This window comes from Rhizobium mesoamericanum STM3625 (assembly GCF_000312665.1).
In the GTDB taxonomy this organism is placed as follows: domain Bacteria; phylum Pseudomonadota; class Alphaproteobacteria; order Rhizobiales; family Rhizobiaceae; genus Rhizobium; species Rhizobium mesoamericanum.
The window spans coordinates 1-113,610 of record NZ_HF536773.1; the positions used below are offsets into that span (position 1 = coordinate 1).

A 113,610-nucleotide genomic window follows, 5' to 3' on the forward strand; every position below is an offset into this window, starting at 1 on the left:
TTGTCGCACCTTGTTTGCTGAACCCATCCAAAGGTGACCGCAATTTGCCACTGCGATGTTCAAACGCGCATGGGATGCAAGCGCGCTATATGTGTCAGCTCAAACCCATATAGCGTCCGGTCTTATCGCCCCGCTGCAACGTCGCTCGGCTTATGAGGGCGATGGGTCTTCAAGGCATCATTCCTGGCAAGCCGATCCGCACGGCGATCAGCGACAAGGCCGCTCCGTGTCGACTGCGTGAACCGGCAGTTGCTCCCGCGCCGAATATGCTGTGGCTTTCCGATTTCACCTACGTGCAACCTGGCAGGGCTTCGTCTAGCTTTGAGCTAGCCGGCCCCAGAAGTGGCTGGTTGCACAGGCCTCCATCGCGACGACGCACGGCGGCTGCTCGTTCAAAAACTGCTGCAAACGAGCTCGCGAAAGAACCCAGTTGAATAGAACCGCCCCGCCGCGATCCGTTGCACAAACCTGGAAGCTCCGCTTTGCGAGGTCAATCGCAAGGATATGCACCGCTGCAATCTGCCCCTCCTTCGTGTGCGCCAGCATGGCGCCGAGCAGGCATCATACGCTGACGCCGGCCGAAGGGGGCATCCACCCCATCAGTTCAGTTCGCGATTATGGTGGAGGCTGCGCCGACGGCGCTCGATAGAAAATGACCCGAACGCTCGGCATGAGCTGAGAAAGGAAATCGAAATCCCGAAGGTTAGCCGTCAATACCTTTGCGCCTAGCTGGCGGGCCTGCAGGAAAATCAGCGCGTCATTGACGAAGCGGCGCTCATGTCCCTCTCCCTTTGGCAGGTTGCTCAAGCGAAAAAGCAGGCCCGCCAACACGCCGGCCTGTCCCCAAGTGGCCGTCTCCGGGGCGTGAAGTCGATGTTCCGGAATGTCCTCTACGGTCGCCGCAATTGTTCCAAGGGCCGCTTTCGTGGAGGGATGATTTGGATTCAGCCGGCCGAAGGCATGGGTCAGCTCGGATAGACAGACCGCGGAATGGTGGCATAGGCGATACGTCAATAGTGTATCGACCTCCAACGGCGAACGGCCTTGAAGCACGTCCAGATAGACGGTGGTATCCAGGAACAGAGGCCCTCCAATTTGCGGCTCGTCAGAGGCCCACGAAAGAGCTTCGTCGGTTCTCCGTTCGAGCGTTCCCACGTACTTTCCGGGCTTTAGAGATCGGAGGATTTCGGAGAGATCAAATCCCAAGATCGATATCCGCCGGGATGGTGCCCTTACGGCTTACCAGACGCACGCCAAAGTCATCTTCAAGAGCCAGCCGGGAAAGTGCCAATTCCAGCAACTCGGTGTCGGAGGTAACGTGGGCACGTTTCTTGGCCGCCTCAATCAACTCCGCGGGGACTCGTCCCGATAGCCGCGTATTCTTTGCTGTACCAAGTAGACCGACGGCCTTCGCTTGTTCGAGCACGAGCCTATTGCGGGTCAACGCGACCTTTGCTTCGGTTTCCGCAGCAGTATGGGATCGGGCAGCCACAAACTTCTCCTGTGTTCAACATAATATACGTAATGTTGAACGAGAAGACAAGGTCGATGGTGGGTGGCAAGCCGAATTCCGAACCGAACCCGGCCGATAGCTCACATCGGCAGATGCCGGACCAACAAGCCATCAGGAGGGGATGTGGACGCTGTCCGCTCTCCCCACCCAAGCGGAAAATCGGTCTCCCCATCTTTCGCGGCGTTATGCCGCAGCAAGACCGGCGGCTTTGCCGCCGGCGCTTGCGCGTGGGCGATCCCCCTCCGATTCCCCTCTCCCCGCTGTTCCGCACGAGCTCGGGAGCAGGAGCGAAAGGGCTCCTGCTCCGCAGGCGATCCCGCTTCGCGGAAAAAAAGAGAGGAGATGGCATGAAAGAGGCGGCGCCCGCTGAGAGAACGGATTCCCTGAGATGCAGGTGATGATCGAGGGACAGTCACACTTCCAGCCTTTCGGCTTACCTTATTGGGTTCGCAAGATCTCAACAAAGGAGTTGGAAGCATGACTGCCTCTTATGAATACCATAGCCAAGGCGATGGCTAACATCGCCCCCTCCTCCGGCAAGGAGAGGACGATAGTTCGCTCAGTATGATCGTGGATCGGTCGGGAAGACCCTTGACCGGGGCATGCATGGATCGTGGTCTTCTTAGCCACCCTCTCGCTCGCGCAGAACCACACGGGCGTGCCTCAGCGCCGCCTTTCCACGAGCTTGCTCGGTCGCGGAGGCGGCCCCAGAAATTGCTGGGGGCACCGACCTTCATCGCAACGATGCAAGGCGGCTGCTCGTTCGACAATTGCTTAAGTCGAGTCCGCGACAGGACGCGATTGAATGATCGCCGCCGCCGCGATCCGTTGCGCAGACTTGGAAGCTCCGTTTAGCGAGGTCGATCGCAAGGATATGCACTGTTGTCATCTGCCTTCCCTCGGTGAACGCCACAATGGCGTGAAGCAGGCGTCATACGCCGACGCCGACCGAAGGGGCATCCACCCCATCCGTTCACACCTACATGCACATTGTAGTTATCTGGACCAGGGATTGATCACCTTCAGCCCAGCAGCCTCGAAAGGACTTGTGTCGTGAGTCGCGATCGCTAGGCCGTTTGCTGCCGCTGTGGCTGCAATGTAACCATCAGCCGTGCCAATCGCTTTCCCAGATACTCGAGCTCGTACCACCAGTTCGGAATAAAACTGAGAAGCAGCTAGATCGAAGGACAGGATGCGCTCGGAAAAGTGGGGTAGCACTTCGCCTTCAAGGCGGTCGCGGAGGATAGTTTGCCGCTTCCCTGAAGGCATAGCCGCGATCCCGAAACGAAGTTCAGCAATCGTTATTGCGGAGAGGAAAAGCGTTTCTATAGCTTGGGCGTCCAACCAGCCGATTACTGCCTCATCAGGAACCGGTTTCCAAGGCTCGGATATAACGTTGGTGTCCAGCAAGATCATTCGAAGGTCATCGGTTCAGCAGGTGTTGTGTCGCGACTTCTCTGCAGGACATCAACGTCGCTGTCGGAAAGCTCGGCGTCGCGACCAATGGCCGTCAGCAAGGAACCGAGCTTAATACGTTCAGGAGGACGAACAGCGGCTTCAATAATGTCACGGATCTCGGCCTCGGTGCTCCGGCCATGATGAGCCGCTCGCACCCGCAGAGCACGATGAGTTTCTTCAGAGAGGTTACGAATGGTGACTGCCGGCATTGATATCATCCCTACAAAAATGATAGCGTTGATATCAACATAAGAAAAATTACACGAAAATTCAAGGCGCTCATTGACGATGACGAACATCAGGTCTGTTTAGATAACCCGCCTCTAACCGAATCGAACCGTCGACATGTGTTTCGGCATGGAATGTTGACCCCTCCCGGGGATGATCGCGATCGGTCCGGCAACCTTGGGAACGCTCAGAAGCGCGAGCGAGGCCGCGGCGTCAAGCCGGTGTCCGGAAGCTCGACAACATCGCCTTCCTCGCTGCCATCCTCGACCGCGGCCTCGTTGAAGAGACGATCAATGTGCTTTTCGCTGCGGGGGCAAAGCGATGAAGCTTTGCCAGTGCCAGTTCTTCTTCCAGCTTGACGACCCGCTGCGAGAGCACTTCCTTCTCGGCTTTGAGTGCAGCGATTTCGGCAGCATCGGCTGCCAATTGCGCCATCAGTTCTGCAATGCTCGGTTCGCCGGTGCGAGTCATCAGATTCTTGAATCTGAACCGCCCCTGCGCGTCAATCGCAATTCGCCATCCTCAGCCAGCAATCTGATACTGCCGCACGCGATGGCTGATCATCGCATTAATCTCGATGCCGTCGAGGATCCAATGCAGTTGCTCTGTCGTCAGCGTCACCACCGCAGTCTCTCTTCGTGGCCACCTGAACCTGTCTTCCGTCAATTTCTTCAGGACCATGACAAACCCGGACCGATCAAAGAACAAAAGCTTCACCCGGTCACGTCGGCGATTGCAGAAGGCAAACACTGATGGAGCAAACGGGTCCAGCTCCATCACCTCTTGCACCAGGACCGCGAGGCTGTTGATGCCCGCGCGGAAGTCGATTGGCTCCCGATGGGGGTAGACCTTCAGATCAGCGCCCAGCCTGGACATGACTCAACGCTCCTATGATTGCGATCAGTCCATTCTCATCGTCGCACTCAACGGTCAGGCTGATCCCATTCGGCAGGAGCGCACTCACCTTGGACGTGTGACACGGCTTGCCCAATCGCACGCTCTTCCTCAGTAAATCGCCGCCAGCAGAGTTCATTTCCGGAGCAATCTCAACCGGGACGAACGCGGGTACCAAAGGTAAAGCCCGCTCCTCTTTGGCCTTCCTTATCCACTTGTGAACGAGATTGGCATTCAACCCGTGTTCCCGCGCCAGTCGAGAGACTGAAACGCCGGGCTCTAAACACGCTGCGACAAGCTGATCTCGCGAAGCAGGGTCATATCGACTGCGGCCGTCGCGGCCAATAAGCCGCACCTGCAGTTTAGGAGTATCGTCCATGATTTGGTGTCCACCTAATTTTGGTGGACATTTCATGCCTGGCAGCACCGCGCTTCAGAAGGTGTGCAGAAATTCGCGCTTACGGATGTCTAGAGCGTTTTGTTCAGCCTCGCGACCCAGCTTTGAACGAACAATTGACGCGGCAGAGTCAGCAACACTTGCGCCGCCGGCGCAGGAGCCAAAGTTGCCGCCGAAGTTGAAGAGACGATCAGGTCGGACCTTCAAATGTGGGTATCCCTCGCGAAATGCATCACAGTGGAGCAAGCTCACGCACGTTTCGTGCCGTCCCAACAAGCCAGCCTCCGCAAGGACGAATGGTCCTGTGCAGAGTCCAATCAGCGGAATTCGCTTCCGCGCTGCCAATTGAATGTATTTAAGGGTCGAGTGGTCACAGGCGATCTCGTCAGAGAGAAGGCCACCATGGAGGAACGTTGCGGGCGCTTTCCCGATATTGCGGAAAACTGGCTATCATGCCCCCCGCCAATCGGCCTAATCCCTTGCGAGAAGAACAACGCCCTCGCTTGATAAGGTGACGGCCACAGGAGCGCCATTGATCTGGATGGTAACCTCTCCGTTTTCGTCATCCACGGCAATAATCTCACCAAACAGACTGACCCGATCCTTTACGGCGAATTTCCTCCGAGTTGCGTCGGAACGCCACATCGCGTCGTCCCAATACAGATCGAGCTCCGATATGCCAACGCTCGCTAGAAAGCTCGCCTTCAGATTCTGCTCCAACCACTCCGCCGAACAGCCGAGCGCGGTCGCGGCCGCTTGAACGTCGGAATAGTCGTTCTCACGGCCCTCGCCCCAGATAACCTTTACGGACTCGCCCCGGTCTGGATTTCGATAGATCCGAATGTTCTTCTGGCTCATGGTTCGATCTCCAATCTGTTTTGGGTGGCCGCTGGCGTGGGGAGGTCTCTTTCCTATTGAAGCATAGTTGGGTTGTAACAGGCCAAAGATTGCGGATAAGCGCTCTGTTGTAAAGGCGCGCATTTGGTTCCGCTTTTTCGGAAGTGTTCAGGAAACTATGGCACGCGGATCCAATGGGCATTTTACTCACCGAAGACGATCGCAAGACTGCTGACTTCGTCGGAGAGGCGAGACATTTTGGGATGTCATGAGAGATGGCAGAGACTGCCTGTTTCAGGCACATCGTCAACCACATGCTTCCTTAGGACTGCCCGGGTCAACACCCCTCCCCTCTTTCTCACATCGGTTGGCGGGGGTCGATGATTGGTGGAGGGCTGGAGGCAGGTGGCGACGACCACCTCGTGAAACCGTTCGCCTTTTCGGAGTTGCTCGCTCCCGCTAAGGCTCACTCGCGAAACCACAGGCCCGCCAACTCCGTCGGCACATAGTAGTGGATGAGACATCGACCTGTGAGGAACAAACCGGGGCAATGCACCTCCAAGATCGAGCGGGTCCACTCCTTCGAACTGATAGAGAGCGGGAAACCAGAAACCGAACTCAAGGCAAGCTGGCCAGCCCTGAAGTTCGGCCGGTGCGTGAGATTTCAGCGGACAGCAGTCAGTTTGTCGAAGACGCCCTTTTTCTTTAGCGAGCTTACCAGACCAGTCAGTGCAAGCACTGCGACGAGAAGACCGACAAGCACTATCGCGTAAGACAGTTCCTGATCCGAAATGGAATCCGCCGCCACCCGATAGAACTCAGTTGCCAATAAGGCGATCAGCGTCGACGACATCGTTGAATAGTCCTTGGCAATGACCCGTCTCACGTTGAACGCCATTCCCTCGGTGGACGCAGAGAACGCACTCAGCTTCAATCCCCAACGGGGGACATCCCGACAATAGGCGCTGTAGGCTTCGCCGAACTTGTTAGCCAGGAACTCCTCTTCGGCGTACACAATACACTGATAGATAAACCCGAACAGCAAACTTCCGACAATAACAACCACCGGATTGCCGTGGAACAGGAAGAGGCCGACGTATATGAGCATGTTCCCTACATACAGCGGGTTGCGGCAAACGCCGAACATGCCTTCCGTGACCAGGTCCTTGGCATAGACGCGCTTATTCAGGCCGCCGCGCTTGATGTAAGCATAACCGATTACCATCGCGCGCAGCACCAGACCCGCAAGGACCATGGCAAGGGCGACAAAATCTTTCCATTGCTCGAGTGCCGTACTGCCCAGAATCGCCGTGGTCGGCGGAACGGCTACAAACAAGACGAGGATGATGAGCGGAAACGCCTGGTTTCGGTACTTGAAAAAGAAAGTCCCGAACGCAAGCATGAGAATCTTCATGGCGTTTTGCCTCACTTGACCGCGACGATGCCGCAGAAATTATACCAACGGAAGAAAACCTCCGTGCTCTTGAAGCCTACCTCCTTGAGGAGCTGGATGTTCTCCTCGAGGCGGTAAGGGATGAGGACATTTTCCAACGCCTCCCGCTTTTTCGATATTTCGATCGAGGAATAGCCATTACGCCGCTTGAAGTCGTAGTAGTGGTCGATGAAGAGCCTGTTGAAGGTCGTGTCCTCGCTGGTCAACTTCTCGATCAGCAGCAGGCATCCGTGCTCGTTGAGACCCTCGTAGATCGTCTTCATGACCCGCTCGCGGAAGAGCGGACGTACGAACTGGAGGGTCAGCAACATCGTCACGACACTGGCGTTTTCCACCGTGAAGCCTTTGTGGAGGTCGCCAGTAACAAGCTCGATCGATCGGTTCGTTCCCAATTCCTCGATCTTCTCCGCCGCCTTCTTGAGCATGTCCGGAGCATTGTCGATTCCGACGAAATCCACATGGTTGTCAACGACGTGGTCGAGTGCAAGGAGAGTCGTGGCCGTTGAGCAGCCAATGTCATAGAGGTTGGACTGGGGCTGGGCAAAATCCCGGGCCAGCTCGCAAACCATCCGCTGCATCTCCCCGTAAAACGGGACAGAGCGACTGACCATGTCATCGAACACGTTCGCGACGGTGGAATTGAATGAGAAGTCCGCAACAGCATCGCGTTCGTCGGCAAACACCTCGTCACGCGAATTCGTATGCAGCACAAGACGGCTAGACTGGTCGGTCATATCCGCTCCAATGAATAGCAATGTCAGATGGGCGTGCTTTCCCCAAGCACACCCGGCGCGCGGCGATTTGGTCACAGTAATCTGACGGCTACCTGAAAGCGGTCGTCAGTCACACCTGTGACGGAAGAAATCGCCGGAAGGCGAGCCAGCAGGCGAACGCCCAAGGGAAGCCGCGCACCACCCGAAGGGGACGTCGGTCGGATAATGTACGCCGAGGTAAATTCGCCTGAAGCCCTATCGTGCCGACGAGGGCGCTAGCGATGATGAAGATTTATGCCTTATAAGCCGGCGCATGCAAAAATCGGGAAGCGACGAATGCGAGTGACAGGTAGGTCGCCGCCGAGACCATCGCGTGTCCGCTGGGAAACTGGAATCACCGACCGTAACCAAATGGGTCACAAATGTGCGGACGGGGTCACGCAGCTGATCGCTTCAAGGTGTTGCTGGAAAGCCAACCGCAACAGCGCTTCGACGGGCCGGCGTGAAAGCAGGAGCAGGCCCGACGGCGGCAAGTGTAATAAACAGCAGAACGGCCACGCCAGCGCCTCATTGCTTGACCAGCCTCATTCGTGCCGAGAGCTCGTCGAGGTCGAAAGGTTTGACGAGAAAATCGTCAGCCCCGCCCTTCATCCCCGCCAGCCGATCGCTGTATTGGTCCAGCGCCGTCATGATGATGATCGGGGTTTTGTCGTCTTCCCTTCGAATGTCCCGCAGGAGTGACAGGCCATTGCCGTCCGGCAGGCGCAGGTCCAGGAGCACAAGGTCATACTTTTTTAACATAAGCCGACGGGCAGCATCCTTGAGGCACAAACACCAGTCAACGCGATGCCCATCGGCCACCACATGGGCCGATACCGCGTCCCCGATGTCGACATTGTCCTCGACGACAAGCACATTCACCGGATCGCGTTCCTATCTTCTGTTTTCCGCTGCGTGGTCGCGATGCTCAAGAGTTCACTCCTGCACTTTGCGAATACGTCTAGCCGTTTGTCGTAGACCGAGGTCTTTACGTTCATCATGGAGAGCACACTGTGGAACAGGTTATCGTGGGACGTCGGGGCGGTTGCCTCTTTTCGAAGGCAGGCCGTGTCGAGGTTCATCGATTTGGCGAAATCGCTGTCAAACCACGTCAGGAAGGGCACGTGTGTCTGCTGCGAGGGAGCAAACATGTATGGGGTTCCATGAAGATATAGCCCATTTTCGCCGAGCGACTCTCCATGGTCGGACATGTAAATCAGGCCGGCGGCCATCTTATCCGAACGAGCCTTGAGACGGTCGATGACGGTCGCAATGAAGTAGTCGGTGTATAGGATCGAGTTGTCGTAAGCGTTGACGATTTCCACGGTCGAGCATTTGCCAAGCTCCGGAGTGCGGCAGTCCGGAACGAACTTGCCCTGATCTTCGGGGTATCGACGATAGTAAGCGGGACCGTGGCTGCCCAGCTGGTGAAGCACTAAGACACTGTCGCCCTTGACGTTGTCTAGCCAGTCGTCGAGCTTGTCCAGGAAAATCCCATCCAAACATTCTCCGTCCTGACAGAAGCGTGGATCCTTCGAGTTGGCTAAATCCACGTATTTGATCCGCTTGGCAACGCCCTTGTCCCCCGTGTTGTTGTCGAACCACGCAACATCAATGCCGGCATGCGCTAACACGTCAGCAAGATTTTCGTTGGCCATGGCCTTGGCATGAGTGAATTCCGAGCGGGTGAACCCTGAGAACATGCATGGAATAGAGGTTGCCGTAGCCGTGCCGCAGCTCGTTGTGTTGGTGAAGTAGATGACGTTTGCAGCCTTGAGCCGCGGGTTTGTATCCCTTTGGTATCCACCGAGCGAGAAGTTCTCCGCACGAGCGGTCTCGCCCGCGACGATAATCGTAACCCTCGGCTTGTTGATGGGCAATGTGGCAGGCTTGACGGTGGCATCTGCTCCGACGGTCTGAACAACGAGCGATGCCTCGTTACCCTCGCTCATGAAGTAGCGGACAGTGCTGACTATCGGCGTAACAGGGTTGAAGCTCTTCGTGATGTCCCGACGTTCCCTGACGGCTGCAGTGTATTCGCGCGAGTAGGTCACACCACAGATTGTGAAGATGGCGAGCGAGAAGAGGATCGCGGCCAGGTTCCAGAGGATCTTCCGCACGAACGGACGGTGATCGACCCTTACCCAGATTATGAGGATCGATGGCACGATACCCAAAATTGCGACATGCACGAAGAAATCAGAGGTGATCAGATGCTGCGCTTCCGCAGGCGTTGTCTCCATCGCGTTGCGGATCATGTCACTGTCGATTACCACACCGAAGGTGTCTGTGAAATGAGATGCCACCGCGGCGACAAGGACGAGGAAAATCAGAAAAGGCTTGATGAGGTACTTGGTCGAAAAAGGGGTGATTGCGGCCACAAACAGCGCCAGCATAGCGAGATATAACGCCCAAAGCGGACCGCTGCCGCTCCCGAGATAGTCCGTCGCTTTCTTCCAGAATGTGTTGTTGCAAAACACAAGGATATAGAAGCTCGTCAACATGCAGAGCGGGATGCTGCCGATCTTCGGTCGCAAGGATCTCTTAGATGCGGCCACTTTCGTCAATTGTACTCTCCAATCGCAAACACGCGTTTTGGAGGGAATTACTGACAATTACCTGAAATCATGCCCGACCAGATTGGCATTTGGATGTGACCCCATGTCATTTTGGCTAAGATACAGTCGGGCTAGCAATCTTTTCGGTTCTGATCGCGCAGTTCGGAATCGCTTCCCCTCGCGCTTGATCCGCGATCTACGCACTGGGATACCCGCCCAACAACGTTGCCTCATCTCCCATTGCGCTGTTGACCTTTCTCCGCGTGTAGATCTGAAAACGCCCAGGATCGGCGAGCCTCGAACGGGGGATGATGCATGTTCTCATCGATCAGCGGAGTGTCGGAACAATGTCGGATGATTGCGCTTTGAAGCAGGTCCGGGAAGCACGGTGCAAGAACCCGGTGACGGCCGCTCGCTTGGCGAATGGACGAGCCATGTTCACAGCACGGAGCGCACCTCGACCCGCCCTGCAAGCATGAGTTTCCTGAAATGGCACAGCGGCTATGCCCCAAGCGCTTGCTGGCTTTATGAGGAGCACTTTACTTGCAGATCGCTTCGGCCAGAAAGCCGCGCATCGCCTCGCCAAAGGGCGGCCGCATCATATGTTCCGCCTCCATCATCTTGCTCTGGTGATAGACGGCGCGCGGATGCGAGAAGGCGAGGAAACCGAACTTGCCGTGATAGGCGCCCATGCCAGAATGACCGACGCCGCCGAAGGGCAGGCCTTCCGCCGTGACGTGGCTCATGCAATCGTTGATGGTCACGCCGCCGGAGGTCGTATAGTCAAGAACACGACGCTCCTCTTCGCCATCCTGGCTGAAGTAATAGAGGGCGAGTGGGCGCGGCCGGGCGTTGATGCGATCGATAACGTCGGCGATCCCGCGATAGGGAAGAATTGGCAGCACCGGCCCGAAGATTTCCTCCTGCAGCGCGCGCATATCGTCGGTTGGATCGAGGATCAGGGTCGGCGGCATGCGGTGGGCTGGTTGCTGCGAGAAATTCTCTCCAGCCGGATTGATTTCGACGACGCGAGCGCCCTTGACCCTGGCGTCGTCGACCAGGCGCTGCACACGGGCATGATGACGGGCATTGATGATCGAAGTGTAATCAGGATTGTCCTTCAGCGTCGGATACATCGCACTGACCGCCGCAACGGCGTGTTCGGCAAAGGCTTCAACGCTTTCCTCGGGCACGTAGACATGGTCCGGGGCCAGACAGATCTGGCCTGCGTTCAGCGTTTTAACCGTCATGACCCGACGCGCGGCGTCTGCGAGATCGGCCGAACGGCCGACGATGACCGGCGACTTGCCGCCGAGTTCGAGCGTCAGCGGCGTCAGGTTTTCCGCTGCCGCCCGCATAACATGATGGGCAACCGCCGTACCTCCGGTGAAGATCAGGTGATCGAAGGCAAGCGACGTGAAGGCGGTTCCCGTCGCCGGTCCGCCCTGGACGACGGCGATCTCCGTTTCGTCGAAGGAGCGGCCGACCAATTCCGCCATCAGCGCGGCCGAGGCCGGCGTCACTTCCGACGGTTTGATCATAGCGCGGTTGCCGGCGGCGAGAATCCCGGCAAGCGGCGCAAGGGCGAGCTGATAGGGGAAATTCCAGGGACTCACGATTCCGACCACCCCCTTCGGCTGATAGACTACCTCGGCCACCGCGTCCGGGAACAAAGCCTCGTGCTGCTCGGGCTTCAACCATTCGCCAAGATGAGCCTTGGCATATTTGAGCGAACCGACGCATGTGAAGACGTCGAGAAGCAGGCTCGCCTCGACGCTACGGCTGCCGAAATCATCCGACAGAGCCGCCGCAATCGCATCCTTATGATCGACGAGAAGGGCTATGACGCGGTCGATGCGATCGATGCGGGTCTCGATGTTCGGCGGCCCCTCCTTGAGGAAAGACGCCCTTTGCCGAGCAAGTAGGTGCTTCATGACGTCAGCACTGGCATCGGTGGCGATTGGGGTGACGGTGTTCATTGGTTCCTCCCTTGAACGATATCAGGCGGCCGGCTGGCGCACGATCGGTTTCAGCACGATGCCTCTTTCCGAGTCCTCCACAGCCTGGTTGATGTCGGCGAAATCGTAGAAGCTGACGAGCCTGTCGAACGGGAAGCGCCCTTGGCGATGAAGGTCGATCAATAGCGGGATCAGCACGTCGGGATTGGAATCGCCCTCGACGATACCGCGCACCCGGCGCCCGCCGGATAGGATATGGGTGAGGTCGAGCGTCAAGGTCGCGCCCTGCGGCGAGGCTCCGACGATGCCGCATGTGCCGCGCGGCGCCAGCACCCGTACGCACTGGTCAATAACGGCGGGCACTCCGGAGGCATCGACAGAATAGTCGACGCCGGCGCCGGTCAGCGCCATGACCGCGGTGACCGCGTCGCTCACCTTGCCGTTGACAATGTCAGTCGCTCCGAGTTCCGCCGCAAGCGCCAGCCGCGTCTCGTTCACATCGACGGCGATGATCCGTGAGGCGCCAACGACCCGCGCCGCCATCACGGCGGCCAGACCAACAGAGCCCATGCCGAAAACTGCGAGTGTTTTTCCAGGCTCGACGGCGAGCGCATTCATCACCGCGCCGGCGCCGGTCTGGATACCGCATGCCAGAGGGCCAAGCAGCGCCAGATCCGCATCCTTTGGCACTTTCACGACGTTGCGTTCATGGCACAGCGCGTGGCTTGCAAAAGAGGATTGTCCGAATATGTTGCCGTGAATCCGCTCTCCCTGGCATGAGAGCCCGCTTGAACCATCGGCGCGCGCACCGAAGAAATTGCGCGGGAAGAATTCGTGGCAATAGGTCTCCTCGTGATCGTTGCAGCTCGGGCAATGACCGCAGGAATTGAAGGTCATGACTACGTGGTCGCCTGGCGCCACCTTGGCAACGCCCGGTCCGACACGCTCGACGATGCCGGCACCCTCATGACCGAGCACCACCGGCTGCGGCACCGGCAGGTGCTGATCACGCATGACGATATCGGTGTGACAAACGCCAGTCGCTACCACGCGAACCAAAATTTCACCCTCGCGCGGCTCCTCCAGATCGAGCCGTTCCAGCGAAAACGGAATATTGGGCGCACGCGCCACCGCGGCATGGATCTTCATTATTTTGCTACCTCCCAATGATCAGCTCTAGATGACCCGGCGCCCGGACCTGTTCTTTAGCGGCCGCGTTTGTAGGCACCGAGCCCCGGCTGATAGGTCTTGTCGTCGAGGAACTGCTTCAGGCCCTCGTCGCGCCCCTTGGTCTTGTCGAGAAACAGCATCTGTTCCAGCTTGGCGTAGATATAATCGTCGGCGAGATCCCACGGCAGGTTGCGTACACGCTTGTATGTGTCTTTGGCAGCCTTCAGCGTCACCGGATTCTTTTCGAGCAGGCTGGCGCAGATCTTGCGCACGCGGGTTTCGAGCTCCGCGAGCGGCACGGCCTCGTTGACGAGACCCATTTCGGCAGCCTTGCGCCCGCCGAAGAGTTCGCCGGTCATGATGTAGTAGAGGGCGTCGCGATGGCGCATCACCTCTGCGACCGCACGGGTGACGTTGCCACCCGGCAAGATGCCCCAGTTGATCTCGGAAAGGCCGAAATTCGCCTCTTCGGCGGCGATGGCGAGATCGCAGGAGACGAGCGGCGTGAACGCGCCGCCGAAGCACCAGCCGTTGACCATGGCGATCGTCGGCTTTTCGAAATACATCAGCCGGCCCCACCAGCCGCCGGATTGGCGCCGGGCCTTCAGCGTGGCATCGCGCGGCTTGTCGTCATTGTCGCGGAAATATTCCTTGAGATCCATTCCGGCGGACCAGGACTCGCCAGCGCCGCGCAAGACGAGTACGCCGCAGCGCTCGTCACCCTCGAGCTCGTCGAGCACCTCGAGCATCCGGGCATTCAAGGCTGGATTCATCGCATTGCGCTTTTCCGGCCGGTTGAGGGTCACGAATGCGATGCCATTATCGAATTCGACCAGAACCGGCAATTGGTCTTCGGTCATGAGGTCACTCCATAAGTTTCGGCGTGATTGCCGTGGGCCGTTTCATCAGGCCTGTCGTTGAAGAGTTCGTCGGAATGCAGCTGGCGCAGAACATGTTTCTGCACCTTGCCGGACGCGGTGCGGGGAATGGTTTTGACGAAAAGGATGTGGGCCGGGCGCTTGAAGGCGGCGAGCTTTGCGGCGCAATGGCCGGCAATTGCCTCGGCCGTTGGCACAGCACCCGGCCGCAGCACGACATAGGCGAGCCCACATTCTCCCCACTTCATGTCGGGAATCCCGACGACAGCGGCATCAAGGACATCGGAATGGCTTGCGAGTACAGCTTCGACTTCAGCCGGATAAACATTCTCGCCGCCGCTGATATACATATCTTTCAACCGGTCAACGATGCGATAGAAGCCGTTTGCTTCGCGGCGGCCGAGATCGCCGGTACGGTACCAACCTTCGGTGAAGGCGGCGGCGGTTTCGGCGGGCCTGTTCCAGTAGCCTGGTGAAACCGCGGGTCCACGCAGCCACAGTTCACCGATCTCGCCTTCATCCACCTCGCGGCCGTCTTCGCCAACGATGCGAATGTCGAGCAACGGGGCCGGTAGACCGACGCTGCCTGGGTTGTCCCGCACCGCGCCCCGGTCGATCGGCACATGCAGCACCGTTCCAGCCTCGCTCATGCCGTAGCCGTTGACCAACGCAACGCCATCTTCAAGATAGCTTTCGATCAGCGCCTGCGTCAGCGGCGCGCCGCCCACAAATAGTGCGTGAAGACCGGAGAGGTCCGCGGCGCTATAGGCGGGGTCATTGCGCAAGGCGAGCGCAATCTGGGGCACGGCGAAATAATGGGTGATGCGTTGCTTGCGGTCAGCAAGGGCAGCCAGCGTTCGCGCCGGCGTGAAGCGGTCGGAGACCACTAGCGTACCGCCCAGCATTAATGTGGTGCGCGCCACCGCAATCAGCCCGATCGTGTGAAAAAACGGCAAGTCGCACAGCGCAACGGATCCCGGCCCGATTTCGCCAACGAAGGAAAAATTGACGGCAGCAAAGAAGGTATTGCCGCGGGTGATGACGACGCCCTTCGGCTGTCCCGTCGTGCCCGACGTGTAGAGAAGGACGCACGCCCGCTCGGCATCACAAGACACCGGCTCGGCCGGGGAGTTCGCCTCGATGCGGGCGGCAAGCCCGGCTGGGCCATCTGCCGTCGAGATTACCGCCATCTCGGGATCGACGTCTGCGAGGCTCGCCACGGCGACCGAAAACTCTTCGTCGTGGACCAGGAGCGCCGGCGCGCAATCGGCAAGGATCGGCCGAAGCTCGGCAGCGTTGAGCCGCCAGTTGAGCGGCACGTAGATGGCGCCGGCACGCTGACAGGCAAAGGCAAGCACGATTGAATCCACCGAGTTGCGCGCCAGCATGGCGACACGCGCCCCGTCCCGCCGTGTACCGAGCATATCGCCAAGCAAACCGGTGCAGCGGGCGATCCGCGCATTGAGCTCTTTATAGGTGAGCTGCCGGCCGCTCGCGATTTCGAACAGAGCCTGACGGTCTGGTGCGACGCGGGCGCGGTAGAGGATCGGATCATCCGTCACCAGTCCGCAATCCGCCGACGAAGCCATCCGGGAAAAGGAATGCGCCATATTCTCCTCCCATGCCGCCGATCCTCCGCGACGGGCATCAATTTTGTATGCAACACATACTATTATTTTTCCAGAGAGATGCAAGAGGCTGATCGCTTTCAAATCCGATCGTTCGAATGTGCACGGTGAAATCCCCAATACGGATATTGACTAACCTGCTGATTTTGAGGGTTATGGCCCCGAACGAGGCAAGAGCGAACCATGAGCACAAAACCACCGCAGGATGATGTCGAGGTCGAAGAAGCCTCCGTTGCGCCACCGCTCGACGTCGGAAGGCTTGGCGATCTCCTGGGCTTTCATCTGCGTATGGCGAATGTGGCGATCTATCGCGACTTTGCCGAAACCATGGAGGAGCTGGGGCTGACGCAGAAGCAGCTTGCAGTGATGGAACTCGTCGCCGGCAATCCAGGCGCCTCGCAGATCGACCTTGCCAATACGCTTGGCACCGACCGGGCGACGATGATGGCCCTGGTCAACCGGCTGGCAGCTCGCGACTTCGTCGAGCGCCGCCCTTCCGCGGCGGACCGCCGCCGCCAGGAATTGCATCTGACGATGGCGGGACGCACCATGCTTGCCCAGGCCCGCCAGTTGATCGACGCACACGAACAGCGTTTCACCGCCCTTTTTTCGCACGACGAAATGGACGGTCTGCTGGCTGCGCTGAAGCGGATATATAAGCGCGACTGAAACCTGCTTCCCCTCAGCCAGCGTGTCAGAGCAGCACCCGGGCCCGTTCCTGTCATCGTCCGCCGCGGCTTGCGCGCGCGGAGATTAGTCCGATGGGCGCATCCGGCGATCCAATGCGTTCAAACCTAGGGCCAGTCCGCATAACCCGAGGAGAGCATGCTGTTTTCCAAGCCGGCCGAAGCGCGGGCGATCTCACGGTAGCCCGCCGGGGAAAGGCCGGTCTTGCGCTTGAAGAAATGGCTGAAATAGGTCGGGTCGCGGAAGCCGAGGCTGTCGGAGATTTCCTGGATATTGCGAGCCGACCGCTCCAATCTCAGCTTTGCCTCCTGCACCACGCGCTCGTGCAGAAGCTGGATCGGCGAGCGGCCAAGCGTCCTTTGACAGATGGAATGCAGGCGATCGGCCGTGACTCCCAGTTCCGCTGCATAGTCGCTAATCGGCCGGTGCTGGCGAAAACCCGCCTCTACCAGCTGGCGATATCGCTGCAGGATCGACCCGGTTTCGCCCTGTCCGCGCTGCTCGCGTCTCTCGCCATCGGCGCCGCGCCACAGCGTCATCAGGATCAACCGCATATAGGCCGATGCCACCATCCAGGAGGCCCGGGAGGGATCATCGAGTTCACGCACGAAACCCAAAATTAGCGGGCCGATTTCCGCCACCAGAAACGGATCTGACGACTCGACCAGCCCGCGCTGCTCGGTGAATATGCGCAGTGAATAAGATTCCACCTTGTCGTCGATCGCATCGACCATGACCTGCGGCGAAGCCCCGACCAGATGCGCCGCGGTTCCGGCAGCGATTGACAGATCGCAGTGTGCCTGCGGCGGCACGAAGGCAAGCAGCGGCCCGTTCAACGGGCGTTGTTCGCCGCTTTCGAAGTGCAGCTCGGCCCGCCCCTCCCCGAGCAGAACGAAATGGTGAAAATCGGCATAGAGCCCTTTTTGAAAACGGATGCGCCGATGCGACAGCGATGGCCCGTGCCACTCGCCCCTGGCATAGTGATGAATGCCTCCGTCCGTTGCCAATGCCCCTCCCCTCGTTTCCTATCCATACTGCAGCAGACGCCGGATAATTACAATATTAACCCAATAAATCGCATTCCATTGGCAGATGTTAGGCGTAACCTCATCACCATCGGCCTTTGGGAGGAGGCATTCCGACAACGCAGGAACGGTCAGGGGCCTTCTTGGGCCACCGTGTCCGCTCGTGTGTCTCCCATGGCAATAATGCAGGCGCCGTTCGGGACGAGTGGGGTGGAACCGTGTTTTCAGCAAAGCTGATGATCAACAACGAGGAGATGGACGCTTCCGCTGGAGCGACCTTCGAACGCGTCGATCCGCTCACCGGCGATGTCGCAACAATCGCCTCGGCAGGATCCGTTGCCGACATGACGAGGGCCGCGAATGCGGCGGCGGCCGCTTTTCCCGACTGGTCGCAGACCGGCCCGGGCGAGCGACGCAGGCTGTTGAACGACGCCGCCGACCTTCTTGAGGCCCGCACTCCGGAGCTTATCGCCGCCATGACCGCCGAAACCGGCGCCACCACGCAATGGGCGGCGATCAATTGCGGGCTCGGCGCCGATATCTTCCGTGAGGCGGCGGCGATGACCACGCAAATATCAGGCGAGCTCATTCCCTCGGGCATCCCTGGAAGCCTCGCCATGGCGGTGCGCCAGCCGGCCGGCGTCTGCGTCGGGATAGCCCCTTGGAATGCACCGATCATTCTCGGTACCCGCGCCGTCGCCATGCCGCTTGCCTGCGGCAATACAGTCGTCCTGAAGGCATCAGAACTTTGCCCGAAGACCCACAGTCTGATCGGCGACATCCTACGTGATGCCGGTTTTCCGCGCGGAGTCGTCAATATCGTTTCCAATGCGCCGAGCGATGCCGCGGCAGTCGTCGATGCCCTGATCGCCCATCCCGCAGTGCGACGTATCAATTTCACCGGTTCCACCCGTGTCGGCAGGATCATCGCCGAAACCGCGGCGAAGCATCTCAAGCGCTGCCTGCTCGAACTCGGCGGTAAGGCGCCATTCATCGTCTTGGCCGACGCCGACATCGATGAGGCTGTGCGTGCGGCAGCCTTCGGCGCCTTCATGAACCAGGGCCAGATTTGCATGTCCACCGAGCGGATCGTCCTGATGGACGAGATCGCCGACAATTTCGTCGGCAAACTCCGGACGAAGGCGGAAACCCTCATCGCAGGCCACCCCAAAGACGGCAATACGCCGCTCGGCACGCTGATCAACGTCGAAGCGGCGCGCCGCGTGAAGTCGCTGGTCGACGATGCCCTGCAGAAGGGCGCGGTCCTCGTCTGCGGCGGCGAAGCCCACGGCACGCTGATGGATGCGACCGTCATCGATCACGTGACCGCTGCCATGCGCATCTACCGCGAGGAGAGCTTCGGACCGGTTGCGGCAATCGTCCGGGTCGGCAGCGTCGATGAGGCCGTAACTGTTGCCAACGACAACGAATACGGGCTTTCGGCAGCGGTTTTCAGTACCGATGTCAATGCGGCGATGGCCGTCGCCATGCGGCTCGAATCCGGCATCTGCCATATCAACGAGGCGACCGTTTCCGACGAACCGCAAATGCCGTTCGGCGGCGTCAAATCAAGCGGCTACGGCCGCTTCGGCGGCAAAGCCGCGATCGACGAGTTCACTGAGCTCAGATGGATCACCATGGCATCGGAAAAACGGCACTACCCGATCTGAACTGATCGGTCGGGATGACCAATGGGACACGGGCGGGAGGCCCGTATCGAGAGGGAGGAATGATTTCATGAACGGTAAACTCAACGCGGCATCGCTCACTCGCCGCTCTTTCATCGCATCGACCATGGCTGGCGGCGCGGCGCTGGCGTTTTCCGGCCATACGGCCCTCGCTGAGAGCAGCGATACGCTGAAAGTCGGCTTCATCAGTCCGCGCACCGGCCCTCTTGGCGGTTTCGGCGAGACAGACGCTTATGTGCTCGACCTCGCGCGCAAGGCGCTGGCGAACGGCCTGCAGGCAGGCGGCAAGACCTGGAAGGTGGAGATCCTCGACCAGGATACCCAGTCCGATCCCTCGCGTGCCGGCCAGCTGGCGAAGGACCTGATCAACAACCAGGCGATCGATCTGATGCTTGCCGTCTCGACGCCCGAGACCATCAATCCGGTGGCTGATGCCTGCGAGGCCTCGGGCATTCCGTGTCTTTCGACGGTCATGCCCTGGGAAGCCTGGTATTTCGGCCGCGGCGCCAAGCCCGGGGCGCCTTCGCCCTTCAAGTGGACCTATCATTTCGGCTTCGGTGTCGAAGAATTCCACAAGGCCTATGTTTCGCAGTGGAACCTGATCGAGACCAACAAGAAGGTCGGCGTGATGTACCCGAACGATGCCGACGGCAATGCGATCCGCGCCCATCTGGCGCCGGCGCTCGCCAAGGCGGGCTTCACCATCATCGATCCCGGCGCCTATGAAACCGGCACCACGGATTTTTCGGCGCAGATCGCTCTCTTCCGGCAGGAGGGCGTGGAAATCTTCAACTCTTTCCCGATCCCGCCTGACTTCGCCGCCTTCTGGCGTCAGGCCGCGCAGCAGGGCCTCACCCAACAGATCAAGATCTGCCAGGTCGCCAAGACTGGTCTCTTTCCATCAGACATCGAGGCGCTCGGCGACCTCGGCATGAACATCGGCAGCGCCGCCTACTGGCACAAGGCTTTCCCCTACAAGTCGACGCTGACGGGCGTATCTGGAACCGAGCTCGCCGACGGCTATGAAACAGCAAGTGGCAAGCAGTGGACTCAGCAACTCGGCGCCAGCCTTGCGCTGCTCGACGCCGGCTTCGATGCGCTGAAGGCGAGCGCCGACGTCAAGAGCAAGGAAGCGGTAGCCAAGGCGATTAGCACGCTGAAGACCACCACGATCGCCGGCAAGGTCGACTTCACCAGCGGTCCGGTCGCCAACGTCTCTCCTGGGCCAATCATCGGTACGCAATGGGTGAAAGCGCCGGAGGGCTCGAAGTTCGCGCTCGACTACGTCGTTACCGAAAATGCCACAGACCCTAACGTCCCGGTCGGCGCCAAGCTCATCGCTTACAACGGATAACCCACAGTGCGGCAGGAAGCTCAAAGACGGCCGGGGGGAGCCTTTCTCTCGGCCAGGGGAATAGGCAAGCGATTCGGCGCCCTGGTCGTGCTGGAGAATCTCAATTTCTCCATGGCCGACGGCGAGGCGGTCGGCATTGTCGGGCCGAACGGCGCAGGCAAGACGACGCTGCTCAGCGTGCTCGCCGGCGCCTTCCCTCCAAGTCAGGGCACCATCACCTTCGATGGCGCCGACGTCACCAACTGCACCGCGGCGGAGCGCTGCCGGTCCGGCCTCGTGCGGACGCATCAGATTCCGAAACCCTTCAGCGGCATGACCACCTTCGAAAACGTCTTCGTCGCTGCATCCCACGGCAATGCCGCAGGCGGCAACGAAGCCTACGAGCGCGTGGTGGATTCGCTCTCGCTCTGCGGCATGCTCGGAGTAGCCAACCGCCCGGCCGACACGCTCGGCCTCTTGGATCGTAAACGCCTGGAGCTCGCCCGGGCGCTTGCCACGCAGCCGAGGCTATTGCTGCTCGACGAGATCGGCGGAGGCCTGACCGATGGCGAGGCGAGCGAGCTTGTCGAAACCATCCTGGAATTGCGCCGCCGCGGCATCGGCATCGTCTGGATCGAGCATATCGTTCATATCCTCTTGCAGGTTGCGGAACGGCTGATCTGCATGGATGCCGGCAGGATCATTGCCGATGGAGAGCCCAAAACGGTCATGAGCAATGCGGAGGTGGTCAAGGCCTATCTCGGAGGGACACCCGCATGAGCCTCCTCTCGATCCAGAACCTCGACGTCCGTCACGGCCTGCTCCAGGCGGTGCGCGGGGTCAGTTTCGATATCGCCAGGGGCGAGGTGCTGGCGCTGGTCGGCGCGAACGGCGCGGGCAAGACAACGCTACTCAGATCGATCGCCGGTGCCCATTTTCCATCTTCCGGTCGCGTCCTTCTCGGCGATGAAGACCTGGCTCACGTCCCCTCCCACAAGCGGATCGCCAAGGGCATCGCCCTGGTGCCGGAAGGCAGGCGCCTGTTTTCGCAGATGACGGTCGAAGAGAACCTGCTTCTCGGGAGAAGCTGCGGGCGCAAGGGCGAGTGGAGCATCGATCGCGTCCTCGACGCCTTTCCCAACCTGAAACCCCGCCGTCACGCCAAGACGGGGCACCTGTCGGGCGGGGAACAACAGGCGACCGCGATCGGCCGGGCACTGATGAGCAACCCCGACATTCTTCTGTTGGACGAAGTCTCGCTCGGGCTATCGCCTCTGGTCGTCGATCGCGTCTACGCCCAGTTGCAGGAGTTGCTGACGTCTGGAACAACCATTGTGCTGGTAGAACAGGACCTCGCCCGCGCCATGAGCGTGGCAAGCCGTGTCATTTGCATGCTGGAAGGGCGCGTCGTCCTCGACAGGGCAGCAGCGGCCGTCACCCGAGACGAGGTCACCAAAGCCTATTTCGGTTTGCACCGGGCAGCCGGCGAAAGGAGCGTATCGTGATCAACACGCTGATCCAGGGCATCCTGCTCGGCGGCTATTATGCGGTCATCGCCTGCGGGTTGTCCTTCATGTTCTCCGTTATGCGGATCATCAATCTCGCGCACGGCAGCCTGGCGGTCGCCGCCGCTTACGGGCTGTGGCTGCTCGCCGCCAAAGCCGGCATTCCGCCTTTCGCCGGCCTGCTGATCGTGCTGCCCGTGATGGCGGTGGTCGGTTGGCTGCTGCAGCGCTTCATCTTGGAACGCAGCGCCCGCGGCGGCATGCTGCTGCCGATTCTGACGACTTTCGGCCTGTCGATCGTCATCGACAACCTGTTGTTCGAGCAGTTCGGCGCCGACACCCGCTCCCTCGCACCCTTCATCGGCAATCTCTCCTATGCATCCTGGCAGCTGCCGGGCCACATCTTCGTCGGCAAGCTTGCCGTCATTATGATGGCGACCGCGATCCTGCTTCTTGGTGCGCTGCAATTCTTCCTCGGCCGCTTTGCCCTCGGCCGTGCCATCCGTGCCACGGCGGAAGATCCCGACACGGCAGGGCTGGTCGGCATCGATGCACGCAGGGTGAATGCCGTGGCCACCGCCATCACCATGGTCACGGTCGGGATTGCCGGGGCCTTTCTTGGGATGCGGGCGACCTTCAGCCCCTATGCGGGCGGCCCTCAGCTTCTCTTTGCCTTCGAGGCCGCGGTCATCGGCGGAGCCGGATCCCTCTGGGGCACGCTTGCCGGCGGTATCGTTCTCGGCCTCGCCCAGTCCTTCGGCGCGCAATTGCATCCGCAGGGCTTCCTGATCGGCGGCCATGCAGTGTTCCTGCTGGTTCTCTTCGTCAGGCTGTTCGGGTTCGGCATGCCGGTTCTCGACAAACTTGGCGCATCTCGCAAATTTTGCGCCCGTCTCCGGAGCCCGACATGACACCCAACACGACCCTTGCCTCCAACGGAATATCGATCGAACGCTGGACGAAATCGTCGCGGGTGGCCCTCGCCCTTATTGCGACGATGCTTGTCCTTTTGATGTTCGCGCCCGCAGTGCTCGGCGCCGGTGCGATCGACAGGCTGACGGCCCTGTTCATCTATGTGATCCTTGCCGCCATGTGGAATGCGCTCGCCGGTTTCGGCGGGCTGGTCTCGGTCGGTCAGCAGGTGTTCTTCGGCCTCGGCGCCTATTTCACCATTCGCCTGGCAGATGTGGGACTGGGTCCCTTCGTCTCGGTCTTTGCCGCCGCAATCGTGACGGGGGCGCTGTCGATCCCGCTTTCGCTATTTATGTTGCGGCTGAAGGGCGGCGAGTTCGCCATCGGCATGTGGGTCATCGCCGAACTCGCCCATTTGCTCGTCAACCTAGACCGCCTTATCCAGGGGGAAACGGGAACATCGCTGATCTCGCTCAATGTCTATGACAGCGGAATGCGGCGGGCAACGATATACTGGCTCGCCCTGACCTCCATGACGGCCCTGCTCGGCGCTCTCTTCATGCTGATGCGTAGCCGCGCAGGGGCGGCGATGCAGGCGATCCGCGACAATGAAGAGGCGGCGACGTCAGTCGGCGTGCGCGTGATAGCGACCAAGAGGTTGCTCTTCGTGCTCGCCGCTTTCGGCATCGCCGTCGCCGGCGGCCTATGGCTGGCAACCGCCACGACCTTCCAGCCGAAGACCTATTTCAGCGTCCAGTGGACGGCATACATGATCTTCATGGTGCTGGTCGGCGGCATCGGGAAGTTCGAAGGCGCGATTCTCGGCGCCATCCTGTTCTTCGTGATCGAGACTTTCTTCGGCTCAGCCGGGGTCTGGTACCTGATCGGGCTTGGCGCCACCGCGCTGATTTTCTCGCTCTACCTGCCGCGGGGCCTCTGGGGTGAAATTGAGCGCCGCTATGGCCTTCAGCTTCTGCCCGTCGGCTACCGGCTGACGTTGCCCGGTGTGAATAAGGTCCGATGGGAAGAATGAACAGCCTTGCTTCCTGGTTTCCTAGCAAAAGGTGAAATCCATGCTTTTTGGTAAAACAATCCTTGTCACCGGTGTGGCTTCCGGCATCGGCGCGCGCACGGCGGAACTGGCAGGCCAGATGGGCGCCGAAGTTATCGGCGTCGACGTGCGCGAACCCGCCAAGGGAAGTGCCGTCTTCATCAAAGGCGATCTATCCACTCCATCGGGCGTTGCCGAGATCGTCGCGCAGCTTCCCACGCGCCTTGACGCGCTCGCGAATGTCGCCGGCCTTTCCGGCAGCACCGGCGTCGTTTCGACGCTCGCCGTTAATTTCTACGGCCTGCGAGCCCTGTCGGAAGCCGCCGCACTCCGCCTGCGCGAAGGCGGCGCCATCGTCAACGTCGCCTCGATCGCCGGTTACGGATGGCGCGCCAATCTCGAACGGGCCAAGTCGCTTGCATCAATCGAAGGCTTTCCGGATGTGGCGGATGTTGCCGCCGAACACGATCTCAAGGACGAGCAGGGCTACCCACTCTCCAAGGAGCTGCTGCTGCTGTGGACCATGCGCGCGGCTCACCAGCCATTGTTCAAGAACCGCGGCATCCGCGTCAATGCGGTGAGCCCCGGGCCGGTGGAAACACCGATCCTTAAACAGTTCCGCGCCGTGCTCGGCGATGCCAGGGTCGACAGCGACATCACCCGTGTCGGCCGTGCCGGTACCGCCGCGGATATCGCGCCCGCCGTGCTCTTCCTCTGCTCGGACGGCGCACGCTGGATCAACGGCGCCAATCTCGCCGCCGACGGCGGCCTAGAAGCATCCATCAACGCCGAAGTGCTCGGCTTCTAACTTTTTTTCCCAGGAGACCCACGATGAATATTTCTCTTCTCATCAACGGCGCGGACCGCGCGGCCTCCGGCGGCCTTACCTACGATCGCCTCGATCCCTTCACCGAGAAGCTCGCAAGCCGCGCCGCCGCTGCCAGCCTCGCTGATGTCGCGGCGGCAGGTGAAGCCGCCTCGGCTGCCTTTCGCAGCTGGTCGAAGACCGGCCCCGGCCAGCGCCGCGCGATCCTGATGAAGGCCGCCGATATTATGGATTCGAAAGTCGGCGAGTTTACCCGGCTGATGATCGAGGAAACCGGAGCAACAGCGCCTTGGGCCGGCTTCAATGTGATGCTCGCAGCCAATATCCTGCGCGAGGCCGGCGCCATGACGACACAGATCGCGGGTGAAATCATCCCTTCCGACAAGCCGGGCACGCTCGCCATGGGTGTTCGCCAGCCCGCCGGCGTGTGCCTCGCGATCGCCCCCTGGAATGCGCCTGTCATTCTTGCCACCCGCGCAATCGCCATGCCAATCGCCTGCGGCAATAGCGTGATCCTCAAGGCCTCCGAACAATGCCCGGGCACGCACCGGTTGATCGCCGCTGTTCTCACCGAAGCGGGCCTGCCCGCAGGAGTCATCAATGTTCTCACCAACGCGCCGGAGGATGCAGCTGAGATCGTCGCCGCGCTGATCGCCCACCCGGCCGTCAAGCGCGTGAATTTCACCGGTTCGACCAAGGTCGGCAGGATCATCGCCGAGACCTGCGGCAGACATCTCAAACCTGCCCTTCTCGAACTCGGCGGCAAGGCGCCGCTCGTCATTCTCGACGACGCCGATATCGACGGCGCCGTCAATGCCGCCATTTTCGGCGCCTTCATGCATCAGGGCCAGATCTGCATGTCAACAGAACGGATCATCGTCGACGAGGCGATTGCCGACACGCTCGTCGCCAAACTGGCCGCCCGCGCCGCTGACCTGCCGGCGGGCGATCCCCGCGGCCACGTCGTGCTGGGCTCGCTGATCAGCCTCGACGCGGCGCAGAAAATGGAGGAGTTGATCGCCGATGCGACGGCCAAGGGCGCCAAACTCGTGGCCGGCGGCCACCGCTTCGGCACCGTCGTCGAGGCGACGCTGCTCGATCACGTAACGCCAGAGATGCGCGTCTATTCGGAAGAATCTTTCGGGCCGGTGAAGCCGATCATCCGTGTCTCCGGCGAGGAGGAAGCGATCCGCATCGCCAACGATACCGAATATGGCCTATCGGCGGCCGTCTTCAGCCGTGACGTCAAACGCGCCATGGCGGTTGCGGCGCGCATCGAATCCGGCATCTGCCACATCAACGGGCCGACCTTGCACGACGAGGCGCAAATGCCGTTCGGCGGCGTCAAAGGTAGCGGCTACGGCCGTTTTGGCGGCAAGGCGGCGATTGCCGAATTCACCGACCTGCGCTGGATCACGGTGGAGGATTCCGCCCAGCACTATCCCTTCTGAGGGCCTTGACCGCGCGTAAAGACGCGACGCTCGATGAAATGGTCCAGCCCGTGGAGGGCGTTCGCGAGTTCGCCCTCCATTCTATGCCCATGCGTAGCATCGCGAGGCACTTGGTGATCTCTTGCGGAAGAACGCTGACACTGTCCGCGTTGCGAGGCTTTCGTTCGATCCAGATGGCTTTGTAGCTCACATCGCTACCATCTGGTACGAGGAGAGCCATGTAGCACATTTGATTCTCGCGGCGTTCGGCGAGAGATTGCTGAACTCGCCCCGCTGTTGCCGCCCTCCGATCATCGCCTATATTTCCAACCATACGGCACTTCGTTCCAAAGTGACGCAACAGCGCAGCGATTCCTAGGAGCAACAGGTTCTCTCTTGTTGCCGATCTCGCTCGCAACAAAAGCAACAAACTCGGCAGCAACCATGGTGCTACACCAGGATTACGCGCGAAAGGCTCACAGGCCCTGCAGCCGGCCTGTTGCCAGTCGCTCGCGCAGCTTCAGGGCCGAAACTGCACTCTTTGGAACTCGGCGCTTGGCAGAGGAAAAATGCGCTCTCTCAAGTCCAGCACCGCATCCGGGACTGCGGGATGCTTTTCGAAATCATGAGCAAAAAGGGAGCGATAAGGCAGCTAGTTCAACCCTTCGATGAGGATCCAGCCTTATGTCGTTCAGGCACAAACACTGGGCTGCGTTTTAAGGATGCTAGCCTTTAGAGCGTTAAAGGGAGCCAGTTGGCTAATCTTCTCTCGCCTCGTCAATCGCATCATCGACTTTTTCACTCTCCTCGTGCTTGCACGCCTACTAACGCCTGCGGACTTTGGCATTGCGGCGTTGGCCACATCGCTCGTCGTTGTTGTGGATAGCGTTCTTGAAATTCCGGTTACCCAAGCGCTCGTCAGGTTGAAATCGATCGACAGAAGCCATCTCGATACAGGTTTCACGCTTGGCTTCTTGAGAAGCATTGTAGTCGCGATCGTCATCCTGGCGATTGCTTGGCCTCTTTCCACAGTCAACCAGGACCAGATACTTGTTCCGCTTGTCTCGGTGTTGGCGATAGGACCAATTGCTAAAGGATTTAGCAGCCCGGCCATGGTTCATTTTGCTCGGAACCTGGGGTTTAGGCCGTTTTTCGTAATTGAGGTAACGGGAAAAATCGGCGCCTGCGCCGTGGTCGCAATCATTGTTTTTTCCGGAGGTAGGTATTGGGCAATTGTCGCCAATTTCGCGATGGCGTCCGTCGTCGCCACGTTGCTGTCTTACGTTTTGGCGCCGTATCGCCCTGCCCTCTCACTTTCCCGCCTCGCGGACTTCGCAAGATTTATCGGCTGGTTCAGTGCCGCTCAACTGGTGGCTGCATTCAATTGGCAGTCTGACCGGTTTCTGATCGGCATCTTTTCCGACAAGGCATCACTAGGGCGCTACGCAGTGGCAAGCGACGTGTCTGTAATTCCGACGCAGAGCATCATCGGCCCCGCCATGCAACCGGTCATGGCGGCATTTTCTCAAGTATCTTCGGATCCCGAACGCATTGGGATTGCGTTTCTGAAGGCAGTCCGGTTTGTGATGCTCATTTCCGTTCCGGCTTGTCTTGGAATTTCGTTGACCGCGGATCTCATCACCGATCTTTTGCTTGGCTCGCAGTGGGTGGAAGCAGCGCCAATATTGAGCGTGCTTGCCCTGTCGATCATACCGATCCCCTACTACCAGACTTTGTACTCAGCCAGTCTCGCGCTTGATTGTCCGCACGTCATCTTCAGGCTGAACATTATTGATCTTTGTTTCAGGATCGCTTTTCTCGGGGTTGGCTTCTACCTCTATTCCGTCATGGGCGTCAGCATAGCGAGGGTTGTCCTGTCTTCCATCATGTTTATCTTCTATTTCACGAACACGCGACGCATGCTCGGCATCGATATTCGTGCGCAGTTGAAAAACATATGGAAGATTTTTTTAGCCGGAACGGTCATGACAATCTGGGTGCTGATCCTCCGGAAGGAGATGGAAGACCACATCTGGTACAATGTTTTGGAGCTTGCGCTGATTTCGTCAACGGGTGCAGCCGTCTACGGCGCGGCTCTGCTCGCACTTGGTATGAGACTCGTCGCGGGCGGCGGTCGGTTTGAAGTCGCCGATCGAGGCTAGCGCGGTCCGCTCGCAAATACGGCCTGCAGAAAGCCGCGTAGCGAACGCTCACCCGCATCAAGTCTATAGGCAATGCTTTGGCGTGCCCGTCGGTTCGGAAGGACTGCGGTTAGCAATAGGAAGCACGTAAATTCCACTTTTGCGTTTATGGAGTGGTACCCCGCCCAAAGCCGCCAAATTAGCCGTATTGCATCTGCTGCCGATGCGCGTCGACCCTCGGCAATTGCGAGATAAAATGAGCGCTCGAGATAAAAGTAAGTCTGTTCGGCGGGAACCAGCTTAAGTCCCGCGCCCGACCGAGCCAATATTTTGCTCAGATGAGCCATGCGGTCAATGAACCGGCTGATCTCCCTGCGCAGCAGCACAGCATCCGGGAGCCTGCCAAGGCCCGAGTCGTTGCGATCGTGTATCCGATAACGTCCCAAGGGCTTGGAAAGACTGACGACATCACCCCAAAATGGCGCGGCGACAAGGATTACGCCGTCAACCGTTTGCTCGTAATCAACTTCTTCGAGCAGGCTGCAGAGATCGCGCCTGAAGACATTGCCGGAGGTCGGCGGCGACATGTACACCCCGGTGCGCAACACGCTTTCGGCCAGGTGCCGGTCCCTGAAAGCGCCGAGCTTGGGCACGGGGCCGCTGATGACCTTCCCGCTCTGATCAATTCGTGTCAGCGGAAATTGGAGCTTGGCGACGCCTTCGTCGAGATTCTCGATGATCGTGTCGATGGCCCCAGGTTCTAACTCGTCGTCCGCATCGAGAAACAGAACAAAGGGCGCATTTGTACGGCTCAGTCCATAAAGGCACGCAGACCGGGAGCCGTTATTCTTGGTGCGGTAGCAGCGCACCCCCTCACGTTGAATGACGGCCCACGACGCATCTGTCGATCCATCGTCAACGACAATTAGCTCGCAATCCTCATGCGCCTGCGAAGTTACGCTGCGTATTGCTTGGGCGACATACCGCTCGTAGTTCCAACAGCTTATGATCACTGCGAGCCGTGGTATTTTCATGGTTGTCTTATTGCCCGTTCTTGCATGAATTACGGATTTTGAGGGTTCGTCGTCATCTTCCACCAATGACCGCCATACCAACCAGCTTAGCGCGGGCACGTCTCAGCTGTTGCAGCCCGCTATTGATTTCGCCGATTGAAGTCTTGCCGAGGATTGCTACGAGAACGACCACATCGGCATGCGTCGCAAGTGCTAGTGCATCCTTGGACTGGTCGAGTGCCGGTAAATCCAGCAGCACGTCTCCCTTGAGGCGTACGGCATCCAGAATTCTAGAGACGCGTGGATGACGAAAATCGACAAACAGATTTGCCGTTTCGTTGGCTGAATGGATCGGCAGGACGGCTACCCCATGGCGATTTTCGAACACGAGCTGATCCGGCGACGTGCCTAAGACGGCAGCATCTGTCAAGGAAGGCGCTACAAGGTGGGCCTCTTCCCCTCTTTGATCGGTGGTCTCGGCTGCACGAAAGAGGGTGACGTAGCGGCCACTTCCCCTGATGATTTGGGATAGGTTGCGGCAAAGAGTTGAGATCCCCCTGCCCGCGGTCGACCCAACGACAGCGATAACCAAACCGCGCTCGCTGCGGAGCGCTAAACACGCAATTTCGATGGAAGTCCTCAAATCACGGATAGAGGCGGCGTATGCAGGTTTCTCGTCAAGAACATGTCCGGTGATTGCGTTGTGGTCTCCAGCCGCTGGAATGAGCCCCCAACAAGGAACGTTGGTTTCCCGTACCAATTCGTCAGCGTTGGTTATCTTTCCGTCCCGGGCCAAGCTCAGTGCCACCCAGCTGGATCCAAACAGAAAACCGAGAATGCCTCCAAGCAGGGTGATCAGTAATCCACGCGGACCAGCCGGACTCAAGGGCGGTAGCGCTGCTCCGATGACACGAGCGTCCGCGTCTGGCGTTGGTATTGCCGGCAACGAGCCGTTCTTCATTGCTTCGCCGGCTGCGTTGACTTGCGCCGCGAGCGCATCCAACCGGCCCTGCAATGCCTCGCTTCGGGCTCGTACCGCCTCTGCCTTGAAGGAGACCGCCTGCATGATGTAACCGGAGACAGCCGCATTCGCGACCCGGGCGGGGAGCGTGGGATCAATCGAAGAATATTCGATTTCGATAACGTATGATTGACCGACGCGGCGAACCGACAGGCGCTTGGCGAAGGTGGAGAATGCTTCTAGGCGAGCATCTGCCGCAGGGTTGCGGACTTTGCCGTTTACGCTGCTAGAGTGGGGGGCAGTAGCGCTTGGCAATTGTAACCCCATCCCATACCCACCAAGCGCGCTTCTTGCCCAAGCGAGCAGCCCCTCAATGGCTGAGGGAGGTTGCGGTCCGAGCTCGGGATCGCTTTGAAGATCCAAACTTTCAAACACCGCTGACAGTAAGCGCTCCGAACGTATAATCTGCAACTCACTATCGGCGCGATTGAGGTCAAGCGCTTGAGGGGCGTCGACGTCTTTTCCAGGCACTGCAGCCTTGCGAGGCTCCAGGAGCAATGTTGCCGTTGATGCATAGGTTCGGGGCAAGGAACGCGCATAAAATCCTGCCAGTACAAGCCCGATTACAGTACAAGCAATCAATGCGAACTTGTGCTTCCATATCAGCACCCGCATTTCGCGAAGAAGCGCGATTGGCCCATCGCTTGCACCCTTGTCCGGATCATCTAACCGCCAAAGCCGCGAGGTCCGTTCGATCGTCGGTGATTGATTAGACATGATCTCTCTTATATCTGGGAGCCGCTTGCCGCTCCTCATTCCGAGCAGGGAGGCTAGCAGCGCGTTCGGGCTCCAGCCGTCCACGAAAAACGTCGGCAAGTCCCATAAGGTTACCTCTCGCGCGCCCGCGTCTGTCGATAAACGGTTCGGGCCATGCGGCTCGACCGAAATTGCTTGCCATATTGCGCAGCACCTGACCGGCAACCTTTGGCATCGTCATTGTCCCTTTTCGCAACATGTAAAGCGGATTGACGACCTGCGAATAGCCGAGCCGCTCGCCACTTACGCGACCGCTTTTGACACCCAAATGCACACCGGATGCCTCAGACGACTTGACGAGGCGCCCACCACGCCGAGCAAGGGCGGCGGCAAAGTCTCGATCTTCCAACCAACCATAAAGGACCAAGCGCTCGTCGAAACGAACCTCGCCTATCGCGCAGACGCGGAACGCCATGTTGCATCCGTACGGACTATACGGTTCGCTCCACAAGCGTTCGCTATGGGGCGCAGTGTCAAGCATGTGCAACGCGTCCTCAAACAGAATTCCCGGCCCTTTGATGCCGTCCGCGACAACAGTTCCGGTAAAGCCCACGACCTGACTTTCATCTCGGAAGGTTTCGATGGCCGCTGCGAGCCAGTTCTTGTCCGCCACGAAGTCATCATCGAAAAAGACTACGATTTCAGTATCCGGTGGCAGATGAGCCAGAGCAGTGTTGCGTTGCGCGGCCAAACCCGGCGGGCCAATAAGGACAGTCACGCCGGGATGGGAGACAAGGTCGCCCGCGTCGCCTTTGTCTACACAGGATACGATGATGGCTCCCGGCGCCACAGTTTGGGTCGCCAACAGATGTCGAACGGTGCGGCTGACGATATTAGGACGACCTCGCGTTGCATAGGCGACGCAGACGTGGGGCACAGCCGCAAAATAAGGCTTGTAGATTCGTGGTAAAACAGCAGGGCGATCGAGCAACTCAAGATAGCCCGCAGCAGTATTCGACCACGAGAACATCCTTGCCCGTTCCCGACCCCGTTCCACGAGATCATTCTTCAGTTGTGGTGAACCATTGAGAGCCTGGATATGCCGGATCCAACCTCTGGAATCGAAGGGCGAAGCAAGCAGAGCCGCTTGTCCGCAAACCTCAGGCATACTGGCACAGTCGGCAGCGACAACCGCGCAACCTCGCGCCATGGCTTCGATGATGGGCAGGCCGAAGCCTTCCGTCAATGACGGAAAAGCAAGACAAAGCGCCCTGTCCAGCAGATATGCAAGGTCGTCATCGGAAACATGGTCTAGTCGATAGATATTTCTCTTCCGATCAAGCGTGCCATGGGTAAATATCTCGGCACCACCGCCCGCAAAGACGAGATCGATGCCGAGCTCATCGAGCCGTTCAGCCGCCGAGACAAGCATTGCGAGGTTTTTATGCCTGGCACGAGAGCCGATCGCCAGAACGAATTGCCTGTCGCTGGACTTCAACTGTTCTGCAAAGAGCCGCGCGGCGATTTTTGCCTGATCCGGATTCCAGCTTAGCGCATGTTCATGTCCGTTTGGAAGTACCGCGATGTCTTTGGCACAGATGGGAAGGTGGCGGGCAATCTGGCGCGCTGCGGCATACGAAACCGTCGCGATACGCACGGAATGACGCACGAGTCGGGGCTGGAGAACTTGGTAAGCTAGCCTGAAGAACCGCCCATAACTGTCTGGAGCAGCGAATATGTTTGCGTCATGAATACAAACGATCTGATCGTTCTTAACGGCCGGCGCCGTGTTGCACAGATTGAGCAATCTGCCTTCACACATGGACGGAAGTCTGAGTTGTTCCCATGCGTGTCCTCGCAGCACGCCAGACGTCTTAAGAGCTATATGCTGCAGGTTCGGATCCACCGCCGCGATCGGCGCAGCAATTGACGCGCGCATCTCAGTACCGATCAAGGCTGCATCCAAGGCTTTCACGACGTTCAAAGCGTAGCGTTGTACGCCTGTCGTGCGCTGCCCAAGAAAACGGCCATTGATTGTAAAGACGGCATTCATAGCCCGATCCCGCCGCCGCGGCCTATGTGTGCTACGCCATGATTTCTTCGCGCGAGCACGGGCTCGCATGGATTTGAGTTACAACGAGAACGAAATGCGTGTTGACCATTCGCCGCCGGCCGCCTTTCAAATTCACCCTGTCCAACCGTAATGCCCATCGGCGCCGATCTCAGACTAGGCAGAGGATGGTGAAAGGAATCATGGATACTCACCAATGCTGCGCTCCTCGTGAAGGATTTGCCCGCAAAGCCATAAACACGGCAAACCGCCGCCCCCGCGCCGCTGACTGCTTGGTCGTCGATCGCCAACCAATCCCAGCGTTGCCGAATCTTGGTGCTGCTCAACACGTATGCCTGGCGCCGACCAGTATTTCGGTTTCGCAGCCCGAACCGGTGACACTCAACAACTGCCGCGTAACTGCAGCACCGCGGGGATCGTTTTGAGCATGATGATCAAGTCACCCCAGGTCGTTCGCTCGGTGATGTAGCGCACATCAAGCTCCACACGTGCGCTGTAGCTGGTGTTGCTCCTTCCACTCACTTGCCAGAGGCCGGTCAACCCCGGACGGACCTGGGTGTAATACCCAAAATAGGGACCATAGAGCTCGACTTCGCTCGCAACGATCGGACGGGGACCAACAAGGCTCATTTGGCCGCGTATGACATTGATCAACTGCGGTATCTCGTCGATGCTGCTCCTTCGCAGAAACCGTCCGAGAGGCGTGACGCGGGGGTCATCTCTCAGCTTCCGGGCGGCGTTCCATTCCGCCCTGGCGCGCGGATTTGCCGCAAGATGGCGTAAAAGCACGTCGGCCCCTTCCGGCACCATCGTCCTGAATTTGAGGCACCGAAACCTCGTCCCGCCTTTGCCGATGCGCGTATGAGCAATGACGATCGGCCGCCCCTGAATGAACAGCAAGATCGCCATCACCATCAAGATCATCGGGGAAAGCAATATCAAGCCAACCACTGCCAGGACCACGTCGAGGCCGCATTTCAGCCAATCTGAAGCGAAGCTTGAGATATCCCTGCGTGCCGCCGACCGCCGCGGCGAGATTAAACTGCTATCTGTCCCGTTCAGTTCGTCGAAATCACGTCCAAGATCGATTTCTCTCATCTGCTGAACTCCCGACAAGAAAACGGGTAGGTTAACAAGCAGTAAAGGATTTGACAATGCTCTATTGCGATGCACATAAAAAGAGTGCGTCGCAATATCCTTGAGTATCCGGCGAGATCCCCTAAGATTCTTACCTTCTGTATTACGGTAGGAGGTACATAAATACTTTCGATGATCGTCGCAAAAGCTGTGCGGCCTCACGCGAAACGAGAGTATTTCCTACTTTTGCTGGTGGAGCATCTTATGCGTGTAGCGATCATTCACTATTGGCTGGTGGGCATGAGAGGTGGCGAGAAAGTTCTCGAGGCGCTTTGCCATATCTACCCAGCGGCTGACATATACACGCACGTGTGCGATCCGTCCGCCATTTCCAACTCGATCAAAAGTCATAAGATTTCGACCACGTTCATCGCCCGCCTGCCCTATGCGAAGAAAATGTACAAACGATATCTGCCGCTAATGCCCATGGCGTTGGAGCAAATCGACCTTGGGGGCTACGATCTCGTCATCAGCAGTGAATCCGGCCCTGCAAAAGGCATTATACCCACCTCGCCGGCCGTGCACATATGTTACTGCCACTCTCCGATGCGCTACATCTGGAACATGTACAACAGGTACTATGACAGTTCAGGGCTGCTCACACGGTTGATGATGCCGCCGTTGGCACATTACCTCAGGACGTGGGACGTCGCGACATCTAACCGCGTCGACGATTTTGTTGCAAATTCGGCGACCGTCGCACATCGGATCAAGAGCTATTACAGGCGTGACGCCGAAGTCATTCACCCGCCAGTTGACACGCAGGCATTCCGACCCGTCGCAACCAGTGAGCTCGAAGACTATTATCTACTGGTCGGGGAGCTCGTGAGCTACAAACGACCGGACCTGGCTATTGAAGCCTTCAATCGAATGAAGACGAAGCTGGTCGTCATTGGCAGCGGCGAAATGCTTGGGCGTCTGCGAAAGATCGCGGGGCCGACCGTCACGATATTGGGCACTCAATCCTTTGACGCTCTCAAACACTATTATGCGCGTTGCAAGGCGCTGGTTTTTCCGGGCGAGGAGGATTTCGGAATTGTGCCTGTCGAGGCCATGGCAAGCGGCAGGCCGGTTATCGCTTACGGTCGTGGCGGCGCCACCGAGACCGTCGTCGCGAACCAAACCGGTGTGTTTTTCGAAACACAAGGGGTTGATGCAATTGTTGACGCAGTCGAACGTCTGCAGCGGATTGATTTCAATCCAAGTGACGCCGTTGCCAGAGCCGCGCAGTTCCGAAGAGAAGTCTTCGTCGACAAATTCAGCTCGTTCGTCAGAAAAGCGACCGGCAGCAGCACCGACCTCCTTCGGGCTCGAGCCGGTTAGTGCAGCGCCCTTTCCGCCTTGGATAATGTTGGTTGGAGTAAGACATGCGATCATATCCCCTAAGGCACAGGCAAGATCAAAACTCATCAATTTTTGCCGATTTCTGGCGCAGCCTCAGGAGAATGGTCGTCCCATTCTTTCTTTCAGCGTTGGCTACTTTCGCTGTGCCCGCCACCTCGGTCGCCTCGCCCGACGACTATATTCTCGGCCCACAAGATACACTGAAGATCCGCGTTTACGAATGGCGACCCTCGACAGGGACGGCTTTCGAATGGGTACCGCTGACCGGAGAGTTCGTGATCTCGCCAGCAGGTAACCTGTCACTGCCGATCATCGGGATCGTGCCCGTGGCCGGAAAGACGTTGGAACAGGCTGCTGACTCGATTAGCGAGAAACTGCAGATGCAGATCGGGCTGCAAAAGCGGCCCAACGCGTCGGTGGAGGTATCAGAATACCGGCCATTTTTCGTCGCAGGATTGGTTACCAAGCCAGGCAAATACAACTACAGTCCCGGCCTGACGGTTATCCAGGCATTAAGTATGGCCGGAGGGATAGGCCCAGTTGACCCAAATCTAATTAGCCTCCAGCGCGATGCATTGATCAGCCATGGCGACATGCGAGAACTCGGTGAAGAGCGCCTCGGGCTGCTGGCACGAAAAGCACGCGTTGAAGCTACATTGAAAGGCGCAGAGACAGTCACTTTTCCGCCTGAGGTGATGAGCCGGAAAGACGAAGCCGACGTCATGCGGATGATGGTTGACGAGCAAGCGCTCTTTGAGACGCGAGAGCGCTCCATGAATACGGAACTCGATTCCCTTAGACAGGCCAAGGTTCTGGCTGCAAGCCAGATCGAATCATTACAGGCTAAAGCGGTCTCGCTTTCGAAGCAGATTGAACTCGCCAACAAGGAAGTGAACTCGGTGAACAAATTGATCGCGCAAGGCCTAACCATTTCCTCTCGCGAGTTGAGTGCCAATCAGAATCTCGCAGAACTCGAAGGACGCAATCTCGATGTATCGCTTGCAATCTTGAAGACACAGCAGGATATCGCGAAGGTCGACCAGGACACGGCCGATGTCCATAATCGATATCATGTCAATGCCTTAACTGAGGCTGCCGAGCTTCGGGATCGCCTGGCTGCAAATGGAGAGAAGACAAGGACCGCACAATCCCTCATCAACAATCTCCAGGTGCGTGCCCCCGCGGCAATGGCGACTGCTGATACCACTGGAAACGACGCGTTTTTGACCACGATCGATCGCAATGAGAATGGGATAGTGCGCACGCTCATCGTTGCAGACAATGATCGGATTTTACCCGGCGATGTTTTAAGGGTTGAAAAGCGCGACAGAAAATCAGCTCTGCAGAGCAATGCAACCTTCATGACGCCCGAATGACAAACGCTCAAAAGAATGACCGTGCATACTTGCGAGAAACCAGTATATGGCGATAACATATATTGAGATTGGGTGTAAGGCGGGCTGCGGGAGGAAGAGCTTGATGCCGTGGGCGATCGCCGTTTCGTTTCTGGTCGGCGCCATTTGTGCCGTGCGGCTTCCTGTCTTGCTTTTCACCTTGATCGTGGCGTTGGTCGTTGTTGTTTTCGGCGTGATTGGTCATGGCCTGGGGAACTCACTTGCAACTGTTGCGGTATGGGCAATCATTTATGCAGCAGCACTTGAGGCCGGCTACCTCTTTGTCCATTGGCTTTTCTATCTTTTTTACGTCAAGAGAACCGCCCAAAAAACCAAACAGGCCTCGCCTAAGATCAGATCCAAATACTCTGCAGAGTAGAAACCAGCCCTCGGCCGTGATTGCTTGGCCGTTGCCAAGATGTAATTAACCTGCAGTCCTGCAATTTATTGTTGCCACTTCTCCTCCCCCGCTAACAATGCCCAGCATTCGATCATGCAATTCGGCTGCGCGCGCGTGCGCTGTTGCAAGAGCGCCAGTCTGGACGTTGTCATGTTGATTGGCGGTACTAGCCCAACAACAAAAGAACAAACCGCTCCCTTTTACGAGTGGGATCGAGGCGCGGAGGGCTCGTACTTCGGATCAGTTCGCTCTGGTTCAGCGCTGGCAAGCGCAGCAAGAATAAAGAAAAGGAGGCCCAAATCCACCAGCGCACCCACGACCGAGGCGCCAATCAGCAAGCACAGACAGCCATTGCGCGCTGCCAATCGGACGTCGGAGGTTGCAGTGCGCTCCAAACCTCTTCGCCTGCCTATGGCGGAAAGCAAGAACAGAACGAAAAAGACGGTGCCTGGGATACCTACGTTGGACAGCAGAGCCACTGGGTAGCTTGAGGTACGCGCTGTCCCAAGGCCAACCCCGAGCCCCCAGGAGTCAATGAAGTTCTGCAACCCGTAGGCGTTCCAAGAGGCACGCTCGAGGCCGGATGACGTCGTTGCCTTGCTGAGGACCAGGAGATCGACGTAGTTGTGCAGTGCTTCATAAAGCCTTTGGTCGAGGAGGACGATAATGCCAACGACAATGACCAGTTGCGGTGCAAAGAAGACGACCAATGTGCTACTGCGGTGGGCCGTCCCGGCCCCGCACCGTGCAACTGCGGTCATGTACAGAAGGCCGAGGCAGAGTGGAGTTGCAACAAGGCCGGTCGAGGACGTCGAGAGCACAACGAGGACAAGCGATGCCAAAGCAAGCGGCCCCGTCCAGCGGGCCTCACGACCACACAGCCACATGGTTGCGGTGAAACCAAGGACACCAAGCGTGATACCCGCAAAGGCCGATGCTTCCGGCCATGAGCCAACAATCCGCTGCATGCCGGCGATCGCTTCATCATTGTGAAGCGTGTACTGCGCGTTGCGAATGAATTGCAACAAGTCTTGCGTACCCGTGGCTCGGGTCCAAAGATCGAGCAACGCAGCGATTACATTGGCGGCTGCATAGGCAATAAGACCGGTTACAATTGCTGAAAATCCCCGTCTGCTCGATCCGACTGACAGGATAACCAAAAAGCAAAGCAAATCCGCCGCCAAATAGGCTGACTGCGTGAAATTGCTTGATAACGGGCCAAGGGGTACGGTTCCACCGGTTGTCGGATATTCGGAGATTCCGACCGGTATGATCTGCGTCGTGCCTGCGAGCAGACGCGGAAGGAAGTAGCCGGAGATGGCTCCATACACCACCAGACATCCTAACCAGAAGCCCGGCTGGCGAAAGCCCATTGCCTTGATCGAAAGGCTTGCATTGCGGCGCCATGAAAGAGCGATAACAATCGTGAAGAGAAGGAAGAGATGTGCCGGCTGAATGCTCGCCGAGCCGGCAAGTATGGCGGCCGCAGCGCCAAATAGCGTCAGGACAATAAACACGACGGTGGCGAAGCGGAAATCAAGCAGTAGGCAGCATAGGCCGACTATTATGGTAACGACGCCAATCGGTTCTAAACTCATATCTTTGCATCCGACCGAGAATTCGATTTATCGGAAAGGATATGATGCTTTCTACATAGCATTGCACTTCACGATAGTGCAGTTTAAATCTTTAGAGAAGCGATTACGACATGACCGGCTTTACCTGAGGATCGATCATGACTTTCGTCTGACGTCGCGCTTCGCAATTCTCGAACTTTTAGGGCGCTCCGTTTTCCTCGACTTCACCAAGACGATTAAGGATTGCTGGCCCAATAAAGGCAGGAGGCGTCAGCGAGCGAGTGACCAGCCAGCTCTGGTGCAGCGTGTGCAGCAACCTCGCGGATCACGCCCGGAAGCGGACCTTCTGCGTTGCGGGATCGGTAAAGGCTCTCTTCTGACCTTTTTACGCGCACCATGTGTTGCGATCGGGTGCAGCGGCTTGGCTTGTCGTTAGGTCCCCTGACACGCCTCGGACGTATTTTTGTGACGAGGGATGATCCGCGCGCGGAATGGACAGGGGTACCGCGTTGATGGTACTGAATAAGAAGGCCAATAGTGATTTCTTTTTCCGAAACTGACCTGCGAGAAAACCGCTTTCCAGGGATGGGACGAAATGATCGCTGTGTTATTGAGTTTGCGTTACGTGATGGCGCTGGCCTCAATCGGCGTCATCGCCGCATCCTTCTTGATGTTCTGGGAAGGCCTCCTCACAATCTGGGATGCATTCGCTTACATCCGAACTGATCCCGATCAAGGCGTCGTTACAGCGGTCCTGCAGGGTACCGACAAGCTGTTGTTCGGCATCGTGCTGGTAATTTTCGGCTGCGCAATTACCGTTGGCTTCGTCATTAGCCCGTCTTCGCCATGGCGAAGGAGGTTGCCGGAATGGATGGTGATTGAAGGTATCGCCGACCTTAAAAATCTTTTCTTTCAAATGATTATTCTCTATCTCGTCGTCCACTTCGTGACGTTGGTCGCGGAGACCGTCGATGCCATGCCGCAATGGAACGCCCTAGTCTTGCCCGTCGCTATTCTCTTGTTGGCGGCAGCAATGAAAATAATCGCGACCATTTCCCCGCATCCCCGTCCCGCTGCGGTTAAGACGAATGCGGCGAGCGGCGATGTCACGTCAGGCTCTTGAGGCCGCCCTTCAGTCTTTCCTTCTCGCGCAGTGGGTTCTAGGCGAAAACTGAACCGGTTCGCCAGGCCGCGCTCGCCATCCAAATCGACCGCGCGCCATGCCCATTTGCGATGTGCTTTGATCGCAGGAGCAAGCCCCGCCGGGCAGCTTTACGATGAGCTGGCGCAATTGTCATAATCCCTATCGAGCCTAAAGGTCTAAAGAAAGCATCAAAACTGCAGAGATCGACCTCCTGTCCCCTGTTTTGGGCGTCTTATTAAACCCGCCCGCAAGGACGCGATCTCCGCCGAGAGCAGTCGATCATGAATGTAGCGTAGTGAAGCGCTCTTTTCTCAACAAAGACGAAGACGCTCCGCCACATGCAAGGCCGCAGTCTTCCGACTTCCACGAAGGAGCAGGATTTGACCTTGTAATCCGCTCACGATTAGATGTCGGATTTGGGAGCCAGGTCTCGAAGCTTGAGGTGGCCGGTGTCTGACAAATCGATATCGGGCCATGGTACAATACGCATGCTAACGTCTTGTTTCAGCCCCAACGGGCGCAACAGAGCGCGCACAATCACCAACGCGCTGAGCCGTTCCATCAAACCAAGGGCTCCGATGTGATATTCGGTTACGACGACATCTGAACCTCGCTCCTCAGCCTTGACCTCCTGGAGCCGGCCGATCGGTTGATCATTTCGGTCATAGACCTGCTTTCCGAGAAGCAATTCGAGGCGGACTTCCGTCATGACCGTCCCCCCGGGATATAGCGCAGAACATGCCGCCTGAGCCACTCTTGATATCGCTCAATGGGAGTGCCCTTGTCATCGACATCGACCTCCACATCGATGCCCACGTCTTTGACCTTAGACCAGGGTATGCGAAAAGGCGGCGCCTCGCGCAATCTCGCCGGCATCCAATCATGCAAGTGCCAGCTCAATCGCCGTACCAGGGTTAGCGGTCCCATTTCGATAAAGGCGACCTTTGGCGGCCCGTCATCCGTCACGGATAGGATCAGTCCGTCGACCTTTCCAATTCGGGATCCATTTCGATCGATTACCTGTTTGTCGAGGACATCGCGAATGAGATCCATATCAACCTCCGAGGATCTGTAACGGTAGGGTTATGATCGAAAGGATGAATGCCAAAGCGATAATGAAGACCACGGCGGCGTTGGCTACCCATCCGTTGCCATGTTCGCCGACGTAAATTGGATCATTCATGAGAACGAGGAACGGCACCGCTCCGAAGGGCAGACTGAGAGCCGTGATTGCCATGGAGAATATGGTTATCTGCAGCGGATCTATGCCGGCAAGGATCGGTATGAGGGCAATCAAGAGCGATCCTGTATAGACAAGACTGAAGGCAGGATTGTGCTGAGGCTTTGCGTTTTCCGACCAGTTCCAACCGAAACCCTGCGCGACGATATAGGCTTGGGCGAGGCTTACCTCCAGCGCGGCGCCAAAGCAGGTTATGCCAAGCGAGCCGGCAAACAGGTAGAAGCCCCATTTGCCAAATGCGGGAGTAAGCATCATGGCGATCTGCTCATATCCTTCCACGTTCTCTATGCCGCTGGGCGGATAAATCATTGCTGCCAAAATCAGGATTGCAGCGGAGATGATCGCGCCGAAGCTCATGCCAAGAGTTGCGATAGCGCGATTGGGACCAAAATAACTCTTGTCCCATTCTTCCTCGATCGCACCAGAAGAATAGAAGAAAAACAAGTACGGCGAGATAACCGCGCCTAAAATGCTCGTAGCAATGAAGCCGTAATGCAGTGGGTCATTGATTGAAGACCTGGGCACGAAATGCGTTGCGATCTGTGACCAAGGCGTATCCATGAAGAATAGTGCGACGATGAAGCAGACCGCGAGGAGTCCGAGGAGCGAAACGCCGTTTTCGATGAGGCCGAACGTCCCGCGCCAGAGAAGAAGCCAGACGGCAAAGGTCGCCGGCAGCGCCCACCATTGAAAGCTCATACCGGTCAGAAACTGCAAGGCTAGCGAAATGCCGCCGATTTCAGCCGTCAGAACCATCAGGTTGACCAGGGCGGCAACTGCAAGCGTCAGGAGAAAGATATTGGAGCCGAAGCGGTGACGTATACCGTCCATGATCGTGTAATGACTGGCGATCGCAAAACGTCCGGACATCTCGACCAGGAAAATCGTGCATATTGTACCGACGAGAAATGCCCAAAGCAGACTAAAGCCGTAAGCCGCTCCCGCCTGACTTGCCGTCGCGATATTTCCCGTTTCCAGAAAGCCACCAACGCTTGTGACGACACCCAAGGCAATCTGCAGCACCCTCTTCATTGGGAAGCTCCAGATGCGGCTTTGAGAGTTTCCTGCCGGCGCCGCAAGTCTTCCAACTGCTTCGCTGCATCTTCGTTGCGACCGTTGACTAGGTCGTTCCCGGCGACCTCGACAGCCTTGCTCAGCTCCGTGATCTGCAAACTCAACTCCTGCGACCCGGTTTTCGTCAGCTGTTGTGCAAGACTATCGATCTCCTTTCCGCAGCGCTTCAGCGAAAGTCTTGTAAAACCTTTCGGGACAATCGATTTTTCTCTTGCCTCTATGATCATGACGGCCGTAGCGCTCCAGGACAGGAGAGAGCGAATTTTTCGGTCGTTTTCTTGCTGTTCATCCGAGCAGGAAACCATGGCGACTAGCAGGGATGCGAATACCAAGAGTTTCACGATCGCACTCCTGACAACGTCGGCATGTACTTCGTTCGTTGAGATTTAACCAGCGTGGCAGTGACAGGTTCCAGCAGCTGCCGTGATCGGAAATACTGATCTCCCCAGGGGCTCATTTGCCGCTCGACCTTGCAATGGCGGGCGGCCTTTCCAGAGCAGAATGGCGCTCGTCGCATGCAAGCAGATAGACCTCCGGCTCCGGATTTTCCAGAACAACGAAGCCTGAGCTCCGCACCATCGCTTCAGTTGCTGCCTTGTTCGGAATGAACCAATTGGTCGGATCGCCCGCATAGCGCTGCTCGACAAAAGATAGTTTCGGGTAATCGGGGCGCTCGAAGATCTTCCATTCCGAAAACGCGTAATCTTCGTCCGGCGAAAAGACGTCCTTAACCCCACGCTGCATGCATTGAAACAGCATCAAATCGCCAACGACGTGTTCGTGGAGCAGGTCGAGCGCAAGCAGCGGGTGGCGGAGATGATAAAGAACCCCCATGAAAAGCACGATGTCGAACTTCTCGTGAAATTCACCAACGTCGTAGACCGACATCTGACGAAATTCGATGTCGGCGCCTGCATGATGCGCAGCAAACTCAGCCTGCCGAAGATAATGCGGGTCAGTATCAATGGCGATGACACGGTCTGCGCGGCGCCGTTTCATCTCGAGGGAATAAAAGCCGGCATTACAGCCGATGTCGAGAACACTCAGGCCGCTGAGATCAGCAGGCACAACGTGTTTGAAGCGCTGCCATTTGAAGCTTGGATAGTCCCCAAGGAAATGATCAGGCGCCGTTTCGATGCCGCCGATGCGCAGGTTGTGAAACCATGGACCGAGCTCTGCAATCTGTTTGCGAAGATCATCTCGTTTACTAGCCTCGTTCATTATCATAGTGCTCCGCCAGTTATCCAGAACGAACGATCGGGGGGCAGTGCCGTCGATTTGGTGCGCGCGCAAACGGCTTTTGCACTAGGGTCGCGTCGAACCATGCGATCGTATGTGCCAGACCTTCGACCAGAGGTACTTTCGGCTCCCAGCAAAGCAGCTGTTTTGCGCGAGAAATATCGGGACGCCGGCGCTGAGGATCGTCCTGCGGCAGCGGTTTGTAGACGACGATCGAGCGTGTCGGAATCATCGCCAGGATCATCTCGGCAAGTTCGCATATCGTGAACTCACCGGGGTTCCCGAGGTTGATCGGAAGGCCGGCGTTCGGCTGGATGTTCATAAGACGGATCAATCCGTCGACCAGGTCGGAAATGTAGCAGAACGACCGCGTCTGCTCTCCTTTTCCATAGATCGTCAAGGGATCGCCGTTTAGAGCCTGCACGATGAGATTGGAAATGATCCGTCCGTCATTCGGCTGCATGCGCGGGCCATAGGTATTGAAGATACGCACGACGCGAGCATCGACCTCACCTGCCCGGAACCTGTCAAAGCAAAGCGCTTCTGCCGCCCGCTTACCTTCATCGTAACAGGCGCGCGGGCCTGTGCAATTAACGTGACCCCAATAATCTTCCCGTTGCGGGTGCTCCTGCGGATCGCCGTAGACTTCACTGGTCGAAGCCTGCAAGAACGTTGCGCCTTGATGTGCGGCAAGCTGCAACAGATTGCCGGTCCCGGCCACGCTGGTCATCATCGTATGCACCGGGTCTGCCTGGTAGAGAGGGGGAGAGGCCGGACAGGCCAGATTATAGATCTGATGGACACGTTCGCCGATCGTGATCTCATCGCATACGTCGTGCCTGATGAAGACGAAATTCGGATGGTTTTGCAGTGGCAGAACGTTGCGCAACGAACTTGTTAGAAGGCTGTCGACGCAGATTACCCTGTTTCCCGCAGCAAGCAGGCAATCACAAAGATGGGAGCCGATAAACCCAGCGCCACCGGCAACGAGAATTGTTTTTTTCGTCTCATGCCGCATCCGATTATCTCCTACGCGTTTATAGTAAAACGGGTTGAACTTCTTCGCATTTTAAGTTGGTGTGCGGCGCAGAGGGCTCTAGCGAAGTGCGCTGCGCGACTGTGACCGGTATGCTGATCCAAGACGATCACACGGGCAGCTTCTGCCATGAGCCAGTGCTTCTCGGATAGATCAGTCAGGGCCGCAACGATGTCAGCGGGCCCGGAGGCGATGATGATCGCTTTGCCTGACGGAAAGAAATCCTCAAGGCCATTCCAATAGTCGCTGATGATTGGTGTACTGCAGGCCGCAGCTTCAAATAGGCGCACGCTAGGGGACCATCCTGCCGCGGCCATGTCGGTGCGCGTGATGTTGAGTGTAAACCTCTGTCGGCTATAGAATGTAGGATGATCAGCCGGCGCAAGGTGTTCGATGCGCTCGACGTTCTGCGGCCAATCGATGTTGGCCGGATAGTTCGGACCGGCCACGACAAAGCGCATTTTTGGCAGCAGCCGTGCCGGCGCGATCATAAATCTTTCCAAAGCCGGCTGACGATCGGCGCTATAGGTACCGATATAGCCGAGATCCCAATGCTTGGGCTCGCCGGTTTGTTGATAGGCCTGTGCATCGACGCAACAATAAAGTGGCTCGGCATGCGATACGCCGTACTGCTGCTCGAGCCGGTTTATCACCTCGCCGCCTGCGAAGGAGAAATAGATGTCGAACAAAGGCATCTGACGTGCCGCGATATATTCTTCGTCCTTACGATCAAGTTTTGCGAGCGTCACGGGCGTATCGAGATCATAAAAGCACAAGAGCTTTGGATGCTGCGCCACAACGGCATCGATGATACGAGTGCCCTCCGGTACATACGAACCAATTAGAACCGCATCAGCGGCCTGAAGCCTGGCGCTGGATCGCTCAACGAGGTCATCGACGCCACTATAAAGGGACAGTTCGCAAAAGTTCGGATCCGGCAAATCGCGCTGCTTTGCGTACCAGGGGACGTCACGTTCAAGAAAGAGGACCCTGTGCCCTTCTGCGTGCATGCCCCGCAGGAGGGCACGATAAGTCGTTGCATGGCCGTTTCCCCAGGAGGAAGATAGAGAAAGGCCCAGCACGACGAGATTGAGGGATTTCTTCACTGCGCTGCCTCCAGGTTTCGCGAACAGATCCGTATGATCCGATCGACCTGTGTGGCGCGATGCTGATAGGTATGTTCCTGGATGATGCGCGCGCGGGCCTGCTTGCCTATCCTTGCCGCCTTCTCGCACGTGAGCGCCGTAAGGATCTCTCGAACATCGCGGCCATCGCGGGCGACAAGCACTTCCTCGCCGGGTTTCAAAAAGAGTTCGATCCCCAGCCAATCGTCCGTGATCAGGCATGCGCCGGCGCCGGCGGCTTCGAAGACGCGCGTTGCCGGCGAAAAGCCATTCGAGGCCATGCTGCTGCGGGAGACGTTGAGAATTGCCTTTGGGGTCACGTTGAAAACGTTGTGGTCGCGCGTCGAGACGTGGCCGATATAGTTGACGTTTGCCGTCATCGGCTTGTCCTGCCAACCGGCACCGCCAAGCAGGAATTTAAGCGCGGTTAGCGTCGCCGCCGGATCAAGGAAAAACTCCTCGACCCTTGCTTCGCGGTCCGGAAGTCTATTTCCGAGAAAACCCAGGTCGGCGGCAAAGCGGTTGTCTGGCGCCACTGGATAATGTGTTTCGGGATCAAGTGCATTGTAGATTGGTACGCAATCGGCCGCGCCGAAAGCACGATATGTATCAACGACCGGATCCCCCCCGCCGTAGGTCAGGACAAGGTCTAGGCCCGCAAGGGATCGGCGCAGTGGATGCTCCGGTGACGTCTTGAGGTCGGCAAGAGTAGCTGGAGCGTCAACGTCCCAGAATATTTTCAGCGCTTCCGGCCGGGCGGCATTCATGACTTCCTGCAAGAGGAGGTCGTCCTCAAAGCCGACACCACTTGCCTTTATGACGATCTCGGCCTCGCCGGCTTTACCCGCCACCGCCTTAAGCGCCGCAACCGTACCATCGTAGACCACGACGCTGCACCACTGTGGCGGCTCGATGTCGCGGCGGTCCTGCCGACCATAGACATCGGGTTCATAGAAGGTGATGTCATAGCCTTTTGCCGCCAGGGCCCGCAACAGACCGCGATAGTAGGTAGCGGCACCATTCCAGTAGCAGGAAAGCAGGCTCGATCCGTAAAAAGCCATCCTCATAGGGCCACCTCGCTGACAGGTGTCGCACCGACTTGCGCAAGCATGGCAAGCAGTTCGTCCACGCGGTGGTGGCAGGTATGACGCGCGCGAATAGCCTCAAGTCCAGAGGCTGCCAGTTCGGCTGAAAGCGAAGGGTCGGAAAGCACATCGCGCAGCAACCGGGCCATATCGTTGCCGTCCTTGGCAAACAGGAAGTCTTTTCCCGGCCGGAACAATTGTTCGACGTCATCCCACGGCGCCGATATCAAAGGAATTCCACAGGCAAGCGCCTCGAAAACGCGAATGGTCGGTATGCCTGGCAGCGCCTCGACATAAGGCCGGCGCGGAATGTGGATGGTCACGCGATGCTGCGCGAAAGCACGAGGCACCAGGGCGTTGGCGATCCAGCCGCCATAGTCGATATTTGCTTTTTTGAGCGCTTCCAACGCATGTGGAGGGTAGCGAACGCCGCGCACTGCGGTTTTCAACTGGAGCCGCCTGCTGGGTTCCACGAGGAAGGAGATGATCTCACCGCTCCGCTCATCGTCACCCCAGTTGCCGATCCAGATCAGGTCACCTTCCTTGTCGACCTCGGGCGATGGCTTGAACAAGACGTCGTCGGCCGCTTCATGCCAGGTAAAGACGTTGCGTCCCCATCCTGCCCGCAGATAGCGCTGCCGCAGCGTCTCTCCAAAGGCCAGAACCAAATCGTAATCCTGAAGATCGAGACTGGCTATGTCCTCTTTTGCAGAGACTGCTCGATGGTGGGTATCATGAAAGATGAGGGTGAATTCGCCGCCTTGCCGCCTAACCTTGCCGAGCTGTGCAATGACAGCCGGATCGGTCCATTCATGGACAATAACGACATCGGCATCGGCAATTGCCATTTCGTGATCGAACTCTCGTCCATAGGTCAGCGAACGCAATTCCGGGAAGGTGCGATGGAAAGCCTCCACTGCCTCGGTCCCCCTGTCTCGCAGCAAATTCTCCCGGCTCCAGGAATTGGCAGGCTCCAACGCGACAGCCTCGTGACCGCGTCGGATCAGATCGCGCATCACCCCACGCAAGAAATGGGCGTTGCCGTGGTTCCAGTCCGAGACGAGCGAATGTGTGTAAAAGACGAATTTCATGAAATCGTCCCCGTTGTTGCAAGGTCGCGCGCCGCGACCAGCGCTCTCGAATAGATTTCCATGAGCGCCCTGCACTGCCGGTCGGCGGAAAAACTGTGTGACCGCGCCTGTGCCTTGGCGCCATATTCGGTGCGCATGGTGTCGTTGCAGGCAAATCTATTGATAGCATCGGCAAATGATCGGTGATCGCGCGGCTCGCAAAACAGCGCTACACCGTCCCAAAGCTCGCGATAGGTTTCGATATCGGCAAGCACCAGCGCCGTGCCGGCGCGCGCGCCTTCGAGAACGGCAAGTCCAAAGGGCTCGTAAAGCGAGGGGGACGCGAGAATGCCGGCCTTCGTCATGAATGCCATCATCTGCGCATGCCCCAACTCTCCGACGCTTCTGGCATGTTCAATGGCAAAATACTGGCCATTCGGTCCGCGTGTCGGCCCGGCCATCAGGACGGGCCATCGGCAAAGAGCAGCTGCCTTATCGAGAACGACGGCATTCTTGCCCTCGTCCCACCACCGCCCGGCCGCGAGAACAAAGTCCTCCTTGGGCATGTTGGGCGGGCCCAAATTGCTCGAATTATAAACGACCTCGACATCGTCCATGCGACCGTAGCAACGGCAAAGCGCGGCCGCATGACTGTGACTTGGCGCCACCACTGCGTCGGCGCGTTCGAAGCCCAAACGATTGAGACGTTTTTGCCAGACCCAGGCTGGAGGAACATCGCTTCCACGCACGGCATCGAACCAAGTCACGACGCAGGAATGAGAAACGACCACTGTTGGCAAGGCGCCGGTCATAGCTGCAGCTTGCGACGGAAGATTGAGGTGGAGAAGTTCGATCGAATGGGCGTGCGCCAACTGCGAAAGCAGACCGCAAACCGGCTCGAGCCGGTCCTCGCTGTCGACTGTCCAGTCGAGCGGAGGTTCGAGCCAGAGGAGCTTTCCGATTTCATCGGCCTCGTTCGCCTGCGCCTGCGAGGGCGGCGGCCCGAAGCCGGCAAACACCGTCTCAACCCCGTACCTCCTCAGTCCCTTGGCGAGGTCCATGGCATAACGCCACACACCCCCGACAGCATCGACCGTCATGAGAATGCGCTGCGGCCGCTCGATGATCGTCATGCGGTCGCCCTCCTTGGCCTGCGAACAACAGGAAGTCGATCTCGCATTAGCCAATCGCAAAGGTCGCGCACACCGTCGCGCCAATGGACTGTCGGCCTCCAGTCCACGGCGGATTGAAGCGCGCGCGTATCTGAGACGAAATAGAGCTGATCGCCGGCGCGCCATGGCCACTGCGTCGTCTTGACAGACCGGCCGATCAGTCGCTCGATATCCCGAAGCATGAGCTCCAGGCTTATGGCATTCTGCACACCCCCGCCGAGATTGAACGCCTTGCCTTTTGTGCGGTCCATAGAGCCCATGACCGCTCTGTAGGCGGCAACGGCATCGCTGACGTGCAGGATGTCGCGCACCTGCTTGCCATTGCCGTAGATGGAGATCGCCTCGTCGCGCAACGCACACAGCAGAAAATGAGCAACCCATCCCTGGTCTTCGGTGCCGCGCTGGCGCGGACCGTAAATGCAGCTCATGCGCAAGCCGGCGCTTGGAATGCCATAGGATTTCGCATAGTCGAGCACATATTGATCCGCAGCGCCTTTCGAGCAGCCGTAGGGGGTGCAGAAGTCGAGCTTTTGCGTTTCATCGAAACCCCATCGGCGGATGGCCTCGTTGATGGGAACATAACGATCCTCGAGTTCGGCAAGCTCGAGCTGGTCCAGGCCACCATAGACTTTATTGGTGCTCGCAAAGACGACGGGCGCATCCCTGCCCGCCTTACGGATGGCTTCCAGAACGTTGATCGTGCCGCGCGCGTTGGTGTCGAAATCTTCAATCGGTTGCGTAAGACTTGTCGTCACGGCAGTTTGAGCTGCAAGGTGGAAAACGGCCTTTGCGTCTGAGAAGACCGGTTCGATGCTGCGCAAATCGCGAATATCGGCAATTACGGGGTGCACCAGATCGCCGTGTCGTTCCACAAGCCATGCGAGATTCTGATCGACGCCTTCGCGGCTCAGATTATCGAGAATGATGACGTCTTGGCCATCATCCAAATAACTGTCGGCAAGATTGCAGCCAATAAAGCCGCTTCCTCCGACGATGACGATAGGATCGATTGCCTTGCGGATCGACGGTGCAGCAAGCTCGATTAGCTTCTGTGCGCCCTCGAGTCCACCTGCGATTAGCCGGCCCGCGAGCAGCTTCTGCCGGTTATTGGCGGTGTTCAAGCCGAGATGATAGTGACGCGGATCGAACCACAAGCCTTCGCGCACGGGCACGTCCTGCTCTATATCTTTCCAGCCATGCCAGTAGATGCGATCAGCAGGAGCATCTACAGCGGCCAGGAACCGCCGGACTTGCTCCACCTCATCGTTGCGCCACGTGGAATATCCGGTTTCGGTAATCCAGATTTGTGCTTTGTTATTATAGTCTTCAAGAACACGTCGCGTTTGCTCAAGATGTGCTTCCCAACCCTCCCAGGTGCTCGTCTCGCTATCCCATGTTCCCGGAAAGCCATGTAGGCCGACAGCCGAAACAACGTTCAGCACGCCGCGTTCGCCCATGAGTTTCAGCCAATGAGCATCAAACGGGCTCGGTCCTGCGAGCACCGGTTTCCAACCGCGGTGATTGGCCCAATATGCAGCCGCGCCGACCATTTCGCAAAACAGCAGAAAATCGCGGTCACTGCGCCAATCCCAATCGAGCAAATTGTTAGGTTCGTTCCAGAGTTCGATATGAGAGAAATACCGCCCGTAACGGGTTAAGACGTGATCTATGAAATCTGCGTAGTCCTTAAGCACCCGAGGCGCGCCCGACGCGCGGCCGGTGCGTGAAAGTGACGGCGGCGTGTAGTGAATACAGGGCAAAAGATCGATGCGCTTTGCCAATGTTGGCAATAGCCAGTCAAACCACTCTTGCCCGCCCGGCGCGACGTATTCGGCCCAGGACAGGGTCGTGCGTAAATATCGCGCACCCGCAGCCAGCATTCCCGTCAGCGTGTTTTCGGCACGCTCGTACTCGCCCGGGCGGAACCACTCCACGAAGCCAAAATCCCGGCCTGCTCGATCAATAGTCTTCATGACACCAATCCTCGTTCCTCGAGTTGGCGCTGCATTTCGGCGTTTCGGTCGATCGCGTTGCTGGACCGCACCCATTCGACGAATGCGGACAACGTGTTCTCGAGACGGTGTTGAGGTTCGAAACCCAGTAGTTCACGGGCCTTGGAAATATCGGCGAAGCAATTGCGGATGTCGCCGGACCGAACGGTCCCGGTGATCTTCGGCCTGATGCCTGAGAGTCCCATGGCCTCGGCAAGCAAGGTCGCGACCTCAGCAATCTGATAGGCACTGCCGCTGCCGACATTGATGACGTGGCCGGTTGCCTGCGGGCATTCCACTGCAAGTCGAAATGCGTGGGCGACATCCAGCACATGCACGAAATCACGCTGCTGCCGGCCATCCTCGAAGATTGTGGGCGGTTGACCGTTCGCTAGCCGGGAGGCAAAGTTTGCAAGGACTCCCGTGTAGGGGTTCGACAACGCTTGGCCGACGCCAAAGACGTTAAACAGACGCAGCGCCACTGCTTCCACGCCGTAAGCTTCGCCGAAAATGAGCACCTGTCGCTCTTGGGCGTACTTTGTCAACGCGTAGATGGAGGCGAGATCGACCGGCTTTTGCTCATCCGTGGGGACGGGCATCAGGACTTCGCCATTGGGGCCGAGTGGATCCCACCTGCCCTCCTTTGCGAACTGGCTTCCCCTGCGGATGTGGCCAAAGCGTTCGCCGGTGCCGGAGACATACACACCTTCGCCATACACGCTCATCGACGACGCAACCACGATGCGACGAACCGGTACGCCGATCATCGCCTCGAGAAGAACGGCCGTCCCTAGGTCATTGGCTCCGACATACCGCGCGATTTCATACATTGATTGGCCGACCCCGACTTCGGCGGCCAAATGGACGACGGCGTCCACATCCTTAAGCGCCTCTCGGACCGCCGACTTGTCCCTTATGTCGGCACGGATAAGTTCAAGCGAACCGAACAGGTTGGGGTCGGAATCGGCATGCACCTGATCGATCAGGGCATCGAGTATGCGGACTTCATATCCATTTGCGAGAAGTTCCTCAGCGAGATGGCGGCCGATAAAGCCGCAGCCACCCGTAACAAGAATAAGTGCCATGACTCACCTGAAGCTGTGGATTTCTGAGTGTTTCGACCGCCCCGAACAATGAGCCTCAAGGAATGTTCCTCAGCTATGACATCTTTGTCTTCATTGACTTCATCTATGACTTACCTAGCCGCAGCTTGGTCGCCGCCCGCTGGAGTGGTCGTGTTGCATGCTTCGCCATAGTGAGGTCGTCAGGAACAAGATCCGCGCGACGTCGTTAGACGTGGGCCGAGCTTTGTAGCTCCAAGCTTCGAAATCGCCCGGAGGAGACAATGAACGCAATCTCATCCGCAAGAACGCGGACCATGCGAGCCGCCGTCCTGACCGGGCCTGGGCTATTGCAGATTAACGAAGTTCACCTTCCCGATCCCGGCCATCACCAGGTCCGCGTCCGGTTGGAAGGATGCGGCGTCTGTGCCTCTAACCTGGTGCCCTGGGCCGGACCGGAATGGATGCGCTTCCCCACCGAGCCGGGCTGGTTGGGGCACGAGGGCTGGGGCGTGATCGATGCGATCGGCGAAGAGGTCCACAATCTTACTATTGGCGATCGTGTGGCGGCGTTGAGTTATCACGCCTATGCAACCCACGATATCGCCGATCAGGACGCCGTTGTCCGGCTCCCCGCCGCGCTTGACGGCCGGCCGTTTCCGGGTGAGCCCCTCGGTTGTGCCATGAACATTTTCAAACGCTGCGAGATTGAAAGAGGGCAGACGGTCGCAATCGTCGGCATCGGTTTTCTTGGAGCCCTATTGACGCAACTATGCGCGAGAGCTGGTGCCTATGTCATCGCTATTTCCCGCCGGCAATCCTCTCTCGAACGGGCAAGGCAGGCTGGCGCCCGGGAGACCGTCCAGATGGAGGATCATCGGCATATTGTCGAGCTTGTAAAGCAGCGCACGGATGGCCGTCTCTGCGATCGGGTTATTGAAGCAGTGGGAAAGCAGTGGCCACTCGATTTGGCCGCAGAACTGACCCGTGAACGGGGTCGGCTGGTCATTGCAGGATATCACCAGGACGGGCCACGCAGCGTCAACATGCAATTGTGGAACTGGCGTGGTCTCGACGTCATCAATGCTCATGAGCGTGACCAGGCTATCTATGTCCAAGGGATCCGAGATGCGGTCGTCGCCATTCAAGCGGGTGCACTGGATCCCTGGCCTCTGTTGACGCACCGCTTCCCTTTGGAGCGCCTGGATGAAGCATTAAACATGGCACGGGATCGCCCGCATGGTTTTCTCAAGGCTTTGGTCGTTTACCGATGAATGAAATTGCCGCCCTCAAAGATCACAAGCGAACACATACTGGCCTCCCGAGGGTAGGTTTCCTCGGTGTCGGCTGGATTGGCCGCCAGCGCATGCAGGCGATCTTGGAGGCAGGAATGATCGAGGCTGCGGCGATTTGCGACCCCTCGCCCGAGATGGCGATGGAAGCGCTGAAGCTCGCACCAGAAGCCGCAATCGTGCCATCCTTCGATTGCCTGCTAAATCTTGCTCTCGATGGCGTCGTCATCGCCACGCCAAGTGCGCTGCATGCACAACAGTCAATCCAAGCACTACAGCGGGGGATGGCTGTTTTCTGCCAAAAGCCGCTTGGTCGTACGAAATGCGAAGTCGAAGCGGTGGTTGCGGCAGCTCGCAGGGCCGACAGGCTCCTATGTGTCGACCTCTCCTATCGCCATACCGCTGGAATGACCCTTATCCGTGATCTCGTCCGTTCAGACGCGATCGGCAGAGTCTTTGCGGCCGATCTGACGTTCCACAATGCCTACGGGCCGGATAAGGCATGGTTCTACGACAAGACACTGTCGGGTGGTGGCTGTGTCATAGACCTTGGCACTCACTTGGTCGATCTCGCCCTTTGGACGCTTGGCCATCCGCCCGTCGACACGGTTGTTAGCAAGCTTTTGCGGAAAGGAAGCCCTGCTCATCCCGAGAGTGGCGACGTTGAGGACTTTGCGACCGCCGTGATTACACTTTCAACCGGCACTGTCGTGCGACTGATCTGCTCCTGGCATCTCCAGGCGGGTCGCGATGCGGTCATCAGCGCCAGCTTCTACGGCACGAAGGGAGGACTGGCCCTACATAACGTCGGCGGATCCTTTTATGACTTCGTCGCTGAGCACTATCGTGGAACGCAGACTGCAGTGCTCTGCTCACCGCCGGATATTTGGGCAGGTCGTGGTGTTGTCGATTGGGCCAAACGTCTTGTGGCGAACGGGGCATATGACAGCGAATGCGAAGAGTTGATCGAAGTGAGCGCTGTACTCGATCGGATTTATCACAGCGCTTGCGATCAGTCGCCATGACGCCGCGAAAGTATCACGGTCGGCACCAATGTCGATCAAACTGTTGTCGAACCCAAGGAAGCCCCCCGATTGGAGTGGTACTCACCCTTGTGTTCTTTCATTGGAGACATCAATGGGATCGGCGCGTCCGTTTGCGCGCATTCTGATTTTGCTTTCCGTCGCGGCGGTGTTTGCGTTCGCCATAATCTGGGCGGTGACCAAACCCGTCTCACCAGTCGCCGCGGGTGATTACCACCTGCTGCGTAAAGGGGATCCGGAAAAGGGCAAGCTCCTGTTTGCAGCAGGCGACTGCGCTTCCTGCCATGCCACCCCGGGTCAGGACGATCGATTGCGTCTGGGTGGCGGTCTGGCGCTGGCATCAACCTTCGGGACATTTCGCGCGCCAAACATATCGCCGGATCCCATCGACGGCGTTGGGGCATGGAGCAGCGCCGATTTCGCCAATGCAATGTTAGGGGGCGTGTCGCCACACAACGAGCATTATTATCCCGTGTTTCCCTACACCAGTTTCACCGGAATGCGGCTGGCCGATATCGGCGACCTTTGGGCCTATCTCAAAACACTACCTGCTGTTTCCGGTCGCGCCCCTCCGCACGATCTCTTCGCTCTGTTTCGCGTCCGCCGCCTCATCGGCCTGTGGAAATTACTGTTTTTTCACCAGAATTTCTCCGAGGTGCACACAACGGGCGACGCCGCGCTCGACCGGGGAAGCTATCTGGTGGAAACCGTCGGCCACTGTGCAGAATGCCATTCTTCCCGCAATCTGTTCGGCGCGATCAAGCCCTCAACGCGTTTCGCCGGTGGACCCGATCCTGAAAACACGGGGTTCATTCCCAACATCACTCCGAGCAGGATCGGAACCTGGTCGGAGGAAGATATCGCCGAAATGCTAAAAACCGGCAACACACCGGACCATGGGCGGGTGGGGTCCTCCATGGCGGATGTCGTTGCCAATACCGCGTTGCTGCCGCAAAGCGATCGTGAAGCGATCGCACGTTACGTCAAATCTCTTCCGCCGCGCCCGACGCCCCATCCGTGAGAAGCTTCAATGCGCGTAAAGATAGGCCGCCAGATCGCGGGCTTCCTGTTGCGTGATCCCGGTGGCGGGCATGGCGGTATTGGGGATGACAGCTTGTGGCGAGACGATCCAATGAACGAGATTGTCGGCGTTATTGTCGACAGTACCCGCGATATAGACGCGTTGCCGGATATTCGACAGCGGGGCTGCCACCTTTCCGTCCGCACCCGCAATACCGGGTATCGTGTGGCAGCCTGCGCAGCCGTATCTTCGGAAGGTAACTGGAGCCTTTGACGGATCGCCTCCCGTGAGGTCGCGTGCCACCTCCACGCGTTGCCTGACGTTCTTTATCCAAACACCGGCGGCGAAGGCTGCCGTGGAACCAACGAGTATCGCCATCAGCCAGAGTTTGCCATATCTGTCAAAGGCGGAGAGGCTGGACATGGTCGCTCCTTCTGCCCGAGACGGAAATCCACAGTGCCACCATCGCCAATGCAGCACCGGCATAAACGGTTCCCGCCGGCACCCACATGATTATGCCGGCCAACTGTTGATCTTCCAACGGGCTCAAATGCCATGCTTGCGTATAGCGCGTCTGGGTAAAGTAGAGGGCCCTCGGGGCTAGCGCCATCAGCGCTCCGAGAGCCGAGGTGTGTAACATCGTGACGATGAGGTGCCATGCAGCGATACCGTAATTGCTTCGCCAGCACATCGCCCACCAAAACAGGACGGCGGCGAAGAAGAAGCTGAAATGCTGCACCCGATGCAGGATAACATTCGTGATGGCTGCATCGAAAATCACCGGCGCATGCCAAGCCCAGACGACGACGCCATGCAGCAGGGTGGCATTGAGCCCGGCACTTAAACGTCTCCAGCTGATTTGAATAACATTGGCCTTCATGAGCCTTCCCGTGCTGCGTCTAAGAGAGGCTGGTAGACCCCACAGTAGCAAGCCCACTGGCCGCGCAAGCACGATCATTGGCGCGGCAATTGTCATCAGGATCTCGTGCTCGATCATATGCGCCAAGAAGAGATGCTCGCCCAGCCAGTGTAATGGCGAAATCAGTGCGCCAGCGATAGCGAGCCAGCCGCTCCAAAAGCATATTGACCGCCGGAGCATGACGCGCCGGCCGCGTCCTGCCCGCCGCCATATGGCCAAAAAACCTCGCGCATAAAGAACGCCGACGACGCAGATCGGCGTCACGATCCATGGATCGAAGGTCCACGCGGGTTGGAGAGTGTTCTCGGCGAGTTCATGCGCCGACACCGTCCTCGCAACAACACAAAGCAGGAGTGCCACCGCTAGCGTTGGCAAGCATCGATAAGCCATGAGCCGACCCCCTGCAAAATGAGCGCAAAGGCGAAGATCAGTCCGGTCAGAAAGCTGAGATCGCATAGAAAAAGTGTGGTGCGGGCGCTGGTCGACGCCCTCCCAGACCGCGAGATCAAGGCGCTGCCGATCGCCAGCAAGATCGCAACCATGCAACCTAGCACCGTCAACGACATTTTATTGCCGCAGTCGGCATAGGGCAGAACCAGGCCAAGCTGCATGTTGACGGCCCAGATCGCTGGCGCGATAACCAGACCGGCGTATCTCGCCGTCGTCATCATAGCCGTGGCACCCAATAAATGCACAGGTATAAAGGAATCCAGGCGACCACCACAAAGTTCCAATAAAGCGCGTTGTCCTGAACGTCACCGTAACGGCGCGGATTGTCGGCATGACGAGAAAACATCAGACAGGTCAAAACCAATGTATCGATGAGGTCTGTCAGGATATGCGTCGTATGAAGGCCAAGCATGACCCAGATGATCGACCCATAGGCGTTGTCGTCCCACCTCACTCCAAGCACCTGAAACTCGAAGAAGCGCAATATCAGCGGCAGCGTTCCCAACGCCGACATGACAATCAGTCCAATGCGCACGCGCTTCAGATCCTGGCGACACGCCAGTCGCGACAGGACCACGTTCGGCACGACACTTGCCAGCAAAAGCACCGTGAGAAGCGTTCCAGGCCAGATCCCCGGCGCCGGTGCATCAGTCGGCCACGTCTTGGCGATGCTCATCAGATAGAAATAGACGGCTATCGCCAGACCGAAACCGGACCCTTCAATCAGCATGAATGCGCAGGTTCCCCACCATGTAAGGCTTGCCGTTCCCATGCCATGGAGGGGAAGCTTTGAAACGTCGAGGACGACACGCTCCTTCAAGACTCGTCCTCCGGTACATTCTTGGGCCAGAACCAGGCGATCAACGCAACCGCGATCGGGATCGATCCCCAGACAACGGCCCAGGGAGAGAGTATCGACCAAATGAGCATGACCGTGGTCGCAATCGCGCTATAGAAAGGCCATATCGAATTTCTGGGGGATGCTTCTCGCACCTCTGCCTGCGCTTCGACGAGGCTGCTGACGATGAGTTCGCGTCGATCGGCGTCAAGCCCCGTAGAAACAGTCAGTTCGTCAGGCTCGCTCCAAAGAGGCTCGCGATCGTTCACGACCGGAATGCGAACGAAATTGAAAGCCGGCGGGGGTGACGAGGTGGCCCATTCGAGCGTGGAGGCCCGCCAGGGATTTGCACCGGAGGGCCTGCCTGATCGCGCGCTGCGAAACACGTCGATGAAGAATAGGAAAAAGCCCAAGGCAAGGATGAGCGCGCTTGCACTGACAAAGAGGTTCATGCCGGCCCACGGCATCTCGGGCTGATAGGTATAGATGCGCCGCGGCATTCCCTCGAGGCCCAGAATGTGCATCGGAAAAAATGTCATGTTGAAGCCGACGAAGATGAGACCGAATGCCAGACGCCCGAGTGTTTCGCTCATCAGGCGTCCCGTCATTTTTGGAAACCAGTAGTAAATCGCTCCGAGCAGCGGAAAGACGGCGCCGCCTATGAGCACGTAGTGAAAGTGAGCAACCACGAAATACGTATCGTGGACCTGTGTGTCGAAAGGCACGGACGCGACCATCACGCCAGTCAAGCCGCCGATGACGAAGGTAATGATGAAGCCAACGACAAACAGAAGCGGAGTCGTAAACTGCGGCCGCCCATCCCAAAGAGTAGCCAACCAGCAAAATATCTGCACACCGGCCGGAACGGCGATCGCCATGCTGGAGGCTGTAAAGAAACTCTCTCCGACCTGCGGCAGGCCGACGACAAACATGTGGTGCACCCAAAGACCGAAGGCCAACACTCCCGTGGCAATGAGCGCCATGACGACCAGATGGTATCCGAACACGGGTCGCCGCGCGAAGGTGGAGACGATTGCCGATACCATTCCGACGGCCGGAACAAAGATGATGTAGACCTCTGGATGGCCAAAGAACCAGAACAGATGCTGCCATAACAGTGCGTCGCCGCCTTCGGCCGGATTGAAAAAATGCGTACCGACGAGGCGATCAAGGATGAGCGACGAGCTTGCGAGCATGATTGCTGGCATCGCCATGATAATCATGAAGGAGGTCACGAGCATGGCCCAGACGAACACCGGTATGCGGTCGAGCGACATGCCGGGTGCGCGTTGCTTGAACACAGTGACGACGATCTCCACCGCGACTGCCAGGGCAGAAAGCTCGGTGAACGTGATCATCTGGGCCCAGATATCGGCTCGCTTGCCGGCCCCGTATTCCGGACCGGAAAGCGGCACGTAGGCGAACCACCCGACGTCCGGGCCCGCGTCAAGCGCGAAGGCAATCCATAGCAGCAAGCCTCCGGCCACATAGATCCAGTAGGAAAAGGCGTTCAGACGCGGGAAGGCAATGTTGCGCGTTCCCACCATCAGCGGCACGAGGTAGACCCCCATGGCTTCCATAACAGGGACCGCAAAGAGGAACATCATTGTCGATCCGTGCATGGTGAAGATCTGATTGTAACGGTCGGGTCCGATGAACCGCGCCTCGGGCTGAGCCAACTGCAGGCGCATGGCAAGAGCGAGAAGTCCGCCCAGCACCAGAAAGAAGAAGGCCGTGGTTATATAGCGGCGCCCGATAATCTTGTGATCGACCGTCGAAAGGGCGCCCCATAGGCCGCTTGGCGTCGCCCACGTCTTGGCAAGGCGACGTTCGAGGTCGTCTTTGTCCAGATCGACGCTGGCCTGTTCGGCTGGACTGGTTTCGTCATTCATTTCAGGCTGTCCATATAGGCGGCAAGTTGCCGTAACTCGTCGCTCGAAAGTGGAACCATGGGCATGTTGTTTCCTGGCTTCAGTGTCTGAGGGTCAGCAATCCATGCCGCCAGCGCACCTCGCGTATTGTCGAGCAAGCCGGCTGCGATCGTCCGCCGGCTGGCCACGTGCGTCAAATCAGGCCCGGTTGTTCCGGATGCCCCGGTGCCGCGAATGCTGTGACAGGCTGCACAAGGCTTTGACATGAAGACTGCTTCTCCGGCGACAGCCTCGCTTTCGGTGGCAACCGTCGCATCGGCACGCTGGAAAGATGCCCAGCGCTCAAAGTCCGCATTGTCTTGTGCTATGACGAACAACGCCATGTGTCCGTGTTGAAGGCCGCAGAATTCCGCGCACTGACCGCGGTAGACACCGGGTCGGTCGGCACGAAGGGTCAATTGATTCTCCCGGCCGGGAATGACGTCGCGCTTTCCCATCAGACTGGGCACCCAGAACGAGTGTATGACGTCTGCCGCCTGAAGTTCGATGCGAACGTCGACACCTGTTGGAATGTGCAGTTCGTTGGCGGTCTGGAACGTCTTGGTGGCATCGCCTTCGTCATAAATGAATTGCCACCACCACTGCTGGGCGCGGAGCCTGACGGTGAGAGCGGCATGCTCCGACTGGCCAAGGCTGCGCGTGGTGTAGAAGCTTGCGATTGTCAGGCCGGCGATGACGAGCACGGTCGCCACAATGGAAGACACCACTGCCTGGCCCAATCTGCGCTCCCGCTCGTGCCCACTGTCCCCTAGTGTCCGGTTTGCCCGCAGCAAAGCCCAACCAAGGACGATCATCACCAGGATCCAGATCACGGCGGAGACGACTGCCATGGAGACGATCAAATGTTTAAGTTGGACGGCCGGCTCGGATTGTGCGTTGAGAGCCGACTGCATGCTGTTGCACCCCGCCAAGGATGCGACCAGAAAACCCAAACTCACATAAGCGGATCTTCTCAAGGCGTTGGTCCTTGTTGCGGGTCGACGCCAACCGGCCCCTCCTGGAAGAGGATTGACGCCGGCGCCCGATTTTCGGCCGGCCGGGTTTGCTTGTCATCGTTGCGGCTGGGGGCGCCCACCTCGGCAGAATAGGCCCCGATCGTCTGGATATAGCCGGCAAGTTGCCAGATTTGATCGATGGTCATCTTATCGCGAAAGGCTGGCATGCCGTGGGGGCGGCCATCACGGATCGAGGCAACGATCGAGATGATACCGGGGCCGTAAAGCCACCAGCCGTCAAGAAAGGAAGGACCGCGCGCCCCTCGCCCGTCGCCGTGGCACTCCGGGCAGCCGAACCAGGAATATAGCCGTTTGCCCTGGCTAAGATCATAAGCATTGTGCGCATAGGGCTTGCCAAGGGCAAAATAGATTTCGGGTGGCGTGCCTTCGATGCCACCGGGCATGAAACGCAATGTCTGAAGGTCGGCAGCCACAGGAGGGTCCGTGCGGTATTGGCGCGCGCCTCTTAAGGTTCCAATCCAGACCGCTAGGCCGACAGCCAGCAACAGCACCGCCCACAAGAAGGCGGTTGATTGGAATTTTCCGATGGTTCTCCGAAATATTCGCGCCGTGCCCATGAAAGCGCCTCAGTGGCGGACCGCAGCGGGGGATGCAATCACGCGGATGGGCAAAAGCTTGTAAGCCGGCGTCTTTGACTTTTGATCGTGATGATCAAGGGGAAACAAAGCATTCGTTTCCGGGTAATAAGCGCCGCAACATCCTGCCGGGATGTCATAGGCCATGACCTTGAAGCCCGGAAGCGACCGCTTTGTCTGCTCGGCGATTGCAGTAACAAGTTCGACGATCTGGCCGTTGTGAAGGCCCAGTCGGTCAATATCATCGACATTCATCAGGATTACCCGTCTGGTTCCCTCGACGCCGCGATAGCGATCGTTGTAGCCGTAGATCGTCGTATTGAACTGGTCATTTGATCGCAGCGTTGCGAGATGCAGAACATCCCTCGCCGATGCGGCACTCGAAAAATCTGGAAACAGCCGACGGGGCGTAATGAAATTGGCCTTGCCGTTGGCCGTGACCCACTTGCGCTCGCGCGCCGGCAATGGCCTCGGGATACCGCCTGGTTGGAATAGGCGCTTGTTAAAATCCTTGAACGTTTCGGGATAAGTTCGCTCGATCGCGTCGCGGATCTTGGTGTAGTCGTCGACCCAACTGTCCCACGGCACGACCCCTTTCGTCAGGGTCGCCTTGGCGATGCCCGCAATTATGGCAGGTTCGGAGAGCAGGTGCGAACTTGCCGGTTTGGCTCTGCCCCGAGAGCCATGAAAATGGGCAATGGAGCTTTCCATGGACACCGCCTGGGGGCCACCTGCCTGTTCATCGATCTCGATGCGCCCTAGGCAGGGCAGCAGGTAGGCGATCTCGCCATGGACGACGTGCGTGCGATTGAGTTTGGTTGCAATCTGGACTGTTAGGCGCAGATTACGCCAGGCTTCTTCAACAGCTTCGGTCTCCGGAATTGCGCGCAGGTAATTTCCACCAAGGCCGATGAAAGCGCGCGCTTCTCCCTGCAATATCGCCTTGCATGTGTCCACGGTCGAATGACCTGTCCAATGCGGCGGTTCGAACCGGTAGAGCTGCGCCAGCTTGTCCAAGGGAACCAGACCGGGCTTCTCAGTGATGCCGACGGTACGCTGCCCCTGGACATTCGAATGACCGCGCACAGCGCAGATATTGGCGCCAGGTTTTCCAATGTTCCCGCGCAGAAGGGCAAGGTTGGCCACCATCTGGACGTTCTGGACGCCCATGATGTGCTGTGTCAGACCCATGCCGTAAACCATCAGCACGGCGTCTGAGTTGGCATAAGTGTGCGCCGCCTGCATCATCTGATCGCGCGTAAGGCCTGATACGCGCTCCAGCTCCGCCCACTCGTAGTTGCGGGCTGCGTCCGCAAATTCCTCGAATCCGGCAGTGTGCGCCTCGATGAAATCATGATCGAGCACGTGTTTTTTGTCGGCCGCCGCTATGGAGGCGGCAAAAGCAACGGTGGCGGCGTCTGCAACGTCGTCCGGTGTCGCATCTGTCCCCGCAACTTTGCTCATACCCGAGGCCTTGAGTGCGTCGTCGGCCTCAATCAGTGCTTTGCACACCCCAAAAAGGGCTGCGATGTCACCGCCGTTTTTGACCTGGCAATACTGTGAGGAAATCGGTGTCTGCTTGCCCGTAAGCATCTGACTGGGGGCTTGCGGATTGACGAAGCGCTCGAGCCCGGGCTCGCGAAGAAGGTTGAAGGTGACAATCTTGACGCCTCTGTCGACGGCATCTTGCAGATCGTGCAACAATCGCGGCGAAGATGTGCCGACATTCTGTGCAAGATAGAAGATGCAACTGCAGTTTTGGAAATCAGATAGAATGGCCGTTCCAATCGAGGCGCCAATGCTTTCCGGCAGGCCAACAGACGTGCTCTCATGGCACATGTTGGAAGAATCGGGCAGATGATTGCTGCCGTACATCCTGGCAAACAGCTGGTACATATAAGCTGCTTCGAGCGAAGCGCGGCCGGAGGTGTAAAAGTCGACTTGTTCAGGTGACAGCATCCGCAACTCGCTGCCGATTTCCTCGAAGGCGTCGAGCCAAGTGACGGGCACATACTTGTCCGTGGTGGAGTCCCAACGCATGGGCTCGGTCAGGCGGCCTTGCTCTTCGAGATCGTGGTCGCTCCAGCCTTCAAGTTCGGCCAGACTGTGTGCTTCAAAAAAAGCCCGATCCGCTCGTCGGTTCGTGACCTCCCAACTGGTGGCCTTGGCACCGTTTTCGCAAAATTCCAGCGGATGTGGCTTGGCAGGCTTTGCCCATGCGCAGCTCACGCACATATATCCGTCGGGTTTGTTTTGATGGGCTAGCAGTGACGGCCCCGCGAGCGGAATATGTTCGCGAAGCAGTATCTCCCCGACAGCCTTCGCCGATCCCCATCCCCCCGCCGGAACCCCGTGAGACCCTTTGTCGGATGCCTGTTGTGATTTACCTGCCATGATCATGTCCTCGCCCGGCGACTAGGCTACGAACCCACGACGAGGCCTTCGGTTCCAAACGCCTAAAAAGGCAGTAGCTATGCTGACCACCTTGTTGTTTCCGGCGCTCGTTGATTTCGGATCGTTTCGGAGAAACTGGTCGGCTCAAAGAAACCAGGTAACGACCAGCCCAGCACTGGCCGAAAAGATAACTGCAGTCGTGATCCACCCCATGATGTTGATGGCTCGAGAGTTCACCTGATCGCCCATAATTCGCCGGTTGTTGGTCATGAGCAGAATTAACAAGAGGAGAGGCGGTGTCGAGAAGCCCTGAACGATGCCCGACCATACAAGCGCTCTCATCGGGTTAAAGCCCAGGAAATTCATGGCGACGGCAACGGCGGTCACAACGCCGATGATAATGTAGAATGTTGGCGCCTCGCGTGCTTTGGCGTTGAGACTGCCTTTGATTCCGAACGATTGGGCAAGATCGTATGCCGCGCCAGTGGTCATGACCGGCACGGCAAGAAAACCCACAGATACGATACCGGCTGCGAAAAGAAACCCGGCCGCCTCCCCAGCAATCGGCTTCAAGGCTTCAGCGGCCTGAGCGGCAGTCTCAATGTTCACCTGTCCGTTCACGTGAAGCGTCGATGCGGTCGAGAGTATGACGAAGTACATGATAAAATTGGAAAAAGTCATTCCCGCGAGGATCTCGCGTTTGGTTCGGCGAAGGTCCCGCTCGCTGGCGCCCTGCCTCTCCCTCACTGTTGTCCGTCCTTCGGCAATCTCATCCTCGACCTCCTCGTTAGACTGCCAGGTGTAGAGATAGGCCGAAAGCGTCGTGCCAATAATCGCCACGATGATCGAGAGAAATTCCTTGTTGAACTCTACCGAAGGAATAAGCGATCCCCGTAGCGTTGAGGCGAAATCCGGTCTTGCGAGCAAAGCCGCTCCGACATAGGCGAGCAAGGTCACAGCGAGCCAGCGGAAGATGCGGCGGATGAGCATGTAAGACCCTGCTACCTGCAGGCACAGGAGAATGACCGCGACGACGGCAACGATCGCAGGTATTGGAAGTCGAATGGAGAGGTTTATCGCCGCAGCCATGCCGCCGAGATCGGCAGCTGCCTCGATCGTGTTGCCGATGACTACCTCAGCAAGCACCGTCCAAAGCAGCCAACGCGGGTAAAAGTCGCGAATGGCGTGGAACAGCCCCCTGCCCGACACCTGCCCAAGCTTCGAAGACAGATAGACCACCGTGAACATCATTGGCAGCGTGACTGGAGCGGTCCAAAGGATATCTGGTCCAAAACGGGCGCCGGCACTTGCATAGGTGCCGATCGCCGACGGGTCGTCATCCGCCGCTCCGGAGATGATGCCACTGCCGAGAATGCGGCCGAGGCCTCCGCCTTCTTTCTTAGATGAAGCTTCGGTGGCCGCGTCCTCTTTCATCGCTCGGCACACTCGCTAGTCACCGATACCCCGACGGAGTGTGCGCCCCAGTTTTGAACATGGGGCATGAAGTCGTCGTATCGGGTAAATTGCATGTGGGGCCTCCCGCTTGGAAGCACCTAAGCATTAACAGCGCCCAGAGTTCCAACGCCTGCCAGAGTTCCCCAGTCCGTCATGATAGCTTTGCCAGGAAGCTGCTTGCCCGACGGCGACCATGTCAGCGCGACACGCAAAGGCGTCAATCTGCTCAATCGGATAAACCAGGTCGCAATGATGGTTCAGATACACAACATCATCGTCCTCTTGCCGGCACCAAAGCTCGATCCCTCTGGCCGCCTGGATCCTGCACTCGAAACACCGCAAGAACTTTTGGGCGAGCGGATCTCCGTCGGCAAGGGACGCTGCGCCGATTGTCATATGCCGCAGACAGAGTTTAAGGATAAGAACATGCACGACCTGAAGCTCGAACGCTTCTACAAGGTCGGCTAGGTCTTCAACGCCTTCGTCGCGCTGCCCGACGGCCCCACCAAGACCTTTGGATTGCCCGGCATCAAGGATTCTCCATCCTGCCTCCATGCCGGGCGACTGATGATCCCTGCCGACACCGTCGAGTTCTTCAATCTACCGCTCCAGCAGCACCTGAAGTCGACCCAGATAGCGCGCGAGCGTCTTCTCGATCCGCTCTCGCTCCTGGCTCTCGTCGCTTGCAAGCGCCATCGACCATAATCCAATCTGGAAGCCGAGGTAGGCGGCCTCGAAGACGACAAGAATGCCGTCGTCGATGCCGACGTTGCCCTCCTGCGTGACGATATCCACAAGTCGGTCCCGCTCGTTCGCCGAAAGATCAAACTCGACACAAGCACCGGCCACATCCCAGGCAATTGGTTGGCAACCGATCATATCATGCGCGCTGTTGTGATCGAGCGCATCCGTCTTTTGAAGTCTGCCCCCGCTGGTAACCAGCCATTCCCAACGATGAAGGCGATTGTCCGTATCGACGGGAATGAGGTGCCGGACCGAACGGCCTTTTTGCTGCATGATCCGTCCAAGCAGCATCGCAGCTTCGATGCCCTCCACCTCATTCACATTTGTCGTGGCCATCTGACAGAGGGCTTCAAACGAGGCGCCGCCATGGGGTGCCGCAAGATGGCGGGCGCGGAAGGCAAGATAGTTGCCAATTCCTGCCAGGATTTCGTGTCTGTGTAGCCCCGACGTTTCCAGGGGCACACCCTTGACCCATTCTTCAATCAGAAAACCATGGCATGTGCCGACGACAGACGGCGTCAAACCTGCCTCTTTCAGCAAGGCCCCCCTGCGCAATTTCTCCCTATCGCTCCTGCACAGTCCGGCAAATTTGACGTGCCAACTTTGGTCGTCCGCAGTGGCCACGAATTTCAGCTTTTCCATCTGCCGATAGCTCGGAGGCCAATTTTCGGCGCAATCACAATATAGTGCGCGCCAATTCCCGCCGGAGATGTCGCGCAAGGCGTGAACGGGCTGGCCGACAAGTTCGCCAACCCAGTTCTGCAGGCTGCGTGCAGCAGGCGGCGCCTTGACAATCAAATCACCGATTTGAAGGACGTGCTTTGAGCTCTCTTGCCACCGCCTGCGGTGCGCAATGTTGGCATATGCCCCCGGCTCTCCGCCATGACTGGGAAAGAAACTAAGGCGAGACGGCGCAACCCCGTTGACCTCCAACCAATTTGCGACGCTGGCAAACGAGCTGCCAGAGAGGCCAGGCCCCTCATCGACGATCGCAAAATCGACATTTGTCCTGGCCAGGATCTGCTCGGCGAGAGCGGCCTTGACGTTTACCTTTCTACGAAATGGATGTCCGACGGGCCGTAGCGAAAACGCCGGCGATGCGCCCAATGCGGCAGCCACAAGAGCTGCAAGGCTTAAGCCGATGCTGCGAATGCCTATGACAACCGTGTTGGGGGACAATTTTGATTGCAATGCCGCCTCCAAATAGCTTTCGGGATAAACGGCGTAAAAGGCATATCCCTCGGCCTGCTTCATGCGAAGAGGCTCGAGACCACTGACATTGAAGTGCAGCGACGACGTGTCTGTCGCCAGCGACAAGTCACCATCGAAGTGGCCTTGCCAGGAAACCAGGATCGCACGTGCTTGCGCAAATAGGAGTTTGGCGCCAGTCTCCTGAACAGTGGAGACGTCGTCTGCGCCGTTCAGCTCAAATTCCCGATCGGCAAGCCCTTGGATGAGCTCTCCCGTCTCTATGAAAGTTTGAACCAGCAACTCATGGCGACGGCGTCCAGGCGGCGACTGCCTACAGGCAAGCATCGCCGTGTCGATCCTTTTTAGGACGTCGGCTGGCAGCTCAAGCCGCTCGACATCGCCGTACACCAACATCGCGGTTTCCTTTCCGACGGCTTCACCAAACCTTTTGAAAGAGCGGTTGATCCCAAGAGGTAGCCTGACAGCTTGAAAATTTCGGGAACACATGCGGCATTCACTTGTTTGACCGAAGCTTTGTAGATGCCGGAGGTTCACCATGCAGTCTCAACCCATCCGTGTCGGCCTGGTCGGGATCGGCAATTGCGCCTCCTCTCTTGTTCAGGGATTGACCTATTATCGTGACGTTCACGGCAATGAGCCTGTTCCCGGTCTCATGCATCTCGAGCTCGGCGGCTATCATGTCCGCGATGTCCAAATATCGGCAGCGTTTGACGTCGCGGCATCGAAAGTAGGACGCGATGTCTCCGAGGCGATTTACGCTGCTCCCAATAACACCCAACGTTTTGCCGATGTTTCACCTACAGGCGTAACCGTACAACGAGGAAATACGCTCGATGGAATAGGTCGCTATCTGCGCGACGAGATCGAGCTGTCCCCGGAGCCCCTGGCGGACGTGGCAAAAATTCTGCGGCAGACGCGAACCGAAATTCTCGTCTCCTATCTGCCAGTCGGTTCTGAGGAAGCGACCAAATGGTATGCCGAGCAGGCACTTGCGGCGGAGTGCGCCTTCATCAACTGTATTCCCGTTTTCATTGCCTCCAGGCCGGAGTGGCAGCAACGATTTGCCGAACAGGGGTTGCCGCTCATCGGCGACGACGTAAAGAGCCAGATCGGTGCAACCATCGTTCACAGAATGCTGGTCAACATGTTCCGCGAACGCGGCGTGCGTCTCGATCGCACGTATCAACTCAACTTCGGGGGCAATACCGATTTCCTCAACATGCTCGAACGGGAGCGGCTGGAATCGAAGAAGATATCAAAGACGCAGTCTGTGATGAGCCAGATGGACATGCCGCTTTCTGCTGCAAATGTCCATGTGGGTCCAAGCGATCACGTTCCTTGGCTGTTGGACAGGAAATGGGCTTACATCAGGCTGGAAGGCACGACGTTCGGCGGTGTGCCGCTCAATGCCGAAGTCAAGCTAGAAGTGTGGGATTCTCCCAACTCCGCGGGGGTCGTCATCGACGCTATACGGTGCGCCCGATTGGCGCTCGATAGAGGCATCGGTGGTGCGTTGATTGGACCGTCAAGCTACTTCATGAAGTCCCCTCCGCAGCAATTTACCGACGCGGAAGCGCTAAACCGCACGAACGCATTCATCGACGATGTAGAGGACAGGTTTCGCGGAGCAGCGGAATGACGACCACCTTCTTTCTCGTTCGTCATGCTGCCCATGACAATCTCGGCAGTTTCCTTGCAGGGCGCATGAGCGGGATTGGGCTCGGACCGGCCGGTCAAGAACAAGCTGCAAGGGTTGGACAACGACTCGTCCGCGAGAAGATCGATGACGTCTACACGAGCCCGCAGGAGCGCACGCGCCAAACCGCAACTGCGATCACCGAGGCCTGCAGGCTTGACCCGCCGCAAATTAATAACGCCTTGGATGAAGTCGATTTCGGCACCTGGACCGGACGAAGCTTTGTTGATCTCAATCGCGATGTGCAGTGGCAACGATGGAACGCATTGCGCGGCCTCGCACGTGCCCCCGGTGGAGAGCACATGCTGGACGTTCAGCATAGAGTGGTCGCACTGATCGAGAGCCTTGCCGGAAACCGACGGGGCCGGAGAATTGTCCTCGTCTCGCACGGCGATGTCATCAAGGCAGCCGTTACCTATGTGCTTTGCTCCCCCCTCGATGCCTGGGCAAGACTTGACGTGGCGCCCGGCTCCGTAACGGTCCTCATAGTCGGAGACTGGGGAGCAAAAATTGCCGCCCTCAATGAGGTGGTCTCGTGACGTCTGAAACGGAAGAAGCCGATGATCGAAGCCGCAATGATTTGGAATGAGCCGAACAATAAGTCGCATTGGGATCCGCAGATCGATCCGGAGTGGCAGCTCTTTGCGAATATGAGCACGCTTGCCGCCGATGCAATTGCGGCACTCAATCCAAACCTGACCAAGGTCCTTGGCGGAATTTCGCCCATCGATCCTGCCTTTATGGGCCGTATGAAGGATTATGGCGTGTTGGATCATATGGACGCGGTTGCCGTTCACGGTTTTCCACTCGATTGGAACCTTTGGCAGATCGATGAGTGGCCGGACAAAATCGAAGAAATTCGCTCAGTCACCCATCTGCCGATCTGGGTAAGCGAAGTCGGAGTGTCGACTTTCGGCGCCGAAGAAGTGCAGCTTTGGGGACTAAAGCGGACGGCTGAGCTGCTAAAGGGCAAAGTTGAGAGATGCCAGTGGTACAGTCTATATGACCTTCCGCAGGAATGGGAGGCGACCACCCGACACCGAGAGGCCGAGGGGTCCTCATACTATCGACACTATCACATGGGGATATTGCGCCAGGACGGCAGACCAAAACTGGCGTTGGAGGAATTTGCCAGGCACACGCCCGAATTCGGCTTGGTGCAATGGTTCCATTTCGAAGATCCGAGACTGGAAGAGGCGGTTGCCTGGATGAAGAGGCTCGGTGTCAAATCGGTCAGGACCGGCCTTTCCTGGGCCGACCGTTTTCGTCCCGATGCGCTCGACTGGTTTGACCGGCAGATGTTCGCACTTGCGGATTTCGACGTCACCGTGACATTCTGCTTCACTCCCGAACACCGAGGCCTCGCGCCACACCATACCAGCGCCCCCCTTGTTGCCGAAGAATTTGCGGAATTCTGCTGCGAGATGGTTGACCGTTACGCGCCGCGGCAACACTTCGCCCCTAGTCAGTCAGCGTCGGCCCCTGAACGGGTGATTCTATCGACGACACGGCCAATGGGTCCGCGGGAATAGGTAAAGCCTTGATAAAAGGCCGATACGATCCCGGCCCATGCCAGATAAAGCTGCGGACGTCGAAGCAGGCGTGAGAACCAGAAAACGCGGTGGCTCCAGGCGCTTATTTCGTAACGCAGGCGGTAAATCGCTCTACGACGCCACGTCAGACCGCCAATCCCTGCCGCTACTCTCTTGCGGGGCCGCAGGCGAAACCTCAGCCATGTCAGCCGCAAAGCAAGTCCTTCACGGCGCTGCCGAAGCCCGGAAGCCTGTGTTTTAACGACGAACTCCGCATCGACCGTAGACAAGAAAATTCGTCGGGCGGCCATGCCCTTATCGAGAATGCCCAACAGCTCCGGAGAGCGGACGATCACCACATTCGTCCCGCGCCCGTCAGCGGCATAGGGTTCTGCCCAAGCGTCGCCAAAAGCGATGTCGGCAGTTTCGGCAGCCACATCGTCGCAGAAATTGCACGCGGAATTTTGAAAGAAACCGGCTCCCCAGTCACCGTCTGCCAAATGCCACCAGTCGCGGCCAACGACGTCGCCGTTATGCAGTGTCGCCTGCGCTCGATACCAGTTCGCGGGTCTCTCCACACACTTTGCCCGATAATCAAAGTGTTCGACCTCGCGAATTGTCGTACCCATTTGCCAGGCAAAGCTTTCAGCCATGCGGGCGCTCTTCATGTGACCGCAAAACAGGCCGAGCGTGAAGATGATGCGTTCGTTCAACATTGGATCGTTGGCGCATGAAAGCCTCACGGCCTTGATGAAGCAAGGAACGCCAATAACGGCGTATCGGCCTGGCGTGGTCCTGATCTTATCGAGCACTTCGGACAGCTCGACCGGATAATATCGCGATTTGGCACCGGCCTTTAGATCTTCCAAGCTGCGTGAGAGCGTATAGCGAAATAGAGGATTGCCACCATCGGTTTCCGCCACATGGGCTACTGCATCGACCAGACCGCGCCGTAGCAATTCGGCCGCAACCCAGGTGAGAAGTCCGCCGGAGCTGCCGTTGCTGCGAAAATCCCCCTCTTCCACATGGCCGACGAAGGCTTTGTCAAATCGGCCTAGGAATGGGTCGCATGTAGCCGCCGTCGCAAAATGCCTGGCCGCCAGTTCGTCCTCGTTTTCGGCGAGAGGCGAAAACGGGCAAATGCGCGGAAAATCGACCTGTTCCTCGGAACGTCGATCGCCTGCGTCTTTCGGCTTCAACTGGCCATATCTATCGAATTGCATCTGCAAAGTGGATCCAGGTCGCCGCACCGCGCAAGCGCCGCACCCTATACAGAGCCCGGCACGTGCAATGTCACGGGGGCTGAGTGGTGGAGGACACCGGTTCGCCATTGAAGCGCTATTGGACGACATGTTGGAGATAGCTTGCTGAATTGGCGCGCAAGACAAAAATACGCCTGGCAATTGCCGGATCCAAGGGATGATCAAGTATCGTGTCGAGCTGGGAGAAGGTGCTGGTCTCGGATATGACGTATCGCTGCGCGCCCACGATCTCGGCCAAATCCCGCAATTTGTTGATGCGATAATCGGAAATTACGCAGGCAAACGGCTTCTCATAGACAAGGGAGAAGACGCAACCGTGGAAGAAATTGGTCACGACTGCCTTGGCGGATGCCATGAAGCAGGCGAACTCATTCGGACCCGCATCGATCCATTGTTTGTCGGCCCAATCGTTGCGGTAGCCAATGCTGACCAGACGACAGGCTCTCCGGTCTGCCCATTGGCGTACGACATTTTGGAACCATTTGGGAAAACCATGGCCGTAGATCGCGACATGGCGGGCGTTGTCACCGCCTCGCGCTGCCAAGAGCGGTTGCGGAAACTGCAGACATGGGTCGAGGACAAGCTCGGGCTCAACGGCAAGCGCCTCACGGATTAGACGAGCCGAGTTGAGATCGCGCACGGAAATCCGGGAAAACCTTCTAAGTCGGTCCCCCCAAAGACCTCGCAGCCTTGCTTGCGATGCAAAATTTCCGAATGTCGCGGCGTAGGAAACCAGATGATCGGCAATCAAACCTTCTCCAAAGAAGACGGCGCATCCACCGTACCAGGGATGCTTGAGGTTCCAAACCTCGTCGCTGCCGACGATCACAAGCCTAAATTGCTCGGCCTTTGCTGGATCGTCGAGCGGAAACGGACATGACAGCGGCAGTTGGGCTATTGCGCCGAAGAACTTGTGCATCTTTTTCTTGTACAAGCCATAGTCGTTGTGTGGCGACCGCATTGGAAGCAGCGGGCTGAGCGCACAGCGCCATTCCGCACGATCTAGCCGCTTCGATCGATATTCGAGAAGAACTGCGGTAACGCCCATGGTGGCCAACCCCTCCACCAGGCACCGGGCTTGCCAGTATGATCCATAGTTAATGCATCGGTGAAATGTCAGTACGCCGACATCCCCGGAGCGGCCTCGGATTGGCCCACCTGAATTCGTGACGTGAAGAGATAAGTTTGTGGCCGGTGAAAAAGGAACAAAATCGGACATCGTGCTCTCGATTGGGACTGTACAAGGCAGCCCCCGTAATCGGTGGGCGGCAAAAAAATCTTCCATTCTCATTGTCCACGGGACGGGCATCGAACCGAAAACACAAAGAAATGTTCCCCCCATGAATGCGCGACAAAAGCGCTGAGCGGCGGTCCGTGGCCGGTGTTCGGCTATTTGTCAGGTGTTGCTAACATCGATGTCGGCAACAAGCGGAAGATGATCCGATGCTAGGCTCGTGATGCGATTGCGAACGACCTTTGAGGCGACCACCCTTAGGTCGGCGCTCACAAAGATATGGTCAATTCTCATAAGAGGAAACCGCGAAGGAAAGGTTGGTTTCGGTCTCTGATTGCAGGCAAGTTGCGCATCCTGAAATAGCCGGTTTGCAAGACGGTAGGCGGTCGACGACGGAACCGCATTGAAGTCACCGCAGAGGATAGCGGACGTTGGATTAGAGCCGTCGCAGCAAAGCCAGGCCGGACTAAGAAGAGTGCTCATCTGCTGGGCCCGGTCACGCCGTCGAAGCCCGAGATGGGTATTGACGACGAGCAAGTTTCGGTTGGCAAACACCACCTCGACGGAAAGCGCACCACGCGCCTCCCCGAGTGATGGCAATAGGCCGGCCTTGACGGGGTGGGCCGGCAAGGCCGTTATGATGGCGTCGCCGTATTGCTCATCGGCAATCGCCAGCGCCGGATGGAAATGAGCTTCCATTTTGAGCAATGAGGCGATGGTTGTAGCCTGATCGACACCGCCAGTTCTGCGACGGCGGACGTCGATTTCCTGTAGCGCCACGATGTCAGGCTTAGCATCGGCAATGACGGTCGCGATTCGGGCAGGGTCGATCTTGCGATCAGTGCCGATACAGCTATGCACATTATAGCTCAGAATTCTGAGCGCTCTTTGCTCCCGCATGGTCAAGGAACACTGCAGACGTCCGATCGTTCCTGCCCGCAAGTGCTTTGGGCTTTGCCAGCCTTCATCAACTCCTCGTCGCTTGCGGATAGAGTGGCGATTGAGCGCCAGGCCATCACACTAAGGGCCTTTGTGTCCGGACGGTAATTTGCATTTGCCTATTTCTGGCCGGACAGCTCTCAGTCAGTACCCAAACTGCATTTCGCTGCGTCTGTTTTCTTATTGTGCGTGCGCTTGTGAATTTGGTCTTCATTGCGAGCTAAATTGCTTCTCAGGGTCCTGAAAAACAGAAAAATGCGACCAGCGACGCGGCGGCAAAAGGCGCGCGCCGATTGCCCAATCGGACAGGAAGGATCAACAATAGAGGTCGCGAAAACCGGCCCATATTTTTCACCTGTCGGGACAAATGCACGTAAGGTTTTGCGATTGACGTTGAGTTCCTCGATCGCGCCAATGAGTGATCCCTTCCGGTGGGTCGCCTCTTTCACGGCATCGACACTGCAGCCGAAATATTCCGCAACTAGCAAATCGCGCAAGTGCGCAATTGCAAGGCAATGGTCGTGTCGCGATGCCTCAAAAAGAATATCGCATTCGGTATCCAGGCCTTCCGAGCGGTGATTGAGGTTGGAGGACCCCATGCGCAGGAGTTTGTCGTCAGCGATCTGGAGTTTTGAATGTACGAGCAATTCGGCTTGCTCGCACCCGTCGTGAACGACTGGATGGAAGACACGCAGCCGGTTGTTTCGGTCAGCGCGCCGAAGACGCTGAATTATCCTGTCTCGGTTGCCCCCCATAATTGTGTTTTCAATCCACCCGTGAGACGTGGCCGTGCAAACGATGACGATTTCTGGCCCATTCGGCTCCTGTAAGCGTGCGGCAAGCGCTTCGGAAACATTGAACGATGCCAGATACTGCGTCTCGATATAGAGCTGCCGCTCCGCTCTGGCGATCATAGCCATTGTCAAGCGGATCCCCTGTCGCAGGCCGGTCTTGAACAGAGTTGTCGGCTTACTCACTGCGAGCTTGACCGGCACATCGGATAGCGTGACGGCTGACCCATTCAGCCAATCGGGGACTCTCTTAATCGCCACGGCGTCGTATGTTTCACCGGTTGCATCGCGCCATCGCTGTCTCGCCACTTTTGATATGAGAGCCGCAGCCTCGCCAGTCACCATGACCTGCAAATCATGGAGCGGATCGTAGGCTACGCCTTCAGGATCGCATCTCAGCCGATCTCGCACTTTGTGATGGTACGTGTCCCACCGTCGCGAAGTAAGATCGATTCCGCCAATGAATGCCGCGGTATCGTCCACACAAACAAGCTTTTCATGGTGACAGCCGCGCACGGCTGGTTGAAAGGCGAAACGCAGATCGATGCCACCATTTTGCGGAAAGTTTGCCTTGGAGACCACACTTAGCGATTTTTTGGAATAAACCGGGCCGAGAGCCCAGATCAGAATTTTTATCTGGAGGTCAGGATTGGCCCGCGCACAGCTTTCCAGCAATTCTCCGAGCGTCTGATTGGAGCTTTGCGGTTCGAGGAGAATATTCGGATTGAAGTCCCATCCGACGATCCATATCCTCCTTTGTGCTCGGCGCAAGGTGTCTGCCAATTGCGAGAAATACTGACTGCCGTTGATCAGAAAGGCCGCTTTCTCGGCGGTGCCTTCCAGCTTGATCTCGTCGATCTCCGAAGTCATTCGTGGTCGTGCCTCACTACGCGCCTGATCCTGTCGTGGAATAAGCTGCTGAAAAAGTTCAGCTCTAACGCGTTTGACGTCCTCTAGGTTCCTGAATTTTATACCTCGGACCCGCACTTGCTCTTTTGGCAAGCGCGAGTTGACGTTCAATCCAGATCCCGAAGCGCGGAACAAGTGCTTTGCCTTGCAGTTCCTACCGCATGGCAAAAGCCGGCATTATCAGGATTGGCATCTCTGGATGGACCTACAGGCCCTGGCGCGGCGTCTTCTACCCCAAAAACTTGCCGCATAAGCAGGAACTCACCTATGCTTCGCGGCAATTTGCATCGATAGAGATCAACGGCACTTTCTATGGACTTCAACGTCCCGAAGTTTTCGAAAGCTGGCGCGAAGAGACACCGGACTGCTTCGTCTTCGCGATTAAAGGCTCACGCTACATTACCCACATGAGAAGGCTCCGCGATATTGAAACACCGCTCGCAAACTTCTTTGCCTCAGGTCTGTTGCGCTTGGGACCGAAGCTTGGGCCGATCCTTTGGCAGTTTCCTCCCCGCATGACTTTCAACACTCAGCTTTTTTCTGCGTTTTTTAAGCTGCTGCCTCACGACACGATTGCCGCGGCAAGGCTTGCCGCGAAACACGATGAACGGCTCAACGGCCGCGACTGGGTGGAAGCCAACGGAAAAAGGCCCGTTCGCCATGCGGTGGAGATTCGACATGAAAGCTTTGCCACTCCCGACTTTATCCACTTGCTGCGCGAACATGGCGTGGCACTCGTTTGTGCCGATACGGTCGAGTGGCCTTTGCTGATGGATGTTACTGCCGATTTCGTTTACTGCCGGCTTCACGGGTCGGAGGAGCTCTACGTCAGCGGCTATGATGAGGAGGCCCTGAGCAATTGGGCACATATGATTAATGCTTGGGCCCACGGCCACGAACCGACAAATGCTGCTCGCGTGCTTGCACCCTTGAAACGACGCACCGGCGGGCGGGACGTTTATGTCTACTTTGACAATGACGCGAAGGTGCGCGCTCCGGCAGACGCGAGCGCTCTGGCCGAACGGCTGGGAGTTGCCGCCACATCGTCACAACGGCCTCAGAAGAAAAAGTGGTCGAAACTGGCCGAGAAGGCCGGCGCGCGTGGTTCGGCGCCTTGACCCGGGGTCTCGACAGCACCGGTATTCGCTGTGCTGCGATCGCGCGCCCTCACCATCGGCGAACAAGTCCGATCGCTTCTTGAGGAACATCGATGTTTCTCAGGTGTTCAATTGTTCGACCGTTACCGAGGACGTCGATGAACCCAGCATCAACAGCCGAGCGATCGGAGGCTACCATCATGAAGGCGCGGGCGGTTCCGCAATTGATCGATCCCGATGCCGAGCCCTTCGTTGCGGACGCGATCGCTGAGCTCATTTCTTCCGAGATTCCTTTCCTGGTAGCGGGCACCTATGCGGTCAGTGCCTATACCGGCATTTCCCGTCTCACCAAGGATTTGGACGTGTTCTGCAAGGCTGGAGATTGCGCACGCATCCTGAATTACTTTAAGCAGCGCGATTATGCCATTGAAGTGGAAGACGAACGCTGGATTGGGAAGGTCCTGAAGGGGAAGCACTTCTTCGACGTCATTTTTGCGTCCTCCAATGGCACCATGCCGGTTGGCGACACATGGTTCGACAATGCGCGTCAGATCAAATTGTGCAATTGCCCGGTTAGGATCGTCAGTCCAACGGAGCTCATTTGGTCAAAGTGCTTTATACAGTTGAGGCATCGCTATGACGGCGCTGACATTGCTCATGTTATTTTGAGAGCCAGCAAAGAAATCGATTGGACTCGCCTCCTTGGCTACCTTGAGGTTCATTGGGAGGTGTTGCTTATTCACCTTCTCAACTTCCGTTGGATCTATCCGACCGAGCGGGACAAGGTGCCTCAATGGCTTATGGACGAACTGATCGACCGGCTCAAGGCGCAGGCGGAAATGCCACTTTCTCAAATGCGCATCTGCCGCGGGCGCATGTACTCGCGTGTCGATTACGAAATCGACGTCAAAGAGTGGGGATTTGCCGATGTCGGCGGCGAAGGTGGATTACGAGGCGACTGGGAGATTGAGGATGACTGAAACACGCAAGCTAAAGATAGCGGCAGTCGCTGATCTTCATGTGAAGGAGGATGACGATAGCTCCTACAAGGAAATGTTTGCCGAAATCTCCGGGCTCGCGGATGTCCTGGTCATTGCAGGCGACCTGACCGACCTCGGCAAGCCAAAGGAAGCCGAACGTCTAGCAGCCGACCTTCAAAGTTGTACGATCCCCGTGATTGCCGTGCTCGGGAACCACGACCACGAGAGCGGCATGGTCGACGAGGTCTCTTCGGTTCTGATCGACGCAGGTGTCAAGTTACTGAACGGCCAACCCGCCGAGGTCGACGGCGTGGCCTTTGTCGGTGTCAAAGGCTTTGCCGGCGGCTTCGGTCGCCATATGCTGGGTTCGTTCGGCGAGGCAGCCATCAAGGCCATGGTCGCTGAAAGTGTCGATGAGTCCATGCGCCTCGAAAATGCAATGCGCCGCGTCCGCTCGCAGCGTGCCATGGTCGTGCTGCACTATGCGCCAGTGATTGATACTGTCGAGGGCGAACCGCGGGAGATCTACCCGTTTTTGGGTTCGTCCAGGCTCGCGGAGACAATCGATCGCTTTCCGGTAAAGGCCGTCGTCCACGGTCACGCTCATAGAGGAACCTATCAAGGAAAGACACCCGGCGGCGCGCCCGTCTACAACGTGGCAGCGCATGTCGTAAAGCCAACTGGAAAGCCATACGCCCTTCTTGAACTCTGATCGAGTTCAGGTCTTCAGCCGGGAACAACGCGTGGTTAACCGGAGGTGACGCGCCACACCGTATTGCCGGCGTCGTCGGCGATTAACAAGGCGCCGCTCTTATCAAGAGCTAGTCCAACTGGGCGGCCGCGCGCTTCATTCCGCTCACTCAGGAAACCGTTAACGACATCGATCGGCGAGCCACTCGGATGCCCGTTCTTGAAAGGAACGTAGATGACCTTGTAGCCGTTGAAGGCGTACCGATTCCAACTTCCGTGTTCGCCGACGAAAGCGCCCCCGCGATAGTTCGCTGGAAAGGCGTCCCCGGTGTTGAACACCATGCCGAGCGGCGCAACATGCGAACTTAGCGCATAGTCCGGCACGATCGCTTTGGAGACCAGGTCCGGGCGCTGCGGCACCACTCGTGGATCAATGTTGCGTCCAAAGTAACTGTAGGGCCATCCATAGAACCCGCCCTCTTTGACGGAGGTCATGTAGTCCGGAACGAGATTAGGGCCGAGTTCATCGCGCTCATTGACGACAGTCCACAGCGCTTTTGTCTGCGGCTCGAAGCTGAGACCGTTCGGATTGCGCAGCCCGTCGGCAAATATGCGTGAACGCCCGCTTTGGCGCTCCACTTCCCAGATCGCTGCACGTCCTTTTTCTGCCTCCAGGCCGTTCTCGGTGATATTGCTATTCGATCCGACCCCGACATAGAGGCGAGAGCCGTCCTCACTCGCCACCAGGCTCTTTGTCCAATGGTGATCGATCGGGCCGCCAGGCAATTCCGTCAATCGGGTGCCAGGGTCGGTAATCTTCGTTTCGCCTTCGACATATGGGTACCTGACAATCGCATCGGTGTTTGCGACGTAGAGGTCACTGCCGACGAGAGCCACGCCGAAAGGCGAATTCAGGTGGTCGAGAAAGACCTCCTTGAGGTCGGCCGTTCCGTCCCCGTTGCTGTCGCGAAGAATTGTTATACGGTTGATGGGCTTGCCTCCCCCTGTGCCAGTCGCAAACGACTGCACGAAATCCATGATGAGGTCCTTGGGCCTCTTGGCCGATGCCTCAGGCGGCGCCACGGATTCAGCAACCAGCGTGTCTCCGTTCGGCAGGGTATAAACCGATCGCGGGTGCTTCAGGCCCGTGGCAAAAGCGTGAATTTTAAAGCCACCGGCCACCGACGGACTCTCATTCTCTTTCCAGCCGACAACGTTTGCCACCCGCATCGGCGGGATCAGGTATTGAGAAACTGGCGGCAACTCTGGATTAGGCCCGATTTCGTCAGACGGATCCGGATCGTTATTGCTGCATGAGCTCAAGGAGGAGCAACCCAGCAGCACCATGCCCAGGCAGGTTTTCCATTTAAGATTCACGAGATCCAATCCTCCGGCTTGCGGTGCTTGGAAATGGTCCCAAGTAGGGCAGCGACCGCTATTGCCGCCGCGGTAAACGCCGAAAGCGCGAGCCCGCTAGGAACGACGGAGGTCCAAGCATCACGGCTATGAATGAACAAATTGAACACCGACAGGACGAAAGCGAGAATAAGGCAGGCGAGGTAAATCCACGAGACGATCGGCTCCAAACTTATCGCACCGCGAATGACGTCGATGACAAGCGTCGCAGCAGCGATGATCCCGATCAGCAGCCCGGCCGTGAGTAACCAGGCTGAAAAGTCGGCCCACGTCATTTCCGCGGTTTTCCAATAGACAATATCGGTGACGAGCGCGCCGATCAGAAAGGCGGCGCAGAAATGCAAGGGCACAGTGCTAATTGATGGGGGAGCTGCGCCTGCAGCCATCATCCTTGGATCAGCCATTATCACGATCCTTCTGATTGGATTTCAAACAACGCGTTCGTCAGAAGGTTCCCGCTAAACGTCGATGCTTTTCTCGGCAAGAGGACAAGACGTCATGTGGTTCTGCCACACGGAAGCGTAGCTCATTCGTGTTTTGGATGGAGGCAACCGATCGCCGCGCCAGACGACCAGGTAACGGAACTTTGTCCAAAGGACAGGGTTGATCATCAAATAGAGCTATAGAGGAAGAGCGATGCCCGACAGACGCACAATTGCTCTCGGCCTCGCGTCGGCCATTACGCTGCTAAGCGCCACGGACGCTTGCAGTGAAGGACAAACAGGAACCAATCGCAGCAATTGTCAGGCTCCCGCACAACAGCAATCGCCGAACGCCCCGGCGCGCGCAGGCAATCGCGAAAGAGACGTTTCCAAATGTGGGGGTGTGATAGCGCCACCGAGATCAGGTGACGAAGTTATCGAGCACCCGGCCCCGGAGATCGGCAAGACGCCGGTCATTCCTCCCTCCGATATCCCTGGTCGTCGTTTCAACCATGGCGAGCCAGAGAATTGGCTACAAATGGCGGTTCACAAGGCTCGCCAGCCTGGACAATAAGGGCCGAAGCGATTTTTTCCGACGGTGTTCATTATGGTTCGGTTGTCCGATTATCCGCCTAAAATTGCAGCGTCATCTTGGAGGTATTCGCAGTGTCGGAAGGTCTGCAGTTCCCGATCGTCGGTACCGGTGCTTCAGCAGGAGGTATTCCTGCGCTGAAGGCTTTCTTTGAGAAGATGCCTGCCAACCCAGGTATGGCTTTCGTGATTGTGACGCATCTTAGCCGCGATCGCGAAAGTTTTTTGCACAAAGTGATCGCCCGTTACACGCTGCTGCCGGTCACCGCCACCGAACAGGATATGGTCGTTCGCGAAGACCGCGTGTACGTGATGCCGAGTAACACGATCCTGACTATCAAAGGCGGCAAGCTGCAAGTTCGCAAGCCCGATCAGGCCAAGCGCGAGCGCAAGCCTATCGATTTTTCACCTCGCTTGCCCTGGACCGAGCCGTACAGTCTGCCGCTGTGATACTTTCAGGTAGTGATGGAGACGGGACACTTCGGGCTAAAGCAATTCGCGAGGCCGGAGGCTTTGCGGCGGAGCAGCACCAGAAAGTGCTAATCAACGAGCTGAATCTCCGCGTGAAAAATCTCCTCGTGGTGTGGCCAGCATTGCCAAACGCAATTTGGAAACAGCCTCAAGTCTCGAGCTCTTTGGCAAGGTCTTCCTAGGCAGGCTGAAATCGATGGAAACAGCGTACGCTATGCTGTCGTCTAACAACTGGAAGAGCGCCTCCGTGCGAGACATTTTCGCCGATGAGTTGGAGCCTTCAGTGATCAGAATTACGATCTGGAAGGACCGGACGTTCAATCGGCGGCGCAACCATGTGTGTCCCTCGCAATGGTCGCACATGACCTCGGGACAAACGCCTTCAAACACGGCTTCTTGTCAGTGGACGGCGGTCGGGTGAACGTGGGTTGGACACTCGATGATCGAATGCTCCAGCTTACCTGGATTGAGAAAGGCGGCCCGCGGGTTACCGAACCTAAGCCACTGGCTATGGGTCCGAACTGCTTCATGGCGAAATTGAATATCGCTTGAGGGCAAAAATAGAAACAAATTACCGGCCCGAAGGGTTGGAACTGCACCTTCGCTTCCCAACCTAGCCAGGTGCTCCGTTGCCACCCGATCTCCGTATCTTGATTGTCGAGGACGAGTTTTTCATTGCCACTGATCTTGCACAGACATTGCGAGACGAGGGCTACGCAGTCGCGGGACCGGTTCCCTCGGTCGGCGAGGCTCTTATGCTCATCGACGAAGGAACTGTTGCGGCTGCCGTTCTCGATATTCATCTCAATGATGAGCACAGTTATCCGGTCGCAGATCACCTTGCACGCCTCGGCATCCCTTTTCTATTTTTGACCAGCTACGTGGAAGCGGATCTACCCGAGCGGTTCAAAAATCGCCCTCTCATTTCCAAGCTCGCTAATGTTCAAGCCGTCGTGGTGGTGTTGCAGGCGTTTCTTACCTGACCCCGATCAGCGATCGGAGACAGACGTCAGCGTGGGTCTGTGCCGCTGACGACCTGGCAATGGCACAACGTAGCCAAACTCCTAAAAGGTTTTGATGGCCGTGGAAACGACATTCGGAGCGGACCTATCGCACAAGCATCGACGGACATACTGTGATGTTTCCCGATATGCGTACCCGCTTTGATGAGAGAGTGATCTCTGCTACTTCTATCGGGGTGGAAATACCCGGCCACGATTACACTTCGATTGGAGACAAAGGAAAAGAGAGCGCGATGAATGGCAATGAGAAGGATCCCATCGATTCCATCTCACCGGGTCAAGAAAGAACGCAGGAGCACAAACACCAAGCCGCCAATATCCCATTCGGCCTCAAGCAGCAGTTCCCGTCAGAAGCATCCTCGGCGAATTGGCTGGCTGCGATTGTCGAGAACTGCAATGACGCGATTATCAGCAAGACGCTTGAAGGCATTATCACCACTTGGAATCACGCTGCAGAGCGTCTGTTTGGATATTCGTCGGCCGAAGCGATCGGGCGGCCCATAACGATCGTCATCCCCATGGACCGGCTTCATGAAGAAGAAGACATCCTCAGAAAGGTTCGTCGGGGCGAGCGGGTGGATTATTATGAAACTGTGCGTCAGCGCAAGGACGGAGGCCTCATAGATATCGCGCTCACAGTTTCGCCGGTGCGAAACGCGGAGGGTTCGATTATCGGCGCCTCGAAAATCGCCCGCGACGTGTCCGAGCGCAGGCGCGAACGCGAGCGCCAAGTTATTCTCCTTAGAGAGATGAGCCATCGCATCAAGAACCTGTTCGCGATGATCAATGCGTTGATCAATATTAGTGAACGCTCAGCAGAGAATACGAAAGAGCTCGCCTCAGATTTGCGCAACCGGGTCTTCTCTCTGGCTCGGGCCCAGCAGCTCACACTGCCAGATCCATCAGGCCCAATATCCGAGGGGTTCTCGACCAGCTTGTTTTCACTTCTTGAGGCAATATTCGCCGCTCATCAAGAAACCGGCCGGGACCGGATTAAAATTCAAGGAGTTGACGTCCCAATACAGGGCACGGCGCTGAACTCTCTGGCGTTGCTGTTGCATGAATTTTCGACGAATGCCGTCAAGCATGGAGCACTTTCTACGACCGATGGCCGCATCAGCATCGAGATTGCATCTAACGGGAACGAACTGCGCCTCACCTGGAGCGAAACCGGGGGGCCGCCAATTCCGGCACCAACCCCAGGGAATGGCTTCGGAACTCAGCTGGAGCAGGCGATCGTTGAAGGTGCGCTGCGCGGCTCGATCGCTCGTGATTGGAGACCAGAAGGGCTTCAAATTCATCTGAGCGTGCCGATACGCACGGTCAATTGACCCGCCTAACGTCGCGCCACTCGCATAACGAGCGATATGACGAAAAGAGCAAGGAAGATAAAGAACAAGATCTGCGCGATCGAGGCGGAAGCGCCCGCTATGCCGCCAAACCCAAGAACACCAGCAATCAGCGCAACGATCAAAAACACCAGGGCATAGTAGAGCATTTTCGACTCCATTGTATTCACGCATCTATTCAACCGTATCCAACCAACGGATACGGTATTGGTTCCATCATTTATCAGCAGCCCACAGATGTCCCCGCTGCGGAAGGGTCGTTTGCATCCCAGCCGATGGCTGACCATCTCGCTGCACTCGGGTTGGTGACCCTGCTACTTGATCGGGCGAGGTATTGGTGAAGCCCGGGTGAAGCCCGCGTACGTCAGCCGATATTGCTGGTAACTAGTCCACAATCCCCAATGTCCTGGATAAAGGGAAACTGTGAGGCCATCAACGACACCGTCATTATTCATCGAGATTGTCGACACCTGCAGCCTCACCTGCCTGAGCGGAACCGACCATCGTCGTAAAGGGTGCGCCGTTCGCAGACGATGGCGCGAGATTGCAGCATATACTCTCTCTGTGAGTGCACAAATACGGTAGGTGGCGCGCACCGGTCGCGGCATCGCTTTGCCTCAAGTCGTCCTGCTGCAGCGGAGCGGGAACTATCTGAAACATCCGTTGTTCGACGGAAATCAAACGTTCTTTCACTAGGAGACAGCCATGACTGAACGAGACGTCGGCTCGGATGGCGGACGCGATATCGCAACACCGCATGCTCCGGGCAGTTCTGTAGGGCAGACATCGGTCGCTAAAAGCGCTGCGGCCGATCTGGGCCGAAAAATTTCCGAAGACGTACAATCCCTGAAGGAAACCGTGGGCGATGACGTAGCTGCCGCAACTGACGCGGCCAAGCAAATGGCATCTCGCCAGAAGAATGTAATAGCAGAAAAGCTGGGCGGCGTCGCTGCCGCGATGGAGAAGGTCGCCAATGAACTGGAGAACGGCAACCAGCGAGACATCGGTCGTCTGACACGAACTCTTGGCGCTAGCGTGCATGGGCTTTCCGAGCAGATAAAGGACCAAGATGTAGGGCAAGTTGCACGAACAGCAGAGAACTATGGCAGGCAACAGCCTCTTGCATTCTTAGGCATGGCCGCCCTCGCCGGCTTTGCCGCAAGTCGCTTTCTGATGGCATCGGCAGGGCGTCAGAGCCAAACCGGTCCAACCGACGACAAAGGCGCGGCTGGCCAACGTCACCTCGGTGGCCGCTCTACGGAGGATCGCCCAAATGGCTAGCTTCCAAGATCAGCGTTCAATCACCGAGCTTGTTACGGGCCTTCTTGCCGACTTATCCGGTCTTTTCCGCAACGAACTCAACCTCGCCAAAGCCGAAGCCTCCGATAAAGTGTCACATGCCTTGGCTGGCGCGGGCACTATCGCTGCAGGACTCGTTTTGGCCGTCGGGGCTCTCGGCGTGCTGCTCGCAGCGCTTGTGAAGGCTGTTACTGCGTTCCTGATGGCACGAGGTATGTCCGAACCTAACGCCGACGTCCTTTCCTCAGTCATCGTCGGCGTCATCGTTGGAATAATCGCCTGGGCTGTGATCGCCCGCGGCCGCGCCGCTTTGCGTGAAGAAAGTCTCAGGCTCGACCATACCGCCGCGTCCCTTCGGCGTGACGCGCAGATCATCAAGGAGAAAACGTAATGGCCTATACGCCCACTAGCCCGACCACTGCGGAGATCGAGCGCGAGATCAACGATGACCGCCGACGTATCGAAGAAAAGATTGATGCCATCCAACAACGTCTCTCCCCGGGACAGCTTGTGGATGAGGTCCTTGCTTACGCGAAGTCCTCTGGTGGAGGAGAATACGTCGCCAGTCTCGGCGCAGCGCTTAAGAACAATCCCATCCCTCTCGCCCTCATGGGCATCAGCATGGCTTGGCTCATGGCCGGACCGAAATCGACGTTGTCGAGTTATGCCCAATCAGACGAATATCCCTTGGCGACGGTCCAAGGGAGCGTGCGCCGCACCGGCCCTGTTCAGGCCGATGGCGAAAACCGCTATAGTCATTTCATTGATGATGCGGGAACACGCTATAAGGCGTTGACCGACGAGACCGGAAAACGAGCCGGCCACTTTGTAGACGAGACAGGAAAGATGTTTCGCGGCCTTGCGGACGCTACGGGCCAGCAGATCCAAGACATACGTGACGAAGCGGGCGTGTTGCTTGATCAGGCAATGGGATGGTCCTCCCATACATGGCAGCGAGTCACGAATTCGGCCGGCAAATTGGGTGACGCCCTTGCTGAGGCCGGGCGAGGTTCCTATCGCGCGAGCGCTCACATCAGTGAAAACACACTGGCGCAATTCCGGGATCAACCCCTCGTCGGCGGCGCTCTCGCTTTTGCCATCGGAGCAGCGATTGGTGCTGCCCTTCCTCACACGGAACAAGAAGATTCTGGAATGGGCGCTCTGTCCGACGAGATGAAGAAGCAGGTCTCGGATGGGGTGTCTCAGGCTTTGACCAAAGCGGCAGAGGTCGGTGAAGATGCGTCTAAGCGAGTTGTCTCGGCTGCCACCGACATTCACGACCAGGCGCGAAACCAGATTGCGAAAGAAGTGGACCAGCTACGTGATGTAGACGAACGCATGGATCCCGCGAGCGATTTGCGCTAGCCAACTTTGCTGGCCGGATGACCAACGTAGCTTTCCCGCCGTTGTTTCACCTCAACCTACTGCCAGCCGTAAATTAGAAACCCGGTGCTGAGTGGCCGGCACCGGGCTTCTTTCGACTGCCGTTGAGGGAAAGCAGTCGATGCGACGAATGTCGCCCGGCAATAACTCAGATGCAAGGGCGGTTGTTCCCGAGGTGCAGGATTACTGGAACAAGTCGGCGGCATTGGTGTTGATCCATGGCGGAAAGGAGAATGACATGAAGACAAATGACACCAACGCGACGCCGGAACAAAGGCCGCCGAAGGACGTGAGGTCAATCGCCAAAAAACACGAAGCGGCCGACAAGGAATCGCTTGCGCCGCCAGCTGTTCAGCCTCATGGAGCCAAGGATGAAAGCGAGCGTCCGATTGTCAACCCGATTACAGGCGTCGCGCAGTAGCTAGCCCGCGCGACATTGGAAGCGCCGGTCGTGTTCAAGCATCTTCTCAGGTCGATGTGACCTGCAATTCGACATTAGAACATCTATCTACGCGTTTGACTATAATAGACATAGTAGCCAGCGATCGCATGCCCTCCATCTTGCATAACTGCGATCTCACAGGAGCTCAGGTGCCCCCGATATTGCGATCCGACCTCTTCCGAAAATAGCTCGGCACGTCTTCGCATGGCACAAGTTCGCCATGATGCGCTAGAAAATGTTGAAAGCTCTTCCTTAGAAGAGACAACGGGCAACGCTTGCACGCAGCTTCGCGCGCAATGTTTACGATCCGCTCGTAAGTGTCATCCCTTGCGCAGGTCGGCCACTCGTCGAGGTAATCGAAGACGTCATCTAGACCACCGATTTCCTGAATAAAGTACTTTCGTTGCGCAAAGAGTGGCGCGCTGAACGCGTCGAGAGCCATTTCTACCTCCTCGTCAGATGTAGGCCGTAAATACTACTTCGAAGATTTAGTGCAACGGCACCGCAGGTGAGGCCCTCCCCGAAGCAAGATGCTCTGTAATGGCGCGCCGCACGTCGGTCACCGTGTCAAAGAGCCTGTTGTCCAAGCCTATGACATGGAAGCGAACGGCGATGAACTTCAGACGGTTTTCGCTGGGAACTACTATTCCGACTTCTTGACCGTTGAAGATTACTGCTTGCTTTTCCATAAGGATCCCTTCCACGCGATGCGGGCACATGAATAGCAGATGGGATGAAAGATCTGCGATGCTAGAGGGCAGGCGTCCGTCGGTATGGAATCGGACGAAACTCATTTGCATGATCTGGCCGCTCGAAGGAGCGAGGTCGATTAGACCAGGTCATCATTCCTCCCTTTGACCCGGCCGCCGGTAACTGAGCGGCTGGAAACTAAAAACTCCCCTTAGCGAAGACGGTAGATGAGAAGACAAATACAAGCAACTGATTTTTAGATTTTTTTAGTGTTTTCAATTATATGACAATTACCGCATTGCGAAGAAAAAAATGGCTTACGTGCATCGAAGGGAAAAGCTCCACCGCCTCGGCGGGCCGCCATGATCTTTTTCAGGGTAAAGCTGCGTCACGCGTCTTCCCGGCAAATGCTGCTCGGATTGGTGCGGAGGCGGCGCATATTGACAAGGCCCCGCTCTTTGGAGGCGGAGCCTTGCAGTAATGGATGTTTTGAGGGCAGCGATTACATCCACGGCCTTCAAACAATGCTATAACGGATCGGTTCCAACGGTCATTGGATAAACAGGTGACGGGTGCCGATTGCAGATATGGATGCCTGTAGCGGGTGAGCCACACCGCTGCAGACGCGAAAGAACTGCATTGCTTTTTGTCGTGAGAGTGCAGAGCGCCTTCCGGATCCTTCTCTTCGATGTGGAGCTCACAATTTGTAACCCCACATGCGGACTGCCGCTGGGTGGCTCGAGTCCTTGAGACACCCAATCGCCTCGGCCATCCTTGGGACTATCCCCGTCATCTGCAACCGGTGTTTAGACCGCATCTTTCGGATCAGTGCGTGATTGATTAAAGTTGCGCCGCGATGATTGGGCGAGCGTTTCGATGAACGAGAGCCGCGAAATTTCCGACATGGGAGGAAATGATTTGAACGAGGCTCGACAACTGTGGGAATGGCGCGAGAAGATCGCCAATCTCTACTACGAGGTACGTTCTAGCACCGACGTGGTTGCTGCCTGGGGCCTTTGGTGCGATACCCGTTCGACCCTATTTCGCGACCATCCTCAGTCGCCAATTGAATCGGCGGACCGCAAAGCGTTCGAAGGGCCAACGACATTTTCTTATGATCCCTCGTTGCGTTTGACGGTACAGCTTGTCCCGGTAACGCCGGAACGGATAACCGTCGCCACAGGAGCGGATGGTGACCTGTCGATGCATGCGTTCTCCCGTACAACGGGGCTGGAGGCCAGATTGGGTGGCGAATTAACCCTTTACTGGATTGAGGGGTACGGCGGGGGCGTGTTCCTGCCGTTTGTCGACGCGACCTCAGGGACCGAGACCTATGGTGGTGGCCGATATCTCCTCGACACCATCAAGGGAGCGGATCTCGGAGGTGTCCGTCCAGACGGCGCACTGGTGCTCGATTTCAACTTCTCCTATTTTCCTTCGTGCGCCTATTCTTCCCGCTATGTCTGTCCATTAGCGCCATCGGGCAATCGACTGAAAGGCGCGGTGAGAGCAGGAGAACGGCTACCTGTCTCGAAACGATAAGCGCCGGGGTCACAGGTCAGAAACTTCGAAGCTGGCCACTCAGAAGTCGTGCCTGCTTCGTCCTTTTCCAATTATTTGAGCGGTTTCCCTACTTCTATGCCTGGGTGGCCGATGTTGCGAGGCGATGGCCACAGGTGACAGCTTTTGCTCGGGCCCCATTATCGACTCGATGCAGTCTGCGGCTTCCGCATCAGCAAGCAGCTAAAAACGTCATCTGAAAGATCGGCTGTTTTTCAGTCCTTGTCCACGGCGACATGGGAGGCGCAGAAAGCGTCCGCCGCAGCCTGGCGGACTGGTTGAAAACGATGGATCTTGTGCCTGCGCGTCCGTTGGCCGAGATCGACCGCTACATCGGCTATTGGGAACCCTACGTCACCAGTCATTCGAAAGAGACACGGCGCTTCAGGACGAAGTTCGCATCGCGGCCCGCACGCTCCAGGAGGCGGTCGTAGCTCGCTCGCAGGGCGGGCAGGTCTCGGCCGGCTTGGCTCTAAGGCAACCTCGTGCAAAATAAGACGCCAACAACGCCTTGGCTTTCATCATGAGGCGTTCCGTGATTATGGAACGCCTCCAAAACTCGGCGGCTGATCGCGGTTTCCTCCCAATAAATTCACACACACGCTATTCGACCGTTCGGAAACTGCCTATAGAGTTTCACGGGATGGCGCTATTGGATCGCAGATGAGGTTGGAGCGTTGGTCAGTATTGCGGTAGGTCCCGGATACCTCGTAATCAATATGGACGTCAGTTCTTCCTGTGTGTGATGACCTTTATTGAAGAGGTCGATGACTGCACTGCAAAGCATTTCGGAGGCACGCTCGTCCGGCTTGGCTTTATAGTGTCTGTACCACGTCTGAACAGATCGTGAGAGCATCGCCATTTCGCTGTCTCTGATACGTCGAACAAGCATTTCTTACCTCCAGACTTGTTGAGCATCTGGATCGTAGCGGCTCTAAATTAGAGGTCAATAAAGAACCCGCGTACGGAATCGAACGCGTCCCAAGCGGGTTGATGACAAATATCGAATGGCCAAAGCATCTATGCGAGTGGGTCAATAAGGCCAATCGGCCCGGGACCAGGATTTGGGTCTTCTTGCGCGAGCAATCTACCTAGCTTCCCTGAGTTCTTACCCAATCTCTTAAATTCCTGAAAGGAACTCTTCCGTCGTGGTAATTTCCACCTGAACTGAGAAACGGTGCCCAAGCAACGCGAGAGAGGCGTCGTGGGTGGAGTCTGCTCCGCTGCAAACTGCGTCCTTCAGGACAATGACACAGTAACCGAGGTCGATAGCACCGATCACAGCGGCAAGCACGCATACGTCCGTTTCGCCGCCAGTGATGACAAGGGTATCGATGTGTTCCGCCGCCAACTTTCGGTGAAGATGACCCCCGATCCAGGGAGAATAGGTCCTCTTATCAAAGACGCGTGCAGGCGGCACATATCGTCGGAGATCGGAAACCAGATCAATCAACTCTGTAGGGAGTTTTGCGCGCGTCATCATCTCCCACTTCTCGTAGTAGGCCTTCCACATGCCCGGCATAACGTCGGCAGATACTGGGGGAATGAACCTCGTGAATACGGTTCGTTCTGGATATCGGGCCACCAGTTCGACGATTTCGGGAGATACTTTTGCCATCCACGGGACATGCCACGGCGTCTGCTCTGCAAACATTCGCTGCATGTCAACGCACAGGTGGACCCACCTTTCCATAAGATCTCTCTTCTGCGCGCGCACACTAACTGAACGTAGAGCCATGAGGTCCATGTGGCAGCGAGCGCGGCTCCGGCTACAACGGCAATGGGACCCGTCGTCTAGTGCTCTGATGATCCGGGCGCGACGTCCGTTGCGTCGCCTTGCAGCGTGGGATCTTCAAAAAGATCAGCTCTTAGCGATTGAGTGGTTTCGTCGAACTCGTTTCCAAATGCTGTGAGTTGCACCAGAATCTCCTTGGCGCGGCGAACCGCGTGGCCGCCGTCGAGGCTGTCGTCATCGGCTATCATGCGCACAGACACCAGTTCCCCGCCCTCACCAACAAATTCTACCAAGAGTTTTCCATCCGTAACGGCGCCCACATGGGTTTCGATCAGTTGCATTTTGTTTCTCCGTCATTGGCGAGGAAGAATGTTTGTGGAGAGCCGTTGTTCCCGCAGGGTGACGAATGCGCCCTGAACAGCGTAACGGCGGTTGAAATTCATCAGGTCTCGGTTGCTTCCGAAAATGAGCGTAGGTCGGCCAAACGCCGCATAGCCTTCTGAAACAAGAGCGGAAACGAAGCTGGAACAATGTCCGCGGCCGGAGGTTCGAAGAAGGCAAATCGGCTTTCTAGGAGATTTTCAATGGGCCGCGGTCTACTTCTTTGGCTTCTCGGGGTTCCACTACCGATCGTCATTCTTCTCGTCCTGTTCATGAGGTAGGGGGCTGCCATGTCGACAAGCGAAAGCGAAGGCGACGCTATGCCAATTGAGTCTTCAGGGTCTGCCCTCGCTTGGGGTCCGATCCTCGGCGGCGCCGTTGCAGCCACTGGCATAACACTCATCCTCCTGCTGCTCGGCTCCGGCATGGGACTGACCATGGTCTCGCCATGGTCAAGTGAAAGCAGTTCGGCAACGACCGTCGGGGTATCGGCGGCAATCTGGCTCATTGTCGTCCAATGGCTATCCTCGGCTTTGGGCGGTTATCTAACGGGGCGCCTGCGCACAAAGTGGGCAGCCGCCCACACGGATGAAATATTTTTCCGTGATACAGCACATGGCTTCATTGCTTGGGCCTTGGCAACGTTATTCGTCGCCGGATTTCTCGCGTCATCGCTAGCGTCGCTTGCAACTGCCGGCGCGAATGCGGCTGGCACGATAGCCAATACGGCAGGGGCTGTGGGGGCTGCTAGCGTGGCTTCCGTGGCTTCAAAAAACCCGTCGGATTCTTCAATCGCCTACTTCACCGATGCCCTGCTTCGTCCTCCACAAGCGAGCGGCCAAGCGCGTGAAAACGATGGTGCCGCGACCGCTGAAATCTCTCGGATCCTGCTTCAGAGCGCGGCAAACGGTCGAGTGTCTGACGGCGACAAGACTTATATCGCCAGTATCGTTTCGGCTCGCGCCGGGCTTTCTGAGGCAGACGCTCGCAACAGGGTCGAAGCAGTCCTTAAGCAAATTGATGACGCCAAGACCACGGCCCAAGCTCAGCTCGACAAGGCAAGAAAAGCGGCCGCCACCACGGCCCTCGTCGGCTCTCTTTCGCTGCTGGTCGGCGCCTTCATTTCGTCAGCGGCCGCGGCGTTGGGCGGCAGACAGCGTGACGAGCAAGAAGACCTCGTCGTCACGAGCGGGCGGCGGCCGATCTGACGAACGCTTTCAGCTTCTTTAGGCATTGGCGGTTCAAGACTGCCGCCAAGCCTCGTACGACAGGGGCGCTACACGCGCTATCAACTGCGTAGCACGTGGAACTTTCTACGTCTCCACCCGTTCTTTATCTTGCAGCGCTTCAATTCCACGCTGTGGGACCATGCATCGCCCTATGCAGGTCCGCTAAAGGTCCGGCGCCAGCACCCCCGCTCGCCGGGCCTTGCATTTTGTAGAGACCCTTCTCCGTCTGCTGACGGTGTAAGAACAAGGTTCGGACGGGAGGCTGCCGAACATGTCTTTCGTGAAAATCGGCGGAAGCCACATCCTCTCACGAGGTCGATAGGGAACTATCAGGTCCGGACCGGGTTTAGCCAACATCTCTTTCCACAACGCGGAGGCGAGGATGTGGGCAATCCTGATCGGTGCCACTCTCATAGTTGGGGGGCTTCTTCTCCTCTTCCGGCCAGCGCTTGGTAAGAAATTGAGCGAGCCGCACCGACTACCACAAGGTGGACGTACGCTCGAGCCCCGGCGTCAAGGCGTGCGATTCCTTGGTATATCGCAAAACTGGCCGGCCCTGACCGTCATCGCGGCCGGCGCGCTCCTGATGTTTTTCGGCCAATATTTGTGAGACCTGACCGAATTTAGCGCGATCTGGGGCCCCTACCAAACCTGCTGTCGCGCAAGTCCGCACTCCAGCACATTCCCGGCCAGTACGGAGAAAGATTGCCGCGGCTGCGTCGAGCGCCAGCTTCTGGACGGCATCTGGTCCGTTCCAGCAAAACGCCACGTTGAACCACAGCCAGGGAACATCCGGGAGCCCCCTGAGTTTAAGGCCTGCACTAGGACGCCAGTCAAGGAGGATACACATGGCTAATCAGAAGACGCTCGACGACCTGTTCCTCGATACGCTCAAGGATATTTACTACGCCGAAAAACAGATCTTGAAGACTCTACCGAAAATGGCTCGTGCCGCGCAATCGGAGGAAGGAAAGGCCGGTTTCCTGCAACACAGAGATGAAACCCAAGGCCAGATCGAACGCCTTGAACAGGTGTTTGAGATCGTCGGCAAACCCGCTCGCGGTAAGACCTGCGAGGCGATCCAAGGTATCATTTCCGAGGGTGAGGAGATTATGGAAGAGTTCAAGGGATCGCCAGCTCTGGATGCCGGCCTTATTTCATCGGCACAGTCCGTCGAGCACTATGAAATCGCCCGTTACGGCACGCTTGTCGCCTGGGCCAATCAGCTTGGTCTGAAGAATGCGATACCGCTCCTGAAGCAGAACCTCGCCGAAGAAGAGGCCACGGACAAGAAGTTGACCCAACTGGCTATGACGGCAGCTAACGCCAAGGCAGCCTGACGCAGAAATCGGCCGCGTTTTGCGGCCGATCCCTCACCTGAAATGCGAAGCTTCGCGACGAGATCATGAGGCGGTGTTAGTCGCCTCTCCAACATGTAAGCCCGCTCGGAGAAGCGCGTCTTCGTTGGTTTGCGCATAAGGTCGGATCATCATTCAAGGCCCTCTTCGTCGCGGGGCTCTACCCGAACCGATACACGATCCGCTGCAGGCGGGGAACCGTTCCCTCCTCGCGGGGTTAGGTTGCGCGAACCATCAACCCTGGAGTCCAAGATGAACAACGACGCACGCCGTCCCAAGCCTCCTTACCCCTCACAGCACCAGGAGCCCCCTGGTATTACCAAGGATATGAAGCCCCTGCCCGATCACGGCGAGCAAACCTACATAGGAAACGGACAGCTTACCGGAAAGGTCGCTCTGATCACGGGAGCAGATTCGGGCATCGGCAAAGCTGTGGCAATCGCCTTTGCAAGAGAAGGTGCCGACGTAGTCGTTTCCTACCTTAACGAGGAAGACGATGCGCAAGATACAGCGAAGTGGATCGAGCAGGCCGGCCGCAAGGCAATTCTTGTAGCCGGCGATATCACGTCTGAAGAACACTGCGCTGCAATGGTGCGACGTACGGTCGACGAATGTGGGAAGATCGACGTGCTCGTTAACAATGCTGCGTTCCAGCGAACCTACGCAGACATCGCCGACATTAGCGCCGAGGAGTGGGACCAGACTTTCCGTACCAATATCTACGCGCCGTTTTTTTTGTCGAAGGCGGCGGTGCCGCATATGAAGCCCGGCAGCGCAATTATCAACACGACCTCCATTCAGTCACGTCAGCCTTCCCCCTACCTGCTCGCCTATGCCACAACGAAAGGCGCCATTTCGAATTTCACGGCAGGGCTGGCAGAAATGCTTGCCGCAAAAGGCATCCGCGTGAACGCCGTCGCCCCAGGCCCGATCTGGACACCCCTCATTCCGTCGACCATGCCGGCCGAGAAGGCCGAAAAGTTCGGCGAGCAGACGTTGATCGGACGTGCCGGACAGCCGGCGGAGCTCGCGGGCGCTTACGTTCTGCTTGCCTCCGATCTTGGTAGCTTCATGACAGGCGCAGTCGTGCCGGTAACCGGCGGCGAAATCATGATCTAGCCTGACATGGGCCGTCAGATCAGGCTAGATCAAATCTCTTTCGGCAGGAAAGCGCGTCCTGCCGAGATCAACTTCGAAATTGCCCAAAAGACCCAAGCTGATCGCCTTTCTTCCCACCCTCAGGCTTGTGCGCCGCTTCGTAAAACCGCGAGGCTTCAGGGGCTTCTCGTGATTTGCACTTCTTCAGACGAAACCTCAATCGGTGGCACAGCCTTACCCCTCTCGGAACCTAAGGAGCGATCGCGTGTTTCAATCAGCAGTTTCGGCCCCAGGACATATCATGAGCAAATCTCGCGGATCCATTCAGGCAGGTGATTATACGACCATCGGCGCCAATCCCGACGAAGACGGAATTAACTTTGCACTCTTTAGCGGCAACGCTGAACGGGTTGAATTATGCCTGTTTTCCGAAGATGGAACGCATGAAATCGAACGAATCACGCTTCCCGAATACACCAACGAAATTTGGCATGGTTACATTCCTGGACTTAAGGCCGGCATCCTTTATGGTTACCGGGTCTACGGGCCCTACGATCCCGAGAACGGGCACCGCTTCAATCCGAACAAGCTCCTGATCGATCCTTATGCACGTGAATTCGTGGGCCACATCAACTGGGGGCAAGCGCAATTTGCTTATCGGTTGAATGACGAAAGAAAGGACCTGTCATTCGATGAGACCGACAGCGCGACAGGAATGCCCAAAGGGCGCGTCGTCGACCCAGCCGCTTTCGATTGGGAGGCCGACAAAAACCCGTCGATCCCCTGGCCAAACACGATATTCTATGAGACGCACGTCAAGGGCTTCACCCAACTGCACCCGGCCATCCCGCGCGACTTGCGCGGTACATTTGAGGGCCTCGGACATCATGAGATCGTCGCCTACATCAAGAGCCTCGGCATTACCTCGATCGAGTTGTTGCCCATACATTGGTTCCCAGACGATGCTCATCTTCTCGAGAAGGGATTGAAGAACTACTGGGGATACAACAGCCTCGGTTTCTTTGCGCCCGCGGCCCGATACTTTGGCCCGCAAAAAATGGCAGGTTTCTGCAATATGGTCAGGGCATTTCATGAGGCTGGCATCGAGGTCATTCTCGATGTCGTTTACAATCACACTGCCGAAGGAAATGAATTGGGGCCAACGCTCTCATTCAAGGGCATTGATAATTTCTCCTACTATAGAACCCTTCCCGGGCAGGCACGGTTCTACATCAACGACACCGGCACGGGAAACACCCTCAATACGTCGCATCCCCGCGTGCTCCAGATGGTGACGGATTCCCTTCGCTACTGGGCGCAGAACATGCATATCGACGGCTTCCGCTTCGATCTTGGGACCATCCTCGGGCGCGAACCGAAAGGCTTTGATCAGCGCAGCGGTTTCTTCGACGTCATTGGCCAGGACCCTGTCCTGTCCAAGCTGAAATTGGTGGGAGAGCCTTGGGATATCGGACCCGGTGGCTACCAGGTCGGCGGCTTTCCGCCCGGCTGGGCCGAATGGAACGACAAGTATCGAGATACAATTCGGGAATATTGGAAGGACGAGGATGGCACAACGCAAGACTTTGCTGCCCGTGTACTCGGCTCCGGCGATATTTACGATCTGCGGGGTCGCAGGCCATGGGCTGGCGTTAACTTCATAACCGCTCACGATGGCTTTACGCTCAATGATCTCGTTTCCTACAATGAAAAACACAATGAGGCCAATGGCGAGGATAACCAAGACGGGCATGATGATAACCGAAGCTTCAACTATGGGGCGGAGGGGCCGACGGACGACGAAGCGATCAATGCGGTGCGTGAGCGGCAAAAGCGCAACTTTCTCACGACGCTTTTCCTATCTCACGGGACGCCTATGCTCCTTGCTGGAGACGAACACGGCCATAGCCAAATGGGCAACAACAATGGCTATTGCCAGGACAGCGACCTAAGCTTCTTGCATTGGGAAAACTTGCCAGAGAGTGCCCGGCAGTTGGAGCAATTCACAAAGCGCCTCATTGATTTACGCCGGCAGCACCCAATCTTCAGGCGCGAGAGCTGGCGCGACGGCATGGAGGTGTCGTGGTTTAACCCCATTGGTGGGATACAGACAGAAGAGCATTGGTCCGACCCCGGTAGCACGACCATTGGTCTTCGCCTGTCGCGGGCCGGCTGTCCCGATGAGGAAATCAATGACGTGCTTGTCCTATTCAATCCACACGATGGCGATGTGCACTTCAAGTTGCCGCATACCCGAGACGGTTGGATTCTGATGCTGACAACGGCTGACCCGAACTCCGTCGATGGTCGAATGGTCGGCGGCGAATGCTGCCTTTCCCCCCGAAGCCTGGTTCTGCTTCGAGCCGGGTAGTGTTCCAGGCCAAAAGGCGGTCACTCTGAGGCGCAAGGAGGTTGCCCTTGAGCAGGTTTTCATTCGGCCCGGTGGCTTTGGCCACGGGTATCCAATTTCGCCTGTGGGCTCCGCATCAACGACGTGTTTTGCTGAACCTCGACGGTGGCGGGTCCCACGAAATGACGCGGTCGCCAGATGGCTGGCACCATTGTGACGTTGCCTGCGCCAAAGCCGGATCACTCTACAGCTTCATCCTCGACGACGGACTGATTGTGCCGGACCCGGCGTCGAGATTTCAGCCATGGGATGTTCGGGGTCCAAGTGAGATTGTCGACCTCGACAGCTTCGCCTGTAACAGCGACGTTTGGCAGGGACGAGCCTGGGAGGAAATGGTATTTTACGAGTTGCATATCGGCACCTTCACAAAAGAGGGAACTTTCCTTGCTGCCATCGATCGTCTCGATCACCTGAAAAGCCTCGGAATAACCGCCATTCAGATCATGCCGATAAGCGATTTCCCGGGCCGGAGGGGATGGGGATATGATGGCGTGTTGCCCTATGCACCAGAAAGCACCTACGGTCGCCCCGAACACCTGAAGATGCTGATTGAAGCAGCGCACAAACGCGGCATCTGCGTCTTTCTGGACGTCGTTTACAATCACTTCGGCCCCGACGGCAATTTCATGCCTGATTATGCGCCGATCTTTTCCGACCGCCACGAGACGCCCTGGGGTAGCGGCATCAACTACGATGGCGTCGACTGCGAACCGGTGCGCCGGTTTGTTGTCGAGAATGCCGTCTACTGGATTTCCGAATACAGGATCGATGGGCTGCGGCTGGATGCCGTGCATGCCATGGCAGACAATAGCGGCGCACATATCCTGCATGAGATTGCCCGTCGAATTCGCGAGGCTGCCGGCGACAGAAACGTTCACCTCGTCGTAGAAAACGAAGCCAACGACAGCGATCTCCTGAGACGCGAAGACGGCGGCGGCGCGTGCCTGTTCACCGCCCAGTGGAACGATGATTTCCATCATGCGCTTCATGTCGCAGCAACCGGCGAGACGTTCGGATACTATGCAGACTACGCCTCCAACCCGCTTTCGATCGGAAAGGCGTTGGCCGAGGGGTTCGTGTTTCAGGGCGAGCACATGCCTTATCGAGGCGCGAAGAGGGGCAAGCAAAGCGCGGGCTTGCCAGCAACCGCGTTCGTTGCATTCATCCAAAACCATGATCAGATCGGGAATCGTGCCATGGGCGACCGCGTGATCAGCTCTCTTCCTGACGAGGTGATCCGGGCTGTCGCCGCCGTCTATCTGCTCTCGCCACAAATGCCGATGCTATTCATGGGCGAGGAGTGGAACGCAAGAGAGCCCTTTCCCTATTTCTGCGACTTCAACGCGATCCTGAACGAGCAGGTGAGGCATGGACGGCGCGCCGAGTTTTCCAGAGTGCCAGGCTTTGCCGCCGACGATCTTTTGGATCCGACCGAACCTTCGACTTTCGAGGCGGCAAAGCTCGACTGGTCAAAACGCGATGAGCAGTCCGGCGCAAGCCATCTCGAGTTCTACGCCAGCCTTCTTGCCGTGAGGCACAAGCGCATCATCCCTTTGCTAAAGAAGCTTGGTCGCTACGGCGGTGCCTTGGAACATCGAGAGGATCGCTTGGTGTCGGTTACATGGCGCCTTATCGATGATCGCAGGCTTCATCTTTTCAGCAATCTTACAAATGAACCTGTGCGAATGCCCGATGATGCTCCCGATGGCGAGGAAATCTTCTCGCTGAGGGCGGCTGACGGCGTGATAGCCCCTTGGTCCGTCTTCTGGAGGATCGGCGTTTGAACATCCCAACCTCGACCTATCGCTTGCAATTGCGAAATGGGATGACCTTCGAACGGGCAGAACGGATAATCCCCCATCTTCAGATGCTAGGTGTCGGTTACCTGTACCTGTCGCCGATCATGTCGGCGGTATCGGGATCGACGCATGGATACGATGTGACCGACTGCAACGAGATCGATGCTGCGCTTGGGGGACGTGCTGACTTCGATCGCCTGACCAAGGCACTAGAACAGGCAGGACTTGGGCTAATCGTCGACATCGTTCCGAACCATATGGCCGTGTCAGCCGAAAATCCCTGGTGGGCCGACCTGCTTAAATTCGGCAGCGCGAGCACGTTCGCGAGATACTTCGATATCGATTGGAGTGAACGGCTTACCTTGCCCATTCTCGGCAAGCCCTTGGAGGAGGTGCTGCAGGACGGCGAGCTCCAGGTGCATATCGATCCTCACGATGGGAAGCCTCGCCTCCATTACTTCGACACTGTCCTGCCGCTCGCCCCGGCTGATGGCATTTCATATCCTCCGGGCAAGGACGAGATCAGAACCCTCCTCGATGCCCAGCATTGGCAGCTCACCTGCTGGCAAGACGCAGCCCGCCATTTGAGCTACCGCCGGTTCTTCGAGATCACAGGTCTGGTCGGGCTACGGGTCGAAGTTGAACACGTATTCGAAGACAGTCACCGCCTAATCCTGGAGCTCGTCAAATCCGGTCAGGTCCAGGGTTTGCGCATCGATCACATCGATGGATTGGCTGATCCTAGTGGCTATCTTGCCAGACTCCGGCGCGCTGTCGGACCCGACCTGTTTATCGTGGTTGAAAAGATTCTCGGCGCTGGCGAAAAGCTGCCTGCCGACTGGCCTGTCGCGGGCACAACCGGCTACGAGTTCATAGCCTCGCTTTCCAATCTTCTTGTCGATCCAAAGGGCTTGGAGACCATTCGATCCGTCTATTCGACGCTGCGCCGACGTGACGACGACTTTGAAACCGGCCTTCGCGCTGCAAAGGCACTGATGGTCGACCAGAATTTCCAGGGCGAGATGGAAAGAGTGAAGAAGCTTGCCTTGCGAGCGCGGCCCGACTTGAAAGAACAAGACGTCGCCAGCGCGATCCGGGAGTTGCTGGTCGCCTTTCCCGTCTATCGCACCTATGGGGCCAACGGCGCCGTGAGCAAGGAGGATGAAGATGTCCTTCGGCGCGCCGTCACAAAAGCTGCAAACCATGCTTCTTGTCAACAAACTCTCAATTGGCTCGGGTCCGTCCTCGTGGATGGGTCAGAGCCCGTGCTACGTCTCGCATTTCAACAGCTGAGCGGACCGATCATGGCCAAGGCCCTGGAGGACACGCTCTTTTACCGACAAAACGCTATGCTTGCCCTCAACGAAGTTGGAGGACAGCCCGACAGAGCGCCGGAAGGTCTCATGGCCTTTCACCACCAGATGGAGGAGCGTCTTCACACCTCTCCTCACGGGCTTTCGGCTACATCGACACACGACACCAAGCGGGGGGAGGATGCACGTGCCAGGCTCTATACTTTAAGCGAGGCCCCAGTGATCTGGAGCAATGCCTTCCACCACTGGCGCGGTATGAACCGCCACTATAGAGGCGAACATGCCGGTGTTATGATACCAGATCCGGAGCTCGAATGGATGCTCTATCAGAGCCTCGCTGGTTGTTGGCCCGAAGGTGATCACCACGCGAGCGCGCTCAGCGACCGTTTCGTCTCCTACGTGGAAAAAGCCGTTCGAGAAGCAAAGCTCGCGTCGAGTTGGAACAAGCCCGATATTGTTTATGAGAAACTGGTCAAGAACTATGCCGCTGCACTGACCTCACGCTCCAATTCTGCGTTTCAAAGGCATTTTTCGGAGGTTCTGGCGCCGTTCATTACTGCTGGGTACGTTAACAGCCTGGCGCAGACACTGATCAAGCTCACAGCGCCCGGCATTCCCGACATTTACCAGGGATCCGAGCAGGTGGACCTCAGCCTCACCGATCCCGACAACCGGCACCTGCTCAAGATCAACCCGCCGGCAGGAGCGGTGGAGGCACAGATCGAGAGCGCTGATCTGCCGTTCGGCTTGGTGAAACAGCGGATTATTCAGCTCAGCCTGCAGCAGCGCAAAAAGCACACCGATCTGTTTTCGAGAGGAGCCTACCTGCCGCTCTTTGCACGAGGCAGGCGAAGTAGACATGTCATTGCCTTTGCGCGGCATGATGAAATCGGTCACCACGCCGTGGTCATTGCCTCGCGGTTCATGCTCGGGCACGCCGCTAACGGCTCGCTTGCCGCTCCTCCGGAGTTCTGGGGAGACACGACGATTGACCTTCCCTCTTTCCTTGTCTGCCCAAGCCGTGAGGTCTTTTCTGGATACTCGGTGAATGTGCATGAGCTTACGCTTTCCGCGATCCTGCGCTCACTTCCAGTCGCCCTCATAGCTGGTGAGTGATCCTGGAAGACGGGCAATGAAGGCCAGCATCCATCAGCTTTTGGCGTTTCAGCTTAAGGTGAAAAAGAAAAGACACTAAGGGATGTTCCGGCGGCGCTTAGTGGCGTCTCGCAGCACGGCCAGCCTTTTTCGCTCTTCGAGGAAATAGTCCGCATACCCCACTGCGGCATAAAGCAAATACCTTGCGCCGGCGGCAAGGATCAGAAGTAACGCGATCAAAATGAATGTCGTCATCGACGGCTCCTTTCTGTCAGGAGCAGAACAAAGAGTTAGTCCAAAGGTTTCCACCCATGAGGCAGTCCGCCTTTCGAAGCTGATCTGATCATGCGGATATCGTCCTGAGCCATTTCGAGAACACCAAGGCACATTGCACCGTCGTCCGGTTGACCGTGGCCAATTCTGCTGTCGCGGATCTTGGCGCGCTTTCTCCTTCAGCAAAAGGCCATACACTTAGGAATCGAGAGTGTGGCGACAGTTCCTTATTACGCGCTTTTTCCGAGGGTGTCGGCAACGTAGGCTCCGCGCAAACCCATCGGCAAAGGAACGCCTGTGGTCGTATCTCTCGCAGTTTGATGTTCAAGCTCCGCGTTCAACTCACCACCGATGATCAAAATAGCGACTGAAAGCCACGCCCACACGAGAAAGCCGATCAGCGCTCCTAGTGTCCCATAGGTAGCGCTGTAATTGGCAAAGTGATCCATATAAAACGAAAAGCAGAGCGACATCACAAACCATGAGACCGTGACAAGGATAGAGCCCCAGGTCATCCATCGAAACGTTGCCGGTTCGCGGCTCGGTCCGAAGCGGTAAACGGCGGTTGTGGCTAGCCATGCAATCAAGAGGAGGAGCGGCCAACGCAGTACAAGCGCCATATTCTCCTTAAACTGGTCCAGCCAGATATAGGAAAGAGCAACTGGCATCACTGCGACAAGTCCGATCATCAATGCAGCCACGAGCATCGCGCAAAGAGTAAAGCAAAGGGCAATAGCGTTCAGCCGGATCAGTCCGCGCTTTTCCCTTTCTTCATAGGCAACATTCATTGCGTCGAAAATCGCAAGCGTTGCGTTGTGGCTGCTCCAAAGCGCGACAGCCAGTCCGACAAAGAAGGTAATGCCGAGTGTCGAGGTGCGCGTTTCAACGAGGCTTTTGATCCGCTCGGCTATGAGGTCGAAGGCGCCCGGCGGGAGCAGGCTCGAAAGTTCGCGCAAGTGCTCGGCCATCGTCGCGGGATCAGCTACCAGTCCATAAATGGCAACGAGGGCGGCGAGGGCTGGAAACAGTGCCAGCAACAGATAGAACGTCACGCCGGCTGCGATGAGCGTTACACGATCCTCGGCAACTTCGTGTATCACGCGCCAAAAGACGTCGCGAAGGCCCTTCACCGGAATTGCCTCTGGGACGGCAGCATTTCTGCCTCTGGCCTCGTCTTCTCCTTCGTGGTCAGCTTCAAGAATCGGAAGGTTCTTTCCGTTTCGAACAATCCAGATGAGGCTCGCGACGGCCATTGACAAAGCCAGGAGGGCCGCTGAGTTAGGCGTCCTGATGAACGACGAGTTCGGTTGCATCCACTGGCCTCCGCTGACATCGTGATAACGTCTGATCGCGCCAAAGGATGCAGATGGCTTGCAGACGTTAGCTTTCTTAAAACCGCTCGATCAGGTTGATCCTGTAGCGTCGAACCGCCGCTGCGATTGAGCCAGTGTTCCGATATTGGATCGGCGCCGCCCAGCACTCGGGCTAAGGGTCATGGCCTCGAGTTTAGCAGGGCGCTGCTTGCTGAGCGGCATCATCAAACTCTCTCTCGACTACAAGGTTCCCGCGCTGAAAAATTGAAACCGACAGAGCGGATCTTTTCCTGGAACATCTCGATTGGACCTTTGTTCCGCTATTGTCGCCTGTATAGGTGACCGAGGCCTGCCTTCAGAGTGGTCGGCCGAGCTTTCCTTTGGACTGTCGTCCCCTCCGGCTGGCTTCCTTCCAGATGGTGGGGGTTAGCAACAACGAGGCTAAAGGTTTTCTGTAAGAAAACCGAGGCGGGCATGAAACAGAACGGAGTGCGGGCGCGCCGGGCTAGCCAAGACCGCGACTAGACCGATAGGGTAAAACTCTTCGGTCTACCACTGGGGTGCCTATGACACGTCCCGATCACCATGAACCTTCCCCTCTTCAACTGCTTAAGGGCAAGCGGATACTCATCGTGGAAGACGAATATTTCGTGGCCGATGAGACCCGAAGGGCGCTGCAAGCGGTGGGAGCGAAAGTCATTGGCCCCGCTCCCTCCGTCGAGATCGGGATGTCGATGATCGACCAAGAGACGATCGACGCCGCGGTTCTCGATATCAGGTTGGAGGGCGAAACTGTTTTTCCGATCGCCGAAAGGCTGCATGCACTTGCCATCCCCTTCGTGTTTGCCACGGCCTATATCACCACTGACATTCCGGAGAAATTCGGGGGTTACCATTTATGCGAAAAGCCGACCGCATTGGCCGAGATCGCAACAGCGCTGTTTACCCCAAAGCCCCTCGGGCACTGACGGCCGAATAACGGCTGCGTCCGATTTCGTACAAAGAAGCATGCAGCGGAACTAATAGCTTCGGCAAGGTTTAATCCCGACAGAGATTGCGGGGATGAAACAATGACCGCACATGCATCTGCCGGTTCGATGAGTGAAGAAATCGTCGAGCTTATTCCGGCATTGCGAGCCTTTGCTCGCACGTTCTACCAGCATCAGAACGACGCCGACGACCTGGTCCAGGAAACGTTGTTACGCGCGCTCTCAAACATCGACCATTTCCAGAAGGGCACCAGATTGAAATCTTGGCTCTTCACGATCATGCGGAACATCTTCTGCACGCGTTATAGGATCGCGAAGCGCGAGGCGGTCGGAGTGACCGATTGCGTTTCTTCGCAAGAAAGCGTGCAACCCGTGCAGGAATGGAGAGTCTTGGGGCACGAAATTGAGGCTGCATGCGTGAAGCTACCGGAGAAGTACCGGACCGCCTTTGAATACATTTTCATCGATGGACGTAGCTACGAAGAGGCAGCCGATCACTTCCATTGTCCCATCGGGACTATCAAGAGCCGCGTCAATCGAGCACGCAAGCATCTGATGACGGAACTAAATTGATGGGTCTGCAACGGCTCGGGATCGTGGTGCCTAGAAGGCCGCTCGATCAAAGGGCCTCTTAGCTCCTCTGGCGACATTAAAAAGGAGACCAACGTGACCAAATCCAAAACGACGACGGATCACGAACACATTCGTGCTTGGGTGGAGGCTCGCAAGGGCCGTCCCGCTCGGGTGAAGGGTACGGCCAACGGCGGGCTGCTCCGGATTGATTTCGGCGCCCCGGATGAGAATCTAGAGGAAATTCCGTGGGAGGAATTCTTCGAGATCTTTGACCGCAACAAGCTTGATTTTCTCTATCAGGACAAGACATCGAGCGGTGATCCGAGCCGATTCAACAAATTCGTCGATCGCAAACACGAACGGCGATCGTCGTGATTTTGCCAGGACGCAGCTACCATATCGCCGGCTGCCACTCGAGGAGAACAGACGAGCGATGTTAGCGTGACCTGGTCGAGCGATCGCTCAATGAACGACGGTAATAACGGGAATTCCGGCTTCCTCCGCAGCGCGGATGAGTGCTGCGCGTGCCGCCTTGGCTGGGATGTTTCCGTAGATCGCATCCAGGCATATTTTCACAGCGGCCATGTATTCCTCGCCGTCATCTGTCGGCCAGGCGACAATCAGGGCCTCGGCAATCTCGCGCAGTGAGGTGACCAATCTGTGCTCTTCTTTGCCACTCATGACAAGCATCAGCGGCGCGAAGTCTTCGCTTCTGTGCCAATCCATTACACCAAGCCTTTGCATGGCTAATAATCCTTTAACCCTGCAAGAAGCGTTCCCATCCGCTACGAAGCTCGGACGCCCCAACTTGGATCGACAACTGGCATTTGAACAGGGGAGGCTCCGGCGGGAGTTCCGCAACAACGACCAAGACCTCCCCGATATCCTCTCATACTGGAATGAGAGCATCTAAGTCAGATAATGCCGAGGAAAAGTAGGACCTAAGTCCGACTAGCGAGCTCGCGCCCGCGATGCATATTAGTATTTGATGAAATATATAATTCCGTGAAGGGGGCGGAAGAGGAGGAGATTATGAAGTTCAGCTCTGACAGCTACAGCCACGAAGAGTGCTGTTCGCAAGGCCATAGTTCGGCTTCGACGATCGCTTCGATCGAAGCAGCGCTGTCCGCTGATCCGGATATCGATAGCAATGCCATTGCCATCAGGATGCTCGGCCCTATCGTGCTGCTTGAGGGCTTCATAACCAACACCTCAGACCGCGAGAAAGTCATCTCGCTCGCTGCGATGATCGCAGGCCCGGAGAATGTCCAGGATCGGATGCTAAGCCGATTCCCCACACAGTAAAAACGGTATCCCTGAGAATCTAGGACGAAAGTCCAACGATGCCAGACTGAAGTCCTAGCTCGGGAACCGTCCCTCCATCAGACAGTTTGTTCTGCAGCGGTTAAGCCGCACTAGAATGGAGGAAAACCAATGAATATCAAAGCAATAGGAATTGTAGCAAGTATGCTGGTTGCATCAACGTCTGCCTTTGCGCAGTCTTCGACCGTAACGGGTGCAGCAGGCGGCGCAGCAACTGGTGCGATCGTCGGCGGTCCGGTTGGTGCGGCGGTCGGTGGCATCGTTGGCGGTGTAGCAGGCACCCTTATTGATCCGCCACCGCAGAAGGTGGTGACCTATGTTCAGCAGGTCCCTGCGCCGAGCGAACGCGTCGTGGTAAAGGAGAAGATTGTTGTCGGTCAACCCTTGCCGAAGACTGTGGTTGTAACGCCAGTTCCCGATGACCCGAAGTATGCGTACGCGGTTGTTAATGACCAGCGTGTGATCGTCGAGCCTTCCTCCCGGAAGGTAATCCAGGTCATCCAGTGATCACTGGGCGGCTCCTGCCGCCCTCTTCCAACATCAAGGGCACGCAAGCAACGCATGAGAATGCGGGCGGGCTGGCGTCGCGTGCCCAATTCCCGGAGTTCATCATGAAGAGCAATCATCTGACGATGATCCTCGCCGCTTTATCACTCAGCGTCTCGCCACTTGCAACATTGCCGGCCGCCGCCCAGGACAAGCAGGGAAGCGGCCAATCCCAGTCTGGATCTCACACAGCAACTCCAGCAGGCTCGGGAGCACAGTCGGACACGCAAACCAGAGCTAGCGCCACCGGTACCGACTGTACCCCCGATGCTTCGGGAGCCTGCCCGCAGGGCAAGGGCCAGCCATCGCAGCAGAGGCCCCGCCAGGGTTCAGATGTGCAAAAGAGCGCCAAGCAGCCATCGAACGATAACTCCTCAACGAGTGGAAGCGCGTCCGGCAAAACTTCGACAGAGACCAAGACCAAGTTCGAATCGCAAGATGCTTCTGGTGGCACCACAACAGAGCAGAAGTCCAACACCAAGACTGGAACCACGGACGACAGCGGTTCGGCCCCCTCAAGCGCGAAGAGCAGCACCACACAGAGCGGTGATGCGGCCAAGCAGTCGAACCAAAACTCATCGACCACCAACAACGGCTCTTCTGAAACCAACACCAACAACACAGCCACGACGAACAACCAGACTTCGAACATGAAGACCGACGTCAGCATATCAGTCGAGCAGCAGACCGAGATAAGACAGGTCGTCAAAGAGGTGCATGTCGCACCCGTGAAGGAAGTGAACTTCACCGTGGCCGTCGGCACGAAAATCCCAAAGACGGTGCGACTTGAACGGCTGCCGCCGCGCATTGTGAAGATCGTTCCGGAGTACGATGGTTACCGCTTCTTCCTCCTTGCGGATGGCCGGATCGTTATCGTCGATCCCGATGCTCTCACGATTGTTTACATAATGACGGCCTGAGCGGGCAGCTCCGGCGGCGTCTCATGCGTCGCCGGGCTGCGAGAGGACAACCAATGATCTACAATGAAGAAAAGTCGTCGGGCATGGCCTTTCCCCTCATCGTCATCCTCTTCGTTATGGCGACGATGGTCGGCGCGCTAGTGCTCACAGCGGACAACACGACGTCGACACGGGTTTGGGTTCCCTCTAGCGCGGCGGGTCCTTGATCCCGTTTCATGATGCTCACCGCAGGCAAGCGCCGAGCAAATTTTCATATATGACACACCATCCTTGATCACCCCCATGCCGACCTCGGCCGCAACATAGCGTCGACACCGATTTCGTCTCAACGAGCCTGCGTACGGATCTCGGCGCGCATTTTCGCAGACTGCGAACCGACCTGGCGGCTTACCGGATCAACCTGTGAGCCCCTGAGCCGGTGGGGCGTCGTCTGCCAACATCCCCCGCGCGGCGTCTACCAATGGCCTTAGATGATGGAGTTCATGGACGCCCTGTTGATATAGCTCGATGATGATGGCCGCGACGCGCTCGGCTTCATCGGAGGTAAGCGCGACGTTATTCGCGGTGCAGAATTCTTCGAGAATCAATTTGCATTTGGACAAATCTTCTGATGTCAGCGGCTCGTCGTGCCGGTGATATCTCGGCGTCATTTCCGTTCCTCCCTTCTTCATCCCAAAGCTCACTTTGAAGGTGGTTTCGAATTTTTCGTGATTCAAGAGCTGACGATTGCCCCTTATATGGCCTTAGGGCTGACGTCTGAGTGAGGCTTCACAACATATTGGCGCAGAAAGCTTGAGCTATCGGAGGTAACGAACGCGCCTTGCCAGATTACGTCATCAAGCTCAGACAGGAAGTTTAATTGTCGCTGCTAAGCCTGTCGAGTTGAAGTCGAGTTCGACAGTGCCACCCAGATGTGCGGTCGTTCCCTCGATCAGTTCGGTGCCATGTCCCCTGTGGGCCGGCGGCGTTACTGGAGGTCCATTTTCCTCGCGCCACACGCACGTTAAGTATTTTCGGTTCCTTGGCCCATCATCAAGCGACCACCGCACATGAACTTCGCCGTCAGGACGGGACAATGCACCGAACTTTGCTGCATTGGTCGCCAGTTCGTGGAATATCATGCTTGTAGCGACGATCTTTGAAGCCTTGATCTGAATGGATGGCCCCTCGCAAACAAGACGCTCCACGTCGCCGACCGATTGCCTGAGGAGGGTTTCGAAATCAGCGGGATCGGAGTTGGCGGCAATCTCCTGAGCGCGCAGCGTCGTCTCAAGCCGCCCTAAAAGACTGTCGCGATATTCGACGCCGGTGCGACCTTCGGCTTGCGTATGCATCGCGAGCGATCGCACCACGGCGAAAAGATTCTTCATGCGGTGCCGCGACTCCGAAATGATAAAATTCTTTTCGACATCGTGACGGTGTCGCTCAGTCACATCCTCGAAGAGAACAAGAATATTCGTACTGTTGTCATCTGGATGAACCAATCGTCGAGCGTCAACGAGGAAGGTGCGCCGTCCAATCAACGGGAAGTCGTGCTCAACTTCAAAGCCGACGACGGCCGCCGCTTTCGGAATAATCGAACCGATAAGCTGCCGAAGTTCGGGAATGTTCCATTGCCCATTTCCAAGTTCAAAGAAGGCCTGTCCAAGGATGTCATCCCGGTCGACCTTGAACGTCTTCAAGAACGCATTGTTCGCTGTCGACACAAATTGGCTCTGATCGAGAACGACGATTGGCTGGGTCATCGTATCAACGACGCCCTGCGCCTGGACATGCCCAGCCCTCAACAAGCGGTAAAGGTCTTCCAGCATCATTCTGGCTTCCATGGCGTACAACGGCCCGTGTACGCAAACTCGCAATCTAACGAATATTGCGCGCTGTGCAGATTCTGCAACGCCCCAATACGCATGAGGGCTTGCAGGCATGCCGGCCCTCCCCTCAGCGGCGATTTTCCCACAAGAACAGTGGCTGAAACCTTTTCCGACGAAGTTTGTTTGAACGCGTCCGTCGCTTGCTGATCGCACTCGAATTCGAAGCCAACCAACCGGCGACAAACAGAGGATCCGACGGAGGCCGGCCCTATGACCATAAACCGCACCAGCAATAGACTCCTTAACTCCCTATCCGATGAAGATTACAGTCTGATCAAAGATCGGCTTGAAGAAATCGACCTACCGAAGGGTCTTCATCTCGCCAAGGTAGGGGAACCGTTTAGTTTCGCGTACTTCCCGTCCACTGGCATTGCATCTGTCGTTGCCGTCTCGCCCACCGGGCGGCGAGCGGAGGCCGGCATGGCGGGGCGTGAGGGTTTTGCCCCAATCGCCGGCCTGATACATCCCGGCCGCGGGCCCTTCGATATCGCCGTTCAGGTTGCGGGAACCGGACTTAGACTGCCACTGTCAACCCTCCGCGATGCGATGGATCGAAGCCGTGAGCTCACCGATTTGTTGCTGCGGTACGTACTGGCATTTCACTTCCAAGTCGCCTACACAGCCTTATCAAATGCGTCGCATACTGTAGATGTTCGGCTCGCACGATGGATCTTGATGTCTCAGGATCGGATGGAAAGCCATGAACTCGCCCTGACGCATGATTTCATTTCCCTGATGCTCGCCGTTCGCCGGCCGTCCGTAACGATGGCCCTGCACACGCTGGAAGGTGAACGCCTCATACGAGCTGAGCGCGCCAATGTCATCGTGCGTGATCGCACAGCGCTGGAAACGTTCGCAGGAGACGCCTATGGGGTTCCGGAGCGTGAATATCATCGACTGATCGACGTTGAACGAGAGAAGCCTAAGGCAATGCTCACCACCGTCGGGGCGTCGGCATAGACGTCAAGATCCGTCTTAACAACGCCGTTGCGAATAGATCAACCGAAGCAAGATATGCCTCAGTGCAGGTTCGTTCTCGTCCATGTCCAAGCGTCGGCACCTCCGGCGCCGGAGCAATCCAATTTCACCCGCTCCTTTGGGAACATCCCCGGAAACGGATCGTTGATTGAGAACGATTCCAAGGACGTTCCATGACCTCCCAATCTTCCAGATCCCATCAATGTTCAGACATGAAAACCCCTCGGCGCAGATATCCAATCGGCGCCGAGTTCCTCGATGGTGGCGTATCATTTCGGGTCTGGGCGCCCTCCAGGACCCGCGTCCGCGTGGTGATTGATGGAGATGAGGAACACGAGCTGTCGAATGATGTAGGAGGATATTTTTCCGCCTTCATTGGCGGCATCGCTGCGAGCACAAAGTATTGGTTTCGACTTGATAATGACCAAGAGCAATACGCAGACCCTGCCTCTCGCTTTCAACCAACCGGACCAATAGGCCCATCAGTCGTCATCGATCCCAATCTTTACGTCTGGAACGACAGGAATTGGGAGGGTCCGAGCACGACTAACCTTGTCTTTTATGAAATGCATATCGGTACGTTTACGTACGAAGGGACGCTGGCAGCAGCAAGCCATAGATTGAGCTGCTTGAAAGAGATTGGAATCACCTGTGTCGAGCTGATGCCACTAAACGAATTCGAGGGCGAATTCGGTTGGGGTTACGATGGAACGCTCCTTTATGCTCCGACCCACCTCTACGGCACACCAGACGAGCTTAGGGCATTTGTCGATGCCGCCCACCAACTGGGCATCAGTGTTATTCTCGATGTCGTTTACAACCATTTTGGCCACGGCAATCGCTTCGCCGATTTCACCCCTGACTATTTCACGGACCGCTACGAGAACGAATGGGGCAGATCCCTCAACTTCGATGGAGCAAATTCGCACGGGGTGCGAGAATACGTCACGGCAAATGCTGCATATTGGATCGATGAATACCACCTCGATGGGCTTCGCATTGATGCGACACAGGCCCTCTTTGACGAAGGCCCGGAACACATCATTTCGGTGATCGCAAGACGGGCAAGACGCGCCGCTGGCAATAGACGAACCATTCTGGTCAGCGAGAACGAACCACAACAAGCTCGCATGGTCCGGCCTCAGCACAACGGAGGCTATGGCCTTGACGCACTGTGGAACGATGATTTTCATCATTCGGCAATCGTGGCGATCACCGGGCGTCAGGAGGCCTACTATCACGACCATCGCGGCAACGCTCAGGAGTTCGTCTCCGCTGCCAAGTACGGCTACCTATTTCAAGGCCAGCGCTATGACTGGCAGGATGCGGGTCGTGGCTCGCCAGCGCTGGACCTGACAGCCTCAAACTTCGTGCACTTCCTGCAAAATCACGACCAGATCGCCAATTCAAGCTGCGGCGCGAGGATTAGCGAGATTGCCGCACCCGCGCGCCTCCGGGCAATGACGGCGGTTCTGCTGCTCGGGCCACAGATGCCAATGCTATTTCAGGGACAGGAATTTGCGGCATCTTCCCCTTTTCCCTATTTTGCCGATCGCGTCGGGGAGCTTGCGTGCAGCGTCCGCCAAGGACGGATCGATTTTATCGCCCAATTCCCGAACCTGACCGATCCGGCGCTTATCAGTAAGCTTGCTGACCCATGTGATCGAAGAACATTCGAGCAGGCAAAACTGGATTGGTCGGAGCGAGAAAAGAACTCAAAAGTCGTTGCGCTTCATCGCGATCTCTTGGCGCTCAGACACAACCACGCGGCATTTCATGCGCAACTATCTGCCTTGCGTGACGAACTGGATGGCAGCGTGATTTCCGATTCAGCATTTCTGCTGCGCTATCACGCGCCGGCCGTCGACGACGAACGATTGTTGATTGTCAATATCGGCAATGACCTTCCCATCGACAGTCTGGCAGATCCACTCTTTGCTCCGCCCGCACAGACAGAGTGGCAGGTGATCTGGTCGAGCGAGGATCCCGCCTACGGCGGTAGCGGGCGTCGGGCCTATGATTTTGCCAAGCGGTGGGTACTGAATGCCGATGTTGCCCTTGTGCTCGCGCCGGTTTTATGCAGGCCGCGAGAACGGCGATCGGTTGGCGACTTGCGGGCATGGCAAATCCAAATCTCCCGCAGGTAGGCATCGCTCGAGCGACTCCATGTTCCTCATCTGCGCCGAGCTTCCAGGCAAACCGATCCAATTCTTCCTGTTTGGCTTGATGATCGATAGACCTCAATTGAGCAGCTGGAACTCGCAGCCGTCACGACGGTTTATCCCTAACCGTAGATTGGTGTTTGAAGAAGTGAGCGAGGCCAAACGCACGGGCTACAGCTGCAAAGTCTGTGCAAACCACGAGTAGCCCGAATGAACAATGGAGCAAAACCGATGACGAACAGAAGAGACGCACAAGGTCAATTCGCCCCCTCCCAGGCAAAGCGCGACAGTACCGGCGTATCCAGTGCTAAGCCCACGGTTGTTACAGGCTCCGAAGATGCAACCGTCAACAAGGTTTCGCGGCGTAGGAAGAAGGTGAAGGATTGGGATCTGAACTATGACATATCAGAGGTCAAGGAAGACAATGATCAGGGCTAGACAGAGCCCAGCCCTCCGGTGTCATACGAGTACGCCCCATGCATTGTTCCACTGCAGGCCCTCGGCCAGTTCTACATAGATCGACTTGAGCTCGGCATTCCGCACATGGTCTCGGGCAAGTCGGAAAGCCGCCTCTGGTGCCATCTCCTCACCCGGAAAGATGGCATCGTCGGTCCCGGGCGGCATGATCTTGCGAACATAGCCCCTCACCTTATGGCCGGAATGGTAAAGCCTTACAACGATTGAACCAGTAATCGCGTTGTCAGGTGTAAATGCACGATAGATCTGCATGATATCGCTCTCTGTGACACGAAGCGAAACTTCCATCCCGGACGAGGCGACGTGCACCCGTACCCAGTCCCCGCCAAACCCGCGGTTGGACCGCAAGTTCCCACATTTGGCTGTCAATCTTCCGGACCTGCTTGAACCACCAGAAGCTCCGAACGTGAAACGACCCTTGCCAATTAGAGGTTCGACACAGAGCAAGCAATTGGAGAACGGGTGCCGATGGCCGACCTCGAGCCCGGCCCCATGCGACAGAAAATGCGTCCGCGGAAAACACGCGTTTTGCATAGGACGGCAGCTGGCGAATAATCTAGGGCGGAGTTTCGGCTACCACCATTCGAAGAAAAGTCCAAACGGGGGGAATTTCAAAATATGAGGCCATGCAAAACGGGCTGTCCGCACGTGACCAGCTAGCCAGGAAAACTAAACGACGACGCCAAACCCGCACCGGCCGTCGGCAAAGCCCATCTCCTCCTCACTGAATCACTCGAATTCTGTCCTGTCTTTCTCTATGCAGGCGCGCGGCCTTGGCAAGCGCCTTGGAGATCTGTTCGGCGGTAAACGGCTTAGTGATGACCTCGCAGGCGCCCTCGAGCCCCGTTCCCAGGTCTTCCGGTATCGCAGTCACATAAATGACCTCCACCC

General features: G+C 57.3%; 110 protein-coding genes and 5 pseudogenes (1 of these 115 only partly in view). 53 read left to right on the forward strand and 62 right to left on the reverse strand.

Annotated features, from left to right (window positions below; genetic code table 11):
• Positions 1-131: 131 nt before the first annotated feature.
• Positions 132-316, forward strand: a pseudogene (locus BN77_RS32315) (IS3 family transposase); the annotation flags it as partial.
• A 299-nt stretch (positions 317-615) separates the two neighbouring features.
• Here the strand turns inward: BN77_RS32315 and BN77_RS20250 are convergent.
• From BN77_RS20250 to BN77_RS20295, 8 genes and pseudogenes are all read right to left on the reverse strand, one after another.
• Positions 616-1,206, reverse strand: a complete 591-nt coding sequence (locus BN77_RS20250) for a type II toxin-antitoxin system VapC family toxin (protein ID WP_040678210.1) — start codon at positions 1,204-1,206, stop codon at positions 616-618.
• On the reverse strand, positions 1,196-1,492 hold the full coding sequence (locus BN77_RS20255; protein WP_007535459.1) for a hypothetical protein: 297 nt from the start codon (positions 1,490-1,492) through the stop codon (positions 1,196-1,198). The genes BN77_RS20250 and BN77_RS20255 overlap by 11 nt, the downstream gene beginning before the upstream one ends.
• Positions 1,493-2,509: 1,017 nt before the next feature.
• A complete protein-coding gene (locus BN77_RS20265; protein WP_007535460.1) occupies positions 2,510-2,929 on the reverse strand; it encodes a type II toxin-antitoxin system VapC family toxin in 420 nt (139 codons plus the stop codon).
• A complete protein-coding gene (locus BN77_RS20270; RefSeq protein WP_007535461.1) occupies positions 2,926-3,180 on the reverse strand; it encodes a FitA-like ribbon-helix-helix domain-containing protein in 255 nt (84 codons plus the stop codon). Before BN77_RS20270 ends, BN77_RS20265 begins: the two co-directional genes overlap by 4 nt.
• 236 nt (positions 3,181-3,416) lie before the next feature.
• Positions 3,417-3,670 (reverse strand): annotated as a pseudogene (locus tag BN77_RS20275) (IS66 family transposase); the annotation flags it as partial.
• A gap of 51 nt (positions 3,671-3,721) precedes the next feature.
• Positions 3,722-4,075, reverse strand: a complete 354-nt coding sequence (tnpB, locus tag BN77_RS20280; RefSeq protein ID WP_007535463.1) for an IS66 family insertion sequence element accessory protein TnpB — start codon at positions 4,073-4,075, stop codon at positions 3,722-3,724.
• A complete protein-coding gene (tnpA, locus tag BN77_RS35925) occupies positions 4,056-4,472 on the reverse strand; it encodes an IS66-like element accessory protein TnpA (protein WP_081593583.1) in 417 nt (138 codons plus the stop codon). The genes tnpB and tnpA overlap by 20 nt, the downstream gene beginning before the upstream one ends.
• 489 nt (positions 4,473-4,961) lie before the next feature.
• Positions 4,962-5,348, reverse strand: a complete 387-nt coding sequence (locus BN77_RS20295; protein ID WP_007535466.1) for a hypothetical protein — start codon at positions 5,346-5,348, stop codon at positions 4,962-4,964.
• A gap of 173 nt (positions 5,349-5,521) precedes the next feature.
• On the opposite strand from BN77_RS20295, the pseudogene BN77_RS34895 reads away from it, so the two are divergent.
• A pseudogene (locus BN77_RS34895) lies at positions 5,522-5,803 on the forward strand (DNA-binding response regulator); the annotation flags it as partial.
• 188 nt (positions 5,804-5,991) lie between these two features.
• Here BN77_RS34895 and BN77_RS20300 read toward each other — a convergent pair.
• The 8 genes from BN77_RS20300 to BN77_RS20335 form a co-directional block, all read right to left on the reverse strand.
• Positions 5,992-6,741 carry a methyltransferase family protein gene (locus tag BN77_RS20300; protein WP_007535468.1) on the reverse strand — a complete coding sequence of 250 codons (750 nt, stop codon included), beginning with the start codon at positions 6,739-6,741 and terminating at the stop codon, positions 5,992-5,994.
• 11 nt (positions 6,742-6,752) lie between these two features.
• The gene (gene cmoA / locus BN77_RS20305; RefSeq protein ID WP_007535470.1) at positions 6,753-7,514 is read right to left on the reverse strand and encodes a carboxy-S-adenosyl-L-methionine synthase CmoA; all 762 of its coding nucleotides are present in this window, start codon (positions 7,512-7,514) and stop codon (positions 6,753-6,755) included.
• Positions 7,515-8,060: 546 nt separating this feature from the next.
• Positions 8,061-8,414 (reverse strand): response regulator transcription factor, encoded by a 354-nt coding sequence (locus BN77_RS20310; protein WP_007535472.1) that lies wholly within the window; start codon positions 8,412-8,414, stop codon positions 8,061-8,063.
• Entirely contained in the window at positions 8,411-10,099 is a 1,689-nt protein-coding gene (locus BN77_RS20315; RefSeq protein WP_007535474.1) for a phosphoethanolamine transferase, read from the reverse strand. Before BN77_RS20315 ends, BN77_RS20310 begins: the two co-directional genes overlap by 4 nt.
• A gap of 530 nt (positions 10,100-10,629) precedes the next feature.
• Positions 10,630-12,069 carry a coniferyl aldehyde dehydrogenase gene (locus BN77_RS20320; protein WP_007535476.1) on the reverse strand — a complete coding sequence of 480 codons (1,440 nt, stop codon included), beginning with the start codon at positions 12,067-12,069 and terminating at the stop codon, positions 10,630-10,632.
• A gap of 21 nt (positions 12,070-12,090) precedes the next feature.
• Positions 12,091-13,197, reverse strand: a complete 1,107-nt coding sequence (locus BN77_RS20325) for an NAD(P)-dependent alcohol dehydrogenase (protein ID WP_007535478.1) — start codon at positions 13,195-13,197, stop codon at positions 12,091-12,093.
• A gap of 56 nt (positions 13,198-13,253) precedes the next feature.
• Positions 13,254-14,078: a p-hydroxycinnamoyl CoA hydratase/lyase gene (locus BN77_RS20330; RefSeq protein ID WP_007535480.1), complete on the reverse strand. Its 825-nt coding sequence runs from the start codon at positions 14,076-14,078 to the stop codon at positions 13,254-13,256.
• Positions 14,075-15,706 (reverse strand): AMP-binding protein, encoded by a 1,632-nt coding sequence (locus BN77_RS20335; RefSeq protein WP_007535482.1) that lies wholly within the window; start codon positions 15,704-15,706, stop codon positions 14,075-14,077. Before BN77_RS20335 ends, BN77_RS20330 begins: the two co-directional genes overlap by 4 nt.
• Before the next feature lie 201 nt (positions 15,707-15,907).
• On the opposite strand from BN77_RS20335, the gene BN77_RS20340 reads away from it, so the two are divergent.
• A complete protein-coding gene (locus tag BN77_RS20340) occupies positions 15,908-16,393 on the forward strand; it encodes a MarR family winged helix-turn-helix transcriptional regulator (RefSeq protein ID WP_007535484.1) in 486 nt (161 codons plus the stop codon).
• A 125-nt stretch (positions 16,394-16,518) separates the two neighbouring features.
• Here BN77_RS20340 and BN77_RS20345 read toward each other — a convergent pair whose 3' ends face one another.
• Positions 16,519-17,418, reverse strand: coding sequence for a helix-turn-helix transcriptional regulator (locus tag BN77_RS20345; RefSeq protein ID WP_007535486.1), 900 nt, complete (start codon positions 17,416-17,418; stop codon positions 16,519-16,521).
• Between the two features lie 254 nt (positions 17,419-17,672).
• Here BN77_RS20345 and BN77_RS20350 point away from each other — a divergent pair, with 254 nt between their 5' ends.
• From BN77_RS20350 to BN77_RS20395, 9 genes are all read left to right on the forward strand, one after another.
• On the forward strand, positions 17,673-19,106 hold the full coding sequence (locus BN77_RS20350; RefSeq protein WP_208856479.1) for an aldehyde dehydrogenase: 1,434 nt from the start codon (positions 17,673-17,675) through the stop codon (positions 19,104-19,106).
• A 67-nt stretch (positions 19,107-19,173) separates the two neighbouring features.
• On the forward strand, positions 19,174-20,478 hold the full coding sequence (locus BN77_RS20355) for an ABC transporter substrate-binding protein (protein ID WP_007535490.1): 1,305 nt from the start codon (positions 19,174-19,176) through the stop codon (positions 20,476-20,478).
• 6 nt (positions 20,479-20,484) lie between these two features.
• Positions 20,485-21,237 carry an ABC transporter ATP-binding protein gene (locus tag BN77_RS20360; protein ID WP_007535492.1) on the forward strand — a complete coding sequence of 251 codons (753 nt, stop codon included), beginning with the start codon at positions 20,485-20,487 and terminating at the stop codon, positions 21,235-21,237.
• Complete coding sequence (locus BN77_RS20365) at positions 21,234-21,962, forward strand: ABC transporter ATP-binding protein (RefSeq protein WP_007535494.1); 729 nt, start codon at positions 21,234-21,236, stop codon at positions 21,960-21,962. The genes BN77_RS20360 and BN77_RS20365 overlap by 4 nt, the downstream gene beginning before the upstream one ends.
• Complete coding sequence (locus BN77_RS20370; protein ID WP_007535496.1) at positions 21,959-22,873, forward strand: branched-chain amino acid ABC transporter permease; 915 nt, start codon at positions 21,959-21,961, stop codon at positions 22,871-22,873. The genes BN77_RS20365 and BN77_RS20370 overlap by 4 nt, the downstream gene beginning before the upstream one ends.
• Positions 22,870-23,907 (forward strand): branched-chain amino acid ABC transporter permease, encoded by a 1,038-nt coding sequence (locus tag BN77_RS20375; protein ID WP_007535498.1) that lies wholly within the window; start codon positions 22,870-22,872, stop codon positions 23,905-23,907. The genes BN77_RS20370 and BN77_RS20375 overlap by 4 nt, the downstream gene beginning before the upstream one ends.
• Positions 23,908-23,947: 40 nt before the next feature.
• On the forward strand, positions 23,948-24,733 hold the full coding sequence (locus BN77_RS20380; protein WP_007535500.1) for a coniferyl-alcohol dehydrogenase: 786 nt from the start codon (positions 23,948-23,950) through the stop codon (positions 24,731-24,733).
• A gap of 23 nt (positions 24,734-24,756) precedes the next feature.
• Positions 24,757-26,202, forward strand: a complete 1,446-nt coding sequence (locus BN77_RS20385) for an aldehyde dehydrogenase (RefSeq protein ID WP_007535502.1) — start codon at positions 24,757-24,759, stop codon at positions 26,200-26,202.
• A gap of 701 nt (positions 26,203-26,903) precedes the next feature.
• The gene (locus BN77_RS20395; RefSeq protein WP_007535507.1) at positions 26,904-28,343 is read left to right on the forward strand and encodes a lipopolysaccharide biosynthesis protein; all 1,440 of its coding nucleotides are present in this window, start codon (positions 26,904-26,906) and stop codon (positions 28,341-28,343) included.
• Here the strand turns inward: BN77_RS20395 and BN77_RS20400 are convergent.
• From BN77_RS20400 to BN77_RS20415, 4 genes are all read right to left on the reverse strand, one after another.
• Positions 28,340-29,356 carry a glycosyltransferase family 2 protein gene (locus BN77_RS20400; protein ID WP_007535509.1) on the reverse strand — a complete coding sequence of 339 codons (1,017 nt, stop codon included), beginning with the start codon at positions 29,354-29,356 and terminating at the stop codon, positions 28,340-28,342. The genes BN77_RS20395 and BN77_RS20400 overlap by 4 nt on opposite strands.
• 52 nt (positions 29,357-29,408) lie before the next feature.
• Positions 29,409-31,073 carry a Wzz/FepE/Etk N-terminal domain-containing protein gene (locus tag BN77_RS20405; RefSeq protein WP_007535512.1) on the reverse strand — a complete coding sequence of 555 codons (1,665 nt, stop codon included), beginning with the start codon at positions 31,071-31,073 and terminating at the stop codon, positions 29,409-29,411.
• Positions 31,066-33,105, reverse strand: coding sequence for a glycosyltransferase (locus tag BN77_RS20410; protein WP_007535514.1), 2,040 nt, complete (start codon positions 33,103-33,105; stop codon positions 31,066-31,068). Before BN77_RS20410 ends, BN77_RS20405 begins: the two co-directional genes overlap by 8 nt.
• Before the next feature lie 399 nt (positions 33,106-33,504).
• Positions 33,505-34,221, reverse strand: coding sequence for a sugar transferase (locus tag BN77_RS20415; protein WP_007535517.1), 717 nt, complete (start codon positions 34,219-34,221; stop codon positions 33,505-33,507).
• A gap of 279 nt (positions 34,222-34,500) precedes the next feature.
• Between BN77_RS20415 and BN77_RS20420 the strand changes: the two genes are divergently transcribed.
• The 3 genes from BN77_RS20420 to BN77_RS20430 all read left to right on the forward strand — a co-directional run bounded on the left by BN77_RS20420 (position 34,501) and on the right by BN77_RS20430 (position 37,377).
• Positions 34,501-35,583 carry a glycosyltransferase gene (locus BN77_RS20420; protein WP_040678561.1) on the forward strand — a complete coding sequence of 361 codons (1,083 nt, stop codon included), beginning with the start codon at positions 34,501-34,503 and terminating at the stop codon, positions 35,581-35,583.
• Between the two features lie 44 nt (positions 35,584-35,627).
• Positions 35,628-36,980, forward strand: a complete 1,353-nt coding sequence (locus BN77_RS20425; protein ID WP_007535521.1) for a polysaccharide biosynthesis/export family protein — start codon at positions 35,628-35,630, stop codon at positions 36,978-36,980.
• Positions 36,981-37,083: 103 nt separating this feature from the next.
• Positions 37,084-37,377 carry a hypothetical protein gene (locus BN77_RS20430; protein WP_007535523.1) on the forward strand — a complete coding sequence of 98 codons (294 nt, stop codon included), beginning with the start codon at positions 37,084-37,086 and terminating at the stop codon, positions 37,375-37,377.
• Positions 37,378-37,598: 221 nt separating this feature from the next.
• On the opposite strand, the gene BN77_RS20435 is transcribed toward BN77_RS20430, so the two are convergent.
• Positions 37,599-38,996, reverse strand: a complete 1,398-nt coding sequence (locus BN77_RS20435; RefSeq protein WP_007535525.1) for a hypothetical protein — start codon at positions 38,994-38,996, stop codon at positions 37,599-37,601.
• A 574-nt stretch (positions 38,997-39,570) separates the two neighbouring features.
• Between BN77_RS20435 and BN77_RS20440 the strand changes: the two genes are divergently transcribed.
• Entirely contained in the window at positions 39,571-40,098 is a 528-nt protein-coding gene (locus BN77_RS20440) for a YqhA family protein (RefSeq protein ID WP_007535529.1), read from the forward strand.
• 424 nt (positions 40,099-40,522) lie between these two features.
• Here the strand turns inward: BN77_RS20440 and BN77_RS20445 are convergent, their stop codons facing one another.
• The 12 genes from BN77_RS20445 to BN77_RS20500 form a co-directional block, all read right to left on the reverse strand.
• Positions 40,523-40,828, reverse strand: a complete 306-nt coding sequence (locus BN77_RS20445) for a hypothetical protein (RefSeq protein WP_007535531.1) — start codon at positions 40,826-40,828, stop codon at positions 40,523-40,525.
• Positions 40,825-41,172 carry a PRC-barrel domain-containing protein gene (locus tag BN77_RS20450; protein ID WP_007535533.1) on the reverse strand — a complete coding sequence of 116 codons (348 nt, stop codon included), beginning with the start codon at positions 41,170-41,172 and terminating at the stop codon, positions 40,825-40,827. The genes BN77_RS20445 and BN77_RS20450 overlap by 4 nt, the downstream gene beginning before the upstream one ends.
• A gap of 1 nt (position 41,173) precedes the next feature.
• The gene (locus BN77_RS20455) at positions 41,174-42,391 is read right to left on the reverse strand and encodes an Nramp family divalent metal transporter (RefSeq protein WP_007535535.1); all 1,218 of its coding nucleotides are present in this window, start codon (positions 42,389-42,391) and stop codon (positions 41,174-41,176) included.
• Positions 42,388-42,774, reverse strand: coding sequence for a hypothetical protein (locus tag BN77_RS20460; RefSeq protein WP_007535537.1), 387 nt, complete (start codon positions 42,772-42,774; stop codon positions 42,388-42,390). The genes BN77_RS20455 and BN77_RS20460 overlap by 4 nt, the downstream gene beginning before the upstream one ends.
• A 112-nt stretch (positions 42,775-42,886) precedes the next feature.
• Positions 42,887-43,654 (reverse strand): TIGR04290 family methyltransferase, encoded by a 768-nt coding sequence (locus BN77_RS20465; RefSeq protein WP_040678565.1) that lies wholly within the window; start codon positions 43,652-43,654, stop codon positions 42,887-42,889.
• Between the two features lie 19 nt (positions 43,655-43,673).
• Positions 43,674-44,690, reverse strand: coding sequence for a UDP-glucuronic acid decarboxylase family protein (locus BN77_RS20470; protein ID WP_007535541.1), 1,017 nt, complete (start codon positions 44,688-44,690; stop codon positions 43,674-43,676).
• A gap of 11 nt (positions 44,691-44,701) precedes the next feature.
• Entirely contained in the window at positions 44,702-45,814 is a 1,113-nt protein-coding gene (locus BN77_RS20475; protein WP_007535543.1) for a CgeB family protein, read from the reverse strand.
• Complete coding sequence (locus BN77_RS20480; protein ID WP_007535545.1) at positions 45,811-46,899, reverse strand: CgeB family protein; 1,089 nt, start codon at positions 46,897-46,899, stop codon at positions 45,811-45,813. The genes BN77_RS20475 and BN77_RS20480 overlap by 4 nt, the downstream gene beginning before the upstream one ends.
• Positions 46,896-48,008: a CgeB family protein gene (locus BN77_RS20485; protein WP_007535547.1), complete on the reverse strand. Its 1,113-nt coding sequence runs from the start codon at positions 48,006-48,008 to the stop codon at positions 46,896-46,898. Before BN77_RS20485 ends, BN77_RS20480 begins: the two co-directional genes overlap by 4 nt.
• The gene (locus BN77_RS20490; RefSeq protein WP_007535548.1) at positions 48,005-49,120 is read right to left on the reverse strand and encodes a glycosyltransferase family 4 protein; all 1,116 of its coding nucleotides are present in this window, start codon (positions 49,118-49,120) and stop codon (positions 48,005-48,007) included. The genes BN77_RS20485 and BN77_RS20490 overlap by 4 nt, the downstream gene beginning before the upstream one ends.
• Positions 49,117-51,132 carry an NAD-dependent epimerase/dehydratase family protein gene (locus tag BN77_RS20495; RefSeq protein ID WP_007535550.1) on the reverse strand — a complete coding sequence of 672 codons (2,016 nt, stop codon included), beginning with the start codon at positions 51,130-51,132 and terminating at the stop codon, positions 49,117-49,119. Before BN77_RS20495 ends, BN77_RS20490 begins: the two co-directional genes overlap by 4 nt.
• The gene (locus BN77_RS20500) at positions 51,129-52,235 is read right to left on the reverse strand and encodes an NAD-dependent epimerase/dehydratase family protein (RefSeq protein ID WP_007535552.1); all 1,107 of its coding nucleotides are present in this window, start codon (positions 52,233-52,235) and stop codon (positions 51,129-51,131) included. The genes BN77_RS20495 and BN77_RS20500 overlap by 4 nt, the downstream gene beginning before the upstream one ends.
• A 260-nt stretch (positions 52,236-52,495) precedes the next feature.
• Here BN77_RS20500 and BN77_RS20505 point away from each other — a divergent pair, with 260 nt between their 5' ends.
• The 3 genes from BN77_RS20505 to BN77_RS20515 all read left to right on the forward strand — a co-directional run bounded on the left by BN77_RS20505 (position 52,496) and on the right by BN77_RS20515 (position 55,567).
• A complete protein-coding gene (locus BN77_RS20505; RefSeq protein WP_007535554.1) occupies positions 52,496-53,485 on the forward strand; it encodes an MDR/zinc-dependent alcohol dehydrogenase-like family protein in 990 nt (329 codons plus the stop codon).
• Positions 53,482-54,528: a Gfo/Idh/MocA family protein gene (locus BN77_RS20510; protein WP_007535555.1), complete on the forward strand. Its 1,047-nt coding sequence runs from the start codon at positions 53,482-53,484 to the stop codon at positions 54,526-54,528. Before BN77_RS20505 ends, BN77_RS20510 begins: the two co-directional genes overlap by 4 nt.
• 112 nt (positions 54,529-54,640) lie before the next feature.
• Positions 54,641-55,567 (forward strand): c-type cytochrome, encoded by a 927-nt coding sequence (locus BN77_RS20515; RefSeq protein ID WP_007535557.1) that lies wholly within the window; start codon positions 54,641-54,643, stop codon positions 55,565-55,567.
• A 6-nt stretch (positions 55,568-55,573) separates the two neighbouring features.
• Here the strand turns inward: BN77_RS20515 and BN77_RS20520 are convergent, their stop codons facing one another.
• The 9 genes from BN77_RS20520 to BN77_RS20560 all read right to left on the reverse strand — a co-directional run bounded on the left by BN77_RS20520 (position 55,574) and on the right by BN77_RS20560 (position 65,124).
• Positions 55,574-55,990, reverse strand: a complete 417-nt coding sequence (locus BN77_RS20520; protein ID WP_007535559.1) for a c-type cytochrome — start codon at positions 55,988-55,990, stop codon at positions 55,574-55,576.
• Complete coding sequence (locus BN77_RS20525; protein ID WP_341872171.1) at positions 55,968-56,942, reverse strand: cytochrome c oxidase assembly protein; 975 nt, start codon at positions 56,940-56,942, stop codon at positions 55,968-55,970. The genes BN77_RS20520 and BN77_RS20525 overlap by 23 nt, the downstream gene beginning before the upstream one ends.
• A complete protein-coding gene (locus BN77_RS20530) occupies positions 56,849-57,157 on the reverse strand; it encodes a hypothetical protein (protein ID WP_007535563.1) in 309 nt (102 codons plus the stop codon). The genes BN77_RS20525 and BN77_RS20530 overlap by 94 nt, the downstream gene beginning before the upstream one ends.
• Positions 57,154-57,756: a cytochrome c oxidase subunit 3 gene (locus tag BN77_RS20535; RefSeq protein WP_007535565.1), complete on the reverse strand. Its 603-nt coding sequence runs from the start codon at positions 57,754-57,756 to the stop codon at positions 57,154-57,156. The genes BN77_RS20530 and BN77_RS20535 overlap by 4 nt, the downstream gene beginning before the upstream one ends.
• Positions 57,753-59,666 carry a cytochrome c oxidase subunit I gene (ctaD, locus tag BN77_RS20540; protein ID WP_007535567.1) on the reverse strand — a complete coding sequence of 638 codons (1,914 nt, stop codon included), beginning with the start codon at positions 59,664-59,666 and terminating at the stop codon, positions 57,753-57,755. The genes BN77_RS20535 and ctaD overlap by 4 nt, the downstream gene beginning before the upstream one ends.
• A complete protein-coding gene (gene coxB, locus BN77_RS20545) occupies positions 59,663-60,598 on the reverse strand; it encodes a cytochrome c oxidase subunit II (RefSeq protein ID WP_007535569.1) in 936 nt (311 codons plus the stop codon). The genes ctaD and coxB overlap by 4 nt, the downstream gene beginning before the upstream one ends.
• A gap of 59 nt (positions 60,599-60,657) precedes the next feature.
• Positions 60,658-61,278 carry a c-type cytochrome gene (locus tag BN77_RS20550; RefSeq protein WP_007535571.1) on the reverse strand — a complete coding sequence of 207 codons (621 nt, stop codon included), beginning with the start codon at positions 61,276-61,278 and terminating at the stop codon, positions 60,658-60,660.
• 9 nt (positions 61,279-61,287) lie between these two features.
• On the reverse strand, positions 61,288-63,690 hold the full coding sequence (locus BN77_RS20555) for an FdhF/YdeP family oxidoreductase (RefSeq protein WP_007535574.1): 2,403 nt from the start codon (positions 63,688-63,690) through the stop codon (positions 61,288-61,290).
• Positions 63,691-63,834: 144 nt separating this feature from the next.
• Positions 63,835-65,124, reverse strand: coding sequence for an Nramp family divalent metal transporter (locus BN77_RS20560; RefSeq protein WP_007535577.1), 1,290 nt, complete (start codon positions 65,122-65,124; stop codon positions 63,835-63,837).
• Between the two features lie 198 nt (positions 65,125-65,322).
• On the opposite strand from BN77_RS20560, the gene BN77_RS35695 reads away from it, so the two are divergent.
• Positions 65,323-65,613 carry a hypothetical protein gene (locus tag BN77_RS35695; RefSeq protein WP_007535579.1) on the forward strand — a complete coding sequence of 97 codons (291 nt, stop codon included), beginning with the start codon at positions 65,323-65,325 and terminating at the stop codon, positions 65,611-65,613.
• A gap of 132 nt (positions 65,614-65,745) precedes the next feature.
• Here BN77_RS35695 and BN77_RS20570 read toward each other — a convergent pair whose 3' ends face one another.
• Positions 65,746-67,494, reverse strand: a complete 1,749-nt coding sequence (locus BN77_RS20570; RefSeq protein ID WP_007535581.1) for a protein kinase family protein — start codon at positions 67,492-67,494, stop codon at positions 65,746-65,748.
• A gap of 142 nt (positions 67,495-67,636) precedes the next feature.
• Between BN77_RS20570 and BN77_RS20575 the strand changes: the two genes are divergently transcribed.
• The 3 genes from BN77_RS20575 to BN77_RS20585 are packed head-to-tail and all read left to right on the forward strand — an operon-like array spanning position 67,637 to position 70,329.
• A complete protein-coding gene (locus BN77_RS20575; RefSeq protein WP_007535583.1) occupies positions 67,637-68,740 on the forward strand; it encodes an inositol-3-phosphate synthase in 1,104 nt (367 codons plus the stop codon).
• The gene (locus BN77_RS20580; RefSeq protein ID WP_007535585.1) at positions 68,737-69,336 is read left to right on the forward strand and encodes a histidine phosphatase family protein; all 600 of its coding nucleotides are present in this window, start codon (positions 68,737-68,739) and stop codon (positions 69,334-69,336) included. Before BN77_RS20575 ends, BN77_RS20580 begins: the two co-directional genes overlap by 4 nt.
• A gap of 21 nt (positions 69,337-69,357) precedes the next feature.
• The gene (locus BN77_RS20585) at positions 69,358-70,329 is read left to right on the forward strand and encodes a glycoside hydrolase 5 family protein (protein WP_007535587.1); all 972 of its coding nucleotides are present in this window, start codon (positions 69,358-69,360) and stop codon (positions 70,327-70,329) included.
• On the opposite strand, the gene BN77_RS20590 is transcribed toward BN77_RS20585, so the two are convergent.
• From BN77_RS20590 to BN77_RS20605, 4 genes are all read right to left on the reverse strand, one after another.
• Entirely contained in the window at positions 70,263-71,552 is a 1,290-nt protein-coding gene (locus BN77_RS20590) for a Coenzyme F420 hydrogenase/dehydrogenase, beta subunit C-terminal domain (RefSeq protein ID WP_007535590.1), read from the reverse strand. The genes BN77_RS20585 and BN77_RS20590 overlap by 67 nt on opposite strands.
• Positions 71,553-71,667: 115 nt before the next feature.
• On the reverse strand, positions 71,668-72,693 hold the full coding sequence (locus tag BN77_RS20595; protein WP_425280256.1) for a polysaccharide pyruvyl transferase family protein: 1,026 nt from the start codon (positions 72,691-72,693) through the stop codon (positions 71,668-71,670).
• A 294-nt stretch (positions 72,694-72,987) separates the two neighbouring features.
• The gene (locus tag BN77_RS20600) at positions 72,988-73,725 is read right to left on the reverse strand and encodes an endonuclease/exonuclease/phosphatase family protein (protein WP_007535593.1); all 738 of its coding nucleotides are present in this window, start codon (positions 73,723-73,725) and stop codon (positions 72,988-72,990) included.
• A gap of 179 nt (positions 73,726-73,904) precedes the next feature.
• Entirely contained in the window at positions 73,905-75,425 is a 1,521-nt protein-coding gene (locus tag BN77_RS20605) for a phospholipase D-like domain-containing protein (protein WP_007535595.1), read from the reverse strand.
• A 200-nt stretch (positions 75,426-75,625) separates the two neighbouring features.
• Between BN77_RS20605 and BN77_RS20610 the strand changes: the two genes are divergently transcribed.
• From BN77_RS20610 to BN77_RS20620, 3 genes are all read left to right on the forward strand, one after another.
• Entirely contained in the window at positions 75,626-76,582 is a 957-nt protein-coding gene (locus tag BN77_RS20610) for a DUF72 domain-containing protein (RefSeq protein ID WP_007535597.1), read from the forward strand.
• Positions 76,583-76,719: 137 nt separating this feature from the next.
• Complete coding sequence (locus BN77_RS20615) at positions 76,720-77,541, forward strand: nucleotidyltransferase family protein (RefSeq protein ID WP_040678225.1); 822 nt, start codon at positions 76,720-76,722, stop codon at positions 77,539-77,541.
• Positions 77,534-78,253, forward strand: coding sequence for a metallophosphoesterase family protein (locus BN77_RS20620; protein ID WP_007535601.1), 720 nt, complete (start codon positions 77,534-77,536; stop codon positions 78,251-78,253). Before BN77_RS20615 ends, BN77_RS20620 begins: the two co-directional genes overlap by 8 nt.
• Before the next feature lie 35 nt (positions 78,254-78,288).
• Here BN77_RS20620 and BN77_RS20625 read toward each other — a convergent pair whose 3' ends face one another.
• Positions 78,289-79,578 carry a PQQ-dependent sugar dehydrogenase gene (locus BN77_RS20625; RefSeq protein WP_040678227.1) on the reverse strand — a complete coding sequence of 430 codons (1,290 nt, stop codon included), beginning with the start codon at positions 79,576-79,578 and terminating at the stop codon, positions 78,289-78,291.
• Between the two features lie 26 nt (positions 79,579-79,604).
• Positions 79,605-80,051: a DUF2231 domain-containing protein gene (locus BN77_RS20630; protein ID WP_007535605.1), complete on the reverse strand. Its 447-nt coding sequence runs from the start codon at positions 80,049-80,051 to the stop codon at positions 79,605-79,607.
• A 768-nt stretch (positions 80,052-80,819) separates the two neighbouring features.
• Between BN77_RS20630 and BN77_RS35930 the strand changes: the two are divergent.
• From BN77_RS35930 to BN77_RS20650, 4 genes and pseudogenes are all read left to right on the forward strand, one after another.
• A pseudogene (locus BN77_RS35930) lies at positions 80,820-81,313 on the forward strand (chemotaxis protein CheB).
• Complete coding sequence (locus tag BN77_RS35935; protein ID WP_007535614.1) at positions 81,244-81,552, forward strand: HWE histidine kinase domain-containing protein; 309 nt, start codon at positions 81,244-81,246, stop codon at positions 81,550-81,552. Before BN77_RS35930 ends, BN77_RS35935 begins: the two are co-directional and overlap by 70 nt.
• Before the next feature lie 229 nt (positions 81,553-81,781).
• Positions 81,782-82,114, forward strand: coding sequence for a response regulator (locus tag BN77_RS20645; RefSeq protein ID WP_280109953.1), 333 nt, complete (start codon positions 81,782-81,784; stop codon positions 82,112-82,114).
• 155 nt (positions 82,115-82,269) lie between these two features.
• Positions 82,270-83,484, forward strand: a complete 1,215-nt coding sequence (locus BN77_RS20650) for a PAS domain S-box protein (RefSeq protein WP_208856468.1) — start codon at positions 82,270-82,272, stop codon at positions 83,482-83,484.
• A 5-nt stretch (positions 83,485-83,489) separates the two neighbouring features.
• On the opposite strand, the gene BN77_RS32330 is transcribed toward BN77_RS20650, so the two are convergent.
• Positions 83,490-83,651, reverse strand: a complete 162-nt coding sequence (locus BN77_RS32330; protein ID WP_007535621.1) for a DUF1328 domain-containing protein — start codon at positions 83,649-83,651, stop codon at positions 83,490-83,492.
• Between the two features lie 556 nt (positions 83,652-84,207).
• On the opposite strand from BN77_RS32330, the gene BN77_RS20660 reads away from it, so the two are divergent.
• From BN77_RS20660 to BN77_RS20675, 4 genes are all read left to right on the forward strand, one after another.
• A complete protein-coding gene (locus BN77_RS20660) occupies positions 84,208-84,783 on the forward strand; it encodes a hypothetical protein (protein WP_007535623.1) in 576 nt (191 codons plus the stop codon).
• Positions 84,776-85,192 carry a phage holin family protein gene (locus tag BN77_RS20665; RefSeq protein WP_007535624.1) on the forward strand — a complete coding sequence of 139 codons (417 nt, stop codon included), beginning with the start codon at positions 84,776-84,778 and terminating at the stop codon, positions 85,190-85,192. The genes BN77_RS20660 and BN77_RS20665 overlap by 8 nt, the downstream gene beginning before the upstream one ends.
• Complete coding sequence (locus BN77_RS20670) at positions 85,192-86,166, forward strand: DUF3618 domain-containing protein (protein WP_007535626.1); 975 nt, start codon at positions 85,192-85,194, stop codon at positions 86,164-86,166. Before BN77_RS20665 ends, BN77_RS20670 begins: the two co-directional genes overlap by 1 nt.
• Before the next feature lie 256 nt (positions 86,167-86,422).
• Complete coding sequence (locus tag BN77_RS20675) at positions 86,423-86,605, forward strand: hypothetical protein (RefSeq protein WP_007535628.1); 183 nt, start codon at positions 86,423-86,425, stop codon at positions 86,603-86,605.
• Positions 86,606-86,771: 166 nt separating this feature from the next.
• Here the strand turns inward: BN77_RS20675 and BN77_RS20680 are convergent, their stop codons facing one another.
• On the reverse strand, positions 86,772-87,068 hold the full coding sequence (locus BN77_RS20680; RefSeq protein ID WP_007535630.1) for a DUF982 domain-containing protein: 297 nt from the start codon (positions 87,066-87,068) through the stop codon (positions 86,772-86,774).
• Between the two features lie 46 nt (positions 87,069-87,114).
• Complete coding sequence (locus BN77_RS32335; protein WP_085989860.1) at positions 87,115-87,315, reverse strand: hypothetical protein; 201 nt, start codon at positions 87,313-87,315, stop codon at positions 87,115-87,117.
• 877 nt (positions 87,316-88,192) lie between these two features.
• Between BN77_RS32335 and BN77_RS20690 the strand changes: the two genes are divergently transcribed.
• A complete protein-coding gene (locus BN77_RS20690) occupies positions 88,193-88,858 on the forward strand; it encodes a DUF1684 domain-containing protein (RefSeq protein ID WP_040678231.1) in 666 nt (221 codons plus the stop codon).
• A 208-nt stretch (positions 88,859-89,066) separates the two neighbouring features.
• A pseudogene (locus BN77_RS34905) lies at positions 89,067-89,372 on the forward strand (NADPH-dependent FMN reductase); the annotation flags it as partial.
• A 624-nt stretch (positions 89,373-89,996) separates the two neighbouring features.
• On the opposite strand, the gene BN77_RS20700 reads toward BN77_RS34905, so the two are convergent.
• Both BN77_RS20700 and BN77_RS31475 read right to left on the reverse strand, forming a co-directional pair.
• Positions 89,997-90,569: a cysteine hydrolase family protein gene (locus BN77_RS20700; RefSeq protein WP_007535648.1), complete on the reverse strand. Its 573-nt coding sequence runs from the start codon at positions 90,567-90,569 to the stop codon at positions 89,997-89,999.
• A gap of 101 nt (positions 90,570-90,670) precedes the next feature.
• Entirely contained in the window at positions 90,671-90,952 is a 282-nt protein-coding gene (locus tag BN77_RS31475; RefSeq protein ID WP_007535650.1) for a hypothetical protein, read from the reverse strand.
• A 330-nt stretch (positions 90,953-91,282) separates the two neighbouring features.
• Here BN77_RS31475 and BN77_RS20710 point away from each other — a divergent pair, with 330 nt between their 5' ends.
• The 7 genes from BN77_RS20710 (at position 91,283) to treY (ending at position 101,315) form a co-directional block, all read left to right on the forward strand.
• Positions 91,283-92,200, forward strand: a complete 918-nt coding sequence (locus tag BN77_RS20710) for a hypothetical protein (RefSeq protein WP_007535652.1) — start codon at positions 91,283-91,285, stop codon at positions 92,198-92,200.
• A 403-nt stretch (positions 92,201-92,603) separates the two neighbouring features.
• Positions 92,604-92,831 (forward strand): hypothetical protein, encoded by a 228-nt coding sequence (locus BN77_RS34910; RefSeq protein WP_007535654.1) that lies wholly within the window; start codon positions 92,604-92,606, stop codon positions 92,829-92,831.
• Between the two features lie 238 nt (positions 92,832-93,069).
• On the forward strand, positions 93,070-93,561 hold the full coding sequence (locus tag BN77_RS20720; protein WP_007535656.1) for a YciE/YciF ferroxidase family protein: 492 nt from the start codon (positions 93,070-93,072) through the stop codon (positions 93,559-93,561).
• 270 nt (positions 93,562-93,831) lie between these two features.
• A complete protein-coding gene (locus BN77_RS20725) occupies positions 93,832-94,698 on the forward strand; it encodes an SDR family oxidoreductase (protein ID WP_007535658.1) in 867 nt (288 codons plus the stop codon).
• 280 nt (positions 94,699-94,978) lie between these two features.
• Positions 94,979-97,048, forward strand: a complete 2,070-nt coding sequence (gene glgX, locus BN77_RS20730) for a glycogen debranching protein GlgX (protein WP_040678233.1) — start codon at positions 94,979-94,981, stop codon at positions 97,046-97,048.
• Between the two features lie 47 nt (positions 97,049-97,095).
• Positions 97,096-98,871, forward strand: a complete 1,776-nt coding sequence (gene treZ, locus BN77_RS20735; protein ID WP_007535662.1) for a malto-oligosyltrehalose trehalohydrolase — start codon at positions 97,096-97,098, stop codon at positions 98,869-98,871.
• The gene (gene treY / locus BN77_RS20740; RefSeq protein WP_007535664.1) at positions 98,868-101,315 is read left to right on the forward strand and encodes a malto-oligosyltrehalose synthase; all 2,448 of its coding nucleotides are present in this window, start codon (positions 98,868-98,870) and stop codon (positions 101,313-101,315) included. The genes treZ (BN77_RS20735) and treY overlap by 4 nt, the downstream gene beginning before the upstream one ends.
• A 75-nt stretch (positions 101,316-101,390) precedes the next feature.
• Here treY and BN77_RS34180 read toward each other — a convergent pair whose 3' ends face one another.
• Both BN77_RS34180 and BN77_RS20745 read right to left on the reverse strand, forming a co-directional pair.
• Complete coding sequence (locus tag BN77_RS34180) at positions 101,391-101,549, reverse strand: hypothetical protein (RefSeq protein WP_007535666.1); 159 nt, start codon at positions 101,547-101,549, stop codon at positions 101,391-101,393.
• Positions 101,550-101,797: 248 nt separating this feature from the next.
• A complete protein-coding gene (locus BN77_RS20745) occupies positions 101,798-102,880 on the reverse strand; it encodes a YihY/virulence factor BrkB family protein (protein ID WP_007535667.1) in 1,083 nt (360 codons plus the stop codon).
• 566 nt (positions 102,881-103,446) lie between these two features.
• On the opposite strand from BN77_RS20745, the gene BN77_RS20750 reads away from it, so the two are divergent.
• The 3 genes from BN77_RS20750 to BN77_RS20760 all read left to right on the forward strand — a co-directional run bounded on the left by BN77_RS20750 (position 103,447) and on the right by BN77_RS20760 (position 104,817).
• Entirely contained in the window at positions 103,447-103,848 is a 402-nt protein-coding gene (locus tag BN77_RS20750; RefSeq protein WP_007535669.1) for a response regulator, read from the forward strand.
• Positions 103,849-103,950: 102 nt separating this feature from the next.
• Complete coding sequence (locus BN77_RS20755; RefSeq protein WP_007535675.1) at positions 103,951-104,442, forward strand: sigma-70 family RNA polymerase sigma factor; 492 nt, start codon at positions 103,951-103,953, stop codon at positions 104,440-104,442.
• Between the two features lie 93 nt (positions 104,443-104,535).
• Positions 104,536-104,817 carry a hypothetical protein gene (locus tag BN77_RS20760; RefSeq protein ID WP_007535677.1) on the forward strand — a complete coding sequence of 94 codons (282 nt, stop codon included), beginning with the start codon at positions 104,536-104,538 and terminating at the stop codon, positions 104,815-104,817.
• Positions 104,818-104,904: 87 nt separating this feature from the next.
• Here BN77_RS20760 and BN77_RS20765 read toward each other — a convergent pair whose 3' ends face one another.
• Complete coding sequence (locus tag BN77_RS20765) at positions 104,905-105,186, reverse strand: DUF982 domain-containing protein (protein WP_007535678.1); 282 nt, start codon at positions 105,184-105,186, stop codon at positions 104,905-104,907.
• A gap of 288 nt (positions 105,187-105,474) precedes the next feature.
• Here BN77_RS20765 and BN77_RS20770 point away from each other — a divergent pair, with 288 nt between their 5' ends.
• From BN77_RS20770 to BN77_RS34185, 4 genes are all read left to right on the forward strand, one after another.
• Positions 105,475-105,747, forward strand: a complete 273-nt coding sequence (locus tag BN77_RS20770; RefSeq protein ID WP_007535679.1) for a BON domain-containing protein — start codon at positions 105,475-105,477, stop codon at positions 105,745-105,747.
• Between the two features lie 129 nt (positions 105,748-105,876).
• Entirely contained in the window at positions 105,877-106,272 is a 396-nt protein-coding gene (locus BN77_RS20775; RefSeq protein WP_007535680.1) for a DUF1236 domain-containing protein, read from the forward strand.
• Between the two features lie 104 nt (positions 106,273-106,376).
• Positions 106,377-107,231, forward strand: a complete 855-nt coding sequence (locus BN77_RS20780) for a DUF1236 domain-containing protein (protein ID WP_040678576.1) — start codon at positions 106,377-106,379, stop codon at positions 107,229-107,231.
• Positions 107,232-107,284: 53 nt separating this feature from the next.
• A complete protein-coding gene (locus BN77_RS34185; protein ID WP_007535682.1) occupies positions 107,285-107,437 on the forward strand; it encodes a hypothetical protein in 153 nt (50 codons plus the stop codon).
• A gap of 189 nt (positions 107,438-107,626) precedes the next feature.
• Here the strand turns inward: BN77_RS34185 and BN77_RS20785 are convergent, their stop codons facing one another.
• Both BN77_RS20785 and BN77_RS20790 read right to left on the reverse strand, forming a co-directional pair.
• Positions 107,627-107,947 (reverse strand): hypothetical protein, encoded by a 321-nt coding sequence (locus BN77_RS20785; protein WP_244426222.1) that lies wholly within the window; start codon positions 107,945-107,947, stop codon positions 107,627-107,629.
• Positions 107,948-108,073: 126 nt separating this feature from the next.
• Positions 108,074-109,045, reverse strand: a complete 972-nt coding sequence (locus BN77_RS20790) for an HWE histidine kinase domain-containing protein (RefSeq protein ID WP_007535689.1) — start codon at positions 109,043-109,045, stop codon at positions 108,074-108,076.
• 267 nt (positions 109,046-109,312) lie between these two features.
• Between BN77_RS20790 and BN77_RS20795 the strand changes: the two genes are divergently transcribed.
• The 3 genes from BN77_RS20795 (at position 109,313) to BN77_RS20805 (ending at position 112,680) form a co-directional block, all read left to right on the forward strand.
• Positions 109,313-110,062 carry a Crp/Fnr family transcriptional regulator gene (locus BN77_RS20795; RefSeq protein ID WP_007535691.1) on the forward strand — a complete coding sequence of 250 codons (750 nt, stop codon included), beginning with the start codon at positions 109,313-109,315 and terminating at the stop codon, positions 110,060-110,062.
• A 230-nt stretch (positions 110,063-110,292) separates the two neighbouring features.
• A complete protein-coding gene (gene treZ / locus BN77_RS20800) occupies positions 110,293-112,227 on the forward strand; it encodes a malto-oligosyltrehalose trehalohydrolase (protein WP_007535693.1) in 1,935 nt (644 codons plus the stop codon).
• A gap of 246 nt (positions 112,228-112,473) precedes the next feature.
• Complete coding sequence (locus tag BN77_RS20805) at positions 112,474-112,680, forward strand: hypothetical protein (protein ID WP_007535694.1); 207 nt, start codon at positions 112,474-112,476, stop codon at positions 112,678-112,680.
• Positions 112,681-112,701: 21 nt separating this feature from the next.
• Here BN77_RS20805 and BN77_RS20810 read toward each other — a convergent pair whose 3' ends face one another.
• Positions 112,702-112,971, reverse strand: a complete 270-nt coding sequence (locus tag BN77_RS20810; RefSeq protein ID WP_007535696.1) for a hypothetical protein — start codon at positions 112,969-112,971, stop codon at positions 112,702-112,704.
• A gap of 469 nt (positions 112,972-113,440) precedes the next feature.
• On the reverse strand, positions 113,441-113,610 hold the 3' portion of the coding sequence (locus BN77_RS20815; protein ID WP_007535698.1) for a response regulator. The gene runs 211 nt beyond the window's last position; 170 of the gene's 381 nt are visible here — the last part of the coding sequence; its start codon lies off the right edge, out of view; it ends in the stop codon at positions 113,441-113,443.

Bases quoted from the DNA above. Each gene is read 5' to 3' on its own strand.
- BN77_RS20620 (WP_007535601.1), top strand. From the start codon at position 77,534: ATGACTGAAACACGCAAGCTAAAGATAGCGGCAGTCGCTGATCTTCAT.
- BN77_RS20510 (WP_007535555.1), top strand. From the start codon at position 53,482: ATGAATGAAATTGCCGCCCTCAAAGATCACAAGCGAACACATACTGGC.
- BN77_RS20355 (WP_007535490.1), top strand. From the start codon at position 19,174: ATGAACGGTAAACTCAACGCGGCATCGCTCACTCGCCGCTCTTTCATC.
- BN77_RS20680 (WP_007535630.1), bottom strand. From the start codon at position 87,068: ATGGCTCTCGACGCGTTCAGCGCGCCACTCTTTGCGCAACGAAAGTAC.
- BN77_RS20670 (WP_007535626.1), top strand. From the start codon at position 85,192: ATGGCCTATACGCCCACTAGCCCGACCACTGCGGAGATCGAGCGCGAG.
- BN77_RS20675 (WP_007535628.1), top strand. From the start codon at position 86,423: ATGAAGACAAATGACACCAACGCGACGCCGGAACAAAGGCCGCCGAAG.
- BN77_RS20295 (WP_007535466.1), bottom strand. From the start codon at position 5,348: ATGAGCCAGAAGAACATTCGGATCTATCGAAATCCAGACCGGGGCGAG.
- BN77_RS20575 (WP_007535583.1), top strand. From the start codon at position 67,637: ATGCAGTCTCAACCCATCCGTGTCGGCCTGGTCGGGATCGGCAATTGC.
- treZ (WP_007535693.1), top strand. From the start codon at position 110,293: ATGAAAACCCCTCGGCGCAGATATCCAATCGGCGCCGAGTTCCTCGAT.
- BN77_RS20615 (WP_040678225.1), top strand. From the start codon at position 76,720: ATGAACCCAGCATCAACAGCCGAGCGATCGGAGGCTACCATCATGAAG.
- BN77_RS20780 (WP_040678576.1), top strand. From the start codon at position 106,377: ATGAAGAGCAATCATCTGACGATGATCCTCGCCGCTTTATCACTCAGC.
- ctaD (WP_007535567.1), bottom strand. From the start codon at position 59,666: ATGAATGACGAAACCAGTCCAGCCGAACAGGCCAGCGTCGATCTGGAC.
- BN77_RS20365 (WP_007535494.1), top strand. From the start codon at position 21,234: ATGAGCCTCCTCTCGATCCAGAACCTCGACGTCCGTCACGGCCTGCTC.
- BN77_RS20585 (WP_007535587.1), top strand. From the start codon at position 69,358: ATGATCGAAGCCGCAATGATTTGGAATGAGCCGAACAATAAGTCGCAT.
- BN77_RS20750 (WP_007535669.1), top strand. From the start codon at position 103,447: ATGACACGTCCCGATCACCATGAACCTTCCCCTCTTCAACTGCTTAAG.
- cmoA (WP_007535470.1), bottom strand. From the start codon at position 7,514: ATGACCGACCAGTCTAGCCGTCTTGTGCTGCATACGAATTCGCGTGAC.
- BN77_RS20400 (WP_007535509.1), bottom strand. From the start codon at position 29,356: ATGAAAATACCACGGCTCGCAGTGATCATAAGCTGTTGGAACTACGAG.
- BN77_RS20300 (WP_007535468.1), bottom strand. From the start codon at position 6,741: ATGAAGATTCTCATGCTTGCGTTCGGGACTTTCTTTTTCAAGTACCGA.
- BN77_RS20480 (WP_007535545.1), bottom strand. From the start codon at position 46,899: ATGAGGATGGCTTTTTACGGATCGAGCCTGCTTTCCTGCTACTGGAAT.
- BN77_RS20405 (WP_007535512.1), bottom strand. From the start codon at position 31,073: ATGTCTAATCAATCACCGACGATCGAACGGACCTCGCGGCTTTGGCGG.
- BN77_RS20625 (WP_040678227.1), bottom strand. From the start codon at position 79,578: ATGGTGCTGCTGGGTTGCTCCTCCTTGAGCTCATGCAGCAATAACGAT.
- BN77_RS20795 (WP_007535691.1), top strand. From the start codon at position 109,313: ATGACCATAAACCGCACCAGCAATAGACTCCTTAACTCCCTATCCGAT.
- BN77_RS20555 (WP_007535574.1), bottom strand. From the start codon at position 63,690: ATGGCAGGTAAATCACAACAGGCATCCGACAAAGGGTCTCACGGGGTT.
- BN77_RS20380 (WP_007535500.1), top strand. From the start codon at position 23,948: ATGCTTTTTGGTAAAACAATCCTTGTCACCGGTGTGGCTTCCGGCATC.
- BN77_RS20440 (WP_007535529.1), top strand. From the start codon at position 39,571: ATGATCGCTGTGTTATTGAGTTTGCGTTACGTGATGGCGCTGGCCTCA.
- BN77_RS20375 (WP_007535498.1), top strand. From the start codon at position 22,870: ATGACACCCAACACGACCCTTGCCTCCAACGGAATATCGATCGAACGC.
- BN77_RS32330 (WP_007535621.1), bottom strand. From the start codon at position 83,651: ATGCTCTACTATGCCCTGGTGTTTTTGATCGTTGCGCTGATTGCTGGT.
- BN77_RS20660 (WP_007535623.1), top strand. From the start codon at position 84,208: ATGACTGAACGAGACGTCGGCTCGGATGGCGGACGCGATATCGCAACA.
- BN77_RS20425 (WP_007535521.1), top strand. From the start codon at position 35,628: ATGCGATCATATCCCCTAAGGCACAGGCAAGATCAAAACTCATCAATT.
- BN77_RS31475 (WP_007535650.1), bottom strand. From the start codon at position 90,952: ATGCAACTGATCGAAACCCATGTGGGCGCCGTTACGGATGGAAAACTC.
- BN77_RS20790 (WP_007535689.1), bottom strand. From the start codon at position 109,045: ATGATGCTGGAAGACCTTTACCGCTTGTTGAGGGCTGGGCATGTCCAG.
- BN77_RS34180 (WP_007535666.1), bottom strand. From the start codon at position 101,549: ATGACGACATTCATTTTGATCGCGTTACTTCTGATCCTTGCCGCCGGC.
- BN77_RS20265 (WP_007535460.1), bottom strand. From the start codon at position 2,929: ATGATCTTGCTGGACACCAACGTTATATCCGAGCCTTGGAAACCGGTT.
- BN77_RS20590 (WP_007535590.1), bottom strand. From the start codon at position 71,552: ATGCAATTCGATAGATATGGCCAGTTGAAGCCGAAAGACGCAGGCGAT.
- BN77_RS20600 (WP_007535593.1), bottom strand. From the start codon at position 73,725: ATGCGGGAGCAAAGAGCGCTCAGAATTCTGAGCTATAATGTGCATAGC.
- BN77_RS20435 (WP_007535525.1), bottom strand. From the start codon at position 38,996: ATGAGTTTAGAACCGATTGGCGTCGTTACCATAATAGTCGGCCTATGC.
- BN77_RS20420 (WP_040678561.1), top strand. From the start codon at position 34,501: ATGAGAGGTGGCGAGAAAGTTCTCGAGGCGCTTTGCCATATCTACCCA.
- BN77_RS20470 (WP_007535541.1), bottom strand. From the start codon at position 44,690: ATGCGGCATGAGACGAAAAAAACAATTCTCGTTGCCGGTGGCGCTGGG.
- BN77_RS20690 (WP_040678231.1), top strand. From the start codon at position 88,193: ATGAACGAGAGCCGCGAAATTTCCGACATGGGAGGAAATGATTTGAAC.
- BN77_RS20485 (WP_007535547.1), bottom strand. From the start codon at position 48,008: ATGAAATTCGTCTTTTACACACATTCGCTCGTCTCGGACTGGAACCAC.
- BN77_RS20415 (WP_007535517.1), bottom strand. From the start codon at position 34,221: ATGAGAGAAATCGATCTTGGACGTGATTTCGACGAACTGAACGGGACA.
- BN77_RS20445 (WP_007535531.1), bottom strand. From the start codon at position 40,828: ATGACGGAAGTCCGCCTCGAATTGCTTCTCGGAAAGCAGGTCTATGAC.
- tnpA (WP_081593583.1), bottom strand. From the start codon at position 4,472: ATGGACGATACTCCTAAACTGCAGGTGCGGCTTATTGGCCGCGACGGC.
- BN77_RS20270 (WP_007535461.1), bottom strand. From the start codon at position 3,180: ATGCCGGCAGTCACCATTCGTAACCTCTCTGAAGAAACTCATCGTGCT.
- BN77_RS34910 (WP_007535654.1), top strand. From the start codon at position 92,604: ATGTGGGCAATCCTGATCGGTGCCACTCTCATAGTTGGGGGGCTTCTT.
- BN77_RS20725 (WP_007535658.1), top strand. From the start codon at position 93,832: ATGAACAACGACGCACGCCGTCCCAAGCCTCCTTACCCCTCACAGCAC.
- BN77_RS20605 (WP_007535595.1), bottom strand. From the start codon at position 75,425: ATGACTTCGGAGATCGACGAGATCAAGCTGGAAGGCACCGCCGAGAAA.
- BN77_RS20650 (WP_208856468.1), top strand. From the start codon at position 82,270: ATGTTTCCCGATATGCGTACCCGCTTTGATGAGAGAGTGATCTCTGCT.
- BN77_RS20580 (WP_007535585.1), top strand. From the start codon at position 68,737: ATGACGACCACCTTCTTTCTCGTTCGTCATGCTGCCCATGACAATCTC.
- BN77_RS20560 (WP_007535577.1), bottom strand. From the start codon at position 65,124: ATGAAAGAGGACGCGGCCACCGAAGCTTCATCTAAGAAAGAAGGCGGA.
- BN77_RS20325 (WP_007535478.1), bottom strand. From the start codon at position 13,197: ATGAAGATCCATGCCGCGGTGGCGCGTGCGCCCAATATTCCGTTTTCG.
- BN77_RS20450 (WP_007535533.1), bottom strand. From the start codon at position 41,172: ATGGATCTCATTCGCGATGTCCTCGACAAACAGGTAATCGATCGAAAT.
- tnpB (WP_007535463.1), bottom strand. From the start codon at position 4,075: ATGTCCAGGCTGGGCGCTGATCTGAAGGTCTACCCCCATCGGGAGCCA.
- BN77_RS20745 (WP_007535667.1), bottom strand. From the start codon at position 102,880: ATGCAACCGAACTCGTCGTTCATCAGGACGCCTAACTCAGCGGCCCTC.
- BN77_RS20710 (WP_007535652.1), top strand. From the start codon at position 91,283: ATGTCGACAAGCGAAAGCGAAGGCGACGCTATGCCAATTGAGTCTTCA.
- BN77_RS20340 (WP_007535484.1), top strand. From the start codon at position 15,908: ATGAGCACAAAACCACCGCAGGATGATGTCGAGGTCGAAGAAGCCTCC.
- BN77_RS32335 (WP_085989860.1), bottom strand. From the start codon at position 87,315: ATGGAAAAGCAAGCAGTAATCTTCAACGGTCAAGAAGTCGGAATAGTA.
- BN77_RS20395 (WP_007535507.1), top strand. From the start codon at position 26,904: ATGCTAGCCTTTAGAGCGTTAAAGGGAGCCAGTTGGCTAATCTTCTCT.
- BN77_RS20665 (WP_007535624.1), top strand. From the start codon at position 84,776: ATGGCTAGCTTCCAAGATCAGCGTTCAATCACCGAGCTTGTTACGGGC.
- coxB (WP_007535569.1), bottom strand. From the start codon at position 60,598: ATGCAGTCGGCTCTCAACGCACAATCCGAGCCGGCCGTCCAACTTAAA.
- BN77_RS20465 (WP_040678565.1), bottom strand. From the start codon at position 43,654: ATGAACGAGGCTAGTAAACGAGATGATCTTCGCAAACAGATTGCAGAG.
- BN77_RS20550 (WP_007535571.1), bottom strand. From the start codon at position 61,278: ATGGGCACGGCGCGAATATTTCGGAGAACCATCGGAAAATTCCAATCA.
- BN77_RS20430 (WP_007535523.1), top strand. From the start codon at position 37,084: ATGCCGTGGGCGATCGCCGTTTCGTTTCTGGTCGGCGCCATTTGTGCC.
- BN77_RS20385 (WP_007535502.1), top strand. From the start codon at position 24,757: ATGAATATTTCTCTTCTCATCAACGGCGCGGACCGCGCGGCCTCCGGC.
- BN77_RS20530 (WP_007535563.1), bottom strand. From the start codon at position 57,157: ATGATGACGACGGCGAGATACGCCGGTCTGGTTATCGCGCCAGCGATC.
- BN77_RS20610 (WP_007535597.1), top strand. From the start codon at position 75,626: ATGGCAAAAGCCGGCATTATCAGGATTGGCATCTCTGGATGGACCTAC.
- BN77_RS20505 (WP_007535554.1), top strand. From the start codon at position 52,496: ATGAACGCAATCTCATCCGCAAGAACGCGGACCATGCGAGCCGCCGTC.
- BN77_RS20765 (WP_007535678.1), bottom strand. From the start codon at position 105,186: ATGCAAAGGCTTGGTGTAATGGATTGGCACAGAAGCGAAGACTTCGCG.
- BN77_RS20500 (WP_007535552.1), bottom strand. From the start codon at position 52,235: ATGGCACTTATTCTTGTTACGGGTGGCTGCGGCTTTATCGGCCGCCAT.
- BN77_RS20570 (WP_007535581.1), bottom strand. From the start codon at position 67,494: ATGTTGGTGTACGGCGATGTCGAGCGGCTTGAGCTGCCAGCCGACGTC.
- glgX (WP_040678233.1), top strand. From the start codon at position 94,979: ATGAGCAAATCTCGCGGATCCATTCAGGCAGGTGATTATACGACCATC.
- BN77_RS20525 (WP_341872171.1), bottom strand. From the start codon at position 56,942: ATGCGATCTCAGCTTTCTGACCGGACTGATCTTCGCCTTTGCGCTCAT.
- BN77_RS20755 (WP_007535675.1), top strand. From the start codon at position 103,951: ATGACCGCACATGCATCTGCCGGTTCGATGAGTGAAGAAATCGTCGAG.
- BN77_RS20495 (WP_007535550.1), bottom strand. From the start codon at position 51,132: ATGAAGACTATTGATCGAGCAGGCCGGGATTTTGGCTTCGTGGAGTGG.
- BN77_RS20350 (WP_208856479.1), top strand. From the start codon at position 17,673: ATGATCAACAACGAGGAGATGGACGCTTCCGCTGGAGCGACCTTCGAA.
- BN77_RS20410 (WP_007535514.1), bottom strand. From the start codon at position 33,105: ATGAATGCCGTCTTTACAATCAATGGCCGTTTTCTTGGGCAGCGCACG.
- BN77_RS20335 (WP_007535482.1), bottom strand. From the start codon at position 15,706: ATGGCGCATTCCTTTTCCCGGATGGCTTCGTCGGCGGATTGCGGACTG.
- BN77_RS20630 (WP_007535605.1), bottom strand. From the start codon at position 80,051: ATGGCTGATCCAAGGATGATGGCTGCAGGCGCAGCTCCCCCATCAATT.
- BN77_RS20810 (WP_007535696.1), bottom strand. From the start codon at position 112,971: ATGCAGATCTATCGTGCATTTACACCTGACAACGCGATTACTGGTTCA.
- BN77_RS20700 (WP_007535648.1), bottom strand. From the start codon at position 90,569: ATGGAAAGGTGGGTCCACCTGTGCGTTGACATGCAGCGAATGTTTGCA.
- BN77_RS34185 (WP_007535682.1), top strand. From the start codon at position 107,285: ATGATCTACAATGAAGAAAAGTCGTCGGGCATGGCCTTTCCCCTCATC.
- BN77_RS20775 (WP_007535680.1), top strand. From the start codon at position 105,877: ATGAATATCAAAGCAATAGGAATTGTAGCAAGTATGCTGGTTGCATCA.
- BN77_RS20720 (WP_007535656.1), top strand. From the start codon at position 93,070: ATGGCTAATCAGAAGACGCTCGACGACCTGTTCCTCGATACGCTCAAG.
- BN77_RS20805 (WP_007535694.1), top strand. From the start codon at position 112,474: ATGACGAACAGAAGAGACGCACAAGGTCAATTCGCCCCCTCCCAGGCA.
- BN77_RS20490 (WP_007535548.1), bottom strand. From the start codon at position 49,120: ATGACGATCATCGAGCGGCCGCAGCGCATTCTCATGACGGTCGATGCT.
- BN77_RS20520 (WP_007535559.1), bottom strand. From the start codon at position 55,990: ATGTCCAGCCTCTCCGCCTTTGACAGATATGGCAAACTCTGGCTGATG.
- BN77_RS20320 (WP_007535476.1), bottom strand. From the start codon at position 12,069: ATGAACACCGTCACCCCAATCGCCACCGATGCCAGTGCTGACGTCATG.
- BN77_RS20770 (WP_007535679.1), top strand. From the start codon at position 105,475: ATGAAGTTCAGCTCTGACAGCTACAGCCACGAAGAGTGCTGTTCGCAA.
- BN77_RS20455 (WP_007535535.1), bottom strand. From the start codon at position 42,391: ATGAAGAGGGTGCTGCAGATTGCCTTGGGTGTCGTCACAAGCGTTGGT.
- BN77_RS20515 (WP_007535557.1), top strand. From the start codon at position 54,641: ATGGGATCGGCGCGTCCGTTTGCGCGCATTCTGATTTTGCTTTCCGTC.
- BN77_RS20330 (WP_007535480.1), bottom strand. From the start codon at position 14,078: ATGACCGAAGACCAATTGCCGGTTCTGGTCGAATTCGATAATGGCATC.